The 115,343-nt window shown below is 69.4% G+C and carries 97 protein-coding genes, 2 tRNA genes and 2 pseudogenes (2 of these 101 running past the window's edge); 73 read left to right on the forward strand and 28 right to left on the reverse strand.

Going from position 1 to position 115,343, the window contains the following annotated elements:
* From MRBLWH7_RS02690 to MRBLWH7_RS02715, 6 genes and pseudogenes are all read left to right on the forward strand, one after another.
* Positions 1 to 1,695, forward strand: the 3' portion of a protein-coding gene (locus tag MRBLWH7_RS02690; protein WP_341998909.1) for a site-specific DNA-methyltransferase. 213 nt of this gene lie to the left of the window's left edge; only the last 1,695 of its 1,908 coding nucleotides appear in the window; its start codon lies beyond the left edge, outside the window; it ends in the stop codon at positions 1,693 to 1,695.
* Positions 1,695 to 4,667 (forward strand): DEAD/DEAH box helicase family protein, encoded by a 2,973-nt coding sequence (locus tag MRBLWH7_RS02695; protein ID WP_341998910.1) that lies wholly within the window; start codon positions 1,695 to 1,697, stop codon positions 4,665 to 4,667. The genes MRBLWH7_RS02690 and MRBLWH7_RS02695 overlap by 1 nt, the downstream gene beginning before the upstream one ends.
* 131 nt (positions 4,668 to 4,798) lie before the next feature.
* Positions 4,799 to 5,572 (forward strand): annotated as a pseudogene (locus MRBLWH7_RS02700) (DUF1837 domain-containing protein); the annotation flags it as partial.
* A 253-nt stretch (positions 5,573 to 5,825) separates the two neighbouring features.
* On the forward strand, positions 5,826 to 6,896 hold the full coding sequence (locus tag MRBLWH7_RS02705) for an IS30 family transposase (RefSeq protein ID WP_341998912.1): 1,071 nt from the start codon (positions 5,826 to 5,828) through the stop codon (positions 6,894 to 6,896).
* A 486-nt stretch (positions 6,897 to 7,382) separates the two neighbouring features.
* Positions 7,383 to 7,580 (forward strand): hypothetical protein, encoded by a 198-nt coding sequence (locus MRBLWH7_RS02710; protein ID WP_341998914.1) that lies wholly within the window; start codon positions 7,383 to 7,385, stop codon positions 7,578 to 7,580.
* 795 nt (positions 7,581 to 8,375) lie between these two features.
* Entirely contained in the window at positions 8,376 to 8,654 is a 279-nt protein-coding gene (locus MRBLWH7_RS02715) for a hypothetical protein (RefSeq protein ID WP_341998916.1), read from the forward strand.
* Positions 8,655 to 9,535: 881 nt separating this feature from the next.
* On the opposite strand, the gene MRBLWH7_RS02720 is transcribed toward MRBLWH7_RS02715, so the two are convergent.
* On the reverse strand, positions 9,536 to 9,787 hold the full coding sequence (locus MRBLWH7_RS02720) for a hypothetical protein (RefSeq protein WP_341998918.1): 252 nt from the start codon (positions 9,785 to 9,787) through the stop codon (positions 9,536 to 9,538).
* Between the two features lie 448 nt (positions 9,788 to 10,235).
* A pseudogene (locus tag MRBLWH7_RS02725) lies at positions 10,236 to 10,561 on the reverse strand (fatty acid desaturase); the annotation flags it as partial.
* Between the two features lie 235 nt (positions 10,562 to 10,796).
* Between MRBLWH7_RS02725 and MRBLWH7_RS02730 the strand changes: the two are divergent.
* The 3 genes from MRBLWH7_RS02730 to MRBLWH7_RS02740 all read left to right on the forward strand — a co-directional run bounded on the left by MRBLWH7_RS02730 (position 10,797) and on the right by MRBLWH7_RS02740 (position 14,195).
* Positions 10,797 to 11,420, forward strand: coding sequence for a hypothetical protein (locus MRBLWH7_RS02730; protein WP_341998920.1), 624 nt, complete (start codon positions 10,797 to 10,799; stop codon positions 11,418 to 11,420).
* 105 nt (positions 11,421 to 11,525) lie between these two features.
* Entirely contained in the window at positions 11,526 to 12,020 is a 495-nt protein-coding gene (locus MRBLWH7_RS02735; protein ID WP_341998922.1) for a hypothetical protein, read from the forward strand.
* 462 nt (positions 12,021 to 12,482) lie between these two features.
* A complete protein-coding gene (locus MRBLWH7_RS02740; RefSeq protein WP_341998924.1) occupies positions 12,483 to 14,195 on the forward strand; it encodes a protein kinase in 1,713 nt (570 codons plus the stop codon).
* 26 nt (positions 14,196 to 14,221) lie between these two features.
* On the opposite strand, the gene MRBLWH7_RS02745 is transcribed toward MRBLWH7_RS02740, so the two are convergent.
* Entirely contained in the window at positions 14,222 to 15,148 is a 927-nt protein-coding gene (locus MRBLWH7_RS02745; RefSeq protein ID WP_341998926.1) for an aminoglycoside phosphotransferase family protein, read from the reverse strand.
* Between the two features lie 74 nt (positions 15,149 to 15,222).
* On the opposite strand from MRBLWH7_RS02745, the gene MRBLWH7_RS02750 reads away from it, so the two are divergent.
* The 4 genes from MRBLWH7_RS02750 (at position 15,223) to MRBLWH7_RS02765 (ending at position 19,330) form a co-directional block, all read left to right on the forward strand.
* A complete protein-coding gene (locus tag MRBLWH7_RS02750) occupies positions 15,223 to 16,002 on the forward strand; it encodes a DeoR/GlpR family DNA-binding transcription regulator (RefSeq protein ID WP_341998928.1) in 780 nt (259 codons plus the stop codon).
* Positions 15,999 to 16,940: a 1-phosphofructokinase gene (gene pfkB, locus MRBLWH7_RS02755; protein ID WP_341998930.1), complete on the forward strand. Its 942-nt coding sequence runs from the start codon at positions 15,999 to 16,001 to the stop codon at positions 16,938 to 16,940. Before MRBLWH7_RS02750 ends, pfkB begins: the two co-directional genes overlap by 4 nt.
* Before the next feature lie 35 nt (positions 16,941 to 16,975).
* Complete coding sequence (locus MRBLWH7_RS02760) at positions 16,976 to 18,997, forward strand: fructose-specific PTS transporter subunit EIIC (protein WP_341998933.1); 2,022 nt, start codon at positions 16,976 to 16,978, stop codon at positions 18,995 to 18,997.
* Between the two features lie 63 nt (positions 18,998 to 19,060).
* The gene (locus MRBLWH7_RS02765; RefSeq protein ID WP_045297931.1) at positions 19,061 to 19,330 is read left to right on the forward strand and encodes an HPr family phosphocarrier protein; all 270 of its coding nucleotides are present in this window, start codon (positions 19,061 to 19,063) and stop codon (positions 19,328 to 19,330) included.
* A 111-nt stretch (positions 19,331 to 19,441) separates the two neighbouring features.
* Here the strand turns inward: MRBLWH7_RS02765 and MRBLWH7_RS02770 are convergent, their stop codons facing one another.
* Positions 19,442 to 20,080, reverse strand: coding sequence for an MBL fold metallo-hydrolase (locus MRBLWH7_RS02770; protein WP_341998937.1), 639 nt, complete (start codon positions 20,078 to 20,080; stop codon positions 19,442 to 19,444).
* Between the two features lie 117 nt (positions 20,081 to 20,197).
* On the opposite strand from MRBLWH7_RS02770, the gene MRBLWH7_RS02775 reads away from it, so the two are divergent.
* Positions 20,198 to 20,273: transfer RNA gene (locus tag MRBLWH7_RS02775), tRNA-Glu, on the forward strand.
* A gap of 42 nt (positions 20,274 to 20,315) precedes the next feature.
* Positions 20,316 to 20,388, forward strand: a tRNA-Glu gene (locus tag MRBLWH7_RS02780).
* Between the two features lie 162 nt (positions 20,389 to 20,550).
* Here MRBLWH7_RS02780 and MRBLWH7_RS02785 read toward each other — a convergent pair.
* Both MRBLWH7_RS02785 and MRBLWH7_RS02790 read right to left on the reverse strand, forming a co-directional pair.
* The gene (locus MRBLWH7_RS02785; protein WP_341998938.1) at positions 20,551 to 21,729 is read right to left on the reverse strand and encodes a DUF4349 domain-containing protein; all 1,179 of its coding nucleotides are present in this window, start codon (positions 21,727 to 21,729) and stop codon (positions 20,551 to 20,553) included.
* Positions 21,726 to 22,283, reverse strand: a complete 558-nt coding sequence (locus tag MRBLWH7_RS02790) for a sigma-70 family RNA polymerase sigma factor (protein WP_341998940.1) — start codon at positions 22,281 to 22,283, stop codon at positions 21,726 to 21,728. The genes MRBLWH7_RS02785 and MRBLWH7_RS02790 overlap by 4 nt, the downstream gene beginning before the upstream one ends.
* 244 nt (positions 22,284 to 22,527) lie before the next feature.
* Here MRBLWH7_RS02790 and MRBLWH7_RS02795 point away from each other — a divergent pair, with 244 nt between their 5' ends.
* Positions 22,528 to 23,601 (forward strand): TerC family protein, encoded by a 1,074-nt coding sequence (locus MRBLWH7_RS02795; protein ID WP_341998942.1) that lies wholly within the window; start codon positions 22,528 to 22,530, stop codon positions 23,599 to 23,601.
* A gap of 70 nt (positions 23,602 to 23,671) precedes the next feature.
* On the opposite strand, the gene MRBLWH7_RS02800 is transcribed toward MRBLWH7_RS02795, so the two are convergent.
* Positions 23,672 to 24,646 carry a YafY family protein gene (locus MRBLWH7_RS02800; RefSeq protein ID WP_341998943.1) on the reverse strand — a complete coding sequence of 325 codons (975 nt, stop codon included), beginning with the start codon at positions 24,644 to 24,646 and terminating at the stop codon, positions 23,672 to 23,674.
* Between the two features lie 54 nt (positions 24,647 to 24,700).
* Here MRBLWH7_RS02800 and MRBLWH7_RS02805 point away from each other — a divergent pair, with 54 nt between their 5' ends.
* The 7 genes from MRBLWH7_RS02805 (at position 24,701) to MRBLWH7_RS02835 (ending at position 32,658) form a co-directional block, all read left to right on the forward strand.
* Positions 24,701 to 25,897 (forward strand): epoxide hydrolase family protein, encoded by a 1,197-nt coding sequence (locus tag MRBLWH7_RS02805; protein ID WP_341998945.1) that lies wholly within the window; start codon positions 24,701 to 24,703, stop codon positions 25,895 to 25,897.
* Between the two features lie 323 nt (positions 25,898 to 26,220).
* Positions 26,221 to 27,693: a 3-isopropylmalate dehydratase large subunit gene (leuC, locus tag MRBLWH7_RS02810; protein ID WP_341998947.1), complete on the forward strand. Its 1,473-nt coding sequence runs from the start codon at positions 26,221 to 26,223 to the stop codon at positions 27,691 to 27,693.
* Between the two features lies 1 nt (position 27,694).
* Positions 27,695 to 28,291: a 3-isopropylmalate dehydratase small subunit gene (gene leuD / locus MRBLWH7_RS02815; RefSeq protein ID WP_341998949.1), complete on the forward strand. Its 597-nt coding sequence runs from the start codon at positions 27,695 to 27,697 to the stop codon at positions 28,289 to 28,291.
* A gap of 74 nt (positions 28,292 to 28,365) precedes the next feature.
* Complete coding sequence (murA, locus tag MRBLWH7_RS02820) at positions 28,366 to 29,748, forward strand: UDP-N-acetylglucosamine 1-carboxyvinyltransferase (RefSeq protein WP_341998951.1); 1,383 nt, start codon at positions 28,366 to 28,368, stop codon at positions 29,746 to 29,748.
* Positions 29,749 to 29,752: 4 nt separating this feature from the next.
* On the forward strand, positions 29,753 to 30,517 hold the full coding sequence (locus MRBLWH7_RS02825; protein ID WP_341998953.1) for a lysophospholipid acyltransferase family protein: 765 nt from the start codon (positions 29,753 to 29,755) through the stop codon (positions 30,515 to 30,517).
* On the forward strand, positions 30,507 to 31,643 hold the full coding sequence (locus tag MRBLWH7_RS02830; RefSeq protein WP_341998954.1) for an NAD(P)H-dependent glycerol-3-phosphate dehydrogenase: 1,137 nt from the start codon (positions 30,507 to 30,509) through the stop codon (positions 31,641 to 31,643). The genes MRBLWH7_RS02825 and MRBLWH7_RS02830 overlap by 11 nt, the downstream gene beginning before the upstream one ends.
* Positions 31,543 to 32,658, forward strand: a complete 1,116-nt coding sequence (locus tag MRBLWH7_RS02835; RefSeq protein ID WP_341998955.1) for a D-alanine--D-alanine ligase family protein — start codon at positions 31,543 to 31,545, stop codon at positions 32,656 to 32,658. Before MRBLWH7_RS02830 ends, MRBLWH7_RS02835 begins: the two co-directional genes overlap by 101 nt.
* Before the next feature lie 19 nt (positions 32,659 to 32,677).
* Here MRBLWH7_RS02835 and MRBLWH7_RS02840 read toward each other — a convergent pair whose 3' ends face one another.
* Complete coding sequence (locus MRBLWH7_RS02840; RefSeq protein WP_341998957.1) at positions 32,678 to 33,175, reverse strand: DUF3515 family protein; 498 nt, start codon at positions 33,173 to 33,175, stop codon at positions 32,678 to 32,680.
* A 57-nt stretch (positions 33,176 to 33,232) separates the two neighbouring features.
* On the opposite strand from MRBLWH7_RS02840, the gene thiL reads away from it, so the two are divergent.
* Both thiL and MRBLWH7_RS02850 read left to right on the forward strand, forming a co-directional pair.
* Positions 33,233 to 34,228 (forward strand): thiamine-phosphate kinase, encoded by a 996-nt coding sequence (gene thiL / locus MRBLWH7_RS02845; protein WP_341998959.1) that lies wholly within the window; start codon positions 33,233 to 33,235, stop codon positions 34,226 to 34,228.
* Between the two features lie 34 nt (positions 34,229 to 34,262).
* Complete coding sequence (locus MRBLWH7_RS02850) at positions 34,263 to 35,633, forward strand: serine hydrolase (RefSeq protein WP_341998961.1); 1,371 nt, start codon at positions 34,263 to 34,265, stop codon at positions 35,631 to 35,633.
* Here MRBLWH7_RS02850 and rsmD read toward each other — a convergent pair.
* Positions 35,591 to 36,154 carry a 16S rRNA (guanine(966)-N(2))-methyltransferase RsmD gene (rsmD, locus tag MRBLWH7_RS02855; RefSeq protein ID WP_341998962.1) on the reverse strand — a complete coding sequence of 188 codons (564 nt, stop codon included), beginning with the start codon at positions 36,152 to 36,154 and terminating at the stop codon, positions 35,591 to 35,593. The two genes, MRBLWH7_RS02850 and rsmD, sit on opposite strands and share 43 nt — an antisense overlap.
* 91 nt (positions 36,155 to 36,245) lie before the next feature.
* Here rsmD and MRBLWH7_RS02860 point away from each other — a divergent pair, with 91 nt between their 5' ends.
* Genes MRBLWH7_RS02860 through mutM form a run of 7 tightly spaced genes read left to right on the forward strand, consistent with a single transcriptional unit; the run spans position 36,246 to position 42,054 of the window.
* Positions 36,246 to 36,833, forward strand: a complete 588-nt coding sequence (locus tag MRBLWH7_RS02860; protein ID WP_341998965.1) for a hypothetical protein — start codon at positions 36,246 to 36,248, stop codon at positions 36,831 to 36,833.
* A gap of 37 nt (positions 36,834 to 36,870) precedes the next feature.
* The gene (locus tag MRBLWH7_RS02865; RefSeq protein ID WP_341998967.1) at positions 36,871 to 39,033 is read left to right on the forward strand and encodes an ATP-dependent DNA helicase RecG; all 2,163 of its coding nucleotides are present in this window, start codon (positions 36,871 to 36,873) and stop codon (positions 39,031 to 39,033) included.
* Positions 39,034 to 39,074: 41 nt separating this feature from the next.
* A complete protein-coding gene (gene coaD, locus MRBLWH7_RS02870) occupies positions 39,075 to 39,572 on the forward strand; it encodes a pantetheine-phosphate adenylyltransferase (protein WP_341998970.1) in 498 nt (165 codons plus the stop codon).
* Between the two features lie 41 nt (positions 39,573 to 39,613).
* Positions 39,614 to 40,150 carry a DUF177 domain-containing protein gene (locus MRBLWH7_RS02875; RefSeq protein WP_342001885.1) on the forward strand — a complete coding sequence of 179 codons (537 nt, stop codon included), beginning with the start codon at positions 39,614 to 39,616 and terminating at the stop codon, positions 40,148 to 40,150.
* Positions 40,151 to 40,183: 33 nt separating this feature from the next.
* Positions 40,184 to 40,393 (forward strand): 50S ribosomal protein L32, encoded by a 210-nt coding sequence (rpmF, locus tag MRBLWH7_RS02880; RefSeq protein WP_045297913.1) that lies wholly within the window; start codon positions 40,184 to 40,186, stop codon positions 40,391 to 40,393.
* 19 nt (positions 40,394 to 40,412) lie between these two features.
* Positions 40,413 to 41,114 (forward strand): ribonuclease III, encoded by a 702-nt coding sequence (rnc, locus tag MRBLWH7_RS02885; RefSeq protein WP_341998974.1) that lies wholly within the window; start codon positions 40,413 to 40,415, stop codon positions 41,112 to 41,114.
* A complete protein-coding gene (mutM, locus tag MRBLWH7_RS02890) occupies positions 41,107 to 42,054 on the forward strand; it encodes a bifunctional DNA-formamidopyrimidine glycosylase/DNA-(apurinic or apyrimidinic site) lyase (RefSeq protein WP_341998976.1) in 948 nt (315 codons plus the stop codon). Before rnc ends, mutM begins: the two co-directional genes overlap by 8 nt.
* A 24-nt stretch (positions 42,055 to 42,078) precedes the next feature.
* On the opposite strand, the gene MRBLWH7_RS02895 is transcribed toward mutM, so the two are convergent.
* The 3 genes from MRBLWH7_RS02895 to MRBLWH7_RS02905 all read right to left on the reverse strand — a co-directional run bounded on the left by MRBLWH7_RS02895 (position 42,079) and on the right by MRBLWH7_RS02905 (position 44,593).
* Complete coding sequence (locus MRBLWH7_RS02895) at positions 42,079 to 43,179, reverse strand: GNAT family N-acetyltransferase (RefSeq protein ID WP_341998978.1); 1,101 nt, start codon at positions 43,177 to 43,179, stop codon at positions 42,079 to 42,081.
* Positions 43,172 to 44,254: a GNAT family N-acetyltransferase gene (locus tag MRBLWH7_RS02900; RefSeq protein ID WP_341998980.1), complete on the reverse strand. Its 1,083-nt coding sequence runs from the start codon at positions 44,252 to 44,254 to the stop codon at positions 43,172 to 43,174. The genes MRBLWH7_RS02895 and MRBLWH7_RS02900 overlap by 8 nt, the downstream gene beginning before the upstream one ends.
* Positions 44,255 to 44,338: 84 nt before the next feature.
* Positions 44,339 to 44,593 carry a hypothetical protein gene (locus tag MRBLWH7_RS02905; protein WP_341998982.1) on the reverse strand — a complete coding sequence of 85 codons (255 nt, stop codon included), beginning with the start codon at positions 44,591 to 44,593 and terminating at the stop codon, positions 44,339 to 44,341.
* 493 nt (positions 44,594 to 45,086) lie between these two features.
* Between MRBLWH7_RS02905 and smc the strand changes: the two genes are divergently transcribed.
* From smc to MRBLWH7_RS02920, 3 genes are all read left to right on the forward strand, one after another.
* A complete protein-coding gene (gene smc / locus MRBLWH7_RS02910) occupies positions 45,087 to 48,638 on the forward strand; it encodes a chromosome segregation protein SMC (RefSeq protein ID WP_341998984.1) in 3,552 nt (1,183 codons plus the stop codon).
* Positions 48,639 to 48,658: 20 nt separating this feature from the next.
* Complete coding sequence (ftsY, locus tag MRBLWH7_RS02915; protein WP_341998986.1) at positions 48,659 to 49,531, forward strand: signal recognition particle-docking protein FtsY; 873 nt, start codon at positions 48,659 to 48,661, stop codon at positions 49,529 to 49,531.
* An 81-nt stretch (positions 49,532 to 49,612) separates the two neighbouring features.
* Positions 49,613 to 50,113: a DUF2004 domain-containing protein gene (locus MRBLWH7_RS02920; RefSeq protein WP_159843749.1), complete on the forward strand. Its 501-nt coding sequence runs from the start codon at positions 49,613 to 49,615 to the stop codon at positions 50,111 to 50,113.
* Positions 50,114 to 50,124: 11 nt separating this feature from the next.
* Here the strand turns inward: MRBLWH7_RS02920 and lipA are convergent, their stop codons facing one another.
* Together lipA and lipB are read right to left on the reverse strand one after the other, a co-directional pair.
* Positions 50,125 to 51,156 (reverse strand): lipoyl synthase, encoded by a 1,032-nt coding sequence (gene lipA / locus MRBLWH7_RS02925; protein WP_341998990.1) that lies wholly within the window; start codon positions 51,154 to 51,156, stop codon positions 50,125 to 50,127.
* Positions 51,153 to 51,830: a lipoyl(octanoyl) transferase LipB gene (lipB, locus tag MRBLWH7_RS02930; RefSeq protein WP_342001888.1), complete on the reverse strand. Its 678-nt coding sequence runs from the start codon at positions 51,828 to 51,830 to the stop codon at positions 51,153 to 51,155. The genes lipA and lipB overlap by 4 nt, the downstream gene beginning before the upstream one ends.
* 90 nt (positions 51,831 to 51,920) lie before the next feature.
* Between lipB and MRBLWH7_RS02935 the strand changes: the two genes are divergently transcribed.
* The 3 genes from MRBLWH7_RS02935 to ffh all read left to right on the forward strand — a co-directional run bounded on the left by MRBLWH7_RS02935 (position 51,921) and on the right by ffh (position 56,706).
* Complete coding sequence (locus MRBLWH7_RS02935) at positions 51,921 to 52,916, forward strand: TetR family transcriptional regulator (protein WP_341998991.1); 996 nt, start codon at positions 51,921 to 51,923, stop codon at positions 52,914 to 52,916.
* A 99-nt stretch (positions 52,917 to 53,015) separates the two neighbouring features.
* On the forward strand, positions 53,016 to 55,085 hold the full coding sequence (locus tag MRBLWH7_RS02940; protein WP_341998993.1) for an elongation factor G: 2,070 nt from the start codon (positions 53,016 to 53,018) through the stop codon (positions 55,083 to 55,085).
* 58 nt (positions 55,086 to 55,143) lie between these two features.
* Positions 55,144 to 56,706, forward strand: a complete 1,563-nt coding sequence (gene ffh / locus MRBLWH7_RS02945) for a signal recognition particle protein (protein WP_341998995.1) — start codon at positions 55,144 to 55,146, stop codon at positions 56,704 to 56,706.
* 60 nt (positions 56,707 to 56,766) lie between these two features.
* On the opposite strand, the gene MRBLWH7_RS02950 is transcribed toward ffh, so the two are convergent.
* Positions 56,767 to 57,930: a glutamate--cysteine ligase gene (locus tag MRBLWH7_RS02950; protein ID WP_341998997.1), complete on the reverse strand. Its 1,164-nt coding sequence runs from the start codon at positions 57,928 to 57,930 to the stop codon at positions 56,767 to 56,769.
* A gap of 263 nt (positions 57,931 to 58,193) precedes the next feature.
* Between MRBLWH7_RS02950 and rpsP the strand changes: the two genes are divergently transcribed.
* From rpsP to MRBLWH7_RS02970, 4 genes are all read left to right on the forward strand, one after another.
* Positions 58,194 to 58,622 carry a 30S ribosomal protein S16 gene (rpsP, locus tag MRBLWH7_RS02955; protein WP_341998999.1) on the forward strand — a complete coding sequence of 143 codons (429 nt, stop codon included), beginning with the start codon at positions 58,194 to 58,196 and terminating at the stop codon, positions 58,620 to 58,622.
* 4 nt (positions 58,623 to 58,626) lie between these two features.
* On the forward strand, positions 58,627 to 58,857 hold the full coding sequence (locus MRBLWH7_RS02960; protein ID WP_341999001.1) for an RNA-binding protein: 231 nt from the start codon (positions 58,627 to 58,629) through the stop codon (positions 58,855 to 58,857).
* A gap of 49 nt (positions 58,858 to 58,906) precedes the next feature.
* Positions 58,907 to 59,515, forward strand: a complete 609-nt coding sequence (gene rimM, locus MRBLWH7_RS02965; protein ID WP_342001890.1) for a ribosome maturation factor RimM — start codon at positions 58,907 to 58,909, stop codon at positions 59,513 to 59,515.
* A gap of 101 nt (positions 59,516 to 59,616) precedes the next feature.
* Positions 59,617 to 63,663: a bifunctional nitrate reductase/sulfite reductase flavoprotein subunit alpha gene (locus MRBLWH7_RS02970; protein WP_341999003.1), complete on the forward strand. Its 4,047-nt coding sequence runs from the start codon at positions 59,617 to 59,619 to the stop codon at positions 63,661 to 63,663.
* 207 nt (positions 63,664 to 63,870) lie between these two features.
* Here the strand turns inward: MRBLWH7_RS02970 and MRBLWH7_RS02975 are convergent, their stop codons facing one another.
* Positions 63,871 to 65,304, reverse strand: a complete 1,434-nt coding sequence (locus MRBLWH7_RS02975; protein WP_341999005.1) for an MFS transporter — start codon at positions 65,302 to 65,304, stop codon at positions 63,871 to 63,873.
* Positions 65,305 to 65,485: 181 nt separating this feature from the next.
* Here MRBLWH7_RS02975 and trmD point away from each other — a divergent pair, with 181 nt between their 5' ends.
* Positions 65,486 to 66,181 (forward strand): tRNA (guanosine(37)-N1)-methyltransferase TrmD, encoded by a 696-nt coding sequence (gene trmD, locus MRBLWH7_RS02980; RefSeq protein WP_341999007.1) that lies wholly within the window; start codon positions 65,486 to 65,488, stop codon positions 66,179 to 66,181.
* Positions 66,182 to 66,225: 44 nt separating this feature from the next.
* Here the strand turns inward: trmD and MRBLWH7_RS02985 are convergent, their stop codons facing one another.
* From MRBLWH7_RS02985 to nirB, 4 genes are read right to left on the reverse strand one after another with little or no spacing between them, the layout of a single operon-like run.
* Positions 66,226 to 67,362, reverse strand: coding sequence for a uroporphyrinogen-III synthase (locus tag MRBLWH7_RS02985; RefSeq protein ID WP_341999009.1), 1,137 nt, complete (start codon positions 67,360 to 67,362; stop codon positions 66,226 to 66,228).
* Positions 67,359 to 68,132: a uroporphyrinogen-III C-methyltransferase gene (gene cobA / locus MRBLWH7_RS02990; RefSeq protein WP_341999011.1), complete on the reverse strand. Its 774-nt coding sequence runs from the start codon at positions 68,130 to 68,132 to the stop codon at positions 67,359 to 67,361. Before cobA ends, MRBLWH7_RS02985 begins: the two co-directional genes overlap by 4 nt.
* Positions 68,129 to 68,527, reverse strand: coding sequence for a nitrite reductase small subunit NirD (gene nirD / locus MRBLWH7_RS02995; protein WP_341999014.1), 399 nt, complete (start codon positions 68,525 to 68,527; stop codon positions 68,129 to 68,131). The genes cobA and nirD overlap by 4 nt, the downstream gene beginning before the upstream one ends.
* The gene (gene nirB, locus MRBLWH7_RS03000) at positions 68,524 to 71,103 is read right to left on the reverse strand and encodes a nitrite reductase large subunit NirB (protein ID WP_341999016.1); all 2,580 of its coding nucleotides are present in this window, start codon (positions 71,101 to 71,103) and stop codon (positions 68,524 to 68,526) included. Before nirB ends, nirD begins: the two co-directional genes overlap by 4 nt.
* A 298-nt stretch (positions 71,104 to 71,401) precedes the next feature.
* Here nirB and glgX (MRBLWH7_RS03005) point away from each other — a divergent pair, with 298 nt between their 5' ends.
* Genes glgX (MRBLWH7_RS03005) through treZ form a run of 3 tightly spaced genes read left to right on the forward strand, consistent with a single transcriptional unit; the run spans position 71,402 to position 77,698 of the window.
* Positions 71,402 to 73,615: a glycogen debranching protein GlgX gene (gene glgX, locus MRBLWH7_RS03005; protein ID WP_341999018.1), complete on the forward strand. Its 2,214-nt coding sequence runs from the start codon at positions 71,402 to 71,404 to the stop codon at positions 73,613 to 73,615.
* A 10-nt stretch (positions 73,616 to 73,625) separates the two neighbouring features.
* Positions 73,626 to 75,968 (forward strand): malto-oligosyltrehalose synthase, encoded by a 2,343-nt coding sequence (gene treY, locus MRBLWH7_RS03010; RefSeq protein ID WP_341999020.1) that lies wholly within the window; start codon positions 73,626 to 73,628, stop codon positions 75,966 to 75,968.
* The gene (treZ, locus tag MRBLWH7_RS03015) at positions 75,965 to 77,698 is read left to right on the forward strand and encodes a malto-oligosyltrehalose trehalohydrolase (protein WP_341999022.1); all 1,734 of its coding nucleotides are present in this window, start codon (positions 75,965 to 75,967) and stop codon (positions 77,696 to 77,698) included. The genes treY and treZ overlap by 4 nt, the downstream gene beginning before the upstream one ends.
* Positions 77,699 to 77,700: 2 nt before the next feature.
* On the opposite strand, the gene map is transcribed toward treZ, so the two are convergent.
* Positions 77,701 to 78,483, reverse strand: coding sequence for a type I methionyl aminopeptidase (gene map, locus MRBLWH7_RS03020; protein ID WP_341999024.1), 783 nt, complete (start codon positions 78,481 to 78,483; stop codon positions 77,701 to 77,703).
* 118 nt (positions 78,484 to 78,601) lie between these two features.
* Between map and MRBLWH7_RS03025 the strand changes: the two genes are divergently transcribed.
* The 9 genes from MRBLWH7_RS03025 to MRBLWH7_RS03065 all read left to right on the forward strand — a co-directional run bounded on the left by MRBLWH7_RS03025 (position 78,602) and on the right by MRBLWH7_RS03065 (position 85,730).
* Entirely contained in the window at positions 78,602 to 79,096 is a 495-nt protein-coding gene (locus tag MRBLWH7_RS03025) for an MFS transporter permease (RefSeq protein ID WP_341999026.1), read from the forward strand.
* A 168-nt stretch (positions 79,097 to 79,264) separates the two neighbouring features.
* Positions 79,265 to 79,615 carry a 50S ribosomal protein L19 gene (gene rplS, locus MRBLWH7_RS03030; protein ID WP_045297891.1) on the forward strand — a complete coding sequence of 117 codons (351 nt, stop codon included), beginning with the start codon at positions 79,265 to 79,267 and terminating at the stop codon, positions 79,613 to 79,615.
* A gap of 133 nt (positions 79,616 to 79,748) precedes the next feature.
* Entirely contained in the window at positions 79,749 to 80,525 is a 777-nt protein-coding gene (gene lepB, locus MRBLWH7_RS03035; protein WP_341999028.1) for a signal peptidase I, read from the forward strand.
* A complete protein-coding gene (locus MRBLWH7_RS03040) occupies positions 80,522 to 81,181 on the forward strand; it encodes a ribonuclease HII (RefSeq protein WP_341999030.1) in 660 nt (219 codons plus the stop codon). Before lepB ends, MRBLWH7_RS03040 begins: the two co-directional genes overlap by 4 nt.
* Positions 81,182 to 81,243: 62 nt before the next feature.
* Positions 81,244 to 81,567, forward strand: a complete 324-nt coding sequence (locus tag MRBLWH7_RS03045; protein ID WP_045297888.1) for a DUF2469 family protein — start codon at positions 81,244 to 81,246, stop codon at positions 81,565 to 81,567.
* A gap of 112 nt (positions 81,568 to 81,679) precedes the next feature.
* The gene (locus tag MRBLWH7_RS03050; RefSeq protein WP_341999034.1) at positions 81,680 to 82,048 is read left to right on the forward strand and encodes a YraN family protein; all 369 of its coding nucleotides are present in this window, start codon (positions 81,680 to 81,682) and stop codon (positions 82,046 to 82,048) included.
* Positions 82,045 to 83,568: a YifB family Mg chelatase-like AAA ATPase gene (locus MRBLWH7_RS03055; protein WP_341999036.1), complete on the forward strand. Its 1,524-nt coding sequence runs from the start codon at positions 82,045 to 82,047 to the stop codon at positions 83,566 to 83,568. Before MRBLWH7_RS03050 ends, MRBLWH7_RS03055 begins: the two co-directional genes overlap by 4 nt.
* The gene (gene dprA / locus MRBLWH7_RS03060) at positions 83,565 to 84,755 is read left to right on the forward strand and encodes a DNA-processing protein DprA (RefSeq protein ID WP_341999039.1); all 1,191 of its coding nucleotides are present in this window, start codon (positions 83,565 to 83,567) and stop codon (positions 84,753 to 84,755) included. Before MRBLWH7_RS03055 ends, dprA begins: the two co-directional genes overlap by 4 nt.
* A gap of 69 nt (positions 84,756 to 84,824) precedes the next feature.
* The gene (locus MRBLWH7_RS03065) at positions 84,825 to 85,730 is read left to right on the forward strand and encodes a tyrosine recombinase XerC (RefSeq protein WP_341999041.1); all 906 of its coding nucleotides are present in this window, start codon (positions 84,825 to 84,827) and stop codon (positions 85,728 to 85,730) included.
* A gap of 6 nt (positions 85,731 to 85,736) precedes the next feature.
* Here the strand turns inward: MRBLWH7_RS03065 and MRBLWH7_RS03070 are convergent, their stop codons facing one another.
* The gene (locus MRBLWH7_RS03070) at positions 85,737 to 86,309 is read right to left on the reverse strand and encodes a M23 family metallopeptidase (protein WP_341999043.1); all 573 of its coding nucleotides are present in this window, start codon (positions 86,307 to 86,309) and stop codon (positions 85,737 to 85,739) included.
* A gap of 335 nt (positions 86,310 to 86,644) precedes the next feature.
* On the opposite strand from MRBLWH7_RS03070, the gene rpsB reads away from it, so the two are divergent.
* The 9 genes from rpsB (at position 86,645) to MRBLWH7_RS03115 (ending at position 93,330) form a co-directional block, all read left to right on the forward strand.
* Positions 86,645 to 87,541: a 30S ribosomal protein S2 gene (gene rpsB, locus MRBLWH7_RS03075; protein WP_341999045.1), complete on the forward strand. Its 897-nt coding sequence runs from the start codon at positions 86,645 to 86,647 to the stop codon at positions 87,539 to 87,541.
* A gap of 105 nt (positions 87,542 to 87,646) precedes the next feature.
* Positions 87,647 to 88,474, forward strand: coding sequence for a translation elongation factor Ts (gene tsf, locus MRBLWH7_RS03080; protein WP_203579638.1), 828 nt, complete (start codon positions 87,647 to 87,649; stop codon positions 88,472 to 88,474).
* 84 nt (positions 88,475 to 88,558) lie between these two features.
* Positions 88,559 to 89,278, forward strand: a complete 720-nt coding sequence (gene pyrH / locus MRBLWH7_RS03085; protein WP_341999048.1) for a UMP kinase — start codon at positions 88,559 to 88,561, stop codon at positions 89,276 to 89,278.
* A 52-nt stretch (positions 89,279 to 89,330) separates the two neighbouring features.
* Positions 89,331 to 89,885, forward strand: a complete 555-nt coding sequence (gene frr, locus MRBLWH7_RS03090; RefSeq protein WP_045297881.1) for a ribosome recycling factor — start codon at positions 89,331 to 89,333, stop codon at positions 89,883 to 89,885.
* 9 nt (positions 89,886 to 89,894) lie between these two features.
* A complete protein-coding gene (locus tag MRBLWH7_RS03095; protein ID WP_341999050.1) occupies positions 89,895 to 90,938 on the forward strand; it encodes a phosphatidate cytidylyltransferase in 1,044 nt (347 codons plus the stop codon).
* On the forward strand, positions 90,935 to 91,498 hold the full coding sequence (locus tag MRBLWH7_RS03100) for a DivIVA domain-containing protein (RefSeq protein WP_341999052.1): 564 nt from the start codon (positions 90,935 to 90,937) through the stop codon (positions 91,496 to 91,498). The genes MRBLWH7_RS03095 and MRBLWH7_RS03100 overlap by 4 nt, the downstream gene beginning before the upstream one ends.
* Positions 91,499 to 91,637: 139 nt before the next feature.
* On the forward strand, positions 91,638 to 92,315 hold the full coding sequence (locus MRBLWH7_RS03105; protein WP_341999054.1) for a lytic transglycosylase domain-containing protein: 678 nt from the start codon (positions 91,638 to 91,640) through the stop codon (positions 92,313 to 92,315).
* A gap of 3 nt (positions 92,316 to 92,318) precedes the next feature.
* Positions 92,319 to 92,603 carry a hypothetical protein gene (locus tag MRBLWH7_RS03110; protein WP_341999056.1) on the forward strand — a complete coding sequence of 95 codons (285 nt, stop codon included), beginning with the start codon at positions 92,319 to 92,321 and terminating at the stop codon, positions 92,601 to 92,603.
* 1 nt (position 92,604) lies between these two features.
* Positions 92,605 to 93,330, forward strand: a complete 726-nt coding sequence (locus tag MRBLWH7_RS03115) for an alpha/beta fold hydrolase (RefSeq protein WP_341999058.1) — start codon at positions 92,605 to 92,607, stop codon at positions 93,328 to 93,330.
* A 6-nt stretch (positions 93,331 to 93,336) separates the two neighbouring features.
* On the opposite strand, the gene MRBLWH7_RS03120 is transcribed toward MRBLWH7_RS03115, so the two are convergent.
* Entirely contained in the window at positions 93,337 to 94,404 is a 1,068-nt protein-coding gene (locus MRBLWH7_RS03120; protein WP_341999060.1) for an AI-2E family transporter, read from the reverse strand.
* Between the two features lie 145 nt (positions 94,405 to 94,549).
* Between MRBLWH7_RS03120 and MRBLWH7_RS03125 the strand changes: the two genes are divergently transcribed.
* Both MRBLWH7_RS03125 and MRBLWH7_RS03130 read left to right on the forward strand, forming a co-directional pair.
* Positions 94,550 to 96,448 (forward strand): glycosyl transferase, encoded by a 1,899-nt coding sequence (locus tag MRBLWH7_RS03125; protein WP_341999062.1) that lies wholly within the window; start codon positions 94,550 to 94,552, stop codon positions 96,446 to 96,448.
* The gene (locus MRBLWH7_RS03130; RefSeq protein WP_341999064.1) at positions 96,448 to 97,386 is read left to right on the forward strand and encodes a tetratricopeptide repeat protein; all 939 of its coding nucleotides are present in this window, start codon (positions 96,448 to 96,450) and stop codon (positions 97,384 to 97,386) included. The genes MRBLWH7_RS03125 and MRBLWH7_RS03130 overlap by 1 nt, the downstream gene beginning before the upstream one ends.
* Before the next feature lie 84 nt (positions 97,387 to 97,470).
* Here the strand turns inward: MRBLWH7_RS03130 and glgB are convergent, their stop codons facing one another.
* The 3 genes from glgB to glgX (MRBLWH7_RS03145) form a co-directional block, all read right to left on the reverse strand.
* Entirely contained in the window at positions 97,471 to 99,645 is a 2,175-nt protein-coding gene (gene glgB, locus MRBLWH7_RS03135; RefSeq protein WP_341999066.1) for a 1,4-alpha-glucan branching protein GlgB, read from the reverse strand.
* Positions 99,642 to 101,615 (reverse strand): maltotransferase domain-containing protein, encoded by a 1,974-nt coding sequence (locus MRBLWH7_RS03140; RefSeq protein WP_342001892.1) that lies wholly within the window; start codon positions 101,613 to 101,615, stop codon positions 99,642 to 99,644. Before MRBLWH7_RS03140 ends, glgB begins: the two co-directional genes overlap by 4 nt.
* Positions 101,616 to 101,802: 187 nt before the next feature.
* The gene (gene glgX / locus MRBLWH7_RS03145) at positions 101,803 to 103,887 is read right to left on the reverse strand and encodes a glycogen debranching protein GlgX (RefSeq protein ID WP_341999068.1); all 2,085 of its coding nucleotides are present in this window, start codon (positions 103,885 to 103,887) and stop codon (positions 101,803 to 101,805) included.
* A 125-nt stretch (positions 103,888 to 104,012) separates the two neighbouring features.
* On the opposite strand from glgX (MRBLWH7_RS03145), the gene MRBLWH7_RS03150 reads away from it, so the two are divergent.
* Positions 104,013 to 105,197 (forward strand): cysteine desulfurase family protein, encoded by a 1,185-nt coding sequence (locus tag MRBLWH7_RS03150; RefSeq protein WP_342001894.1) that lies wholly within the window; start codon positions 104,013 to 104,015, stop codon positions 105,195 to 105,197.
* Between the two features lie 9 nt (positions 105,198 to 105,206).
* Positions 105,207 to 106,304, forward strand: coding sequence for a tRNA 2-thiouridine(34) synthase MnmA (gene mnmA / locus MRBLWH7_RS03155; protein WP_341999070.1), 1,098 nt, complete (start codon positions 105,207 to 105,209; stop codon positions 106,302 to 106,304).
* Here mnmA and MRBLWH7_RS03160 read toward each other — a convergent pair.
* On the reverse strand, positions 106,301 to 107,290 hold the full coding sequence (locus MRBLWH7_RS03160; RefSeq protein ID WP_341995282.1) for an IS481 family transposase: 990 nt from the start codon (positions 107,288 to 107,290) through the stop codon (positions 106,301 to 106,303). The genes mnmA and MRBLWH7_RS03160 overlap by 4 nt on opposite strands.
* Positions 107,291 to 107,489: 199 nt before the next feature.
* Here MRBLWH7_RS03160 and ligA point away from each other — a divergent pair, with 199 nt between their 5' ends.
* Positions 107,490 to 109,862, forward strand: coding sequence for an NAD-dependent DNA ligase LigA (ligA, locus tag MRBLWH7_RS03165; protein ID WP_341999072.1), 2,373 nt, complete (start codon positions 107,490 to 107,492; stop codon positions 109,860 to 109,862).
* Between the two features lie 55 nt (positions 109,863 to 109,917).
* On the forward strand, positions 109,918 to 110,226 hold the full coding sequence (locus MRBLWH7_RS03170) for a YciI family protein (protein ID WP_341999074.1): 309 nt from the start codon (positions 109,918 to 109,920) through the stop codon (positions 110,224 to 110,226).
* Positions 110,227 to 110,230: 4 nt separating this feature from the next.
* On the opposite strand, the gene MRBLWH7_RS03175 is transcribed toward MRBLWH7_RS03170, so the two are convergent.
* Complete coding sequence (locus MRBLWH7_RS03175; RefSeq protein ID WP_341999075.1) at positions 110,231 to 111,931, reverse strand: long-chain-fatty-acid--CoA ligase; 1,701 nt, start codon at positions 111,929 to 111,931, stop codon at positions 110,231 to 110,233.
* A 60-nt stretch (positions 111,932 to 111,991) separates the two neighbouring features.
* Here MRBLWH7_RS03175 and gatC point away from each other — a divergent pair, with 60 nt between their 5' ends.
* The 3 genes in view from gatC to gatB are tightly spaced (at most 9 nt apart) and all read left to right on the forward strand, a layout consistent with a single transcriptional unit that may run on beyond the window.
* Positions 111,992 to 112,291 carry an Asp-tRNA(Asn)/Glu-tRNA(Gln) amidotransferase subunit GatC gene (gatC, locus tag MRBLWH7_RS03180; RefSeq protein WP_116196676.1) on the forward strand — a complete coding sequence of 100 codons (300 nt, stop codon included), beginning with the start codon at positions 111,992 to 111,994 and terminating at the stop codon, positions 112,289 to 112,291.
* 9 nt (positions 112,292 to 112,300) lie between these two features.
* Positions 112,301 to 113,821 carry an Asp-tRNA(Asn)/Glu-tRNA(Gln) amidotransferase subunit GatA gene (gene gatA / locus MRBLWH7_RS03185; RefSeq protein WP_341999078.1) on the forward strand — a complete coding sequence of 507 codons (1,521 nt, stop codon included), beginning with the start codon at positions 112,301 to 112,303 and terminating at the stop codon, positions 113,819 to 113,821.
* Positions 113,821 to 115,343, forward strand: the 5' portion of a protein-coding gene (gene gatB / locus MRBLWH7_RS03190) for an Asp-tRNA(Asn)/Glu-tRNA(Gln) amidotransferase subunit GatB (RefSeq protein WP_341999080.1). It continues 1 nt past the right edge of the window; the window shows 1,523 of its 1,524 coding nt (coding positions 1-1,523); its start codon is at positions 113,821 to 113,823; only part of the stop codon is in view: it crosses the right edge, with 2 bases visible at positions 115,342 to 115,343. The genes gatA and gatB overlap by 1 nt, the downstream gene beginning before the upstream one ends.

A 115,343-nucleotide genomic window follows, 5' to 3' on the forward strand; every position in this document is an offset into this window, starting at 1 on the left:
GAGCCGACGACCGCAACACTGCGTCCGGATCCCGCCAACTCCAAAGGCTGGGACACGACGAAGAACATCTTCATCGAGGGCGACAACCTCGAAGTGCTCAAGATCTTGCAGAAGCACTATCACAACAAGGTCAAGCTGATCTACATCGATCCGCCGTACAACACCGGCAAGGACTTCGTCTACCCCGACAACTACCGGGAGGGGCTCGATACCTACCTCGAGTGGACCAAGCAGGTGAACGAGGGCGGCAAGAAGGTCACGACGAACGCCGAGACCGAAGGGCGATATCACTCGAACTGGCTCTCGATGATGTATCCGCGTCTCAAGCTGGCGCGAAACCTCCTCACCGACGACGGCACCATTTTCGTCAGCATCAGCGACCACGAGGTCGACAACCTTCGCAAGCTCTTGAACGAGGTCTTTGGCGAGTCGAACTACGTCGGGCAGATCGCAGTCTCTAAGGGAACAACGACGGGACAGGACGCCAATGACATCGGGAGCAGCATCGACTTTCTACTCGTGTACGCACGGAGCAAGGCGAACTACATCCCGAACGGGCTCCCACTTGACGAGCAGGACATGGCCCGCTTCAACCAGGAAGACGACCGCGGGCGCTACTCGGTGCTGCAGTTCAGAAAGACGGGCACCAATGACCGACGAGAGGATCGCCCGAACCTCTACTACGCGCTCGAAGCACCGGACGGATCAGAGGTCTATCCCATCGGCCCGGGCGGGTACGACAGCTGCTGGCGCACGGCACGGGCGCAGTTCGACGCGTGGGACGCCGAAGGCATGATCGTCTGGAAGCAGGATGCCGACGGCAATTACAAGCCGTACGTGAAGTACTACCTGGAGGGTCGCACCAAGCAGGTCTCGAACTACTGGGACGACATTGAAGGCAATAAGAAGGCCAGTCTCACGGTCAAAGAACTACTCGGGAAGAATGTCTTCACCAACCCCAAGCCTGTCGGTCTGATCAAGAAGATTCTTCACATCGCAACCGATCTCGACTCGGTGGTACTCGACTTCTTCTCCGGCTCTGCAACGACTGCGCATGCGGTCATGGAGCTGAACTCCGTCGACGGTGGGCGGCGTCAGCACATTCAAGTGCAGCTGCCCGAGCCGACTCCACAGGACTCTGCCGCACAAAAGGCGGGCTATCAGACGATCGCCGAAGTCTCGCGAAAGCGCGTCGACCTGGCCGGGACCAAGATCCTCGCCACGAAAGCCGGTCAGCTGGATGAGGGGCATGGGACGCTTGACGTTGGATTCCGCGCCTACACGCTCTCCGACACCAACTTCTCGAAGTGGCGCGTGACCAGCGACATCGAAGCGACTGCCCTGGAACAGCACCTGCTCGACCTACGCGACAGCAGCAGCGCCGACCACGCGACCCCGGACGACCTCCTCACCGAGATCCTGCTGAAGCAGGGTTACTCGCTGACCGAGAAGATCGCCCCTGTTGAGATCGATGGGCTGGAGCTTCGCGCGGTCTACGACAGCGACGGCGACTTCGGTGTCCTCGCCTACCTTGACGAGCACACCAAGCCATCGCTGGAGCAGTTGCGGAATGTCGTGGGTGCCGGCCCGGCGCGCATGATCATCCTCGAAGACGCGTTTCAAGGCGACGACGAGCTGAAGACAAACCTCGTCCAGCTCGCGAAGTCGAAGAGCGTGGAGCTCTGGACGGCGTAATGGGGGGCTCAGCATTCCAGTTCGATCCGAGCCAGCCGTATCAGCTCGAAGCGGTGGGCGCCGTCGTCGACCTCTTTGACGGCCAGCCGAAGGACGCAGACAAGCTCGAACTCACCCTCCGTGGTCAAGCGACGCTCAAGGAGACCGATCAGGCAACCCTTGATCTCGACCTCACGCAGGAAGTGGGCGCGATCGGTAACAACCTCGTCCTCGACCAGGACACGGTGTTTGCGAATCTCCAGCGAGTCCAGGACCGCAACGGCCTGGAGGTGGCACCGAAGCTCTTTGACTCCGCGCTGGACTTCGATATCGAGATGGAGACCGGCACCGGCAAGACCTACGTCTACCTCAGGACGATCTTCGAACTCGCGAAGGACTACAACTTCACCAAGTTCGTGATCCTCGTGCCGAGCGTGGCTATCCGAGAAGGCGTCGCCACGAGCATCCGGCTCATGCGCGGCCACTTCGGCGATCTGTATCCCGGGCAACCCTTCGACTTCTCGGTCTACAGCGGCAAGAACGCGGAGGAGGCGCAGGCCTTCGCCACGTCGACGAACATCCAGATTCTGGTGATGACCATCGATGCGATCCGCGGCACCGCCAACACCCGCATCATCCATCAGGCCAAGGACAAGTTGAACGGGTTGCGCCCGATCGACTACCTCAAGGCAACGCACCCCGTCGTCATCATGGACGAGCCCCAGAACATGGAATCGCTCCTGTCCCAGTCCGCGGTCGGCGAGCTAGATCCTGTGGTCACGCTCCGCTACAGCGCCACGCATAAGAAGCAGCGCAATGTGGTCTACCGGCTCGATCCTGTCGATGCCCACGACCTCGGGCTGGTTAAGCAGATCGTCGTGGCGGACGTTCAGCAGCAAGGCGCCGACGCAACGCCGTACATCAAGCTCGTCGAGGTTAAGCGCGAGCCATCGTGGGCGGCCCGACTGGAGCTCTCGTGCCGCAAGGCCGACGGTACCTTCGAGCGGCTCATCGTGACGGTGAAGCCGCACCAGGAGCTCTCCGACGAGCGCGTGACAGGCAACCCGATCTACGAAGGCTGGCGCATCAACGAGATCAGCCTCGAACCCGCCTACGTCGACCTCACCCTGCACGGCTTCCTCGAACAGGGCGAGAGCATTGGCGGCTCAACTGGTGCGATCTACAAGGAGATGATCCGCGAGACGATCCGTGAGCACCTCCGCAAGGAGGCCATGCTTCGGCCTCGGAACATCAAGGTGCTGAGCCTCTTCTTCGTCGACAAGGTCGCGAGCTACATGGGCGACGGCACGACCAACGAGACCGCCGACGGAGAGTTCGCCCGCTGGTTCGACGAGGTCTTCGTCGAAGAGCGCGCCAAGCTCGCGCGCTACCAGGAGCTGCTTCCGCAGGAACCGTCAGCGCTACGCCGCGCCTACTTCTCTCAGATCAAGCGCGGCAAGGTGACCGCCGCGCAGGACAGTTCGGGAACGACGAAGGCGGACGACGATGCCTACGAACTGATCATGCAGGCGAAAGAGAGACTGCTGGACGAGGCCGAGGACGTCCGCTTCATTTTCAGTCACTCTGCGCTTCGCGAAGGCTGGGATAATCCCAACGTCTTCCAGATCTGCACCCTCCGCGAGATGGGTGCTGAGACCGAGCGCCGTCAGACCATCGGCCGCGGGCTGCGTCTCCCGGTCGCGAAGACCCCGGACGGCTTTGTGCGGGTCGCCGATCCTGGCATCGCCACCCTCACTGTGGTCGCGAACGAGTCTTACACCGCGTTCGCCAAGAGCCTCCAGAACGAATACAAGACGGCGGGCGTGGAGATCGGGGAAGTTCGAAAGAGCGAGTTCTCGAAGATCCCGCTGCAGGACGCCGCGGGCGCGCTCACGGACGACCTGTTCGGCTTCCAGCGCTCGCTCGAAGTGTGGGAGCACCTCGCCGCGAAGGGCTTCATCGCGGACGGCAAGGTGACGAGCAAGTTCCAGCCGAGCACGCTCGGCTTCACGCTGTCGTTGCCCGAAGAGTACGAGCCATACGAAACCGAGATCTGTGCCCTCGTGCAGCGGGCGCACATCGGCACGTACGTGAAGCCGGCCAGCAAGCGTCACCCGCGCCTGCTGAACAAGCAGCTCTACGCGACGCCGGAGTTCGAAGAGTTCTGGCACGCCATCAGCCGCCGGACGACCTACCGGGTGAGTGTCGACCGCGAACAGATCGTGGACCGCGCGGTAGCGGCGATTCGGTCTGCCCCGAAGATCGACCCGCTTCGGATCCAGGTCACGCGCGCAGGCGTCAAGGTGTTGCGCGGCGGTGCCAAGGGCGAGGAACTTGGCACGCGGTCGGCGGGGTTGAAGGGGAGCTACGATCTGCCCGACATCATCGCTGAGCTTCAGACCGCGACCTCACTGACGCGGAAGACCATCGTCGACATCCTTATCCAGAGCGAGCGCCTTCCCGAGTTCATCGGCAACCCGAACGACTTCATTGCCACTGCCAAGCGTCTGATCCAAGCGGAGCTTGCGAAGATCGTGGTCGATGGAATCCAGTACGAGAAGATCGCTGGCTCGGTCTATGAACTTCGGGAACTGCAGCGCGATGGGGAAGAGGAGAAGGACCGCTTCCTCGACCATATGTACAAGGTGCAGAACTCTCAGAAGACCGACTTCGACTACGTGGTCTTCGACTCTGACGTTGAGCGTCAGTTCGCTGAGCTGCTCGACAGCCGCGAGGACATCAAGCTCTTCATGAAGCTGCCGGCCAAGTTCAAGATCGATACGCCTGTCGGCCCTTACAACCCCGACTGGGCGATCATCAAGCACGATGACGGCCACGATCGCATCTACATGATCCGAGAGACCAAGAGCACGCTCGAAGATGCGAAGCTTCGCCCGAGCGAACTCGCCAAGATCAAGTCGGCCAAGCGTCACTTCGAGGCGATCGGAATCGACGAATACGCCCGCGCCGCTCCGGGGAGTTGGAACCTATGACGGCGGCCGAGACCCGGTCGGCGACAGGCGAGGGCTTCGAACCGGTACTGCCGCTCTCGCTCATGAACCGGGAGCGCTTCCTGGCTCTCTTCTATGATCCCAAGCGTTTCGACGTGCATGCGAAGACGGTGATGCATCTCCACGTCCTGAGGGTCGACGGTGGCGACTTCGCGCTCGCGCCCCTCTTCAAGGAGCTCTCCAACAACAGCATCAGCTACGTGCTCTCGCGCCAGAATCTGGGCCAGGTGCTCGAGGATCCGAGCCGCATGGTCGAGTTCGTGGCGAAGGTGCAGGAGCAGTTCAAGACGCCGGACGCCAATGCAGGCGAAGGCGGGGAGTTGCTCCTCTACTCGTTCCTTGAGGGCCACCTCGGGGCGCCTAAGATCCTGTCCAAGATGGAGCTGAAGACCTCCAGCGAGCACTACGTGCATGGCACCGACGGTGTCCATCTACTCGAAGTCAGCGAGGGGGAGTACCAGCTGATCTTCGGGGAGTCGAAGATGTACGGCGACGTCAAGGGGAAGGTCGGCTCAAGCCCGGGGCGCGGCGTCAAAGCGGCGTTCGAGTCGATGGGCAAGGTGCAGGAGGACTCGTTCGAGTTCGATACCTGGCTGGTCGAGTCCGAGCTCCTCAAGGAGAGCCTCGATCCGGCGAAGGTGAAGCTCCTTGCGTCGATCTTGCTGCCGCCCGCGGAAGGCGACACGCCACTCAAGAAGTCGAACGCCTTCGGCGTCTTCATCGGCTTCGAGCTGGACGTGACGGAGTTCCCGTTCGAGGATCACACGCAGCCTGAGATCGAAGCTGAGCTTCGCCGCCTGGCGGAGACAGCCATCGAGGCAGAGGTCGAGACGATCAAAGCAGAGATCAAGACGCGCGGGCTCGGCGGCCATCACTTCCACATCTACGTCGTCCCGTTCCTCAAGCGGAATGTGAACGGTGTCGTACGGGTGGTTTCCAGTGATCGTCGCAACGTGATCACACCAGTTGGAGGTCATGTTGTCGTCACGTCGTGTTCCGAAGGGTCCTGGGCGGAGGCCGAAGTCGTTGGCGCGGAAGCGGTTCATGGAGCTGCTCGCGCAAGGGTGGCCGTTGGCCGCCGCGGCGCGCGAGGTCGGTGTCGTGCGCACCACGGCGTATATCTGGAGAGACGGCACGACGGTGCGGCGAAAGGATGGCACGGTGAAAGTCGTGCCGCCGCTCGAGCCGCTTGCGCTTCGCCCCATCTCGCCCCGCTTCCTGTCCGAGGAGGAACGCATCCGGATCGCCGACCTCGCGAGCAGGGGCGCCGGACCGACGGAGATCGCCAAGACGCTGGGCCGGTCGCCGTCGACGATCAGTAGGGAGCTGCGACGCAACGCACATGAGTCCGGCCAGTACCGACCGTTCCACGCGCACAGCATCGCCGCGACCCGTCGCCGGCGCCCGAAGCCGTTGAAGCTGTCGACCAATCCAGTGCTGCGCACGTACGTGAAGGCGAGATTGAAGGAGCGGTGGAGTCCGCAGCAGATCAGCCGCGCCCTGCGCGCCGCACACCCCGACGATGCCGGCATGCGGGTCGCGACGGAGAGCATCTATCTCGCGATCTACCGGCCCGGAACAGGGCTTCTCCGCAAACCCGACCCGTCACCGCTGCGGACAGGACGCGACCACCGCAGGGCGCACACCCGCCTGATCCGAGCCGGACGCCGGTTCGCGCAGCCGATGCTGTCGATCCACGACCGCGAGTTCGAACCGACAGACAGATCGGTGGCGGGCAACTGGGAGGGCGACCTCATCGTCGGCCCGCACCACCGCTCCGCGATCGGCACACTCGTAGAGCGGCAGACCCGCTACGTGAAGCTGCTGCACCTGAACGCGCCCACCTCATCCGAACTGCACGCAGCATTGGTGCGGGCCCTCCGCGCTCTCCCGCAGGGGCTGCGGCGGACGCTGACCTGGGATCAAGGCACCGAGATGGCCAAGCACCTCGACATCACCGCCGACACCGGCACGAAGATCTACTTCTGCGACGCCGCCAGCCCCTGGCAACGCGGCAGCAACGAAAACACAAACGGGTTGCTGCGCCAGTACTTCCCCAAGTCGACGAACCTCGCCGTCCACACGCCGCGGGACCTCGCCAGAGTCGAGGACGAGCTCAATCGCCGACCCCGAATGACGCTCGGCGACCGCGCACCCGCGGACCTCTTCGCCACCCTGCTAATGTCCGAGAATCAGCCCTCGTTGCGATGACCGCTGGAATGCAAGGCGTCGGAACTGACCAGTTCTCAAGCGTCGCCGACAGCACGCGCTTTTGGATTTCATCGCTCCGCGCCAGCGGTCCACCCAAGCCAGGGCGGACAGTTTTCGTGGGACGGATGTCTATAGAGAATCGGGCGGAGTGTACGGATCATCGCCGGGCGCGAGCGACGGGATGTCGGTTGGTTTCAGCGAGCGGAGGCGTTCCTTCGCACGGGGCTGAAGCGGGGTTGGAGGTATCGATCGCTCCGCGCGCCAGTCCTCCGCTCTGGCCTCCGCCCATCGCTTGTCGCGAGCGGCGCGACGTTCGTCCAGCGTCCGGTCGTACGGCTGATCGGATCCGCTGCTCATCTTGTGAAAGTACGGCCCCCACATGTGCACGCTCTCAGGAACGGAGCGCGTCGCCACTCGAACGCCGGCGATCGCTGCGGGCCATTCACGCTCGAGCCGTGCCCTGCGACTGCGGCGTACGCTCGGTGGATGGAACCGCCGAACGTGTACAAGGCCAGATTCGACGAGGTGGCTACCGGCCGCCGCCGCCGCGTCACTGTCGGCATCGAAATCCTCGACCGGGAGTCCGACGGATCGGTCCCCACCGCCGCGTGGTTCCGCGGCGAGGAATACCGCCTCGACATCGAGGACGACGAGGGCGTCGCAATCTATGTGAGACGCCTCTAGAGGATTGCACCGCGCAGTAACGGAGCTCAGTCCGGATGACCGGCCCATCGGGATGCCCAAACCTCCTACAGGCCTACCGGGCCCGAGGTTCGCCCGGCGAAAATGGACAATCAGAGTCGGTGTTCCCAGCCAGCCGCACGCGCCGAGCTGCGCGTTCACCGCGCCCATCGTGCACACTCCACTTTCGGATCGAGCCGATTGGCGCGCCCGAGCTGCAACGTGTGGGAGGCAACAGGTGACGTCCCCCGGAGTGGTGGATACTAGGACGAACTCCGGGCGGACAAGTGCATGCCGGCTGTGTCGGCGCGCAACTGCTTGCGCGCACCCTGGACACGCGATCTGCCGTGGCGCGGAAGCGGAGGAATCATCGGTGACCACACGTACGTTGCCTCCCCGCACTGACGAGGACGTGGCCGCGCGTTGACGGCGGCGGCGCGCCGGCGGCCGCGTCGTGGAGTTGCCGCCCAGCTCAGAGATCTCCTGGTCGGTACTGATCAGTCCCGGCGTGTCGGTCCTCATCGAGCGCGTTCCCATCCCCGGCGACGCACCCGATGCGGTCGACAGCGACGTTGAGGAGCCCTCGGCCGGAGACTCGACTTATCAGGTCGCCGGCGCTCGATCGATTCGCGGTCGCGGCTTTCGCTGCAACCATCTGACTGTCGTCTGCGACACCAACGGTCAACCGTGATGTGACCAGCATCCGGGCCACTTTGGCTGGCGCACGGTTCCTCACAGTGCGCAACCCCCACAGGGACCGCGGCGAGGCGGGCGTATCCTCAAGGGGATCGGAGGCGCGTGTACGCGATCGAGTTGACCATCGGAGACTATGTTCATCGCCTCCCGAGAGCGGCCGACGAAGCCGCAATCCTCGCTGAGCTGACGGATGCGGTGCGAGCCGGAGGCGGCGTGGTCACGTTGCCGACGTCGGCGGAGGGGTCGGTCGTGTCAATACTGATCAGTCCGGGTGTCCTGGTGTTCATCGAACGAACGCTGGTGCCGGATGACGAAGGGTCCGACCCGTTCGACCCCGCTGACTTCACGCAGGACAAGTGGCCAGCGGCCGAGGACTTCTGAAATGAGCGCGGACCTTGCGACTCCAGATCGTGCCCTGTTGTCGAGAACTTTCTCTGCGGTACACAACCCTGGTGGCGTGCGAACGGATCGCGGTCCGGCCTTCAACCGCCGACCCGGCATCGAACCTAAACACCAGATCGTGCCGGGAGCTGAGTGCGGCTGCGTGCGCACCGGTCGATTGACATGCCGTGCCGACCCCGATGCATTCAGCGTCCGCTGTTGCCATCGCTCCAGTCGCCTGTGCGCAGGAGGGCGGCTCGTTGGCCGCACATTAGCCTTCACCCGCATTGGCCCATAATGACGCTTCCGTGGCGGAAAGAACGAAGCGAGGAGAAGTAGAAATGGAACAGTCATCGCGCCCCCGGTCGTGCACCGTGGGGGATCTCGACGACCTCGATATCAACCACCGCGTCACGTTCACGCGTCCTCCGAACGCCCCCAGTTCGCGGCCCCGAGTTAGCGGTCGGCTCAAGCGCATTCGCGTCGTTGACTATCTGATCGGCAACATGCGTCGGCCCGGTGTCGAACTAGTGGTTGCCTTCCCACGACAGCTTGGTGGCGAGACTGTGGACGTTTTCGGTCCACTACCCCTCACATATCTGATCGAGGTCGGTCTATCGATGCAGGCCGCGAAGCCGAAGAGGCTTTAGTTTCAGACGAACGAAACGGTACGAGCTTGCTGGAGACTTATCGCCATAGGACCGCGGGTGCTTCACGACGGGCTCCCAGTTGCGCGCCGGTGGGGAGTCCCGGTAGCTGACAACGTGACGTCCATCCCGCGGCGCACAAGCCCTTCGGTGTGAAGGCTCGTCGCGCGCTCCGACGGCACGTAGCTCATCGGCCCGCGTTCGCCCAGGCGATGGCTGCCGGCATCGAGACTTTCACGCAAGCATTGGCGCTGACACCATCTCATCGGGGTGGGTAGTGGGCGACCAGGATTTGTTGCAGGAAGCCGCGACGATCTGCGCATCGCTGAGGGTCAGACGGGCGGCGATTGCGTGAGGGGCGGTGGAGAGGGGGTCGACATCGTCAGGGTTCATGGTGTTGTCCACCAGACGAACGATCTTCTTGTGACGGTCATCAGCGCTGCGGGCGCCCATCACAAGGCCGCGGGTCAGCAGCCGGTCCACCATTGGCGATGCCCGACGCGGCCGCGAGATGCAGGGCGGCGACGATCATCGTCGCGGTCACCTCGGAAGTCCGTCCGCTCTCCGCAAGCAACCGCATTGCGGCCCACTCGGTCTCGCTCAGCTCACAAGCCCCGCATCGGCGCCTCCCGATTCGCGCATCAGCACGTCGCGCGCTCCAGCAGCGCCCAGACGTCTGGACGGCGCGACTCAGCTACGTCCTCGGTGGCAACCATCTCCGACATCTCATGCCCCTGGTCCCAGATCCCCGTCGGAACCCCCGGATTGGTATATTCTCTGGCGCGCTCGGACTGCCTTGCCCGAACATTTCGACAGTGAAAGGTGAGACCGGCCAATCTGACGACACCGTCGCGTCGATCGCGTACGCCATTGACGCGTGCTGCGACTGTGGGTAGCAACACATGCGGGCGGACCGGAGGCACGCGTCTTTGGACAGTTCGATGTCGGGGTCGCTGCCGATCTTGTTCGGATTGGCGTGATGTCGCGTGTGCTTGTGCTGCCACCAGCCGTAGCTCATTCCCACGAGGAGATTTCCGATCACCAGCGTGGTCCAGTCGTTCCACCGACCCGAGCGGAAGATCTGCCGGTGGGCCGCGTCGTGTCCGAGCATGGCAACCTGCGTGAGGACGACGGCCAGCACGGCCGCCGTCACCAGCTGCCACCAGGTGTCGCCGATGAGGATGAAGCCGGTGAGCACGCCCGCGATCGCGACCGGGCCGCGACGAGCTTCGTCCAGTAATAGCCGTAACGACGCCGCATCAGGCCGCTTCGGGTCACCATCTGTGACAGTTCCGTGTAGCGATTCGGCGCCTTCGGCGTCGCGGACCGCACGGATGCCGCGATCGATCCGGAAGGAGGGACGACCATCTTGTGCTCCTGTCATGTGAAGCGCGCACAGATCGTGTCGCATCAATGACGAAGTCCGGGCCATCTGTTCTCAGAGTATCCCCGTGTCGCCGTGCCCCACGCGGGGTCACGGTGAACGCACAGGAAGGTGGCAAGCGGCACGATCTCCGGCGTCGGCGGGGCAGCAGCCGAGCGACGCTGGATCGGTGCGGCTGCATCGGTCGTGGCCGGCGACGCGCGCGAGGTTCGCGGAACCTGTGAGGCGCACATGTTGGAGGCGTACCGTCTGGTCATGGAGACGCAGACACGAACGAGCGGTGGAGACGCCGCGACGCTGGGCCTGGGATCGGTGCTGGTGGGCTCGTTGCCTGCAGCGCTGATGACCGAGGATGCCCCCGATCGCTACACGGTGGAGGCGGTATTCAGTCGCCGTCCCGAGCGCGAAGAGGTGACGGCGATCCTCGGCGATGAGACTCGCGACTCTCTCACCAAGTCGGGATACCCGACTGTTGAGGTGACCGTCTCCGATCGCCGCTTGGAGATCGCGAACACGAACCTGGAAGAGTTGCGGGATGGGCTGGCAAGTGTTCTCGCTGATCGGCTCGCCGAAATCAGCGCTGTCGTTCGCACGACGCGGGAGGCAGCGGCTACGCGGTTCGCGGATGCGGCCGCCAGCGAGAATGAACGCACGACGGCCGTGACGGCGCTGGCAGCGTCGGTGACGTTTAGGACCTCTGGAAACACGCGAGCGGTATCCGCATCCGGGTCATGAATCTCGTCGCTGACGATGGCCGAGTCCACGCCTGAACCGACCTGGACGCATCAGCGCGCGTTCCCGCTCGCCTGATGACACTACCGGCCCGAAGAGAGAGCACTCATGCCCGTGTGGTGGGAAGAGATTGTGCATGCGGTCACGGGGCGTGTCCGGCGTCATGATGACCTGCCAGATCTGCGGCGGTTATCGTCCCGCTCGATCGGATTGGAGCGGACTCACTACCTCGTCAACGATCGCGAGCGTCAGGGGCGTGAGCGTCGCGCCTACGTCCTTCGGCTAGAGCCGGACAACTTGCGCGGGTTGGTCAACATCGCCGTGTTCTCCAACGGGCGCGGTGTGGGCTATCTGCCGGCGAACGTGGCAGAGGAGATGCGGCCGTTCCTCGACCGGATCGGGGGCGCCGCGATCGTCAACGGTGCCGGGGTGAAGACCGGAAGTATCCGACTGTGGGTCGATCTGCCCACGCGGAGCGCGCTCTACGGATTCGTTCGAGCGGAGGCGGCGCACATGACGAACACCGGGGAACGAATGGATGCAGCGCGGGGGAGCGAATCCGACCGTCAAAGGTTCGCTCGCTTCAGTCGAGCGGAGAACTGAGGCCGGACTCGCGGACCGTATCGACGGTCCGGGCGCTGTCTCCCAGCTGCGCGTGGTCAACGCAGTCGATGCGGCAGGCTCCGTTGCCGACTCCCGTTCTCACATGAGCCGCCACGATGCTGATCCGGAACCAGAAACGGGACCGAAAACCTCTCGCGGGTACCAGATTCAGTCCGCGCGAGTCCGTGCACGCCGGTACGATGGAGGCATGAGATCCGCGGAAATCCGCGGAATCATGCGTCATGACGGTGGGGGAGTCGAGCCCCAGACGACTTTCAGTTGTTCTTGGTTCGAGTCCAGGTACCCCAGCCGCACGAGAGAACCCCCGCTGAGCGGGGGTTTTCGTCGTTTCCGGCTGTTCCGCGTCTCACGTGATCCACACTGTGGCGTGGCATGCAAGCCCCTCGGGTCGACCCGCGTTCGGCGTAGCGTTCACGGCAGGCTTCGAGGGGCGGCGCACTCATGAGTACTCCTTCCGCCCTCATCGCCGACCGCTACCGGCTGGTGAAGATGCTAGGCGCCGGCGGGATGGGCGTCGTGTGGCAGGCGTGGGATACGAGACTGCGCCGGACCGTCGCCCTCAAGATGCTGCGCACTCAGCCCGAGCTCACCGACGCCGAGCGACAGGTCGCCACTGACCGGGCGCTGCGGGAGGCGCGGAACACAGCGAGCCTCCACCATCCCCACGCTGTCACGATCTTCGACGTCGTCGAGCACGACGGCCAGCCGTGCATCGTGATGCAGCTGATCGATTCCACGCCACTGTCGGAACTCCTTCGCGAGCTCGGCACGTTCACACCCTCCGAGACGGCACGAATAGGGGCCCAGGTGGCGTCCGCTCTCGCCGCGGCACATGAGCTCAAGATCGTTCACCGCGACGTCAAGCCCGGGAATATCCTCATCACGGCCGACGGCTCCGCGATGATCAGCGACTTCGGCATCTCGCACGCACTCGGCGATGCGACGATCACCGCGACGGGGATGATCCACGGAACCCCCGCCTTCCTCGCACCTGAGGCCGCGCGCGGACTGCCGACGAGCTTCGCGTCGGACGTCTTCTCGCTCGGGTCGACGCTGTACGCGCTGGTCGAGGGCTCGCCGCCGTTCGGAACCGACCGGAACTCGATCGCCCTGCTGCACAAGGTCGCCCGCGGAGGGTACGCGGCGCCTGAGCGCGCCGGCCCGCTGACGCCACTGCTGCGCAAGATGCTCGCGACGCAGCCGAAGCGCCGACCGACGATGGTCACCGTCGCAGATGCGCTCGGCTCGATGCACGGTCCAGGCGCCGATCGTGACGTCCCGGCGAGCTTCATCGCTCTCGGATTCGACGCGGTCACGGTGGGTCTGGAGGCCGAGACCGCCCCGACGGTTCCGGCCCCTGTGGGGCCGGGATCGCCGCCAGACTCGGTCGACCCCCCTGGCCCGACCCCGCCCGACGAACGATCTACGGCGAGGACGATCCCCTTCGATCAACCGACGCGCTTCGAGGCGCCCACGGCGGAGACGGAGAGGCTCGGCAAGCCCGTCGCGGCGGCCCCGGCATCCGTCGAGGCGCGATCCGAGGTCGCGGTACCGGAGCCTGCCAGGGCCCCCGCGCGGGAGCGTCGTCGCCCCGCGCGCATCGCCGCTGCCGCCCTCCTCGCGCTCTTGGTCGTCGTGGTGGCTGCAGCGATCCTCTACTCGCTGTTGCGGCCGTCGCCCACGCACGAGGCGGACCCCCGGCCCGAGGAGTCTTCGGTCACGAACCCCGGTCCATCTTCCGGGCCGGAGCAGGTCGCGCCGGCGCAAAGCCCCTCACCGACGGCGTCGGCACCCGCGGAGGAGGTGCCCGAGCCACCGGCGGTCGTGACTCCTGAGCAGCGAGTGGTCGAGGCGATCTCGGCGTACTACGCGATGATGCCGGAGAACCGGGATGGCGCATGGCCCCTGATGACGGCCGACTATCAGGCGAACCATGCCGGGGGTCGTGAGGGATACGAGGCGTTCTGGTCCGAGATCGTCGATGTCTCCATCACGGACGTGACGGCGTCCGGGCCGGACCGCGGCGAGGCGACGTTGACGTACAGCTTTCGCGACGGTCGCGTCGCGCAGGAGGTCACTGTGTATCGCTTGCGGGAGGAGGACGGGATCCTGAAGATCGCCGCCACGGAGGTGCTGAGCAGCCGTGACCTGTGACCCTTGCCGCGTGCGGGTGAGCGGCCTCAGGCCGCGGCGTCCGCGATCACCTCGGCGGCGGCATCCCGTCCCAACGCGAAGTACGCGGGGTTGTCGTCGCTGTGGGCCAGCAGCATGAGCACGACGGCGGCCGCCCATGCGTGCGCCCGCACCCAGACGTCGGCGTCGTAGTCGAAACCGGCCGCGGCGGTGAAGCGTTCGCGTCCTCCCGCGTCGAACGCGAGCCACGCGACGGCCAGATCGTAGGCGGGGTCGCCCGCCGTGACGTCGCCGAAGTCGATGATCCCGACGAGGGCGCCGTCGCGAGCGACCAGGTTGCCCGGGTGGAGGTCGCCGTGGATCCATACCGGCGTGCGGTTCCAGGGTGTGGCCGCCGCTCCGGCCTGCCAGATCGCGTCGATCCTTCGGGCCGACGCATCGTCGAGGACACCGCTGTCCCGCAGCGTGCGCAGTCTCTCCTCGACATCGTCCGCGCGCGCGGCGAGGGGGACTCCGCGGAACGGGTTGACCGGGTGGTCGTCCGGGGCGGCCACGTGCAGAGCACCGAGCGCACGGGCCAAGGTGTCAGCCCATTCGCCGCGCTCCGCCGCCGACTCCTCGATCGCACTGATGCCGTCGATCCACGGTACGACCGACCAGGCCCAGGGGTAGTCACGGTCTGCGACGCCATCGACCACAGGCGCAGGAACGCGCACGCCGAGTGGTGAGAGCCGCTCAGCCACAGATGGAAGCACCGCCTGCTCGTGCAGTACGAGCGGCGCCGCGAGGGCGCGACGGGGGAGCCGCACGGCGTAGTCCTCACCGAGCCGCCACACCTCGCAGTCCCAGCCCTCTGCGACCTTTCGCAGGGACAGCTCCCCGGCGTCGGGGATCACCGGGATGACCCGGTCGGCGAGCAGTCCGCGGATGAGGGCGGTGTCGATGGAGACCTCGGCGGCGGGCTTGTCGGGCACCGTCTGAAAATACCCTGTTGCGTTTATGTGGGAATCTGTTGTATTGTGTGGGAATCCAACGGAGGTTGTCTCACATGTACGCGACGGAGCGCCACGAGCAGATCGAGCTCCTGCTGTCCGAGCGGAGCCGGGTGAGCGTCGTCGAGCTCGCCGACCGGTTCGAGGTCACGACTGAGACGATCCGCCGCGACCTCGACCACCTCGAGTCCACCGGCGCGCTGCGCCGCGTGCACGGGGGAGCGGTGAGCCGGGAGCGCGCCAGCACCCGAGAGCCCTCGCTCGCCGAGCGCCTCGAGCACCACGGCGGCGCAAAGGCCGCCATCGGCCAGCGGGCCCTCGACGCCCTCGGCGCCGAATTCACCGGGTCCGTCTTCCTCGACGCCGGCACGACCACGGCAGCCGTCGCCTCGGCGCTCATTCCGCGCCTCTCCCTCGCGCGGATAGAGGTCGTCACGCACTCACTGGCCCTCGGCAACACCCTCGCCGGCGTTCCGGGCGCGTCCCTCTCGCTGGTCGGCGGGCGCGTGCGCGGCCTCACCGCCGCGGCCGTCGGCGCCGACACCGTCCGCGCGATCGGCGCGCTTCGTCCGGATGTCGCCTTCGTCGGCACCAATGGCGTCTCCGCGACGTTCGGCCTCAGCACGCCCGACCCCGACGAGGCCGCGGTCAAGCGCGCGATCGTCGAGTCGGCCCGGCGCGTGGTCGTCGTGGCCGATGCCGAGAAGCTCGGGGCCGAGCTGCTGGTCGGCTTCGCGCCGCTGTCCGACATCGATGTGCTGGTGACGGATTCGCCACCCGACGAAGAACTCGCGTCCGCGCTCGCAGACGCCGACGTGGAGGTCTGGCTCGCATGATCGTGACGCTCACCGCCAACCCGTCCCTCGACCGCACGGTCATGCTTCCCGCACCGCTGCAGGTCGGCGACGTGCAGAGTGCGGCTTCGACGCGCGAGGACGCGGGCGGGAAGGGCATCAACGTCGCCCGCGCCATCACCGCGGCCGGTGAGGACTGTGCCGCGGTGCTGCCCCTCGCGCCGGGCGATCCATACGACGCGGCGCTGCACGCAGCCGACGTCGACGCACGCCGCGTGGCGGTACGCGGGAACGTCCGCGCGAACATCGCGATCACCGACCCCGCCGGCGTCACCACCAAGCTCAACCTGCCGGGCGCCGAACTGTCGGCGGACGAGGTCTCCGCGGTCGTCGACGCGGTCGTCGCAGCATCCGTCGACGCTCGTTGGCTGGTGCTGGCGGGCTCGCTGCCTCCCGGCGTCCCCGACGACTTCTACGTGCGCGTCATCACCGCGGTGCGCACCGCGCGCGGAGCGGACGCCCCGCTCATCGCGGTGGACACCTCCGGCCCCGCGCTGGCCGCGGTCGTCGCCGCCGGCGCAGCCGACCTCATCAAGCCGAACGACGACGAGCTCGCCGAGCTCGTGGGCGTCAGCATCGACGGCACGGACCCGCAGTCGGTGCTCCAGGTCGCCCGAGCGCTCGTCCCCGCGCGGGTGCGGGCCGCCCTCGTCACGCTCGGTTCCCGCGGCGCGCTCCTCGTCGATGCCGAAGGCGCCTGGGCGGCTTCTCCGCCGCCCATCCAGGTCGTGAGCACTGTGGGCGCGGGCGACAGCTCGCTCGCCGGCTACGTGCTCGCTGCCACGCGCGGTGCCGACCAGGACGAGCGGCTGCGGCTGGCCGTCCGTTACGGGGCGGCGGCAGCATCCCTCCCCGGCACGAAAGCGCCGGCTCCCGCAGATCTTCCCACCGGCGACGTGCCCGTCACGCGTCTCGACTGAGCACCCACCCACCCCAACGACCGCAGGAGGTCACCGTGTCCGACACCATCACCACAGGCCTGGTGAGCCTCGACGCGCCACTGGGCGCCGACAAGGCCGCCGTGATCCGCTCCCTCGCCGAACGAGTGGTCGCGCAGGGTCGCGCGACCGACGCTGAGAGACTCTTCGACGACGCGTGGGCGCGCGAAGAGAAGGACGAGACAGGGCTTCCCGGCGGCATCGCCATTCCGCACGCCAAGAGCGCCGCGGTCACGACGCCGTCTCTGGCGTTCGCGCGCCTGAAGCCGGGCGTCGACTTCGGCGCGCCGGACGGCGCCGCCGACCTCGTCTTCCTCATCGCCGCGCCGGCGGACGCCGCCGAGGCGCACCTCGCGGTGCTCTCGAAGCTCGCGCGGAGCCTCATGCAGGAGGACTTCACCTCCGGGCTGCGCGCCGCGTCATCCGATGACGACGTGGTCGCGATCGTGCAGGCGGCGATCGGGGAGCGGGAAGCGGCCGTCCCTGCCGCCCCCGCCGCAGCAGTCGCACCCGCCGCCTCCACGGGCCTCGACGTCGACGGGCGGCCCGCCCGGGTGGTCGCGGTGACGTCGTGCGCGACCGGTATCGCGCACACGTTCATGGCGGCCGATGCACTCACCGCCGCGGGCAAGAAGGCCGGAATCGACCTGGTGGTCGAGCCGCAGGGCTCGAGCGGGTACCAGGCGCTTCCCGCCGACGTCATCCGCAACGCCGACGCCGTCATCTTCGCGACCGACGTCGACGTGCGGGAGCCGCAGCGGTTCGCGGGCAAGCCCGTGGTGCGCTCGGGCGTCAAGCGCGGCATCGAGCAGCCCGACCAGCTCATCGCGGAGGCCGTCGCTGCGGCGAACGACCCCTCGGCCACCCGCGTGGGAGGCGACGCCACTGCCGCCACAGCGGCTCCTGCCGAGACCCTGTCGTGGGGCGCCCGCATCCAGCGCATCCTCCTCACCGGCGTCAGCTACATGATCCCGTTCGTCGCGGGCGGCGGTCTGCTGATCGCCCTCGGCTTCCTCATCGGCGGCGTGAACGTCGGCGACGAGGCATTCGGCGTCATCGTCGACAACGCCCTCTGGGCCCTCCCGGCGGGTGGACTCGCCCAGTACCTCGGCTCCGTGCTCTTCGTGATCGGCGTGACGTCGATGGGCTTCCTGGTCTCGGCGCTGGCGGGTTACATCGCGTTCGCGATCGCCGACCGTCCCGGTATCGCGCCCGGATTCGTCGCAGGCGCCGTCGCGGTCATCATGAACGCCGGCTTCATCGGCGGCATCATCGGCGGTCTGCTCGCAGGCTTCGTCGCCTTGTGGATCGGGCGCCTCAACGCCCCGCGATGGCTGCGCGGCCTCATGCCGGTCGTGATCATCCCGCTCGCGGCCTCGATCGTGGCCTCGGGCCTGATGATCCTGTTCCTCGGCCGGCCGATCGCGACCCTCATGGAGGGTCTGAACACGTGGCTCACCGGCCTCGCCGCGACCGACGCGATCATCCTCGTCGGCGTCATCCTCGGCCTCATGATGTGCTTCGACCTCGGCGGGCCGGTCAACAAGGTCGCCTACGCGTTCGCCGTCGCCGGGCTCGGTGCGGGATCGGCCGAGAACCCGACGCCCTACCTCATCATGGCCGCCGTCATGGCCGCCGGCATGGTCCCGCCGCTCGCCATGGCCCTCGCGTCGACCGTCCTGGCACGCAACATGTTCCCGCCGGTCGAGCGCGAGAACGGCAAGGCGGCCTGGCTGCTCGGCGCGGCATTCATCAGTGAGGGTGCGATCCCGTTCGCGGCCGCCGACCCGCTGCGCGTCATCCCCTCGATGATGCTGGGCGGCGCCGTCACGGGCGCGCTGAGCATGGCTTTCGCCGTCCAGTCCCTGGCGCCCCACGGCGGCATCTTCGTGCTCTTCGCGATCAGCCCGATCTGGGGCTTCCTGGTCGCCCTCGCGGCGGGCACGGTCGTGTCGGCACTGACGGTCATCGCCCTCAAGAAGTGGATCGCCCCGAAGGAGCTCGCCGAGGCCGAAGCGCGGGTGGCCGTGGCGGCCTGAGGCTATCGTCCGCCAGAATCGGAGTCGTCGACCGCCGAGGTCCGACACAGACAGGAGAGAAAAATGGCAGAACGTCAGGCCACCATCGCCAGCAGTTCGGGACTCCACGCCCGCCCCGCGAAGCTCTTCGTGCAGGCGGTGCAGGCGCAGCCCGTCCCGGTCACGATCGCGGTCGAGGGCGGTGCCGACCTCAACGCCGGCAGCATCCTGTCGCTAATGGGCCTCGGTGCCTCGCAGGGCACCGTCGTGACCCTCAAGGCCGACGGCGACGGTGCTGAGGAGGCGCTCGACGCCCTGGTCGCGCTGCTCGAGACGGACCTCGACGCGCAGTAGCAGACGATCGTGCGGTTGCAGACCGCACAGAAGAACGTGTCGACGGATGCCGCGGGTCGAAGCTGCTGCGGCATCCGTCGTCCGCGTTCCGCGGGGCATCCGCGCCCCGGCTCAGATGTCGGTGCTGTCTCCGGGGTTCAGCACGACGAGCTCGCCGCCGTCCTGCTCGGCGGCCCAGCCGAGACGCATCCGCCCCATGTCGCGGCCGGCGACCGACAGGGTCATGTCGTGCGTCCCGAAGACGCGCCGCGGCGCGACGGCGAGCACGAAGTCCATCGCCTCGCCGATCTTGAGCCACGGGGCGCCGACCGGCGATGCCAGCAGCTTCACCGCGCGGCCTTTCGGCACCGCATACGAGTCGCCGGGGTAGTAGAACTCGTCGTTCACGAGAACTCCGACGTTGTCGACGACCGGGATCGACTCGTGGATCACCGCGTGCCGGCCGCCGAAGAACTCGAGGCGGAACGGCTCGACCTCGACGACGTCGCCGGGGTGCACGATCGTGACGTCGTAGCCGGCGGCTGCCTTGGACACGCCTTCGGGAGCGAAGATCGGCGTTCCCGGAAAGGTACCGAGGATGCGGTCCAGGTGGTCGGGCGTCCAGTGGTCGGCGTGCTCATGCGTGATGACGATCGCGACGACGCTCTCGAGTTCCCCGAGCGGAGCCGTGAACGACCCGGGATCGATGACCAGCGTGCGGCTGGTGTCGACGAGGGTCAGGGTGGCGTGCTCGAACTTCGTGACTCGCATGCGTCGAGTCAAGCGTTCCGGCGCCGCCGAGGCAAGCGGACGGGGACGGCGCGCCGGCACCCGCGTCGATTTGGAGTGGGCATGACGCCCGTGGCATAATCGAACGGTTGCCTGAACGGCCCCATCGTATAGCGGCCTAGTACGCCGCCCTCTCACGGCGGTAACGCGGGTTCGAATCCCGCTGGGGTCACCAGTCAGGCAACAACGTCGCGACATCGGTTGCGGCACGCTGTACGGCCCCATCGTATAGCGGCCTAGTACGCCGCCCTCTCACGGCGGTAACGCGGGTTCGAATCCCGCTGGGGTCACGATCGACGCCCCGGTCCACGAGGACCGGGGCGTCTTTGTGTTCTCCGCTCAGACCAGGCGGCGCAGAGCTGCGCGGTGAAGCCCGCGGTCGCCGCGGTCGCAGGTGCACTCCTTGTCACCCTCGGACACGACTCCCCGGGAGGACCACCGCGACACGAACGTCATGCGGACGAGTCGGTGGAGCGGTCCGCGTCGACGGTCGGATGAGCCGGGGGCGCAGCATCCGTCCGTCCACGGCGACGATTGCGGACGAGCCGTACGATGCCCCAGACGATCAGGGCGGCGACGGCGGCCACCGCGAGCCAGGGGAGGAGGAACCCGAGCGCGACGACGATGCCGTTGAGGGTGGCGACGAGGCCGTTCCAGCCCGCGGCGAGGCCGTCGCCGAAGCCGGCCGGGTCGGCGGTCACAGGCTCGACCTCGGGCACGACCGTGACGGACAGCGTCGACATCGCGACCTGGTCGTCGAGCATCTCGAGCTGCTGCTGGTAGGACTCGAGCGTGGCCTGGCGCTCCGCCAGGGCCGCCTCCGCGGCGATGAGGTCCGCCACGCTCTGCGCCTGGGCCATGAGCTCGGTGAGGCGGTCCACGGACGCCTGTGCGGCCTCGATGCGGGCCTCGAGGTCCACGGTCTGCTCGGTGACGTCCTGACGTGACAGGGTGGTCGCTGTCACCTCGCCGACATCGTCGAGCTCGTCGACGACGCTCTGCAGCTGATCGGCGGGAACGCGCACGGTGATCCAGGCGCCGTCGGTCGGGTACGGGTAGGGCATCGTGTCGTAGACGACACCCCCCTCGGCAGGGGTGACCGGGTAGACAGTGCCGTCGCTGCCGACGCTCATCGACTCGACGTAGCCGCCGTGGGCGACCGCCGAGTTCGCGATGGCACGAGCGGCCGCGTCGACCTCGGCAGCGGTGACCGTGGCCGATGCCGTGGTGATGATGTCGCGGTCTGCGGCCTCGGCGACCGCCGCCGTGTCGTCTGCCGCCCCCGTGAGGGGCGCGGATTCGCGGGTGTCGGCGCCTGACGAGTCCGTAGTGGACGAGCCGGCTCCGGAGTCGGCGGGGGCGACCGGCGCGACGGCGGATTCCTCGCTCGCCCCGCCGGCACCACCGACGATCGATCCGACCGAGGGCGCGATCACGGCGGCGACGACGATCACCGCCGCTGCGGCGCCTCCGGCGATCCAGAGGCGGCCCCGACGTGTACGCCGGGCGGACTGGCGCGTGCGCTCACGCGCGATGTCGGCGAAGAGCGCGTGCTCGATCTCGTCGATGCGCTCGGCGCTGAGCTCGGGGAGGGGTGCGGGGGTCCCGGAGTCCGGGGGCTGGACGCTCATGTGCTCTCCTTCACTACGGTCCGCAGACGGGTGCGGATGCGGGAGAGACGATTGCGGACGACACCGTGCGCGACGCCGAGCTCGTCGGCGGCCGCCTGGTAGGCGTACCCCTCGGTCGCGCACAGCCGGAAGATGGCACGGTCGAGTTCCCCGAGGCCGGCGACCTCGTTCAGGATCGCCTCCGCCAGGCGGTGGTCGATCACCTGCTGTTCGACGTCGACCGTCGACGGCAGCGCCTCATCGGCCGCCGCGGCGGTGTGCTCGCGGTCTCGGCGCTGCCGGCGGATGCGGTTCGCGGACTGGAACCGGCAGATCGTCGCGAGCCAGGGCAGCAGCGATTCGCCGGCGAGGTCGAGGCCCGGGAGCTTGCGCCAGGCGACGAGGAACGTCTCCTGCGTGACTTCCTCGGCATCCGCCGGATTGCCGACGAGGCCGTGCGCCAGCCAGTACACCGGGCGCACGTACGCCCGGTACAGCGTGCGGAAGGCGTGCTCGCTCCCGCCCGCAGCAAGCGCCACGAGCTCGGCGTCGCCCGGCAGGTCGTCGTCGGCCATCCCCATCCTCCGAATTGTCTCTCACTGTGTCAGTGTCCGCATCGACCGGATCGTCTCACGCGCAAACAGGCGGACCCTGCCGACCCTGTATCCTGTTGCGAGCGAGAGGGAGTATCCCGATACGCGCATCCGTCATCACGGGTCCCGAGAGAGCGACCCCGGGTGCGCGCCGCCGGTCACGTCGGCGGGGGAGAGACTTTCGGATTCCACCGACCCCTCGTACATCCCCTTCGAAAGGCCCTCCATGGACCTCGAACTCCCGCTCTGGTTCGAAATCGGATCCCTCGTGATCCTCACCCTGATCCTGGTTGCAGATCTGCTTCTCATCCTGAAGCGGCCCCACATCCCGTCGACTCGTGAGTCGACGCTGTGGGTGGTCTTCTATGTGACCCTCGCGCTCATCTTCGCCGGCATCATGTGGATCGTCGCGGGGCCGGAGTATGCCGGCCAGTTCGTGGCCGGCTGGCTCACCGAGTACAGCCTGTCGATCGACAACCTCTTCGTCTTCGTGCTGATCATGGCGCAGTTCGCGGTGCCCCGGCGCTATCAGCAGGAAGTGCTGATGGTGGGGATCATCATCGCCCTCGTGCTGCGCGGCATCTTCATCTTGGTCGGCGCCGCGGTGATCGAGCAGTTCAGCTGGGTGTTCTACATCTTCGGCGCGTTCCTCGTCTGGACCGCGTGGCGCCAGGCCTTCCCCGGCGGCGACCACGACTCCGACGTGAAGCAGGAGAACTTCGTCGTGCGCATGCTGCGACGTACGATCGACATCAGCGACCACTACGACGGCGCGAAGATCCGCACGGTCGTCGACGGCAAGAAGATGTGGACGCCGATGATCATCGTCTTCGCGGCGATCGGCGTCACCGACCTGCTGTTCGCGATCGACTCGATCCCCGCGATCTTCGGCATCACGCAGAGCGCGTTCATCGTCTTCACGGCGAACATCTTCGCCCTCATGGGTCTGCGCCAGCTCTACTTCCTGCTGGGCGACCTTCTCGATCGGCTCCGCTACCTGCATTACGGCATCGCGTTCATCCTCGCGTTCATCGGCCTCAAGCTCGTCTTCCACGCCATGCACGTGAACGAGCTCCCGTTCATCAACAACGGCGAGCCGATCGAATGGGCCCCCGAGATCTCGACGTGGATGTCGCTCGGCGTCATCGTCGTCTCGATGCTCGTCGCGACGGTCGCGAGCCTCGTCGCCTCCGCCCGTGAGAAGAAGGTGCCGAACGCGGATGCTGCGGCCGCCGTCGTCGCAGATGAGAAGGGCACGCCGCCCACGGTCGACCACCCGCACTCGGAGGACGGTCGCTGATCTCGCTCTGCGAGACGTTCCGCCTCGGGCCGCCGACCGTCGTCGGCGGCCCTCGTTCGTACATCTGCGGCTACGGGGAGATCTGTCGATCCGTACTCGCTGTGGCGTATCGCCGGGCGAGCGTCTGAATCGCCTCTGTCAGTTCGGCCGGGCCGTCGACGGTGAAGTCCTCGTCGAGCAGGGCGAGGTACACCGCCACAGTCATGGGGTGGTCGGCGCCGGTGATCAAGACGCAGCGCTTGTCGTCGATCGCCTCGACGAGCCCGACCGAGGGATCGATCTTCTCGGCGACGATGGTCGCTGGCGCGTGTACGAGTACGCGGGCTCTGAACCGCCACCCCGCCGAGGCGACGCCGCGCAGCACGTAGGCCGCGACGTCGTCGGCGGGCAGGCCGCGGGGCTCGAACCGTCGCCCGGTCGGCTGGCGCAAGGCCATGCGGTCGACGCGGAAGCTGCGCCAGTCGTCGCGCTCGAGGTCGAACGCCACGAGGTACCAGCGGCGGCCCCAGCTGACGAGCCGGTACGGCTCGACCCGTCGAAGCGAGGCCTCGCCCTGGAACGGCGTGTACTCGAACCTCAGCCACTCGACGCGCTGCACAGCCCGGGCGATCGTGGCGAGCGTCGGGGACTCGACGCTCGGCCCACGGTCGCGGGTCTGCGGCGCCGTGGCCGCGGCCATCGCGTTCACCTGCTCGGCCAGCTGGCGTGGCAGCACATGCTCAAGCTTCGCGAGAGCCCGCGCCGCGCTCGCGTCGATGTCGGCGACGGCGTTCGAGGTGACCTGGTGCAGCGCGATGGCGACGGCGATGCCCTCGTCGTCGTCGAGCATCAAGGGCGGCAGGTCGGTGGCGCGGTCGAGACGGTAGCCGCCCGCTCGTCCGCTGGTGGCGTCGATGACGTAGCCGAGCTCGCGCAGGCGCCCGATATCCGAGCGAATCGTGCGGGTCGAGACATCCATTCGGCCTGCGAGTTCGGTCGCCGACCAGTCGGGCCGCTGCCGTAACAGCGCGAGCACCTGCAGCACACGTGTCGCGGTCTGTTTCACGGATGCCTCGATTCGCGGAAGTTATTCTTCCGCGTTTATTCCTACCGTAAGGGTATGACGAACAGCGAGCCCATCACCGGCATCCACCAGACGACCTTCCCGACTACCGAGGCGAGCGACGAGCAGGTCAGCCCGTTCGCGTTCTCGATCCCCGCCGCGGATCTGGACGACTTGCACGACCGACTCGCCCGCACGAGGTACACCACCGAGGTTCCGGGCGGCGACCCGGCGTACGGCGCGAGCCTCGCCAAAGTACGCGAGATGGCCGAGTACTGGCGTGACGAGTTCGACTGGCGCGCCGTCGAGGCGCGACTCGCAGCGTTCCCGCAGTTCATGACGACGATCGACGGGCAGCCGATCCACTTCCTGCACGTGCGGTCGGCCGAGCCGCACGCCTTCCCGGTCGTGCTCACGCACGGCTGGCCGGGGTCGTTCGCCGAGTTCACCGACATGATCGGCCCGCTCGTCGACCCGGTCGCGCACGGTGGCCGCGCTGAGGACGCGTTCCACGTGGTGGTGCCGAGCTTCCCGGGGTACGCCTTCAGCGGGCCGGTCACCGAGGCCGGCTGGGGGTCGGCCCGGGTCGCGGCGGCGTGGGACACGCTCATGAAGCGCCTCGGCTACGCGCGGTACGGCGCGCACGGCGGTGACGGCGGATCGTTCGTCGGTCGGGAACTCGGAATCCTCGCGCCCGATGAGCTGGTCGGCACCCACGTGCTGCAGCTGTTCTCGTTTCCGAGCGGCGACCCCGCCGAGTTCGAGCAGCTCGGCCCGAAAGACCTCGAGGCGCTCGAGATCCTGAAGAGCTTCGGCGAGATCTCGGCGTTCGCGTCGCTGCAGTCGACCAGGCCGCAGACGCTCGCGCACGCCCTCGCCGACTCGCCTGTGGGTCAGCTCGCCTGGAACGAGTTGATGGCGACGTTCGACCGGCCGACCGAACTCAGCCGCGACCAGATCCTCACCCACGTCTCGCTGTACTGGTTCACCAAAACCGCTGGTTCGTCGGCGCGTCAGTACAAGGAGGACGCGCGGTTCAACGCCGGCGAGGGCGTCGGCGCGCGCGTCAACCACGCGCCGACCGGGGTCTCGATCTTCAAGAACGACTTCCGGTCCATCCGGGTGTTCGCCGAGCGCGACAACGATCAGATCGTGTTCTGGAAGGAGCACGAAGTCGGCGGTCACTTCGCCGCCATGGAGGTGCCCGAGGTGCTCGTCGGCGATCTGCGCGAGTTCTTCCGCCCCCTGCGGTGACCTGATGTCACGGCACGGCCACACCCTCGAGTGCGGCCGTGCCGTCAGGGTCCGTCGGCAAGCCTCAGCTCCGCCACCCGATGCGACAAGCACGCCGTCATCTACCGCGCCGCCACTAGGAGTCAGCGGCGGCGGAGGGACGGCAGATGACGGCGGCGGCGCGGACCGCCGTTTGCGCGGTGGTAGCCTGGGCGGGTGCGGATCGCTCGCCTTCTCCTTAGCGGCCGCGACGAGTCCTAGTCCCAGGCCTCCCTCGTCGCGGAGTTCGTCGCGGGCCCCACCCCGATGCGGGCGCAGTCCCCCATAGAGGAGAACGACTAGCAATGAGCATGACCGATGCATCCGGCATCCCCGATCGTCCCCGGACCCTCGCCGAGAAGGTGTGGGACGACCATGTCGTCGTCCGCGGCGAGGACGGCCAGCCGGACCTGATCTACATCGACCTGCACCTGGTGCACGAGGTCACGAGCCCTCAGGCCTTCGACGGTCTTCGTGCCGAGGGGCGCCCGGTGCGGCGCCTGGACCTGACGATCGCGACAGAGGACCACAACACTCCGACGCTCGATATCGACAAGCCGATCGCCGATCTCACCAGCCGTACGCAGATCGACACGCTGCGCCGCAACGCTGCGGAGTTCGGTGTGCGCCTGCATTCGCTCGGCGACAAGGAGCAGGGCATCGTCCACGTGGTCGGGCCGCAGCTGGGCCTGACGATGCCCGGCATCACGGTGGTGTGCGGCGACTCGCACACCTCGACGCACGGCGCATTCGGCGCGATGGCCTTCGGTATCGGCACCAGCGAGGTCGAGCACGTGCTCGCCACGCAGACGCTGCCGCTGAAGCCGTTCAAGACGATGGCGATCACGGTCGAGGGCGAGCTGCAGCCCGGCGTCACGGCGAAGGACATCGTGCTGGCGATCATCGCGAAGATCGGTGCGAACGGCGGGCAGGGCTACGTGCTGGAGTTCCGCGGCAGCGCCATCCGGTCGCTGTCGATGGAGGGCCGCATGACGATCTGCAACATGTCGATCGAGGCCGGTGCCCGGGCCGGAATGGTGGCGCCCGACGAGACCACCTTCGCGTACGTCAAGGGCCGCGCCCACGCGCCGACCGGTCAGGACTGGGAGGACGCGGTCGCCTACTGGCGGACGCTGCCCAGCGACGAGGGAGCCGTCTACGACGCCGAGGTGTTCCTCGACGCCGCCGAGCTCGAGCCGTTCGTGACGTGGGGCACCAACCCGGGCCAGGGCGTCTCGCTGAGCGCGTCCGTGCCGTCGCCTGACGACTTCGCCGACCCGAATGAGCGTGCGGCCGCCGAGCGGGCGCTCGAGTACATGGACCTGGTGCCCGGCACCCCGCTGAAGGCGGTGCCGGTCGACGCGGTGTTCATGGGCTCGTGCACGAACAGCCGCATCGAGGACCTCCGGGCGTTCGCCTCGGTCATCGAGGGCCGCACGAAGGCGGACGGCGTGCGCGTCATGGTGGTGCCGGGGTCGGCTCGGGTCCGTCTCGAGGCCGAGGCCGAGGGCCTCGACAAGGTCTTCGAGGAGTTCGGCGCCGAGTGGCGCTTCGCCGGGTGCTCGATGTGCCTGGGCATGAACCCCGATCAGCTCGCACCGGGGGAGCGCTGCGCCTCCACGAGCAACCGCAACTTCGAGGGTCGACAGGGCAAGGGCGGACGCACGCACCTCGTCTCGCCGCTGGTCGCGGCGGCGACCGCCGTCATGGGCCGCCTGGCGAGCCCGGGCGATCTTCCCGCGCCCGTCGCGGCCGCAGCCGAGGGCACGGAGGTCTGACATGGAGAAGTTCACGACGCACACCGGCATCGCCGCGCCGCTGAGGCGCTCGGCCGTCGACACCGACCAGATCATCCCCGCCGTCTACCTGAAGCGGGTCACCAAGACCGGCTTCGAGGACGCCCTGTTCGCCAGCTGGCGGCAGGACCCCGAGTTCGTGCTCAACCAGCCGGCGTACGCGGGTGCCAGCATCCTCGTCGCCGGCCCCGACTTCGGCACCGGCTCGAGCCGTGAGCACGCGGTGTGGGCGCTGCGCGACTTCGGCTTCAAGGTCGTGCTGAGCCCGCGCTTCGCCGACATCTTCCGCGGCAACGCGGGCAAGCAGGGACTGGTCGCCGGTGTGATCTCCGAGGCGGATCTCGAGGCCGCGTGGGCCGCCATCGAGGCGGATCCGGGCGTCTCGATGACGGTCGATCTCGAAGCCCGCACGGCGCGCATCGGCGCGCTGGAGCTGCCTTTCGAGATCGACGATTACACTAGGTGGCGGCTTCTCGAAGGGCTCGACGACATCGGGCTCACACTGCGCGACGCAGACAAGATCGCGCAGTTCGAGGCTCGCCGAGAGGCGTGGCGGCCGCGGACACTTCCCGTTCCGTAAGCCGGGCCGGGCGCCCGAACCCGGGGCACCCGACCGTCGCAAGCCCCCTCTGCACACCAAGTGAGGACCACCGGATGAAGCCGCTCCTGAACGTCGCCGCCGGCGAAAGCACCACTGCCGAAGCGGGAGAGCAGGAACTGACCGGTGAAGTGCTCGCGATCCGGGGTGGTCGCCCGCTGACCGGTCGCGTCGAGGTCAAGGGTGCGAAGAACCTCGTCACCAAGGCGATGGTCGCAGCTCTCCTCGGGGAGACGGCCAGCACGCTGCGCGACGTCCCCGACATCAGCGACGTGCAGGTGGTCCGCTCGCTTCTCGAGGTCCACGGCGTGCACGTGGTGGACGGCGAGGAGGAGGGCACGATCCACCTCGACCCGAGCGGCGCCGTGGCGGCGCACTTCGAGGAGATCGACGCGCACGCCGGGGCATCCCGCATCCCGATCCTGTTCTGCGGCCCGCTGCTGCACCTGCTCGGCGAGGCGCTCATCCCCGACCTGGGCGGCTGCCGCATCGGCGACCGTCCGATCAACTTCCACATGGACGCGCTGCGCGCGTTCGGCGCCGTCGTCGACAAGAGCTACGAGGGCATCCGGATCACCGCCCCCAACGGGCTGCACGGCGCGAACATCGAGCTGCCCTACCCGAGCGTCGGCGCGACCGAGCAGGTGCTGCTCACCGCGGTGCGGGCGAAGGGTGTCACCGAGCTGCGCAACGCCGCCATCGAGCCCGAGATCATGGATCTCATCGCCGTGCTCCAGAAGATGGGCGCGATCATCTCGTACGAGCCGAACCGCGTCATCTTCATCGAGGGCGTCGACTCGCTGCGCGGTTATGACCACCGCGCGATCTTCGATCGCAACGAAGCCGCCTCGTGGGCGTGCGCGGCGCTGGCGACCGACGGCGACATCTTCGTCGGCGGGGCGCGCCAGCAGGAGATGCTGACCTTCCTCAACGTGTTCCGCAAGGCCGGCGGCTGGTTCGACGTCCGCGAGGACGGCATCCAGTTCCGCCGCGGCGGCGCGCTGAAGCCTGTCGTCGTCGAGACCGATGTGCACCCCGGATTCATGACCGACTGGCAGCAGCCGCTCATCGTCGCCCTCACGCAGGCCGAGGGGGAGTCGACGGTGCACGAGACCGTGTATGAGAACCGGCTGGGGTTCACCGAGGCGCTCAACCTCATGGGCGCCGACATCGTCGTGCACAGTGACGGGATCGACGCACCCGGCCGCCGAGTTCCCCGCCGAGCCCTCGAGCAGGCCGCCGTGATCAACGGCCCGACACCGCTCCACGGCGCCGATGTCGTCGTCCCCGACCTGCGCGGCGGGTACAGCTACGTGATCGCGGCGCTGGCAGCCGAGGGGGAGTCGGTCGTCCGCAACGTCGGGATCATCCGTCGCGGCTACGAGAAGTTCTTCGCCAAGCTCGAGCAGCTGGGCGCCGACTTCGACGTCATCGGATAACCCGGTGGCCACCGATCGCCCGCGCGCCTCGGCGGAGAAGACACGACCGAGCGTGTTCTGGCCCCTGGCCGGGCTCCTCGTGCCGCTCCTGAGCCTCCTGTTCAAGCTCGAGATCGAGGACGGCCGCAAGCTGCCTCGCGACGGCGCCTACGTGCTCGCACCGAACCACATGAGCGAGATCGACCCGCTCGTCGTCGCCCTCGCCGTGTGGCGACTCGGCCGCGCACCCCGTTTCATGGCGAAGGAGAGCCTGTTCCGGGTGCCGGTGCTCGGATGGGTGCTGCGCGCCACCGGGATGGTGCCGGTCGCGCGCGCGACGTCGGCCGCCGCGGCTCGCGCCACGCTCGAGGCCTCGCAGACGCTTGTGCAGCACGGGCGCGGTGTGATCGTCTACCCGGAGGGCTCGCTCACCCGCGAGCCCAACCTCTGGCCCATGCGCGGCAAGACCGGCGCGGTCCGTCTTGCGCTGGCGGGCGGCATCCCGGTGATCCCGATGGCCCACTGGGGTTCGCAGCAGGTGCTCCCGCGCTACGGCAAGCTCAAGCTCTGGCCGCTGCGCCGCCGCGTGCGCGTGATCGTGGGCGACCCGGTGGACCTCTCGCCCTTCGTCGGCGGGGCCTCTTCGCAGACGACGCTCATCGAGGCGACGGACGTGGTGATGGCCGACATCTCGGGCCTCCTCTCGGGGCTGCGCGGCGAGCCTGCTCCCGCGCAGCGGTGGAACCCGGCCGATCACGGCCAGAAGGAGACGGGGCGCCTTGAGCCGTAGGCAGGATGCTGCGCGCCCGCGCGTCGCCGTCGTCGGTGCGGGCAGCTGGGGCACGACGTTCGGCAAGATCCTGGCCGACGGCGGCGCCCACGTCACCATGTGGGCGCGCCGCCCAGAGCTCGCGAGCGAGATCCAGGAGGGCAAGCGCAACAGCGAGTACCTCCCTGGGATCAACCTGCCGCGCGACATGCACGCCACGCACCACCTGTCCGAGGCGCTCGAGGGTGCCGAGCAGATCTACCTCTCGATCCCGAGTCAGGCGGTGCGCCAGAACCTCAAGGCGGTGCGCCCGCTGATCTCGCAGAACGACGCTCCCATCGTGTCGCTCATGAAGGGCGTCGAGCGGCGCACGGGCCTGCGCATGAGCCAGGTGATCGAGCAGGAGCTGCACTGCGACCCTGCGCGCATCGCCGTCGCATCCGGCCCGAACCTCGCCCTGGAGATCGCGCGCGAGCAGCCGACTGCCGCCGTCATCTCCTCGACGAGCCAGGAGACGGCCGAGGCCGTCGCCCGCCGCGCGCGCAACACGTACTTCCGCACGTTCGTCAACACCGACGTGATCGGCACGGAGTTCGGGGGCGTGCTCAAGAACCTCATCGCCGTCGCCATCGGCATCGTCGACGGCGTCGGCTACGGCGAGAACACGAAGGCGTCGATCATCACGCGCGGTCTCGTCGAGATGACGGACTTCGCCGTCGCGTTCGGGGCGCAGCACGAGACGCTCCAGGGCCTCGCCGGGCTCGGCGACCTCATCGCGACGTGCCAGTCGCCGCTCAGCCGCAACAACACCGCCGGGCGACTGCTCGGCCAGGGCTATCGCTTCGACGACGTCGTCAAGCAGATGAACCAGACGGCGGAAGGGCTCGCGTCCGTCGCGCCCATCCTGCAGCTGGCGCGGGAGGTGGGCGTGCAGATGCCCATCGTCGAGCAGGTGAAGATGGTGCTCGACGGCACCATGAACCCTCGTGATATCGCGCCGCACCTTACGACCGACGACGACACCCCCCAGGGCGAGAGGACGACGAATGGACAAGCCGGCGGTGGCGGTGCTCTTTGGCGGTCGATCCAGCGAGCACTCGATCAGTTCCGCAACGGCGGGCGGGGTGCTGCGGGCGATCGACCGTGACAGCTACCGCGTGATCCCCGTCGGGATCACGCGCGACGGCGTGTTCGTCCTCGAGGACGACGACCCCGGCAAGTTCGCGCTCGACGCCGAGAGGCTTCCGGAGGTCGCCGACAACGGCACCCGCATCCTGTGGCCCGAAGTCGGCGAGCGCGAGCTCCGCGTGCGCCGCGCCGACGGAACGGTGGACGACCTGGGCACCCTCGACGTCGTACTGCCGATCCTTCACGGGGTGCACGGCGAGGACGGCACGATCCAGGGCTTCTTCGACACGCTCGAGATCCCGTACGCGGGCGGAGGCGTGCTCGATTCCGCGCTGTGCATGGACAAGCACTTCATGAAGATCGTCCTGCAGGCCGCGGGCGCGCCGGTGTCTCCGTGGGTAACGGTGACGCAGGAGCGCTGGGAGCGCGACCCGGAGGGCGTGCGGGCGGCCGCCGCGGCCCTCGGTGAGCCGTCTTTCGTGAAGCCTGCGCGCGCGGGGTCGAGCGTGGGGGTCTCGAAGGTGCACGAGGCCGGTGAGCTCGACGCGGCCCTCGCCCTCGCGTTCGCCGAGGACGACAAGGTGCTCATCGAGTCGGCGATCGTCGGCCGCGAGGTCGAGGTCGCGATCCTCGAAGGACGCGGCGGCGCGGGGCCGCGGGCGTCGCTGCCCGGCGAGATCGTGCTCACGACCCGCGAGTTCTACGACTTCGAGGGCAAGTATCTCGGCGGTGACGGCGCCGAGGTGGTGTGCCCGGCCGACGTGACCGCCGACGAGATCTCGGCGATCCAGGAGCTCGGCATCCGTGCTTTCCAGGCCGTCGACGGCAAGGGACTCGCGCGGGTGGACTTCTTCCTCACCGCCGACGGGCTCTACGTCAACGAGCTCAACACGATGCCGGGGTTCACCCCGATCTCGATGTTCCCGAAGTGCTGGATCGCGTCGGGGCTGTCCTATCCCGAGCTCATCACGGAGCTCATCGAGACCGCGCTCGAGCGCGCCGGCGCGACGGTGGGGATTCAGGCGGCTCGCTGAGCGCCGCCATCCCCGAGGCTCAGGGGGCCGGTGTCGCGTCGCCCCGATCAAGGCACTGGCCGTCGACGGGGAGCACGCTCACGATCGGCGACAGTGCGTCGAGCACGTCGCGGCTCGACACCCCGTCGCCGTTCTCGTCGGCGGTCGTGTCGAGGTAGATCTCCACGGCGGGCGTGCGGCCGAACGTGGTCACGCGGAAGCGCGGTGCGTCGGAGTCGTCGATGATCCAGTCCACGCCCGCCACGTCCTGGCAGGGAAGCGTGGTCGGCCCCGGAGGCTCGACGCCGCACGTCAGCAGCACCTTCGCCGGCTCGCCCCACGCCCCGGTCGCCTGCGCATCGGTCCACCGGCGGGGCTGCCCGCTCACCGTGCCCGGAAGGTTCGAGGTGATCGCCGCGCAGAGCGGGTCGTTCGCGGCCTCCGCCGGGTCGAGGTCGACGGTCGCGGTGCAGCCCGTCAGTCCGACAGCGGCCACCATCGCGAGGCCGAACGCAACCAGGGAGGGGAGAGCACGCACCGTCCCAGGCTAACCCGGCGGCGCGGCCCGGATCGTCCGCACCGGTAGCGTGGACGTGTGGTCGACGAGCGCAGGGATCCGACGGTGGGCGAGCTCAGCGAAGGGCGCATCCTGCGCCGGATCCTGGAGCGTCTCGGCGACTCGAACGCCCTCGTCGGGCCGGGAGACGACGCCGCCGTGATCGCCGCGGCGGACGGCCGCGTCGTCGCGACCGTCGACACGCTCGTCCACGGCCCCGACTTCCGCCTCGCGTGGTCGAGCGCGTTCGACCTCGGCTACAAGGCGGCCGCCGTCAACCTCGCGGACGTGGCGGCCATGGGCGCGACGCCCACGGCACTGCTCGTGGCCCTCGCAATGCCCGATGCGACGCGCCTCTCGTTCGTCACCGGCATCGCCGACGGCCTGCGTGCCGCGTGCCGGGACCTCGCCCCCGGCTGCCGCGTCGAGGGCGGCGATCTCACCGTCTCCGACACGCTCACGATCGCGGTCACCGCGCTCGGGGCTCTCGCGGGGCGTGCGCCGGTGCTGCGCTCAGGCGCGGAACCCGGCGATCTGGTCGCCGTCGCCGGCGAGCTGGGGCGCGCGGCGCGAGGGCTCGGCATCCTCTTCGAACAGTTCACGGATGCCGCGGGCCACCCGATCCCCGTCGACGAGAGTCTCCTCGACCAGGCGCAGCTCACCGACCTCGCGGCTCAGCTGCGTCCGTCACCGCCGGTGTGGCTGGGGCCGGAGGCGGCGGACGCGGGCGCCACCGCGATGATGGACGTCTCGGACGGCCTGGTGCTCGATGCGTCGCGCATGGCGGCAGCATCCGATGTCACGATCGCCCTCGAGTCGGCGTCGCTCGGACCCGATGTCCCCTCGGCCCTGGCGGGCGGCGAGGATCACGCGCTGCTCGCGACCTTCCCGGCGAACCGCCCGCTGCCGCACGGCTTCGTCCGCGTGGGGATGGTGCAGCCGCGCGGCGACCACACGGTGGTCGTCGACGGCCGGCCGCACGACGGCCGCGGCGGCTGGGACCCCTACCGCGACTGGGATGCGGGAACAGGATGACCCGCGGTCGCCGGGCGCCCGCTACGGTGGCACGGTGACCCAGCTGCTGCCTCGCTCGACGCCGGAGCGTCAGTCCGTGCCGTCCGCCGCGATCTCGCGCCTGATCGGCGCGCTCGACCGCATCCCGCACATCCACACGCTGACCGTCGTGCGCCACGGGCACGTCATCGCCGAGTCGACGTGGGCGCCGTACCAGCGGGACCTGCCGACGGCGATGTATTCGGTGAGCAAGAGCTTCACATCGATCGCCGTCGGGCTCGCCGTCCACGAGGGAAGGCTGGGGATCGACGACCGCGTGATCGACCTGATCCCCGCCCTCGCACCCGAGCGGCCGTCCGCCCACTTCGCCAATCTCCGGGTGCGGCATCTGCTCACCATGACGACGGGTCACGAGGCCGAGCCGTCGTTCGACGACCGCGACTGGGCGCGGAGCGCCCTCTCAGCCGAGCTGCGCTACGAGCCGGGCACGCACTGGATGTACAACACCCCGGCGACGCACCTGCTGTCGCAGATCCTTCAGACGGTCACCGGCGAGCGACTTCTCGACTACCTGAAGCCGCGTCTGTTCGATCCGCTCGGCTTTCGCGCACCCGTGTGGCAGCAGAGCCCCACGGGCGTCGACGCCGGCGGCTTCGGCCTCTCCATCCGCCCGGAGGAGCTCGCCGTGTTCGGGCAGCTGCTCCTCCAACGCGGCCTGTGGGAGGGACGTCAGCTCGTACCGGCGGAGTGGATCGACGCGGCGACGAGTCGCCAGGTGGCGAACGACCCCGGCAACGGCGACTGGAACCAGGGCTACGGGTTCCAGTTCTGGCGTTGCCGTCACGGCGCGTACCGCGGTGACGGCGCGTTCGGCCAGTACGTCGTGGTGATCCCCGAATTCGACGCCGTCGTCGCCATCACCGGTGGGCTGCCCGATATGCAGGCACCGCTCGACGCGATCTGGGACGAACTGCTCCCGGCGTTCGGCACGCAGGAGCAGCCGGCCGACCTCGTCGCGACGACGCCGATCCGTGCGGTCGACGGGGAGCGGCGCGACAGCGAGGTCGCCCACGACTACGACGGGCCGCTCCGCCGGCTCCGCGTGAGCGACGGGCTCCTCGAGATCGACGGGTCGGCACTGCCGTGCACGCCCGGGTCGTGGTCGACTGCGACGTTCCCGCCGGATCCTGGGGCGGATCGCTTCTGGTACGGCGACCGGGTCGCGGTGTCGGGCGGCTGGATCGACGAGACCTTCCGGGCCGACGTGCGCCTTCTCGGGGATGCGGCGACGTTCCACCTCGAGCTCGCCGCGTCGGGTCACCTGCGCATCACGCGCGACGTCGGATTCGACGGCACCCAGGTCTGGGAGGGCGATCCCCTGGATCAACCGGCCGTGGTCGCCCACCACATCGCGGTGTCGCCGTAGCGCTTCGAACGCGTGCCGACGAGTCCGTCGGGCAGGCTCGGCTCGGGGGAGCGCGAGGCGCGTTCGATCACGACGTCCGCCCCCGGCGAGAGGACCGGGACGAGCAGCGCGAGCGTCGATGACAGCTCCGTCTCGCCGATGTCGTACGGCGGGTCGAGGAAGACCAGATCGAACGGGCCTCGCGCCGAGCGAAGGAACGTGTCGGAGGACATACGATGCACGCGGATCGCGGCATCCGTCCCCACGGCCTTCGCGACGCGGCCGGCGTTGCGCTGCACGATGGTGGCCGCGCGCGGCGCCTTCTCGACGAGGTCGGCGGACGCCGCACCACGACTCACCGCCTCGAGCCCCAGAGCGCCCGAGCCCGCATAGAGGTCGAGCACGGCGGCGCCGCGCAGCGCATCGGCGGACTCCAGCGCCCCGAAGAGGGACTCGCGTACACGATCGCTCGTGGGGCGGGTGCCGGCGTCCGGCACATCGAGCATGAGCGAGCCCGCTCGCCCGGCGATGATGCGCGTCACCTTCTCACGATAACGGTCCGTCGCAGTGCGGCCCCGCGGAGGGCGCCCCTATGATCACGGGTGGGGGAGCACGGAATCGATGGGGGTCGACATGAATCGCAGTGGCATCAGGGTTTCGTCCGCGGTGACCGCGTTCCTCGCGGCCGGGCTCGTGCTCGCGGGGTGCGCGGGCGGCGGCGGCTCGCCGACGACATCGCCGACGACATCGGCATCGCCTTCGTCGTCGCCGACCGCGTCGCCGACGCCGTCACCGACCGAGTCCGCGTCCGTCACGCTCCCCACGGACTGCAACAATCTGGCGACGCCCGCGACGTGGCAGGCGGCGGTCGGCGACATGACGCTGCAGAGCAACGGCGAGGGCTTCGTGCGGCCGGCTCCCGAGGGCGCCACCCTCGTGCTGGGCTGCGACTGGATCGTCGGCGATGCGACCGGGATGCTTCTGCTCATCAGCACCGCGACACCGGACGCCGTCAGCGCCGCGGTGGCGGACCTCCCCGCGGAGGGATACACGTGCCAGGTGTCGGACGACTTCGGCGCCGACTTCTGCGCGCTTCCCGGGCAGGGGACCGACACCGAGGAGATGATCGTCGCTCGCGACGGGGTGTGGATCTACCTCTCCACGGTGAACCGCAACGGGCGCGCATTCCTCTCAGAGATCGTCTCCTCCATCTTCGCCTGAGCAACGCGACGTCCCCGGTCGCTCTTAGACTCGTGGCGTGGCTGCCTTCACCCTCGACTCGAGCCTCGGTGGCGCGATCGGCGGCAAAACCGCGGCGACGCTGGAGCGCGCCTTCGGCATGAAGACGGTCGGCGATCTCCTCGTCCACTATCCCCGCCGCTACGCCCGGCGCGGAGAGCTGACGCCGATCTCGACGCTGCCGCTGGGCGAGCCGGTGACGATCGTCGCCGAGGTGCGCCGCGTCAGCGAACGACGCATGAAGAACCGGAACGGGTCGCTGCTCGAGGTCGTGATCAGCGACGGCAACGGCGAGATGTCGCTGACCTTCTTCAACCAGTCGTGGCGGGTGCGCGACCTGCAGCCCGGCAGGCAGGGCATCTTCGCGGGCAAGGTGGGCATCTACAAAGGCGCGCAGCAGCTCGCGCACCCCGATTACGAGCTCTTCGAGGACGCCGACACGGCGCGGCTGAAGGTGCAGGCGAACGCCAACCTGCCCATCCCGATCTATCCGGCCACCAGCACGGTCGCCAGCTGGCAGCTGCAGAAGACCGTGGAGCTCGTCCTCGACGGCCTCGGCGAGGTCCCGGAGCCGCTCACCGAGGAGTTGCGCGCGCGGCACGGCCTCATCGACGCCCGCACGGCGATCGAGCACATCCACCGTCCGACCGACTTCGACCAGATCGAGCCCGCACGTGCGACGCTGCGCATGCAGGAGGCGTTCGTCCTCCAGGTGGCTCTTCTGCAGCAGCGCCAGTTCGTCCGCGCCCTGTCGGCGACCAAGCGCACGCCCGGCGCGCTGCTCGAGCGGTTCGACGCGGCCCTGCCGTTCCCGCGGACGCCAGACCAGGTGACCGTCGGCGACGACGTCGCCAGGGATCTGCAGGGTGACTGGCCCATGAACCGCCTCGTCCAGGGCGAGGTCGGCTCGGGCAAGACGCTGGTCGCCCTGCGCGCGATGCTCCAGGTCGCGCAGTCCGGTGGGCAGTCGGCGCTCATCGCGCCCACCGAAGTCCTCGCGGCGCAGCACGTGCGGTCGATTGCACGGATGCTGGGTCCCCAGCTCGCTCCCGAGCTCATGCCGACGCTCCTCACCGGGCAGCTTCCGGCCGCCGACCGCCGGAAGGCGGCGCTCCGGGCCGCGTCGGGGCAGGCGCTCATCGTCGTCGGCACGCACGCGCTCCTGAGCGAGAGCACGACCTTCGCCGACCTCGGCCTCGTCGTGGTCGACGAACAGCACCGCTTCGGCGTCGAGCAGCGCGAGTCGCTGCGCGCCAAGGGATCCTCTCCGCACGCTCTGGTGCTGACCGCGACGCCCATCCCGCGCACGGTCGCGATGACGGTGTTCGGCGACCTCGACGTCTCGACGATCCGCACGATGCCCGCCGGCCGCGCCGGGATCGAGACCTACGTCGCGCCGCTGGCGGAGCGATCGAGCTGGTTCGGGCGCGTGTGGGAGCGCATCGCCGAAGAGGTCGCCCAGGGCCGTCAGGCGTTCGTCGTATGCGCCGCCATCGACGCGGAGAAGCTCACCAAGGACGACACCGCCGACGAGCCGGCCGGCGATACCGGTGGCGAGGCGAGCCGGACCCGCTGGGGCGTCGTGCAGGTCGCCGACCTGCTGTCGAGGCATCCGTCGTTCTCGAACATCCGGGTCGAGATCCTGCACGGCAAGATGCCGTCCGACGAGAAGGACGCTGTCATGCAGGCCTTCGCCCGCGGCGACGTCGACGTGCTCGTGGCGACGACCGTCGTCGAAGTGGGCGTCGACGTGCCGAACGCGTCGACCATGGCGATCCTCGAAGCCGACCGGTTCGGCGTGTCGCAGCTGCACCAGCTGCGCGGACGCGTCGGACGCGGCGGGATCCCCGGGCTGTGCCTCCTTGTGACCGAGGCGCCGCTCGGCACGCCCGCCCGCGAGCGCGTGGACGCCGTGGCCTCCACTCTCGACGGCTTCGCGCTGGCGGAGGTCGACCTCGAACTCCGCGGCGAGGGCGACGTGCTCGGCGACGCGCAGTCCGGGGCGCGGTCGTCGTTGCGGCTGCTGCGGGTCGTGAAGGACGCCGACATCATCTCCGAGGCGCGGGTGGCTGCCGAGCAGGTGCTGGCCGACGACCCTGCGCTGCAGCGGAATCCCGGGCTCACGGCAGCGCTCGAGCGCAACGTCGGGATGGCCGAGCGCGCGGCCCTCGCCAAGAACTGAGGCGTCGGAGCGCCTCCGCCCGTCCCACTAGGCTGGATCGCATGAGCAGCCGGATCGCCGTCGTCCCGGGATCGTTCGATCCGCCGACCCTCGGTCATCTCGACGTGATCCGCCGCGCCGCTTCCCTCTTCGACCAACTCCACGTCCTCGTCGTGCACAACCCCGGCAAGGAGGCGATGCTGCCGATCGCGCAGCGTCAGTCGCTGCTGGAGCAGTCGATCGCCGAGAGCGAGATCGAAGGCGACGTGATCGTCGCCTCGTGGAGCATGGGCCTGCTGGTGGATTACGCGACGGATGTCGGCGCCGGCGTCCTCGTGAAGGGCATCCGCTCGCAGGTCGATGTGGCGTACGAGACGCCGATGGCGATCGTGAACCGCCATCTCGCGCATGTCGAGACGGTCTTCCTGCTGCCAGATCCCGCGCACGCGCTCGTCTCGAGCTCGCTGGTGCGTCAGGTCGCGTCCCTCGGCGGCGATGTGTCCCCGTTCGTGCCGCCGGCGGTGGCCCGGTTCCTCGACACCGGCGCGCGCGGCCTCTGACCCGAAACCGCGGCTAGGCTGGAGCCGTGGTCAGAAAGCATGTGACGGGTCCGTTCGTCCTCCCGATCCGCGACATCGCCCACCGCGCCGGGGAGATGCGCGAGCAGACCCTCGAGGTTCCCGCTCCCGAGAAGTGGGGGGAGGGGCTCGTGGCCGTCGCCGAGGGTGAGCCCGTCGTCATCGAGGCACGCCTCGAGTCGGTGCACGAGGGCATTCTCGTGTCCGGAGAAGTCGACACCGAGTACACCGGCATCTGCAGCCGGTGCCTCATCGACATCGCCGAGGGGCTCAAAGTCGAGTTTCAGGAGCTTTTCGCGTATCCTGGGGAGGAAGAAACTGACTTCGAGGTTCAAGACGACCACGTGGATCTTGAAACTCTGGTCAGGGAAGCGGTCGTCCTGTCGCTTCCGTTTCAGCCGGTGTGCCAGCCGGATTGCCCCGGATTAGATCCGATCACGGGTGAGCGACTGGCCGAGAACGCCGGAACGCCGCAGAGCGAGCCTCTCGATCCACGATGGGCCGCGCTCCAGGACTTCACCACGAGCCACGACGACGATGCACCGCGCCCCCGCGGCTGACAGCGGCGTCGAGAACACAGAAGAGAGCTAGCCATGGCAGGTAACCCCCCGAAGCGGAAGGTCTCCCGCTCCAACACTCGCTCGCGTCGCGCGCAGTGGAAGGCCGAGGCCCCCACGCTCGTCAAGACCGTCGAGAACGGCAAGACCGTCTACAGCCGTCCGCACCAGGCGAAGGTCGTCACCGACTCGCAGGGCACCGAGCTGTTCCTCGAGTACAAGGGCCGCAAGGTCGCCGACGTCTGATCGTCGCGCACGGTCTGACGTGACAGACGTCGCAGCGGAGCGCACCACGCTCTCAGACCTCACACAGAAGCTCGGAGTCGATATCGACGCCGAGCTTCTGTCGCTGGCGCTGACCCATCGCTCGTGGGCGTATGAGAACGGGCAGGTTCCGCACAACGAGCGTCTCGAGTTCCTCGGCGACTCCGTGCTGGGCCTCGCCGTGACGGTGCGCCTGTTCACCGGTCACCCCGAGCTCGAAGAGGGCGCCCTGGCGAAGCGGCGTGCCAGCGTCGTCTCGACGGTGGCCCTCGCCGAGATCGCCCGGGGCATCGGCCTCGGCGCGCACCTCAAGCTGGGTCGGGGCGAGATCCTCACCGGCGGGCGTGACAAGGACTCGATCCTCGCCGACACCATGGAGGCGATCTTCGGCGCGACCTACCTGTCGGCGGGATCGGATGCCGCGACCGGCCTGGTGCTGCGACTCGTGGAGCCGCTCCTCGCGGACCCGGAACGCTACGGGGCGGCGATGGACCCGAAGACCGCGCTGCAAGAGCTCGCCGCGCACGGCGGGTTGCTGCCCCCGATGTACGTGGTGACCTCGACCGGACCCGATCACGACCGGCGCTTCACGGCGATCGTGACGGTGGGTGAGCTGTCGGCAGAGGGCGCGGGCACCAGCAAGAAGCACGCCGAGATGGCCGCTGCGCTCACAGCGTGGCGCGCGCTCAGCGGGCGTGCCTGAGCTTCCCGAGGTCGAGGTCGTCCGCGCAGGCCTCGCCCCCGCTGTCAGCAGCGCACTCGTGATCGGCGTCACCGTGCTCGACGAGCGCGCACTGACGCGACACGTCGGTGACGGTGCGGACTTCGAATCGCGCCTGACCGGACGCGTCGTGAGCGCCGCCGCCCGGCGTGGCAAGTTCTTGTGGCTTCCACTGCGGTCGGAATCCCTCGGCACCTCGTCCGACGAGGCGGTGATCGGCCATCTCGGCATGAGCGGGCAGATGCTGCTGCGCGCCCCGGGTACGGCCCCCGAGCGGCACGAGCGTGTGCGCATCGACCTCGCTCATCCCGTCCACGGAGAGCTCTCCGTCGTCTTCGCCGATCAGCGCACCTTCGGCTCACTCGCGATCGACGACCTGATCGCCACGCCAGACGGCGCGCCCGGAGGCTACGGGTGGGACGAGGCATCCGTCCCGGCGCAGGTGGCGCACATCGCACGCGACCCGCTCGATCCGGCGTTCTCGGATGCGGGATTTCGACGACTCCTCGCGCGCAAGGACTCGGCGATCAAGCGAGTTCTGCTCGATCAGACGGTCGTCAGTGGAGTGGGCAACATCTACGCCGACGAGTCGCTGTGGGCCGCGCGCATCCACCCCGAGACGTCTGCTCGCGCACTGCCGACCCGTGCGGTGAACCGCCTGCTCGCCGAGATACGCCACGTGCTCGACAAGGCGCTGGCCGAAGGCGGCACGAGCTTCGACGCGCAGTACGTCAACGTCAACGGTCAGGCCGGCTACTTCGCCCACTCGCTCAACGCATACGGCCGCACCGGGGAGCCGTGCCCCCGATGCGGCCGTCCGATCGTGCGCGTGTCGTTCACGAATCGCTCGAGTCACTTCTGCGCGCATTGTCAGCGAGTGCCGCGCCCGGGTGTGGACCGACCGAGCGCGGCACACGTCTGAACCGACTCCGGCGTGCGCTGGAGATCAGAGTTCGAGCACCTTCTTCCACGCGCCGGCGTAGGAGGCCGGCACGAAGCCGATCGTCTCGTTGATGTCGAGCATGTGGCGGTTCTCCTCGGCGTTGAACGTCGAGACTCGCGGCGACTCCGGAACCAGATCGCGCCAGCGCAGCAGGTTCGCGCACTTGACGATCGTGCCGAGGCGGTGACCACGGTGCTCCTTCACGACCAGCGTCCCGTACTGCTGCGTCGCACCGGAACGGTCCTCGCCGATCACGAGCTCGTTGTACGCGGCGATCCGCCCCGTCGGCGCGTGAACCACGGCGGCCACCGAGACGGTGAGCCCCTGCGCCTTCAGGCGGGCATCCCGCCGCTCGACCCGCGCGGCGTCCCAATGCTGCTCGTCGATGACCAGGCCACCGGCAGGCACGTCGGTCGACATGCGCGACAGCGCGTAGGCGAACCCGTCGATGTATTCGGGCGGCGTCGGCGACGTCCACTGGATCGGTCGGTACTCGTCCCCGGCCACCGCGACGGCGTCCGCGAGCATCTGCTCGACGAGGGCGAGGTCGCCGGTCAGATCGAACACGCTGTTGCGCTCCACCTGCTCGAGCGTGAAGCCGCTCGCCAGCTGGAATCTCGTCTGCGCATCGTCAGCAGGGATCGCACCCCACCCTGTGGACGGCTGCAAGCGGGGGCCCGCAGCATCCGGTCGATGAAGCGTCCAGGTCTGGATCGTGGCGAGTCCGCGCTCGCGCGCCTCCCGTTCGACCTCGGCGAGCAGCAGCTCCTCGAGACCACGACCGCGGTGCGGCGGGTCGACCATGAGGTCGAATTCGACCGTGCTCGCGTCCGCCTCGTTCGAGATCATCAGCTTCACGGCCCCGAGAACCTCGTCGCCGCGGAGCGCGGCGAACCCGAGCTGGGTCCAGTCCGTCTGGTCCTGCCAGAATCCGAGCATCTCGTCGGGCTCCTCGTGCAGGTAGTCGTGTCCGGCGTCCTCGAGGCAGACCGCGTTGGCGATCCGCACCATCTCGAGGAACACCCGGGCGTCGGGCGCGTCCGCCCTCTCGGGGACGACGATCCGCTGGACGGTCACGACGCCGGTTTCGGCCAGATCAGTCATCGAGCACCTTCTTCCACGCCCCCTCGTACGCGATCGGCGCGAAGCCGATCGCCTCGTTGATGTCCAGCATGGGCCGGTTCTCCTCCGCGTTGTAGGTGATGACTCGCGCCGAGTCCGGCGCGATCTCGCGCCAGGACAGCAGCCCGGCGCACTTCACGAGCGTCCCGAGCTTGTGCCCGCGGTGCTCTTTGAGGACCAGCGTGTCCTCCTGGTGACTTGCCTCGGTGCGATCCTTGCCGATCACCAGCTCGTTGAAAGCGCACAGCTCACCGGTCTCGACGTGCTGAGCGGCCGTGACCTGGATCGTCCGCCCCGACGATGTGTAGCGTGCGTCGTGTTCGGCGATCCGCGCGGCATCCCACGTCTCCTCGTCGAACTCGAGCGCCGCAGCGGGCGCATCGGTCGACATGCGGGACTTCATCCACGCGTAGCCTGCGACGTATTCCTCGGGGGTCGGTGCCGACCACTGGACGACGCGATAGGCAGACGATGCGGCCCGCGCCTCCGCGAGGAGTCGCTCGACACCGTCGAACGATCCGGTGAGGTCGAAGGCGCTGTTGCGCTCGACCTGCTCGAGCTTGTAGCCGTGGCGGAGATAGAACCGCGCGACGTGATCCTCGGGGATCTCGCCGAAACCGGTCGGCGGTGCGAGCTGAGGCCCGGCCGCGGCGGGGTGCTCGGCCCAGGACTGCAGCACCGTGCGGCCGTGCTCGCGTGCCGTGCGCTCGACGAGCTCGTAGGCCGCCGAGCCGATGCCGCGGCCCCACCTCTCGCGGAGCATCTCGATGAGCCAGAATGCCGCGGTCGAGCCTTCCTCGAGGGGGATGTCGACGCCGATGCGGCCGACGATCGCGCCGTCGTCGACGATCACCCAGCTGAGCCGGGTCTGGTACTCGGAGGGCCGGTAGTGCGGCAGGAGTTCGTCGGCGGTGATGCGGTGGTCGTCGTGCCCGGAGATCTCGCGGTAGATGAGGTTGCGCACGCGCACCATCTCGACGAAGTCGCTGGCGTCGGGTGCGTCGATGGAGGCGGGTACGACGAGGGGGCGGAACTCCAGCCCCGTGATGGTGGTCATTTCGGTGCGTCCTTGTGGTGTCGATGTATGCGGGTGAGGGGGGGCGGTCCGCCGCCCGCGTGCGGGCGGCGGACCTGGTGGCCGTCACAGCCGGTGCGCGAGGAGGACCCCGCGGAGGTAGGCACGACTGCGCTCGTCGGCCTCCTCTTGCTGACGGAACGCAGCTGAGTGCCGGGTCCGATCGTCGACGAGTCGCGTCCTCTGCGCGCTCCACAGCAGCAGTCGCACCCCGGCGTGCAGGGCGAGACGGTCCAGGAACGAGATGCGGTCGTCGCGGCTCGGGAGCCGCAGCGTATCGGGAAGGCCCGACGGGCGCTGCGGCGCGTGGAGACTGTTCATGATGGTGCTCTTTCCAGATGGGAGTGATGCCTCGAGCGGGCGCTCGGAGGCGGGGATGCCGTGCCGCAGCACGACGGGACGAGATCGCAGGGGGAGCGCGCTCAGCACCATGAAGCGGGTGCGGCGCAGCAGACGGTTCCCGCCCGGAAGCGGGCAGACTCGTCCCCTGCGGGGATCAGATGGCGGCGGGGAAGCGGCCGCTCAGCACAGCGCCGAAGGAGACGGTCCCCGACGCGACGGCACGAATCGCTCCGCCATCGCGGGCGGCGATTCCAGTTGGAGTCATCAGCATCATCCGGGGGACCTCCTTTCTCGACTTCAGACGCAGAGAGTGACGTTAGCGGGTGCGGGATACCGACGTCAAGCTTTCTCGCAGATTCGGTGATTCCATGGCGTGTCGCGGGATCCCCCTGCGCCACGGCCGGTCTTCCGGGCGGGTGTGCTGGGCTCCGGTAGCGTAGGCGGGTAAACGACCGGGGTGGGGGGCGAATCCATGCACCTGAAGAGCGTGACGCTCAAAGGGTTCAAGTCGTTCGCCCAGCCGACGACATTCGCCCTCGAACCCGGGGTGACATGCATCGTCGGTCCCAACGGCTCCGGCAAGTCCAACGTCGTCGACGCGCTGGCGTGGGTGATGGGGGAGCAGGGAGCCAAGACCCTTCGCGGCGGCAAGATGGAGGACGTCATCTTCGCCGGCACCGCGACGCGCGGGCCGCTCGGCCGCGCCGAGGTGCAGCTCACCATCGACAACAGCGACGGTGCTCTCCCGATCGAGTACTCCGAGGTGACGATCAGCCGCACGCTGTTCCGGAACGGCTCGAGCGAGTACGCGATCAACGGCGAGTCCTGCCGGCTGCTCGACGTGCAGGAGCTGCTGAGCGATTCGGGACTCGGTCGCGAGATGCACGTGATCGTCGGGCAGGGCCGCCTCGACAGCGTGCTGCAGGCGACGCCCGAAGACCGCAGGGGCTTCATCGAGGAGGCGGCCGGCATCCTCAAGCACCGCCGGCGCAAGGAGAAGACCCTCCGCAAGCTCGACGCGATGGAAGCAAACCTCACGCGTCTGAGCGACCTCGCCGGGGAGCTGCGCCGGCAGCTCAAGCCGCTCGGCCGCCAGGCTGAGATCGCCCGCGAGGCGGCGACGATCGCCGCCGTCGTGCGCGACGCGAAGGCGCGCCTTCTCGCCGACGAGATCGTGGGCCTGCGCGCCGAGCTCGCGTCGCACGCGCAGAGCGAGCACGAGCGCCACGCCGAGCGCATGGTGCTGCAGGAGCGGCTCGACAATGTACGCGTGCGCATCGAACAGCTCGAGGGCGACCAGCGGTCCGAGAACGTCGACCGCGCGCGCCGCGTGGCCTTCGGGCTCGAACGGGTGCAGGAGCGCCTGCGCGGCCTGTACGCGCTGGCCGGTCAGCGGCTCGCCCTTCTCGGCGACGCCGAAGACGAGGACCGCATCGAGCTGACGACCGTCTCGCAGGCGATGATCGACGAGGCTCGCGCGGAGATCGACGACGTCTCCGACGGCCTCGGCGCCGCGCAGGATGCCGTCGCCGAGGCCGGTCGCGGCGTCGTGCGCGCCCGCGCCGAGCTCGACGCGCTCGACGTCGACATCGCCGCGCAGAGCGCGCTGATCTCGGAGCACGACATGCGCATCACGGCGCTGCGCGGTACCGCAGAGGCGGCCGCATCCGCCCTCGCAGCCGTGCGCACAGCCGTCGAACGTCAGCAGAAGGCGCTGGATGCCGCGCTCGCACGCCGCGCGGAGGCCGAACAGATCCTCGCCGGCGTGGACCCCGATCTCGTGCCTGAGGAGTCGTCGGCGGACCTTGCCGCCGCCTATGAGCGGGCGCAGCGCGACGCCACCGAGTCCGAGTCGGCCGTCTCCTCGCTCCGGGAGCGCCTCCACGCCGCCGAGCGCGAGCGCGACGCGCTGACCGCGCAGACAGCCGCACTGAGCCGGGCCCTCGATGTGAAGAACGGCGCGTCGTCGCTCCTCGCGGAGGGCCGCGACGGCGTCCGCGGACTGGTCGGCGACGCCGTCCAGGTCAAGCCGGGATTCGAGGCCGCGATCGCGGCGGTGCTCGGCCCGATCGCCGAGGGCGTGCTCGTCGAGGACCGCGAGAGCGCATTCGCCGTCGCCGACGCCGCGCGGGACGCCGAAGCAGGTGTCGTCGACATCGTGATCGCATCGGCCGGCGTGATGCGCCCGGCATTCCCCGCGCTGCGTGGGATCGTGCCGGCGCACGAGGTCGTCACGGCGCCCGAGGGCGTACTCGGGCTGCTCTCGTACGTCGTCGTCGCCGACGACCTCGACAGCGCTCGCGACGCCGGCCCGACGCTGGCGGATGCCGAGCTGGGCGGCCCGATCACCCTCGTGACGCGTCGTGGCGAGGTGTACACTGAGTACTCCCTGCGTGCGGGCGCGGGAGCCTCGCGATCGCGGCTGGAGCTCGCGGCGGAACGGGATGCTGCGGCCGACCGCCGCGACGAGATCGCCGTCGTGGCGGACTCGCTGCGCGAAGCACTGACCGAAGCGACCCGCGAGCTCGAGTCGGCGCGCCTCCGCACGAAGACGACGCTCGCGACCCTCCGCGAGCATGACGCGGCCCTCGCCGCGCACGCCGAGCAGGTCAATCGGGCCTCGGTGCGGCACGAGGCGGCCGTCGCCGAGTGCGAGCGACTCGCGGCCGGGCTCGCCCAGGCAGCCGCGGCCGTCGAGGAGGCCGAGGGATCGGCGCGGTCCGCGGAGGAACAGCTCACCTCGGCTCTCGAGGTGCCCCGCCCGATCCTCGATGCCTCCGCGCGCGAGGGCTTGCTCGCCGCCCTCGAAGAGGCGCGCGACGGCGAGATGCGCTCGCGCCTCGACGTCGAGACGCTCCGCGAACGCATCCGGGCGGGGGAAGCGCGCGTGGTCGCGCTCGAGCGCCAGCGCGAGCGCGAACGCGAGGCCGCCGCCGAGGCGGCGCGGCGAGCCGTGGTCCGCCGCGCGCAGCGCGAGATCGCCGCCGGGGTCGCAGGTCAGCTGCCCGCGCTGATCGACTCCGTCGACCGCTCCCTCGCGCAGGCCCGCGCCGAGCTCGCCGCCGCGGAATCCGAGCGCACCGCCGTCACCGCCGAACTCGGCGAGCTGCGCAGCCAGGAGAACGCCGTGCGAGAGCGCTTGGCCGGGCTCACCGAGAGCGTCCACAGCCTCGAGTTGCAGATCCACGAGAAGCGCCTCCACGTGACGGGACTGCTCGAGCGTGTGAAGTCCGAACTCGGTCTGGACGAAGACATTCTTGTTTCGGAATATGGACCGGATGAGCCCGTTCCGTTGGATCCGGCCGCGGAGCCCGCGCCTGATGATCACGACGGCGCCGCGGAGGCGGCATCCGTCGCATATGACCGCGCCCAGCAGCGCCGACGCCTGCAGGATGCCGAGCGGAAGCTGGCTCAGCTCGGCCGGGTGAACCCGCTCGCCCTCGAGGAGTTCGAAGCGCTCGAGCAGCGTCACAAGTTCATGACCGAGCAGCTCGCCGATCTCACCCAGACCCGCAGGGACCTGTTGACGATCATCGAAGAGCTCGACGAGCGCATGCAGATCATCTTCCTCGCCGCGTTCGAGGACACGAAGATCGCGTTCGGAGAGGTATTCCCGATCCTGTTCCCGGGGGGAACCGGCTCGATCGCGCTCACGGACCCGGATTCCCCGCTCACCACGGGGATCGAGGTGGCGGTCCGGCCGGTCGGCAAGAAGATCGAGCGTCTCTCCCTGCTGTCGGGCGGGGAGCGCTCGCTCGCGGCGGTGGCGCTGCTGACCGCGATCTTCAAGGCGCGTCCGAGTCCGTTCTACATCCTCGACGAGGTAGAGGCCGCGCTCGACGATGCCAACCTCGGGCGCCTCCTCGGCGTGTTCGAGCAGCTGCGGGCCTCCAGCCAGCTCATCGTCATCACCCATCAGAAGCGCACGATGGAGATCGCCGACGCGCTGTACGGCGTGTCGATGCGCCAGGACGGCGTCTCGGCCGTGGTGGGCCAGCGCATCGCCGAACGCGCCGCCTCCTGACCGACCCTAGGCTTAGACGCATGGCAGAGAGCTCCTGGTCGCTCGGTCGCGCATTGCGTGGCATGTTCGTCAAGCCCACGATCGACGAGACCACGTGGGACGACCTCGAGACCGCGCTGCTCACCGCGGACTTCGGCCCCGACATCACCGAGCGCATCGTCGACGAGCTGCGCGAGAAGGTGGAGCGCTACCGCACCACCGACCCGAGGGATCTCCAGCGGATGCTGAAGGAGACGCTCGAGGAGCACTTCGCGAAGTTCGACACGACGCTGCGCCTCACCGAGCGGCCCGCGGTCGTGCTGGTCGTCGGCGTCAACGGCGTCGGCAAGACGACCACGATCGGCAAATTCGCGAAGTTCCTGCAGCGCTACGGCCGCTCGGTCGTGGTCGGCGCGGCCGACACGTTCCGCGCCGCGGCCGTCGACCAGCTCGCGACGTGGGCCGAGCGCGGCGGTGCGACGATCGTCCGGCCGCAGCAGGAGGGTCAGGATCCGGCATCCGTCGCCTTCCAGACCATCGAGTACGCCAAGAACACCGGCACGGAGATCGTCCTCGTCGACACCGCAGGACGCCTGCACACCAAGGGTGGCCTGATGGACGAGCTCACCAAGATCCGTCGCGTCATCGAGAAGCAGGCGCCGATCAGCGAGGTGCTGCTCGTCCTCGACGCCACGACCGGGCAGAACGGCGTGATGCAGGCCCAGGCCTTCCTGGAGCACGCGGGCGTCACGGGCCTCGTGCTCACGAAGCTCGACGGTTCCGCCAAGGGCGGATTCGTCCTCGCCGTGCAGGAGCGGACCGGAATCCCGGTCAAGCTGCTCGGTCAGGGCGAGGGCATCGGAGACCTCACCGGCTTCACACCGCACGTGTTCGCGGCGTCGCTCGTCGACTGAGTCCGGGGCCCCTTCGAACCGAATCCGCGCCATGCCGGGTTCGGGCTATCGCCGACGCGCTCGTTGCGGTTTCATGGGGTCATGGCGATCGAGCACGACTACTTCGGACTCCTCGAATCGGGGCCTGACGGATCGATCTTCTGGTCGGAGAACGTCGAACTGGGAGACCAGTCCGTCACGGTGGATCTCACGGCACCCGACCAGGACGACGTGTCGGAGGCGGCCCTCGATGTGGCAGCCGCGCTCATCTCGTCGATCGAAGACATCGATCGCAGCGCCCGCAACGCGATGGTCAACGAGCTGAGCGACCGTACCAGCGAGGTGACCGAGTACATCCTGCAGCAGCAGGAGGCTCTCGGCGACGCCCTTGAGGACACGCTCGTCGACATCTCGGGCGACGTGCACATCGACGTGATCCGCTCGCTGCAGCTGATGAGCATGACGATCCTCGCTGACGAGCACGGAGGTTCCGACCCGTTCGCCGTGCTCGAGTACGCGCTCGACCCCGACGCCACCGACGACGTGCTGCTGGTGAACCTCGACTCCGACGGCGGGGTGCTGTCGGTGACGAGCGCCGACTAGCGTCCTCGGGTTCAGACCGCCTGGGCGAACCCGCGCTCGACGTGCACGTCCTCGGCGATATGCGCCAGGTGCGGCGGGATCTCCCGTCCCTTCGAGATCATCGACTGCGCCCACAGGCGCCCGGCGCGGTACGACGAGCGCACGAGCGGGCCGGCCAGCACACCGAGGAACCCGATCCGCTCGGCCGCCTCCTTGAACTCGACGAACTCCTGCGGCTTCACCCAGCGTGCCACCGGAAGGTGACGCGGCGAGGGGCGCAGGTACTGCGTGATGGTGATGATGTCGGTGCCCGCCCCATGCAGGTCCTCGAGCGCCTGCACGACCTCCTCCGGCTCCTCGCCCATGCCGAGGATGAGGTTCGACTTGGTGATGAGCCCGGCGTCGCGCGCCTGCGTGAGGACGTCGAGCGAGCGTTCGTACCGGAACGCGGGCCGGATGCGCTTGAAGATGCGCGGCACGGTCTCCACGTTGTGGGCGAAGACCTCGGGGCGGCTGTCGAACACCTCGCCGAGCAGCGCCGCGTCGCCGTTGAAGTCCGTCGCGAGGATCTCGACACCCGTGTTCGGGTTCGCCGCGTGGATCGCCCGCACCGTCTCGGCGTGCAGCCACGCTCCGCCGTCGGCCAGGTCGTCGCGGGCTACTCCCGTGACGGTGGCGTAGCGGAGGTTCATGCGCACGACGCTCTCGGCGACGCGGCGGGGCTCGTCGGTGTCGTAGTCGGCGGGCTTGCCGGTGTCGATCTGGCAGAAGTCGCAGCGGCGCGTGCATTGCGAGCCGCCGATGAGGAACGTGGCCTCGCGGTCCTCCCAGCACTCGTAGATGTTGGGGCAGCCGGCCTCCTGGCAGACGGTGTGAAGCTCCTCGGTCTTCACGAGCGAATGCAGTGCCTGGTACTCGGGCCCCATCTTGGCCCGCGTCTTGATCCACTCGGGCTTGCGCTCGATCGGGGTCTGTGCGTTGCGGACCTCCAGACGCAGGAGCTTCCGGCCGTCGGGAGCGGAGGACGGCGCGGATGCTGAAGCCGGCGTGCCACAGGTGCTCATGCCGGCACCCCCGCGAAGTCGTCGGCGAAGACCCGCGAGACGGTGTCGATCACGTCGCTGGGCGAGATGTCGGCGCCGGCGATCTCGCTCACGGTCGTGACGCCGGCATCCGTGATCCCGCATGGGATGATCCCTCGGAAGCCCGCCAGCGTGTTGTCGCAGTTCAGCGCGAAGCCGTGCATCGTGACGCCGCGCTGCACGCGCACGCCGATGGCCGCGACCTTGTCCTCGCCGAGCGGTCGGCGAACCCACACGCCGCTGCGCCCCTCGACGCGGTAGCCGTCGATGTCGAACTCGCGCAATGCGTCGATCAGGAGCTGCTCGAGGCGGCGCACGTGCGCGACCACGTCCACCGGCTCGGCGAGGCGGACGATCGGGTACCCGACCAGCTGGCCGGGTCCGTGCCAGGTGATCTTGCCGCCGCGGTCGACGTCGACCACGGGCGTGCCGTCGGTGGGCCGCTCATGACGCGCGGTCCGCGCCCCCGCCGTGTACACGGGCTCGTGTTCGAGCAGCAGGAGCGTGTCGGGACGGGTCCCCGCGACCACATCGGCGTGGATGCTGCGCTGCAGCGCCCATCCGTCGAGGTACGGCACATAGTCGGGGGAGAGGCCGACGGTCCGGATGTCGAGCATCGTGCTCCTTCGCTCGTTCGCTTGTGGCGATTGATGGATCGCGTCCAACAATACATCCGCAGCGGGTGATGGCGTCGTGCCTGCGGCATGGCCGGGACGCCTGCCGAAGGCGGCCAATAAGGTGGGCTCATGTCCACCGAGCCGCGCGCGGGGCGCCCGAGGGCGTCGTCGCGCGAGACGATCGCCGAGGCCGCCTGCGAGCTCTTCCTCGAGCAGGGGTACGAGCAGACGTCGATCGTCGACATCGCCCGTCGTGCCGGAGTCAGCCGATCGAGCTTCTTCAACTATTTCTCGTCGAAATCCGATGTGCTCTGGGCGGGACTCGACGAGAGGCTCGCGGCCCTCGAGCACCGGCTCGAAGAAGCGGAGGGAAGGGATGCCGCCGCCGCCGTGCGCGCCGCGACGCTGGCGATCGCCGATTCCTTCGCCCCCGACAGCCTCGCGCTGGGCATCGTCAACGCGACCGCGATGGGTCTCGAGGCGGAGTACGAGCGCGATGCCGCGCTGCGGCGTGCGCGGGTGGCGCGCGCGGTCGCCGGCCGCCTCCTGGCCGCCGGCGCCGACCGTGTGCGTGCGGAGGTCGCGGGTGCGGCGTGGGGCGGCGCTGTCCTCGCCGCCATCGAGGCGTGGGCCCACGACGGGGCCGGGCGCACTTCGCTGGCGCGCTTCCTGTCGCTCGCCGCTGATGCGGCAGCGCCGGTGTCGTCCGCGCCCCCGATGGGAGAAGTCGCCCAGCTTCGGGTCGTGGTGCAGGCCGCCGCCTTCGAGCAGACCCTCGCGTTCTATCGCGACGTCGTCGGCATGCCTCAGGCGGAGGCGTACGAGGCGGATGGCGGTGCCCGCGTCGCGATCCTCGCAGCCGGTCGCGCGACCCTCGAGATCGCCAATCCCGCGCAGGTCGAGTTCATCGACCGCGTCGAGACCGACGGCGATTCCCCGAGCGACCGGATCCGCCTGGCGCTCGAGGTGGCCGATACGGCGAGTGCCTCAGCACGGCTGGCGGACGCGGGCGCCGAGGTCGAGGCATCCGCTCGCGAAACCCCCTGGCGTTCGATCAACGCGCGCCTCCGCGGTCCCGCCGGGCTGCAGCTGACGCTCTTCCAGGAGCTCGGCCCCGAGGACTGACCTCCGGCACGCTCGACGCAGCTCCGCCGGACGCCTCTGGCAGCCGCCTCCGAGACGGTGCACGATGGTGCCCAGCGCACATCGTCGTGGGAGGTCACCGTGGAATCGGCATCCGCACTCTCCTTGCACTGCTCCGTCGCCCTCATCGGGGCGACGGGATCGGGGAAGACGATGCTGGCGGAGGCGCTGCTCCACCGCGCGGGGGCCATCTCCCGGCGGGGGTCGATCGAGCAGGGGACGACCGTGTGCGATCACGAACCCGAGGAGATCGCGCGCCACACCACGCTCGGACTGTCGCCGGCGTGGCTGTCATGGCGCGCCGGCGACGCCGACTGCGGCATCACCCTCATGGACACACCGGGGCACCCGGATTTCGTGGGCGCCGTCGACGCGGCGCTCGCGGTGGCCGATGTGGCGGTGCTCGTGGTCAGCGCCATCGACGGCGTCACGGCGGGCGCCCGCGCCGCCTGGTCCGCGGCGGAAGCCGCCGGCGTCGCGCGCGTCGTCGTCGTGACACAGGAGGACCGGGCGCGTGCGTCGTTCCGCGCCGTGCTCGATCAGCTCCGCGAAGAGTTCGGCGACCGCATCTGGGCGCTCGAACTACCGGTGGGGGAGGCGCAGTCCTTCCACGGCGTCGCCGACGTGCTGAGCGAACAGGCCGTGCTCTACGACGCCGATGGCGGCCACCACGAAGAGCCCGTGCCGGCCGACCTCGCAGAGGAGGAGCACCGCCTGCACCAGGCGGTCACCGAGGAGATCGTGTCGCGCGACGACGAGCAGCTCGAGGCGTACCTCGAGGGGCGCGAACCGCCGCCGGCCGAACTCGGGCGCACCCTCGCGCGCACGGTGGCCGCAGGCGAGGGCGTGCCGGTCGTGGTGTGCTCCGCGACCACGGGCGCAGGCGTCGACCGCGTTCTGGATCTCGTGTGCGAGCTCGCACCGGCTGTGGCGGACCACGACAGTCGCATCGTGCTCGGCGTGGATGCCGACGGTGGGGGTGGCAGCGAGCACGACGTCGCTCCCGATCCCGCGGGCGACAAGCTGGTGCACGTGTTCCGCACCGTGGCCGACCCGTTCGTGGGCCAGATCGCGATGCTGAAGGTGCTGTCCGGGGTTCTGCGTCCAGGCGATCGCCTGCGCAACGCGACGACCGGCGTCGAGGAGCGGATGCCCGGGCTGTTCCGGCTGCGGGGCGCCGACCACCTGCCGGTCGACGCGCTGCGCGCCGGCGAGATCGGCGCCGTCGCCAAGCTCGCCGGCACGCCGTCGGGCTCGCTGCTGTGGAGTCGGACGCAGACGAACGCCCGTCCTGCGCGACTGCCTTCTCGGCCACCCGTCTTCGCGATGAGCCTGCAGCCGGTGTCGCAGTCGGACGACACCAAGCTCACGACGGCGCTCGGCCGCCTCGTCGCGGAGGACCCGACGCTCGTCGTGGATCGCGCGGGGCCCGACACGATCCTGCGCGGTCTCGGCGACACGCACGTGGCGGTCGCCGTCGAACGGCTCGCTCGCGTGCTCGGCGTGCATGTCACGACCGGCCCGGCGCCCGTCGCCTACCGCGAGACGATCGCCCACGGGGCGGCGGCCGAAGGGAAGCTCAAGAAGCAGTCGGGCGGACACGGGCAGTTCGCGGTGGTCATGCTGAGGGTCGCCCCGCTTCCTCCAGGTGGGGGCTTCGAGTTCGTCGACTCCGTCGTCGGCGGCGCCGTACCGCGCTCGTACATCCCGGCCGTCGAGAAGGGCGTGCGCGACGCCCTCGCTGCCGGAGGCACCCTCGGGCATCCTGTCGTCGACGTACGTGTGGAGCTCTTCGACGGCAAGTCGCACTCGGTCGACTCGTCGGAGATGGCCTTCCGCACGGCCGCGGCGATGGGGGTCAAGACCGCGCTCGCACAAGCCGGCGCGGTGCTGCTCGAACCGGTGTCCACCGTCGTCGTCACCGTGCCGGCCGCAGGTCAGGGGCAGGTGCTGACGGACCTGTCGGGACGGCGCGGCCGGGTGGTCGGGACGGAAACGGACGCGGATGGACGCACCCGCGTCATCGCCACCGTCCCTGATGCGGAGCTCGCGCGCTACGTACTCGACCTGCGCGCACTCACGGGCGGTCAGGCGGAGCTGACGCTCACGCCCTACGGCTACGAGCGCGCGCCGGAGGGTGCCCATGCGTGAAGTCGCGGCGAGAGCGCACGGCGAAGCACGCGGTGCGCTCCCGTAGAATCGGGGGATCATGGCGACTTTCGGCACCCTCTCCGACCGGCTCACCGAGACCTTCCGCAACCTCCGCACCAAAGGCAAGCTCACGCCCGCGGACGTCGACGGCACGGTCCGCGAGATCCGGCGAGCCCTGCTCGACGCCGACGTGGCGCTGCCCGTCGTCAAGGAGTTCACCGGCAAGGTGCGCGAGCGGGCCCTCGGCGACGAGGTCAACAAGGCGCTGAACCCGGCGCAGCAGGTGGTGCAGATCGTCAACGAGGAGCTCATCGCGATCCTCGGCGGCGAGCAGCGCCGGCTGCAGTTCGCGAAGAACCCGCCGACGGTGATCATGCTCGCCGGCCTTCAGGGATCCGGTAAGACGACGTTCGCCGGCAAGCTCGCCAAGATGCTCGAGAAGGACGGCCACACGCCGCTCCTCATCGCCGCCGACCTCCAGCGCCCCAACGCCGTCAACCAGCTTCAGGTCGTCGCCGAGCGGGCCGGCGCCGCGATCTACGCGCCCGAGCCGGGCAACGGCGTCGGCGACCCGGTCAAGGTCGCGAGGGACGGTGTCGAGGTCGCCCGCCGCCAGCAGCACGACATCGTCATCATCGACACCGCCGGCCGTCTCGGTGTCGACGCCGAGCTCATGAAGCAGGCTGCCGACATCCGCAGGGCGACCGATCCCGACGAGGTGCTGTTCGTCATCGACGCGATGATCGGACAGGATGCCGTCAACACGGCGAAGGCCTTCCAGGACGGCGTCGACTTCACCGGCGTCGTGCTCTCCAAGCTCGACGGCGACGCGCGCGGTGGTGCCGCACTGTCGGTCGCCTCGGTCACCGGGCGCCCGATCATCTTCGCGTCGACCGGTGAGGGGCTCGACGACCTCGAAGCCTTCCACCCCGACCGCATGGCCTCGCGCATCCTCGACTTGGGCGACATCCTCACGCTCATCGAGCAGGCGCAGCAGGCGTTCGACGAAGAAGAGGCGCTCAAGGTCGCCGAGAAGCTCGCGACCGAGACCTTCACGCTCGAGGACTTCCTCGCGCAGATGCAGCAGATGCGCAAGATGGGCTCGATGAAGAAGATGCTCGGGATGCTCCCGGGCATGGGGTCCATGAAGGATCAGCTCGAGAACTTCGACGAGCGCGAGATCGACCGCACCGAGGCGATCATCCGCTCGATGACCCCCGCCGAGCGCCGCAACACCAAGCTCCTCAACGGCTCCCGCCGCCTGCGCATCGCGCGCGGCTCGGGCATGACCGTGACCGACGTCAACCAGCTCGTGCAGCGGTTCGACCAGGCCGCGAAGATGATGAAGACCGTCGCCCGCGGCGGCGTGCCGAACATCCCCGGTATGGGTCCGGTCCCGGGTGCCGGGCGTCCGGGCTCGTCGTCCAAGCGCGGCAAGCAGCAGAAGGCCAAGGGCTCGCGCTCGGGAAACCCGGCCAAGCGCGCCGCTGAGAACGCCGGCATCGCAGCTCAGGCCGCGGAGGCGCCCACGGGTTCCGGCTTCGGCCTCGGCGGCGGCGCGAAGGGTGCGCCCACCGAGGCCGACCTGGCCGAGCTGCAGAAGATGCTCGGCCGCGGCTGACGTCGGTTGAATCGGATGCTGTGGGCCGCAGCATCCGTCGTCGTCGTCGGCGGCGCGCGGTCAGTGACCGAGTGCGGCGAGGTGCTCGCGGAGCGTCGGACCCGAGCGGAACTCGCCGACCAGGTGACGGACGACCTCACGGAGGTCGCCGTTGGATGCGTCGGCGATCGCGAGCTGCCGCGAGTAGCTCGCACCGTCGGTGAGGATCGTCTGGATCCCGGCGAGTTCCCGGGCGCAGTCGAGCTCCACGGCGATGTCGCCGACCTGTTCCAAGGTCTCGCGCAGGTGCTCGACGACGGGGCGCTGCGTGCCGAGATGGTCCACGATCACGCGCGCATCGAGGCCGTAACGGGCCGCGCGCCACTTGTTCTCACGCATGAACCAGGGCTGGATCGTCTCGAGGGGGAGCCCCTCGTCGAGGCGCCGTGAGAAGTGCTCAACGAGCACCTGGACCAGCGCGGCGATCGCGGCCAGTTCGGGCAGGGTCGACATGCCGTCGCACGCCCGCACCTCGATGGTGCCCCAGCGCGGTGCCGGGCGGATGTCCCACCGCACCTCGGTGGCGTCCTCCATCACCCCGGTCTTCACCATGTCGTGGAGGTACCCCTCGAACTCGGGCCAGTCGTGGAGCGGCCACGGAAGACCGGCGGTCGGCAGCTGCTGGAAGACGAGGGCACGGTTGGACGCGTACCCGGTGCGCTCGCCTGCCCAGAACGGGCTCGACGCCGACAGCGCCTGCAGGTGAGGCAGGTAGACCGCGAGGGCGTTGATGATGGGGAACACCTTGGCGACGTCCTCGACGCCCACGTGCACGTGGATGCCCCAGATCATCATGTTGCGCCCCCACCACTGCGTGCGCTGGATCAGCTTGTGGTAGCGGGTTTTGTCGGTGACGCTCTGGTCGTACCACTGGGCGAATGGGTGGCTGCCGGCGCACAGCAGGTCGATCCCGTGCGGATCGGTGTACGTGCGCACCTCGGCGATGGCGTCGGCGATGTCGTCGACGGCGGCAGCGACGGTGCCGCCGATGCCGCTGGTCACCTCGACCGTGTTCGTCAGCAGCTCGCCGGTGACGGTGTAGCGCTCGAGCGACGAGCGGTCCTCGAGCGCGGCGAGCAGCTCGGGACCGCGGGGGATGAGGTCCCCGGTGGCGGTGTCGGCGAGCATCAGCTCCCACTCGAGCCCGACCGAGGACCGGGCGGATGTCGCGAAGGGCACCGTCATGGGCACAGTCTGACACGGCGCCCCGCCCGGCCCCTCGGGTGACGGCATGCGAAGACATCTGGTGGGCGGGGTGTTCGCGGGAGCTCCTGCGTTCTGGTGGGCGGGGTGTTCGCGGGAGCTCCTGCGTTCTGGCAGAATAGAGGGCTGGATCACCCGCTCGACCCTCTATCCAGCGCGGAGATCCTCCTTCAGAGCTTCCGCCGGGTGTGCACCCCACGCTCCAGGCGACCGGTTCAATCACTTTCCACACATTCAGGAGAATCGTGGCTGTCAAGATTCGTCTCAAGCGCCTCGGCAAGATCCGTGCGCCCTACTACCGCATCGTCGTGGCCGACTCGCGCACCAAGCGCGACGGTCGTGTCATCGAGGAGATCGGCAAGTACCACCCGACCGAGGAGCCCTCGTTCATCGAGGTCGACTCCGACCGCGCCCAGTACTGGCTGTCGGTCGGCGCCCAGCCGACCGAGCAGGTGCTCGCCATCCTCAAGCTGACCGGCGACTGGGGTCAGTTCAAGGGTGACAAGAACGCGGTCTCGACCGTGAAGACCCGCGAGGACAAGGCCGCTTACGAGGCCGACACCTCCAAGAAGTCGGTCATCAAGCCGAAGGCGGAGAAGAAGGCTGAGGAGCCCGCCGAGGCTCCCGCCGACGAGGCGACCGACGCGGCCGACGCCGCCGAGTCCGCCGAGTAATCCGTTGCTCGCCGCCGCGCTCGAACACGTCGTCAAGGGGATCGTCGATCACCCGGACGATGTCCGCATCGACTCGTCCACGTCGCCGCGAGGCGACGTGCTCGAGGTGCACGTGAACCCCGAAGACCGGGGTCGCGTGATCGGGCGCGGCGGCCGCACGGCCAAAGCCCTGCGCACCCTCATCTCCGCCCTCGCCGACGGGCGCCGCGTGCGCGTCGACGTGGCGGACGACTGAGGTGTCAGGCGAAGAGACCACGGGGCCGGGCGCAGACGCCCGCAAGCCCGTGAACGCAGTTCCCCCGACGGGCAAGACGCAGCTCCGTGTCGGTCGCCTCGTGAAGGCGCACGGCCTGAAGGGCGCGATCAAACTCGAGCTGTACACCGACGACCCCGAGGGTCGCTTCGTCCCCGGCGCCACCTTCACCCTTCAGGTGCCCGAGTCGTCACCGTGGCACGGCAAGCCGCTCACGGTTCGCGAGTTCAGGTGGATGAACAGCCACCCGGTCGCGTTCTTCGAGGGCGTCGAGGACCGCGACGCGGCAGAGGAGCTCATCCGCGCGATCCTCTGGGTCGACGAGGACATGCAGGCCTCGCCCGCCGAGGAGGATGCCTGGTTCGACCACCAGCTCGTGGGTCTCGATGTCGTCCGCGACGGTGAGACCGTCGGCAAGGTCGCGCGCGTCGACCACCTTCCCGCGCAGGATCTGCTCATCGTGAAGGTCCGCGACGAAGAGGTGCTGGTGCCCTTCGTCAAGGCCATCGTGCCCGAGGTCGACATCGCGAGCGGTCGCGTGATCGTGACGCCGCCGGCAGGCCTCTTCGAAGAGATCCCCGACGAGGCCGACGAGACGCCGCCGGCGTTGCCGGACGCCTCGGAGGACCCCACCGCCTGACGCCTCTTCACGACCCCTCTCGGCGAACCGTGCGGCAGATGTGACCTGCGGGAAACACGGCGGGAAACGCCCCGGAATCTCCATCGGGGACCATCTAAGGCATGGGCGAAGTGCGCACCGTGTGCTCTTACTGCGGCGTCGGCTGCGGTATCTCGGTGACGACCTCGGGGGCCGGGGCGGGGCATCCGCTCACCATCGCCAAGGTGGCGGGGGACCGCGCGCACCCGACGAACGCCGGCCGGCTGTGCACCAAAGGAGCGACCCACGCCGAGCTCATGCAGGCTCCGGGCCGGATGACCTCCGCGCACCTCCGCCCGTCTCGCGGCGAGCCGGCGGCGCCGGTTCCGGTCGCTGATGCGGTGACGGATGCTGCGGCCCGCCTTCGCGCGATCCTCGACGAGCACGGACCCGATGCGATCGCCCTGTATGTGTCGGGACAGATGAGCATGGAGGCGCAGTACCTCTCGAACAAGCTCGTCAAGGGTTATCTGCGCGGGATCCACATCGAGTCGAACTCGCGGCTGTGCATGGCATCGGCCGGGACCGGCTACAAGCAGTCGCTCGGAGCCGACGGCCCCCCCGGATCTTACGAGGACTTCGACCGCGCCGATCTCTTCTTCGTGATCGGCTCCAACACAGCCGACTGCCACCCGATCCTGTTCCTGCGCATGGCGGACCGGCTGAAGCAGGGTGCGAAGCTCATCGTCGTCGACCCTCGTCGCACGACGACCGCGGATCGCGCCGACCTCTTCCTGCAGATCGCGCCGGGCACGGACCTCGCGCTGCTGAACGGCCTGCTGCATCTGCTGGTCGAGGCGGGGGACATCGACGAGGAGTTCATCGCCGCCCACACCGAGGGCTGGGAGCACATGGCGGAGCTCCTCGCCGAGTACCCGCCGGCGCGCGTCGCCGAGCTGACCGGACTGGCTGAGGACGACATCCGCACCGCCGCCCGCTGGATCGGCGAGGCCGGCGAGTGGATGACGCTGTGGACGATGGGGCTCAACCAGTCGACCCACGGCACCTGGTCCACGAACGCCATCTGCAACCTGCACCTCGCCACCGGCGCGATCTGCCGCCCCGGCAGCGGCCCGTTCTCCCTCACCGGTCAGCCGAACGCGATGGGCGGGCGGGAGATGGGCTACATGGGGCCCGGACTTCCTGGCCAGCGTGCGGTGTTCAGCGCACCCGACCGTGCGTTTGTCGAGGACGTCTGGGGACTCGAGCCGGGCACGATCCGAGCCGAGTCGGGCTCGGGCACCATCGACATGTTCCGGCGCGCGGCCGACGGCGAGATCAAGGCCGTCTGGATCATCTGCAGCAATCCGGTCGCCTCGGTCGCGAACCGCAAGACGGTCATCGAGGCGCTCGAGACCGCCGAGCTCGTCATCGCGCAGGACGTCTACACCGAGACCGCCACCACCGCCTACGCCGACATCCTGCTGCCGGCCACGCTGTGGGTGGAGGCTGACGGCGTCACGGTCAACAGCGACCGCACGCTCACGCTCGTCCGCGAGGTCGTCGCGGCTCCGGGCGAGGCGCAGCCGGACTGGCTCACGATCTGTCAGATCGCCCGGGCGATGGGGTTCGACGGATTCGACTTCGCCTCCAGCGCCGAGGTGTTCGACGAGATCCGCCGGTTCTGGAACCCGCAGACGGGGTGGGACCTGCGCGGCGTGACCTACGAGCGCCTGCGTGAGACGACGGTGCAGTGGCCGGCGCCCCCGGAGGACGCGGCGACGCGGCATCCGATCCGGTACCTCAATGACGGAGTGAGCCAGTCGCTGCACGTCGAGGACGACGGGACGGTGCCGCGCCTGGCGTTCGCGACGCCGTCGCGGCGCGCGCAGTTCCTCGCGCGACCCCACCTCGCGCCGGCTGAGCTGCCCGACGACGACTACCCGTGGGTTCTGAACACGGGGCGTCTCCCACACCACTGGCACACACTCACCAAGACGGGCCGTATCGCGAAGCTCACGAAGCTGCATCCCGGACCGTTCGTCGAGGTGCATCCGGTCGATGCGGAGCGGCTGGGGATCGCGGAGGGCGACCAGGTCGAGGTCGCGTCGCGCCGCGGGCGGTTCGTCGTGCCCGCGGTGCTCACCGACCGCGTGCAGCCGGGGGGACTGTTCGCACCATTCCACTGGAACGACGAGCACGGCGAGTACGTGACGGTCAACGCGGTGACCAGCGACGCCGTCGACCCGCTGTCGTCGCAGCCCGAGTTCAAGTTCGCGGCGGTCTCGCTGCGCCGCGTCGGCCCGGCAGTCGGCGGCGCCGGCTCGTCGACGACGTCCGCCGACGAGGCGCTCGCGAGCGCCGGGGTGGCCCTCGCACCGCCCCAGCTCAGCGATCTCGAGGGCGCGTACCTCGCCGGCTTCCTCTCGACGGTGAGATCGGTGGTCCTCGCACCCGGCGAGGTGCCGGTGCTGCCGGCCGAGGCCCCCCTCGGAGCAATCGCGCGGGCGTGGTTCGACGGTGTCCTCGCCGGCGCTTTCTCGCGGACGTCGATCGGGGTGACCGCGGCGGAGGCGCTCGACGAGGTCGTGGTGCTGTGGGGTTCGCAGACCGGCAACGCCGAGGAGTTCGCCACGGCGGCGACCGCGGCGCTGGGTGCGCGTGGCATCCCCGCGCGTGCCCGCAGCATGGCCGAACTGCGCGCGACGGACCTCACGGCGGTGAAGCGGCTGCTCGTGGTCACCTCCACGTTCGGCGACGGCGGCCCACCGGACAACGCGGCCGCCCTGTGGCACGAGCTCAACGCAGACGGCGCGCCCGGGTTGTCCGGCCTGCGCTATGCCGTGCTCGCGCTCGGCGACTCGAACTACGACGATTTCTGCGGCCACGGCCGCCGCCTCGACGCCCGCTTGGGCGAGCTCGGCGCGACGGCGCTCCTGGACCGGGTCGATCTCGAGCCGGATGCCGAGGAGCCGCGCGAGGTGTGGCTGGCCCAGATCCTCGACACGCTGGCCGCGGAGGGGACGACGGGTGCAGCATCCGTCTCCCTTCAGGCTCCGCCGGCCAAGCGGCTGTTCAGCCGGGCCAACCCGGTGCGGGCGGCGCTCGTGCGCAACGATCTGCTGAGCGGGCCGGGGTCGCAGAAGGAGGTGCGGCGCTTCGCCTTCGACCTCTCGGACTCGGGCGCGACGTACGAAGCCGGCGACTCGCTCGGCGTCGTGTGCGCCAACGCTCCGGCGGTCGTCGCGGAATGGCTCGACGCCACCGGCATCGCCCCGCTGGAGATCGTGGAGATCGACGGCGAGGAGCGCACCTTCGCCGACGCGCTGCGGACGCGGCTCGACATCACGAAGACGCCGGTCGACCTGGTGCGCTTCGTCGCGGAGCGCAGTGGTGACAGCATGCTCGCGGGGCTGCTGCGGCGTGAGAACAAAGGCCGCCTCGAGCAGTTCCTGTGGAGCCAGCAGGCCGTCGACCTCGTGCGCGACTTCCCGGTGCAGGCCACCGCCGCTGACTGGGCCGGCGTTCTCAAGCGGCTGCAGCCCCGCCAGTACTCGATCTCGTCGAGCCCCAAGACAGACCCCGACACCGTGGAGCTCACGGTGTCGGTGGTGCGCTTCGAGACCGACTCCGGACGCGCCCGCGGCGGCGTGTGCTCGACGTTCCTGGCGGACGGCGACGCGCTCGCGGCGCCGGTCTATCTGCAGCGATCGCCGGCGTTCCGGCCGCCGAAGACCGGCGACACTCCCATGATCATGATCGGGCCCGGCACGGGCATCGCGCCGTTCCGCGCGTTCCTGCACGACCGCCGCGCCGACGGCCACACCGGGCGCAACTGGCTGTTCTTCGGCGAGCAGCACGCCGCGAGCGACTTCTACTACCGCGACGAGCTCGACGAGATGCGCGAGGACGGGTTCCTCACGCGGCTCGACGTCGCGTTCTCGCGGGACCAGCGGCAGAAGATCTACGTGCAGGACCGCATGATCGAGCACGGCGCCCACCTGTGGCGCTGGCTCCAGGACGACGGCGCCCACGTCTACGTGTGCGGTGACGCCATGCGCATGGCCAAGGACGTCGACGCGACGCTCGTCGCGATCGCGCAGCAGCACGGCAAGCTCTCCGAGGAGGCCGCCGCCGAGTATGTGCGGGGCCTCGCCGCGGACGAGCGCTACGTCCGCGACGTCTACTGAGCTCCCCACCAAGCTCCGCTTCGGCCCCCTCTCGCCGGAGCGGTCGGCTCGCGCTCCGACTCGCCAAGACATGCCGCCCGGCCGCGCGCCCGTCGGCGTGTCCTGGCCACTCGAGACAGGCGTAGGGGGCGCGGGGTTGCGCGGGGACACACGAAAGAGCGGATGCCTCGAGGCGAGGCATCCGCTCTTCCGGTGAGGTGCGTGGGATCAGATGCGCTGCTTGGCCAGCGAGGTGCGCGGGATCACGTACACGAACACCGTGAGCAGCAGCAGCCCGACGTATGCGGCGACGAAGCCGTAGAACGCGGCCTGGTAGCCGCCCGTGGCGAGCTGCGAGGCGTTGAGCACCTGCGGCACGAGGAAGCCGCCGTACGCACCGATCGCCGAGATGAGTCCGAGGGCCGCCGCCGCCTTGCGGATCATCTTCGTCGCCTCCGGCGTGCCCGGCTCGTACCCGCGCGCCTGCGAGCGCGCGGCGAAGATGCTCGGAATCATGCGATAGGTAGACCCGTTGCCCATGCCGGTCGCCGCGAACAGCACGAGGAAGCACGCGAGGAAGACGACGAAGTTGTTCAGCGGCAGGGTCCAGACGACTGCCAGCGCGCCGAGCGCCATGACCGAGAAGGCTCCGACGGTCACGCGCGCGCCGCCGAAGCGGTCGGCGAGGCGGCCTCCGTAGGGGCGGGCGAGCGAGCCGACGAGCGCGCCGAGGAAGGCGAGACCCACCGCCGCTTGCCCGACCTGGATCGTCGAGAACTCGGGGAACTGGTCGGCGATCAGCTTCGGGAAGACACTCGCGAATCCGATGAACGAGCCGAAGGTGCCGATGTAGAGCACCGCCATGATCCACAGGTGCGGTTCGCGCAGGGCCGCCGCTGAGCCTGCGAAATCCGCCTTCGCGGACGACAGGTTGTCCATGTAGCGCCATGCGCCGAACATCGCGACGAGGATCAGCGGGATCCACATCCAGCCGGCGAGCGAGATGTTGAGCGTTGCGCCGGCACCGATCGTCACCGCGATCGGCACGGCGAACTGGGCCACAGACGTGCCGAGGTTGCCGCCGGCCGCGTTCAGGCCGAGGGCCCAGCCCTTCTCCTTCTGCGGGAAGAAGTAGGTGATGTTCGCCATCGAGCTCGCGAAGTTGCCGCCGCCGACGCCGCCGAGTGCCGCGACGAGCAGCAGCACGCCGAATGGGGTCTCGGGGTTCGCGACGACGATGCCGAGCAGCACCGCAGGGATGAGCAGCAGGCCCGCCGACACGATCGTCCAGTTGCGGCCGCCGAAGATCGCGACCATGAACGTGTAGGGGAAGCGGAGGGTCGCGCCGACGAGGCTCGGCAGCGAGATGAGCCAGAACGACTCCGAGCTGGTGAGCTGGAAGCCGGCCGCCGGCAGCATCACGACGACGATGCTCCACAGCTGCCAGATGATGAACCCGAGGAACTCGGCGAAGATCGACCAGCCGAGGTTTCGCCGCGCGATCGCTCGGCCCGAGGCCGCCCAGAACGTCGGGTTCTCGGCGTTCCAGCCGTCTACCCAGCGCCCGGGGCGGTGTGTGAGAGTGACCGGCGCGTCGGCCGGGGCGGTGGTGCGGGATGGAGCAGCGGTATCCGTCATCGACGGCGTATCGGTCGTGGTCATGGCGCCTCCCTGAGGTGAGCAGACACTTGGGGGTGAGTGTGTCTCCACGTTAGGGACGCGTTGTTTCGGCCCGTCTGCCCATGCGGTTACCTCTCCGTCACTTCTCGATCACGGATGCTGCGGCCCGAGGTGGACGCCCCGTCACACGTCGGAAACACGCGGGGCTCCTAGACTCGAAGGCATGCGCGTCGACATCGTCACGATCTTCCCGACGTTCTTCGACGTGCTCGGCGTCTCGCTGATCGGGAAGGCCCGGGATCGGGGCATCCTCGACATGCACGTCCACGACCTGCGCGACTGGACACACGATCGCCACCGTACTGTCGACGACACCCCCTACGGAGGCGGCGCCGGCATGGTGATGAAGCCCGAACCCTGGGGTGAGGCCCTCGACCAGGTGCTGAGCGACGACGCCGTGCTGCTGGTGCCGTCGCCCGCCGGCGAGCTGTTCTCCCAGCCGATGGCGCGCGAGCTCGCCGGTGAGCAGCACCTCGTGTTCGCCTGCGGACGCTACGAAGGGATCGACCAGCGCGTCGTCGACCACTACTCCGCGCGCGGGCGGGTACGGCTCGTGAGCCTCGGAGACTATGTGCTCAACGGCGGAGAGGTCGCCGCGATGGCGGTGATCGAGGCCGTCTCGCGCCTGATCCCCGGCGTCGTCGGCAACCCTGACAGCCTTGTCGAGGAGTCGCACGAGCTCGGCCTTCTCGAGTACCCGAGCTATACGAAGCCCGCCGAGTGGCGGGGCCTCGAGGTTCCGCCGGTGCTGCTCAGCGGAAACCACGGTGCGATCGCGACGTGGCGGCACCAGCAGAGCCTCGAGCGAACGCGGGCGCACCGGCCAGACCTGCTGCGGGATCGGGATCCCGCAGCCTGAGGGCGGACGGATGCCGCAAGCCGCTGAGGGTCCGACCCGCAGCGTCAGGCGGGTTCGATGACGTTGAGCCGGTAGCCGCGCTTCACCACGGTCTTCACGAGGTCCGGAACCCCCAGCGACTCGCGGAGCCGCGCGACGGCCATCTCCACGGCGTGGGTGTTCTCGCCCGATCGCGGAAGCGCCGCCTGCAGGCGAGGTCGCGACACGACGCCGCCGTGGGCGTCGAACAGCGCGGCCACGATGTCGGTGGCGCTGCGCGACAGGGGGATGTGGCGGCCGTCGAGCACGATGCCCGTGCTGCGCAGTTCGAGGCGTCCCGCCGAGGTCGCCAGCGACGCCGCGCCGCCCCCGCCGAAGTGCGTGACGACGGCCCTCACCAGCGAGCCGAGGCGACCGCGCTCGGCAATCAGCGGCCGAAGGCCGGCATCCTGCAGCGGTCCGGCGGTGATCGGTCCGACGGCGGCCATGAGCAGGCGCCCCTCCGCCTCGCGGTCGACGATCTCGTCGAGCACGCCCTCGCCCCGCGCGGCGGCGATCCACTCCGCGGCGCCGGGGGCGGACGTGAACAGGACCGCGTCCACCTCGCCCTGCGCCGCCGCGACGACGGAGCGCGACACTGCGGCGGGGTCCGGGGGAGGACCCCAGCGGTACACGGTGAGGCTCACCACGTCCGCGCCCGCGCCCTGGAACAGCTCGTCGAGGCCGTCGGCTCCCGAACCGTGATGCTGCACGGCGACGCGCTTGCCGGCGACGCCTCCGGCCAGGAGGAACTCTCCCAGCTCGGCCGAGGTCTCGGACTCCGCCACCCAGTCGGCGGTGAGGCCCGCCTGCTGGATCGCGCCGCGGGCCTTGGGCCCGCGCGCGACGATCTGGGCGCGCGACAGGGCGAGGTGGAGGTCGTCGAGGAGTCCGGCTTCGTCGGCGGCCTCCATCCAGCCGCGGAAGCCCACGCCGGTCGTCGCGACGACCACGTCGGGCTGCAGCGCGATGAGCTCGCGCGTCGCGGCGATCAGGGCGTCATCGTCGATGTGGGGCACGATCGTCAGCGCGGGCGCGTGCCGCACCTGCGCGCCGTGACGCTCGAGCGCGGCGGCAAGCTCCGAGGAGCGACGATCGACCGCGATGACGATCGTGCAGCCGTCCAGTGCGGCCGAGAGGGTGGGGCGGGGGGTGGAGCTCAAAGGACGATGTCACCTGCCAGTTGGGGGTCGGGAAGCAGCAGCCCGGCGCGAGCGACCTCGCCGACCACGATGACCGCGGGATTGCGCACGCCGGCGAGGCCCGCGTCGACCACGACAGACCCCAGGGTACTGCGGGTCGTGCGCTGATCGCGGTGGTGGCCGCGCTCGACGATCGCGACGGGGCGATCGGCCGGCACCCCGGCGTGCAAGGCGTCTGACACGATGCGCGGCAGGGCGCCGACGCCCATGAGGATGACCGTCGTCACGGAGTCGTCACGGAGAGCCGCGAGCGTGGCCTCGGTCACCTCCGAGGGGCCGTTCATGATGTGCACCGCCCCCGCGACACCGCGATGGGTGATCGGGATGCCGGCGGCCTGGGGCACCGCGACGGCGCTCGAGATGCCGGGCACGACGTCGACGGGAATGCCCGCCGCGAGGCACGCGGCCACCTCCTCGCCGCCGCGGCCGAAGACGAAGGGGTCGCCGCCCTTGAGGCGCACCACGCGCTTGCCCGCGCGGGCGCGGTCGACGAGCAGCTCGTTGATCTCGTCCTGCGGGACCGGGTGGTGGCCGGGGAGCTTGCCCACGTCGATGATCTCGACGTCGGGGCCCACGTGGTCGCGGATGTCGGTCGGACCGAGCCGGTCCATGACGACGACCTCCGCCCGCGTCAGTAGACGCCATGCGCGCAGCGTGAGCAGATCGATGGGACCGGGGCCGCCGCCGATGAGGTCGACGCGCCCGACGGTGCTCTTCGCCCGCCCGCTCATCGCTCGCCGTCCCAGCGGACCAGCACGTGCCCGGCGTCGACGGTCACCGGCCAGACGTGCAGGCTCTTCGGCTCCTTGCCCTGCGTGTCGAGGCAGACGCCGGTGCGCAGGTCGAAGACCTGCTTGTACATCGGCGAGGCGACCGTGGGGACGTCCTGCCGGGTGCCGACGATGCCGCGCGAGATGACGTGCGCGTGGCTGTAGGGGTCGAGGTTCGAGACGGCGTGGACGCGGCCCGCCGACCCGTCGGGGCCGTGCAGGAGGAACAGCGCGATCTGCGTGCCGCCGAGGAGCGCCGCGCGACCGCGCTCCACCTCGAGGTCGTCCAGAGCGCACACGCGCACCCATCCGTCGGGGGCGGTGTATTCGTCCGTCTGCGGCTCGACGAGGGTCATCGGCGCACCTCCAGGGTCGTTCCGGCGATGAGCACGCGCGAGTCGGCGCGCTCATCCTCGGTGGCGGGTCGGGGCTGGCCGCGCTCGGCGGTGTATGCCAGCGAGGGGTCGGGCGTGGTCGGCGCGTTGACGAACGACGCGAACCGGCGGAGCTTCTCGGGGTCCTCGAGGGTCGCCTTCCACTCGTCCTCGTACGAGTCGAGATGGGCCGCCATCGCGGCGTCGAGGTCGGCGCAGATGCCGAGGCTGTCCTCGAAGATGACGTCGCGCAGACCTTCGATGCCGCCGTCCAGGTCCTCGAACCACGGCGCGGTGCGCTGAAGGCGATCGGCGGTGAAGATGTAGTACATCAGGAACCTGTCGATGGCCGTGAGGAGCTCATCGTCGCTGAGTCCCTCGGCGAGCAGGACCGCGTGGCGGGGCGTGAAGCCGCCGTTGCCGCCGACGTACATGTTCCATCCCGCCTCGGTGGCGATGACGCCGACGTCCTTGCCGCGCGCCTCCGCGCACTCCCGCGCGCAGCCCGAGACGCCGAGCTTCAGCTTGTGCGGCGAGCGGAGGCCCCGGTAGCGCAGCTCGAGCTGCACCGCCATGCCGACCGAGTCCTGCACGCCGTACCGGCACCACGTCGAGCCGACGCACGACTTCACCGTGCGCAGCGACTTGCCGTACGCGTGGCCGGACTCGAAGCCGGCGTCCACGAGCTGCTTCCAGATCTCGGGCAGCTGCTCGAGGCGGGCGCCGAACATATCGATCCGCTGGCCGCCCGTGATCTTCGTGTAGAGACCGAAGTCCTTCGCGACCTGGCCGATGACCAGCAGCCCCTCGGGCGTGATCTCACCGCCGGGGATGCGGGGGACCACCGAGTAGCTGCCGTCCTTCTGGAGGTTCGCCATCACGTGGTCGTTGGTGTCCTGCAGAGTGGCGTTCTCGCCTTCGAGCACGTGGCCCCTCACGAGCGTCGACAGGATGCTGGCGAGGGCCGGCTTGCAGATGTCGCAGCCCCGACCGGTGCCGAAGCGCTCGATGACGGCGCTGAAGGTCTCAAGACCCGACACCCGCACGGCGTCGAACAGCTGGCGACGCGACATGTCGAAGTGCTCGCAGATCGCGTTGCTCAGCGCCGCTCCGGACTTCGCGAGCTCGGTGCCGACGATCTTCTTGACCATCATCACGCACGAACCGCACGCGGCCCCGGCCTTCGTGCAGGACTTGATGGCCGCGACATCCGTGCAGCCCTCTTCGTGCACCGCGTGACGGATGGCCCCGGCCGTGACGCTGTTGCACGAGCACACGAGCGCCTCGTCGGGAAGGTCGCCGGTCGGTGCGGCGACGCCGCCCTCGGGCATGAGGTAGGCGGCCGGGTCACCCCCCAGCGCGCCGCCGACGAGCGGCCGGAGCGACCCGTACGCCGATGCGTCGCCGACGAGGATGCCGCCGAGCAGCGTCTTGGCGTCGTCCGAGAGCACGAGCTTCTTGTAGACGCCGGCGACGGGATCGGCGTAGGTGACGTCCAGCGCGCCAGGCGTCTCGGCGAAGGCGTCGCCGAAGCTGGCCACATCCACGCCCGACAGCTTGAGCTTCGTCGACAGGTCGTAACCGGGGAAGGATGCCTCGCCACCGAGCAGGCGCGTCGCGGCGACCTCGGCCATGGCATAGCCGGGAGCAACGAGGCCGACGCACATTCCGTCGTAATTGGCGACCTCGCCGATCGCCAGCACGCGGGGATCGGACGTCTGGCAGCCGGCGTCGATCAGCACGCCGCCGCGAGGGTGCACGTCGAGGCCTGCGGTGCGCGCGAGCTCGTCGCGGGGCCGCACGCCGACCGTGAACACGACGACGTCGGTGCGCTCGTAGGTGCCGTCGCGGAACTCGAGGCCCGTCACCTGCCCGGAACGGTCGGGGTCGAGGCGGGTGGTGACCGTCTCGGTCCTGACCGCGATGCCGCGCGACTCGATGAGACGACGCAGGGCGTTGCCGGCGGGGAGGTCCAGCTGCGCCGACATCAGCCGGTCGGAGGACTGGACCACCGTGCAGTCGACGTCGAGGCCCTGCAGGGCGCCCGCGGCCTCGAGTCCGAGGAGTCCGCCGCCGATGACGGTGCCGACGAGCGGACGCCCGAGCTCGGCCGAGCGTCGCTGCACGAACTCCTCGAGCTTCTCGACGTCGTCGAGGGTGCGGTAGACGAAGCAGCCTTCGAGGCCGAAGCCGTCGACGGACAGACGTGCGGCGTAGGAGCCCGTCGCGAGGATGAGGCGGTCGTAGGCCACGCTCGTGCCGCTGCGCGTCGTCACGCGGCGTGCGCCGCGGTCGATGCGGGTGACGGCCTCGCCGCGGAGGAACCGCACGCGCTCGTCGTCGAGCACTGCGCGCTCGAGCTCGAGGTCTTCGGGAGAGGCGCCCGCGAAGAACCCGGTCAGTCCGACCCGGTCGTAGGGGTGGCGCTCCTCCTCGCCGATGAGCGTGATGCGCCACTCCTCGCCGGCCCGGCTGAGCAGGCTCTCGACGAAGCGGTGGGCGACCATGCCCGCGCCGACGATCACCACGTGGGTGCCGAGGGCAGGGGTCTCACTCATGCCGTCACCGTACGCGGGTGATGTTGCAGCAGCGTCAGCGTCATGTTTCCGGCTGTTGACACGGTCGCGGTGGGCCATGGCTCCTCCTCTGTGGCGGACGTCTCGGTCACGCTGACGCTACGAGGGCGGTGTTTCACCTCCCGTGGGCGGCGATTACCCCGAGCGAACGTTTCTCTCACACCGTTCTGCGCAGCGTTGTGAGAAGCGGGCGCTTACCGTGTCGATGCCGCACGCGCCACCCCGGGAGGCCTGTCACCGTCTCCCGCTAGGGTGAAGGCCCCGCCGAAATGGAGCGTGAATGCAGATCTGGCCCGGATCCCCCTACCCGCTTGGTGCGACCTTCGATGGAAGCGGCACCAACTTCGCTCTGTACAGCGAGGGGGCCGAACGCGTCGAGCTGTGCCTGTTCGACGAGGACGGCGGCGAGACCCGCGTCGAGCTCGTCGATGTGGACGCCTTCGTCCACCACGGATACGTTCCGTCCGTGCAGCCCGGCCAGCGCTACGGCTATCGCGTCCACGGCGACTACGACCCCTCGCAGGGCAAGAGATTCAACCCGAACAAGCTCCTCCTCGACCCGTATGCCAAAGCCGTCGAGGGGCAGATCCAGTGGGGCCAGTCCGTCTTCGGCTATGACTTCGGCGATCCTGACTCACGCAATGACGAGGACTCCGCCGCGCAGCAGATGATGGGCGTCGTCGTGAACCCGTACTTCGACTGGAGCGGAGACCGGCAGCCGAAGACGCCGTATGCGGAGTCCTTCATCTATGAGGCGCACGTCCGAGGGCTCACCCAGCTGCATCCGTCCATCCCGGAGGACATCCGCGGGACGTACAGCGCCATCGCGCACCCCGCCATCATCGAGCACCTCCAGAAGCTCGGCGTGACGGCGATCGAGCTGATGCCGGTGCACCAGTTCGTCGACGACTCGGTGCTCGAGGAGAAGGGACTCTCGAACTACTGGGGCTACAACACGATCGCCTTCCTCGCCCCTCAGAACACCTATTCGTCGAGCGGACAGCGCGGCCAGCAGGTGCAGGAGTTCAAGGCGATGGTCAAGGCGCTCCACGCCGCCGGAATCGAGGTGATCCTCGACGTCGTGTACAACCACACGGCCGAAGGGAACCATCTGGGACCCACCCTGTCGATGCGCGGCATCGACAACGAGGCCTACTACCGGCTGGAAGACGACGACAAGCGCTACTACACGGACTACACCGGCACCGGGAACAGCCTCAACGTCGGCAACCCGCACACGTTGCAGCTCATCATGGACTCGCTGCGCTATTGGGTGCTCGAGATGCATGTCGACGGCTTCCGGTTCGACCTCGCATCGACGCTCGCGCGCGAGTTCTACGAGGTCGACCGACTGGCGGCGTTCTTCGAACTCGTGCAGCAGGACCCGGTGGTGTCGCAGGTGAAGCTCATCGCGGAGCCGTGGGACGTCGGGCCGGGCGGCTACCAGGTCGGCAACTTCCCCCCGCAGTGGACCGAGTGGAACGGCAAGTATCGCGACACCGTGCGCGACTTCTGGCGGGGTGAACCGGCGACGCTGGGGGAGTTCGCCTCGCGGCTCACCGGCTCGTCCGATCTGTATGAGCACTCCGGCCGGCGTCCCGTCGCATCCATCAACTTCGTCACGGCGCACGACGGGTTCACCCTGCGCGATCTCGTCTCGTACAACGAGAAGCACAACGAGGCCAACGGGGAAGACAACCGCGACGGTGCCGACGACAACCGTTCGTGGAACGGCGGCGTCGAAGGACCGACGGACGACCCGGACGTCCTGGCGCTCCGCGCGCGCCAACAGCGCAACTTCATCGCAACGCTGCTGCTGTCGCAGGGAGTGCCGATGCTGCTGCACGGCGACGAGCTCGGCCGCACGCAACAGGGGAACAACAACGGCTACGCACAGGACAACGAGATCACGTGGGTGGACTGGTCGGCCCCCGATCAGCCGCTGGTCGAGTTCACGGCCGCCTTGGCACGCCTGCGCCGCGAGCACCCGACCTTCCGCCGGCGTCGCTTCTTCGACGGCCGTCCTGTGCGCCGCGAGGAGGGCGCGCCCATCCCGGACATCGCCTGGGCGCGTCCGGACGGGTCGCAGATGCAGCCCGAGGACTGGGACTCGGGCTTCGGGCGCGCGGTGGCCGTGTTCCTCAACGGCGACGGCATCCGGGAGCGGGATCGCCGCGGAGACCCGATCGCCGACGACCATTTCATCGTGCTGTTCAACGCGGGCGACGATGTGGTCGACTTCGTCATCCCCGACGTGGAGTTCAGCCCTGAATGGGATGTCATCGTCGACACCGCCGGCCTGCACGCGAACACCGCGCCGGTGGAGCCCGGCTCCACGCTGTCGGTGCCGGGGCGTTCCCTCATGGTGCTCCGCGAGCATGAGCTGCCGGAGCCCGAGATCGATCACTCGGTCGCCGCGTCGCTGGCCGTGACGAGTGTCGCCGGCATCGACGAGGTCCCGGGCGCCGCCCCCCGTCCCGAGCTCTCCCGCTGAGAGGACCGCCGTGCCGACGCCTCGACCGAGATCCACGTACCGCCTCCAGATCCGACCGTCGTTCACCCTCGACGACGCCGCTGCCCTGCAGCAGTACCTGACCGATCTCGGGGCGGACTGGGTGTACTTCTCGCCCATCCTCACGGCATCGGAGGGCTCGGACCACGGCTACGACGTCGTGGACCCCACCACCGTCGACCCGGCTCGGGGTGGCCGCGGCGCGCTCGAGCGCGCTTCGCGTGTCTTCCACGACGCGGGGCTCGGCATCCTCGTCGACATCGTCCCGAACCATGTCGGCGTCGCGCGCGCCGAGGAGAACGCCTGGTGGTGGGATGTCCTCACCCACGGGCCCGCGTCGCGTCACGCGGCCGCATTCGACATCGACTGGGCGTTCGGCGGCGGCAGGGTGCGCCTCCCGGTCCTCGGCGAGGATGTCGGTGCCGCCGCCTCCTCGGGAGCGCTGCGCGTCGAGGGCGGCGAGCTCCACTACTACGACCACCGGTACCCGCTCGCGCCGGGCAGTGCCGCCGTCGGTGACGATGTGCTGGATGTGCACGATCGACAGCATTACGAGCTCATGGACTGGCGGAGAGAGGCGGACGACTTGAACTACCGCCGCTTCTTCGGGGTGTCGAGCCTGGCAGCGGTGCGGGTCGAAGATCGCGCGGTGTTCGACGAGACCCATGGGGAGGTCGGCAGCTGGTTCGCCGAGGGGCTGGTGGACGGCCTGCGAGTCGACCATCCGGACGGCCTGCGCGCCCCCGTCGACTACCTCGAGCGGCTGCAGGAGCTCACGGGCGGCGCATACGTGGTGGTCGAGAAGATCCTCGAGCACGGCGAGGCGCTCCCGCAGTTCTTCGCCGCCGACGGCACGACGGGCTACGAGACGCTGGCCGACATCGACCGCGTTCTGGTGGATCCGTCCGGCGAGCCGGGACTGGACACGCTCGACGAGCGGCTGCGCAAGGCATCCGATCTGCCGGCTGCGTTCCCGTGGGCGGAAGTGATAGCCGGCACCAAGCGCGCCATCGGCGAGGGCATCCTGCGCTCAGAGGTGCGCCGGCTCGCGCGCGACCTGGGTGCGCCGGACGACCCCGCCACGCAGGACGCGCTCGTCGAGCTGCTGGCACGCTTCCCCGTGTACCGTTCGTACCTGCCCGCCGGACGCGGGCACCTCGACGAGGCGGCTGCGGCGGCACGGGCGCACCGTCCGGATCTGGCCGGTGCGATCGACGCTGTTCTGCCGGCCCTTGCCGATCCGCAGCATCCTGCCGCCCTGCGCTTTCAGCAGACGAGCGGCATGGTGATGGCCAAAGGCGTCGAGGACACCGCGTTCTACCGCGCGACGCGCCTCGGGACACTGACCGAAGTGGGGGCCGATCCTTCCGTGTTCGCGCTGCCGGTCGACCGCTTCCACGCTGCGCAGGCGGCGCGGCACGCAGCATGGCCCCATTCCATGACGACGCTGTCGACCCACGACACCAAGCGGGGGGAGGACGTGCGCGCGCGGCTCGCGGTGCTGGCGGAGATCCCGGCCCGTTGGACGCAGGTCCTCGAAGAGCTGACGGATGCTGCCACCACCGGCCACGGTCCCTTCGACGCGCTGCTGTGGCAGGCGATCGTGGGCGCCTGGCCGGCCTCGCGGGAGCGCCTGCACGCATACGCCGAGAAGGCTGCACGGGAGGCCGCCGAGGCGACGTCGTGGCTCGCTCCGGACGTGCGGTTCGAGCGTCGCGTGCACGCGGTGGTCGACGGCGCCTTCGACGACCCCGACGTCGCTCGGCGGCTGGAGTCGTTCGTGTCGGAGATCGAGGGCGCCGGATGGTCGAACTCCCTTTCGGCCAAGCTGCTGCAGCTCACGGGACCCGGCGTGCCTGACGTCTACCAGGGGAGCGAGCTCTGGGAGCAGAGCCTGGTCGATCCCGACAATCGTCGCACCGTGGACTTCGATGAGCGCCGGCGCCTCCTGTCGCTCATCGAGGCGGGAGATCAGCCTGTCGTCGACCGAACCGGCGCGGCGAAGCTGCTCGTCACCGCCCGCGCCCTGCGGCTGCGCCGAGACCGGCCCGAGCTCTTCACCCGGTACACGGCCATGACGGTCGTCGGCGCCGCGGCGGATCATGCGATCGCCGTCGATCGTGGCGGTGCGGTGGCGGTGGCCACACGGCTGCCTGTCGGCTTGGCGGCGCGGGGCGAGGGCACTGGTTCACCCTGGGGAGACACGATGCTGCTGCGCCATGCGGGGCCCACGACCGACGTGCTGACGGGACGCGTGTACTCCGGCCACGTCCTGCTGGCGGAACTGCTGGACCTCTATCCGGTCGCTCTCCTCGTGGCGGGGGAGCTCCCGTGACCCCCGAGGTGTGGGCGCCGCGCGCCGGCAGTGTGGCGCTCCGCGTCGCCGGCCACGCTGACGACCGTACGATGACACGCCTCGAGGGCGGATGGTGGCGCGCCGAGACCGACCTCCAGGACGGAGACGAGTACGGGTTCGTCCTCGACGGCGCAGACCATGCCCGCCCGGATCCGCGCTCGCGCAGGCAGCCGCGTGGCGTCCACGAACTCAGTGTCGTCTTCGATCCCGCGGCGCACGAGTGGGCGGACGCGGCCTGGACGGGACGCCAGCTCGCGGGCGGAGTCGTCTATGAGCTGCACGTCGGCACCTTCACACCGGAGGGGACGCTGGATGCTGCGATCGATCGGCTCGGGCACCTCGTGGAGCTGGGCATCGACTTCGTGGAGCTGCTGCCGGTGAACGGCTTCAACGGCGGACACAACTGGGGCTACGACGGCGTGCTCTGGTACGCCGTGCACGAGCCCTACGGCGGGCCCGCCGCGTACCAGCGCTTCGTCGACGCCTGCCATGCCCACGGCATCGGCGTCATCCAGGACGTCGTCTACAACCACCTCGGCCCGAGCGGGAACTATCTGCCCGAGTTCGGTCCGTACCTGCGTGACGCCGAGTCGAACACCTGGGGCTCGTCCGTCGACCTCGACGAGCCCGAGGTGCGTCGTTTCATCGTCGAGAACGCGCTGATGTGGCTCCGCGACCATCACGTCGATGGACTTCGCCTCGATGCCGTCCACGCGCTCCAGGACCGCTCGCCCGTCCACATCCTCCAGGAGCTGGCCGAGGCGGTCGACGCGCTCAGCGCGCATCTCGGGAGGCCGCTCACTCTCATCGCGGAGTCCGACATGAACGACGCCCGGCTGATCGCTGCGCGTGAGGCCGACGGCTACGGGCTGACCGCGCAGTGGAGCGATGACTACCACCACGCGCTGCACGTCGCGCTGACGGGCGAGACCGCGGGCTACTACGCCGACTTCGCCCCCCTGGCCGCTCTCGTCAAGGCCGCGACGCGGGGGTTCTTCCACGACGGCACCTGGTCGTCGTTCCGGGGCCGCGACCACGGGCATCCCATCGATCCCCGCATTCCGGCATGGCGACTCGTCACGTTCTCACAGGACCACGACCAGATCGGCAATCGCGCGGCGGGGGACCGGCTTTCGCAGACGCTGGACGAGGGCGGTCTCGCGATCGCCGCTGTCCTCACCGTCCTCACCCCGTTCACACCGATGCTGTTCATGGGGGAGGAGTGGGCTGCGTCGACCCCCTGGCAGTTCTTCACGTCCCATCCGGAACCGGAGCTCGGCGAAGCGACCGCGCGCGGACGCAAGGCGGAGTTCGCGGCGATGGGGTGGGACGAGTCGGTGGTGCCCGATCCCCAGGATCCTGAGACGTTCCAGCGGTCCAAGTTGCAGTGGGTGGAGAGGGATGCCGGTGTCCACGCCCGGATCCTTGCGCTCTACCGATCCCTCCTCCAGCTCCGCCGGGCGCACGCCGACCTGTCGGAACCGCACTTCCGTGCCATCTCGGCCGAAGCGGACGAGGAGCGGCGTTGGTTCCGGCTGCGCCGTGGCACGACCGAGGTCCTGGTGAACTTCGCCGCCGAGCCGGTCACGGTTCCCGCTCCGGAGACTCCCGACGTGCACCTGGCCACCGACCCACGCGCGTACGTGGTCGACGGGAGGGCCGCGCTGCCGGCGCGGTCAGCCGTGGTGCTCTCAGACCGAGGTCGGTGAGATCAGGCGACGCCGAGCCACGAGCGGTCGGTGAGGACGATCGGGCCGTCCTCGGTGATCGCGACGGTGTGCTCGGAGTGAGCGCCGCGGGAGCCGTCGGCGGATCGGAGCGTCCAGCCGTCGGGGTCGGTGACGAGTTCGTCGGTCGTCTCGAGGAACCACGGCTCCAGTGCGAGGACGAGGCCCGCGCGGAGAGGGTAGCCGCGGCCTGCCTTGCCGTCGTTCGCGACGTGCGGATCGCCGTGCATCTCCCGCCCCACGCCGTGGCCGCCGAAGTCGGTGTTGATCGAGTAGCCGTCGGCGTGGGCGATCGCGGCGATCGACGCCGAGATGTCGCCGATGCGATTTCCCACCGTCGCCGCGCCGATGGCGGCGGCCAGCGCGCGCTCGGTGGTGTCGATGAGCGAGAGGTCCTCGTCGCGCGGTGTGCCGACGACGAACGAGACCGCCGAGTCAGCGACCCAGCCGTCCACCGACACGGCGAAGTCGAGCGAGACGAGGTCGCCGTCGCGCAGGGCGTAGTCGAAGGGGAGGCCGTGCAGCACCGCATCGTTGACGGACGTGCAGATGACCTTCCCGAACGGGCGGGCTCCGAACGACGGGTGGTAGTCGATGTAGCAGGACTCGGCCCCGGCGCGGCGGATGAGGTCGTGCGCGCGACGGTCGATCGCGAGGAGGTTCGTACCCACCTTGGTCTCGTCGCGCAGCGTCGCGAGGGTCTCGGCGACGAATCGCCCGGCGGGCTTCATCGCCTCGATCTCGGCAGGCGTGCGCAACTCGATCATGTGGGGGATCCTCTCGTTCCCCTCCATTCTGTCTGACCAGTCGGCGCGGGGCTGGGAGGATGCTCCGCGGCACGCGGAAGCGGACCACGGGGTCGTCCGCGGGCGTAGCATCAGTGGCATGTGGCTGCGTCGCGCATTCTTCGGCTGGCTGATACCGGCCGCCTTCCTGCTGCCGCTGTGGCTCCTCGTCGGATGGGCCGTGTTCAACGCCGGCGGATGGGCGTTCCTGTGGGTGCTGTTCCTCGCCATACCGGGCGTGTTCCTGTGGCAGCTCCTGCTCACGCTCCTGGTGCGTGCCCGGGGAACGGTTCGCGCGCACCGCGCGGTCTCCTGGTGGGACGTGCTGGGCTTCACGGTCTGGCACCTCCTCGTGATCTCCCTCGGCTTCTTCGCAGAAGCGTGGTGGGCGCCCGTGATGGTCGTCGCGATCCTCGCCGGCGTCGGCCTGTTCTGGCTCGAGCTGTGGCAGCTGTGGAGTGAGGCGCGACCATCGCGGTTCGTCCTGCACAGCTCGGACGGGGTCGCGTACATCCCGGCCCAGGCGGACGCGCCCGAGGCGGCTCCGCGCGAGGTCATCGTCATCACGGAGAAGCAGACGCCGCCCGCGAGCTGACGCGTTTGGCCGGGTGCGCCATCCATGGCAGAATAGATCTTTGTGCCCTGACCGGTTCTGCCTCAGGGGAATCAGCTGGACGGCTTCACGCCGGAGGCCTGCGGCACGCTCTAGTCCTTTACCATCCTTCCCGCGGTCGACCTGTGGCGGCCGCAGAGAGAGACGATCATGCAGATCCTCGACGCCGTCGACGCGGCTTCGCTCCGCTCCGACATCCCCGCGTTCAACGCCGGCGACACCGTGAAGGTGCACGTCAACATCACCGAGGGCAACCGCTCGCGTATCCAGGTCTTCCAGGGCGTCGTCATCGGCCGCTCGGGCGACGGCGTGCGCGAGACCTTCACGGTCCGCAAGATCAGCTTCCAGGTCGGCGTCGAGCGCACCTTCCCGGTGCACTCCCCGGTCATCGACCACATCGAGGTCGTGACCCGCGGTGACGTGCGTCGCGCGAAGCTGTACTACCTGCGCAACCTCCGTGGCAAGAAGGCCAAGATCAAGGAGAAGCGCGAGAGCAACTGACGCTCCTCCCGCAGCGTTTTTCACGAAGCCCCGGACCATATACGTCCGGGGCTTCGTCGTACTCCGGAAGGGCCGGAGTGTGCGACCCTTGAAGGCGGGGTCGCCGCGACCGTCGGCACCCGCGAAGGAACTCATGACGACCGAGAAGTCGGCTCCGGCCGAGCCGGCGCCCGGCCCTGAGCCCGCCGCGACCATACAGCCGCGTCGTCGGGGCTGGCTGGTGTTCCTGCGCGACGTGGTCGTGATCATCTTGATCGCGGTGCTCGTCTCCCTCGTCGTCAAGACGTTCCTCGTGCGGTCGTTCTATATCCCCTCGGGATCCATGGAGGACACCCTCCACATCAAGGACCGCATCCTCGTCGACGAGATCACCCCGCGGTTCGGCGCTTACGAGCGCGGCGACATCGTGGTCTTCCAGGATCCAGGAGGCTGGCTTCCTCCCAGCACCGATCCCGCGCGTCCGCCCCTCGTCGAGGGCGTGGAGTGGGTGCTGTCTCTCGTCGGCTTGGCGGCGCCCGACAGCGACGACCATCTCGTCAAGCGCATCATCGGCCTGCCCGGCGACCACGTCGTGTGCTGCAACGCCATCGGGCAGATCACGGTCAACGACGTGCCGATCGACGAGACCGTCTACCTGAAGCTTCCCGCGGGCGAGACCGCGGCGTCGGGCGACTCCTTCGACGTGACGGTCCCCGTCGGCAGTCTCTGGGTGCTCGGCGACAACCGCTACCGCTCGAAGGACTCGCGATACAACACCGACCAGCCGGGCAAGGGCTTCGTCCCGATCGACAACCTCGTCGGCCGCGCGTTCCTCGTGACGTGGCCATTCGACCGCTTCGGGCTCCTCGACTTCCACCACGACGTGTTCGCCGGGGTTCCCGACGCGGAGCCGGAGGGCGGCGGGCAGTGACCGTCGCCGAGCCCCGCCTGACGCTCGAGCGCCGGCTCCTGCGCGAGCACACGCTCGTCATCGCGTGCGACGAGGTGGGGCGAGGAGCGCTGGCGGGGCCGGTCGCGGTCGGCGCGGCGGTCGTCGACGCCCCGCGATCGCGCAAGCGCATCCCACAGGGCCTGCGCGACTCGAAGCTGGTGCCGGAGCTCCGACGCGCCGACGTCGCGGCGCGCGCCGCGTCGTGGGTCGCCGCCAGCGCCGTCGGGTGGGCGAGCTCCCAGGAGATCGACGAGATCGGCATCATCCGCGCCCTCGGGCTCGCCTCGATCCGAGCGATCGCGGACCTCCGCGCGCACGGCGTCGTGCCGGAGGACGCCATCGTGATCCTCGACGGCAACTACGACTACATCCGTCCTGCCGGGGAATGGGGCCTCACGGTGCGTCCGGTGATCAAGGCCGACCGCGATTGCGCATCGGCGGCCGCAGCATCCGTCATCGCCAAGGTCGCGCGCGACCGCCTCATGACGGAGCTGCATGACGAGCTTCCCGCGTACAACTGGGCACGCAACAAGGGATACGCGAGCCCGGACCATCGCGAAGCGATCCGTGAGCACGGCATCAGCCGGCATCACCGCGCGTCGTGGTCGATCGCCGACGCACCGACGCTGTTCTGAGCGTTCGCCACCCGCGGACCCGGACTCCGGGCATACGCTCGCGCCCATAGGATGGGATCACCATGGATGACGAGGTCTTCGAAGACTACGACCGCGAGCTCGAACTTGCTCTGTACCGCGAGTACCGCGATGTCGTCTCGCAGTTCCAGTACGTGATCGAGACGGAGCGGCGCTTCTACCTCGCGAACGAGGTCAACGTCGTGCGCCGCGACACCGAGCACGACTTCTACTTCGAGATCTCGATGTCCGACGTCTGGGTCTGGGACATTTACCGCGCCGACCGCTTCGTGAAGGCAGTCCGAGTGCTGACGTTCAAGGACGTCAACGTCGAGGAGCTCTCGCGACGCGATTTCCACCTGCCGGAGGAGCTCTCGCTCGACACCTGAGCGGGCGCGCCGCCTCCTCCCCAGGCCTCTCGTTCCGGGACTCCGACCGAGTTCTGAACGGATGCCGCGACCTCGCGCCCGCGCGGATGCCCGCGCGCGCGACGATGCCGGAATGGCAGATAAAGACGTTCTCGGGCGCGCGGGCGAGGAACGCGCCGCCCGGTACTTCGAGGCGCAGGGTTTCACCGTCCTCGCCCGCAACTGGCGATGCCGGGACGGCGAGATCGACCTCGTGGTCGGCGACCGGTCCGCGGTCGTCGTCGTCGAGGTGAAGACGCGCAGGGGCGAGGAGTTCGGGCATCCGTTCGAGGCGATCGACGCACGCAAGCGCGGCCGGCTCTGGCGACTCACGATCGCGTGGGCGAGCGCGCACCGCGAGCTCGTCCAAGGACGGCGGCTGCGGATCGACGCGATCGGCATCGTGGGCGTCGACCCCCGCACGGCGCGCCTGGAGCACCTCGTCGACGTGGAGGTGCCGTGAAGGTCGCGCGCACGTGGGCCGTCGCCCTCGTCGGCGCCGAGGGCGAGTGCGTCGAGGTCGAAGCGGACCTCTCGAACCAGCAGCCGGACTTCCGCATCATCGGGCTTCCCGACAAAGCGCTCGGCGAATCGGTCCAGCGCGTGCACAACGCCTGCGCGAACAGCGGCACGCCGCTCACGCGGCGACGCCTCACGGTGAACCTTTCGCCCGCGAGCCTGCCCAAGCACGGGTCCGGATTCGACGTCGCCATCGCGGTCGCGTCCCTTGCCACCGAGACCTCCATGGACGCGGGCTCGGTGGCGTCCGCGGTCCACATCGGAGAGCTCGGGCTCGACGGCCGACTCCGGCCCGTGCCGGGGGTCCTTCCGGCGGTGGTCGCGGCGCGGCGGGCGGGGCATCGCCGCGTCGTCGTGCCGCACGCCAACGGTCCCGAGGCGGCGCTCGTCGAGGGCGTCGAGGTGCTCGCCGCCGTCAGTCTCTCGCAGGTGATCGCGTGGCACGGCGGTGACGTCGAGGTCGCCGATGTCGATCCGGTGGCATTGCCGGACGATGAGGACGCGCCCGAACCCGCCCTCGATCTCGCTGAGGTGATCGGGCAGCGCGATGCCGTGGAGGCGCTGGTCGTCGCCGCCGCCGGCGGCCATCATCTGCTGATGTGCGGACCGCCGGGCGCGGGCAAGACGATGCTCGCCCGGCGGCTGCCCGGTATCCTCCCCGAACTCGACGATCGTGCGGCGCTGGTGGCGGCCTCGATGCGGAGCCTCGCGGGTTCACGGGTCGTAGAACTGTCGCGCACCCCGCCGTTCGTCGCGCCGCACCACAGTGCGAGCGTGGCCGCCCTGGTGGGCGGCGGCACGCGGGTGGTGCGTCCCGGCGCGATCGCGCGTGCGAGCGAGGGCGTGCTGTTCCTCGACGAGGCGGGGGAGTTCGCCGCGAGCGCGCTCGACGCGCTCCGGCAGCCGCTCGAGTCCGGCGCGATCACGATCGACCGTGCGGGCGCCCACGCCGAGTATCCCGCGCGGTTCCAGCTCGTTCTCGCCACCAACCCCTGTCCGTGCGGCGACTACGGCATCCGGGGCGGCACCTGCACGTGCCCGCCGGCGGCGATCCGTCGCTACCTCGGCCGGCTGTCGGGGCCGCTCCTGGATCGCATGGACATCGAGCTGACCTTGACGCGCGTCGGCGTCGCGCAGCGGGGCACGGGGCCGACCGTCTCGACCGCGACCGCTCGGGAGCAGGTCGCCGATGCGCGGGCACGCGCGCGCCATCGCCTCGCCGATACGCCGTGGACAGTGAACGCCGACGTGCCCGGCACGTGGCTGCGCGAGGGCCCTGCCGCGCCGTCCCCGGTCGTGCGACGTCCGCTCGACGCGGCCCTGCACCGCGGCGCGCTCACTCTGCGCGGGTACGACAGGGTGCTGCGCGTCGCGTGGTCGCTCGCCGACATCGAGGGGCGCGGCCGGCTCGGGGCGGAGCACGTCGGCCGCGCGCTCTACCTGAAGAAGGGGATCGCGCTGTGATCGCGTTCGATCTGGGCGCCGACGCCGCCCGGCGCGCGCTCTCGCCCGCGGGCGTCGAGTACGGCGCCGATGCGGCCCGTGAGCGGTATGCGACGGCGGTCTGGTGCCAGCTCATCGAGCCGGGCGACTCGGCCGCGGGGCGCATCATCGGCGCCCTCGGTCCGGTCGCGAGCCTGGAAGCGGTCGTCGCCGGCGACGAACTCGCCGAGCTCTCGCCCAAAGAAGCGGCGGAGGGGCGCAAGCGCTGGCTGCCGCGACTGTCGGCGGGCTCCGTCGCCGACTCCCTGACCACGGCGGCGGCACGCTGCGTGAGGTTGGTGACGCGGGCCGATCCCGAATGGCCGGCGCAGCTCGACGACCTCGGAGCGCACGCGCCGCTGTGTCTGTGGGTGCGGGGCGATGCGTCGGCGCTCTCGCGCCTCCGCGCATCCGTCGCCATTGTCGGCGCCAGGGCCGCGACCCACTACGGCGATCACGTGGCGAGGGAGCTCGCGGCCGATCTGGCGGGCAGCGGCATCGCGGTCGTCTCAGGCGGCGCCTACGGCATCGATGGCTCGGCGCACCGCGCGGCCCTCTTGGCGGGCGGCCTCACGGTCGCACTGCTCGCGGGCGGCGCTGACCGCGCGTATCCCTCGGGCCATACCCAGCTGATCGACGACGTCGCCCGACGCGGGGTCGTGGTGAGCGAAGTGGCGTGCGGCTCCGCGCCCACCAAGTGGCGCTTCCTGCAGCGAAATCGGTTGATCGCCGCGCTCTCGGCCGCCACCGTCGTGGTCGAGGCGGGGTGGCGCAGCGGATCGCTGAACACCGCCGGCCACGCGGCTGCCCTGTCGCGTCCCCTCGGTGCCGTGCCCGGACAGATCACCTCGGCGACGTCGGCGGGCACGCACCGGCTCATCCGCGAGTACGGGGCGCAGTGCATCACCAGCGCCGACGACGTGCGAGAGCTGCTGGGCTTGGATGGCGGCACGGATGCTGCCACCGTCGCGCGCGGGCCCTACACCGGGGACGCGACCCGGGTGAAGGACGCCATGAGCACCCGCGTCTGGCGGGACGCCCGCGACATCGCGCGCCGCGCGGGCATGGCGGCCGACGTCGTCGAGGGGATCCTCGGGCTGCTGCGACTGGAAGGAGCTGTCGAGTCGGGGGTCGAGGGCTGGCGGCTGCTCCGGTCCGGAGGGCGATGACCGGATGACTGCGCACGCGAGTGCGCGTCGCACGGCGCTCGAGGGAACCGCCTGGCTCATGCTGGAACCATGGACATCCCGGAGGGGGCGGCGGCGTATCTGCGTCATCTCGCGGAGGTGCGGCGCCTCTCGCCGGCCACGGTGCGGGCGTACCGGTCCGATCTGGAAGGACTGGCCGATGCTTGCGGCGACGTCGAACTCGCGGCCGTCGATCTCGAAAGCCTCCGCGATTGGCTGTGGCGCGCCGTCCAGCGCGGCGACAGCCGCGCCACGATCGCGCGGCGTACGGCAGCCGTCCGAGGCTTCTTCGCCTGGGCGACCGAGACCGGCGCGATCGGCGCGGACCCGAGCCTTCGGCTGGTCGCCCCGAAGCGCGGGAAGACTCTGCCCAAGGTCGCCACCGCCGACACGCTGAGCGACGTGCTCGATCGTCTCGCGTCGGCGGCCGCCGACGGCGATCCCGTCGCGCTGCGCGACCATGCGATGCTCGAGCTTCTTTACGGCGCAGCGGTGCGCGTCTCGGAGCTGTGCGGGCTCGATGTCGACGACCTTGATCACGACCGCCGCACGGCCCGCGTGCTGGGCAAGGGATCGAAGGAGAGGGTCGTACCGTTCGGGCTCCCCGCGCTCAGGGCGATCGACGCCTACGTCGTGCGCGGCCGGCCGGCGCTTCTCGCCCGACGAGCGGACGACGCGTCCGTTCCCGCGCTCTTCCTGGGCGCCCGGGGCGGGCGGATCGGGCCGCGCGCCGTCTACGACCTTGTATCGCGCCGGCTCGGACCGGAGCTCGGCGCCCAGGTGGGACCGCATGCCCTGCGTCACTCGGCCGCGACCCACCTCCTCGACGGCGGCGCAGACCTGCGCGCCGTCCAGGAGATGCTGGGCCATGCCAGTCTCGGCACCACGCAGATCTATACCCACGTCTCCAGCGAGAGACTCGCTACGTCGTACCGCCTCGCGCACCCGCGGGCCTGATCGCCGTCAGCAGCAAGGGAGCAGCACCGCGCGCGGCACCCCGCCCAGGAGGACGAACGGATTGATGTAGACGCCGTCGAGGCGCACACCGAAGTGCACCGTACCGGCCTCGGCGTGCCCGCCGGCAGACACCGTGCCCAGTGCCGCGCCCCTGTCGACCGGTGTTCCTGCTCGGAGGGGTGAGTCGATGGGCTCGAGCGTCGACACGAGACCGTCGCCGTGGTCCACGGTGATCACGCCGCGTCCGGCGACCTGACCCGAGAACGCGACGACGCCCGCGGCAGGAGCGAGTACGACGTCTTCGCCGACCGGTAGAAGGTCGACGCCCCGGTGCCCCGGTCCGTACACATGGGGCGGCGCGACGAAGGGGCGCACCAGCCGGAACGGATGCACGGGCCACCGCCAGTCGCGCGCGAGCGACACCGTTGCGCCATCTGCGACCGGCCCCGGATCGGTGAGCTCGGCGTGTGCCGTCGCGGTCGGCGACAGAGCCAGCACGACACCCACGGCGGCGATGGCCGCGAGGTGTGCGGGCGGCCGGGCGAATCGGCGATGTGGGAGGGACGCGCGCTGCGACATGACACCACCCTGACCCGCGCGAGGCAGCGCCGGCTCGACGCGACGGAAGCGCGTGGACAAGCGTCGCGATCGGCCGTCGGGGGAGGAGGAGCGGTCCGGCCGCTCCTGATACACTGGGTGCGCACTCCGCGTGTCGGAGTGACTCCGCGTGCCCAGAGCGCCGCAAGCCCCGAGTCTGACGAAGGGTGAGGCGCGGCATCCAACCCCGACGGTCCCTGCGAGCGCTTTCGAGCGAGCGCGGGGCGGGATTGAGCCGGGTACCAGGCCACGCCGGCCGCGAGCCGGCGCGAGAACAACCGCAACAGGCGCGTACGCGCCGGAACAGGAGAACGGCCATGGCCGTCGTCACCATTCGCCAGCTGCTCGACAGCGGCGTCCACTTCGGACACCAGACCCGCCGGTGGAACCCGAAGGTCAAGCGCTTCATCCTCACGGAGCGCAGCGGCATCCACATCATCGACCTGCAGCAGTCGCTGACGTACATCGACAAGGCGTACGAGTTCGTCAAGGAGACCGTCGCGCACGGCGGCACCATCCTCTTCGTCGGCACCAAGAAGCAGGCTCAGGAAGTCATCGCCGAGCAGGCGACCCGCGTGGGCCAGCCCTACGTCAACCAGCGCTGGCTGGGTGGTCTGCTCACCAACTTCTCGACCGTGTCGAAGCGTCTCGCACGCATGAAGGAGCTTGAGGAGCTCGACTTCGAGGACCCGGCTGCGAGCGGCTTCACAAAGAAGGAGCTTCTCCTCAAGAAGCGCGAGCTCGACAAGCTCCACAAGTCGCTCGGCGGTATCCGCAACCTGCAGAAGACCCCCTCGGCCATCTGGGTGGTCGACGCCAAGCGCGAGCACCTCGCGATCGACGAGGCGTCGAAGCTCGGCATCCCGGTGATCGGCATCCTCGACACCAACGCCGACCCGGACGAGTTCCAGTACCCGATCCCGGGCAACGACGACGCGATCCGCTCGGTGGGCCTGCTCACCCGCATCATCGCCGACGCCGCCGCCGAGGGCCTGATCCAGCGCCACCAGCCCACCGACGAGGCCGCGGACGCGGAGCCCCTCGCCGACTGGGAGCGCGAGCTGCTCGAGCAGGGCGCGCCCGTCGTGACCGACGTCGCCGAGGTCGAGACCATCGCGACCGAGTCGGCCGCCGACGAGGCTGGTGCCGAGACCGCCGAGGCTGCAGAGGCCGCCGAGGTCGCAGAGGCCGCCGAGGCGACCCCCGCCGAGTAAGGCTCACACACACTCCGCCCCGGCGGGATCGACCAGACCGAGCGGTCCGGACGGTCCCGCCGAGGCATCCGACGAGAACTCACACACATCAAGGAGCCGCCACCCATGGCAAACTTCACGATCGCCGACATCAAGGCGCTGCGCGAGCAGCTCGGCACGGGCATGGTCGACACCAAGAAGGCGCTCGAGGAGGCCGACGGCGACCTCGAGAAGGCCGTCGAGATCCTGCGCCTCAAGGGCGCGAAGGGCAACGCCAAGCGCGCCGACCGCTCCACGAGCGAGGGTCTGGTCGCAGCCAAGGAGGTCGATGGTCAGGTCACCATCATCGAGCTCAACACGGAGACCGACTTCGTCGCGAAGAACGACCGCTTCATCGCCCTCGCGGAGAAGGTCCTCGACGCCGCTGCCGCCGCGCACGCAGACTCGGCCGAGGCCGCACTCGCCGCGCCCGCCGGCAGCCAGACGGTCGCCGAGCTCATCTCGGACGAGGCCGCGATCATCGGCGAGAAGGTGGAGCTGCGTCGCGTGAACACGCTATCGGGCGACAAGTTCGAGATCTACCTCCACAAGACGAGCAAGGACCTGCCGCCGCAGGTCGGTGTCGTCCTCGCCTATTCGGGTGACGACGCCGAGACGGCGCGCAGCCTCGCGCAGCACATCTCGTTCGCGAACCCGTCGTACCTGTCGCGCGACGAGGTCCCCGAGGCCGAGGTCGAGAAGGAGCGCGAGATCGTCACCGAGATCTCCCGCAACGAGGGCAAGCCCGAGGCCGCCCTCCCGAAGATCGTCGAGGGCCGCGTGAACGCGTTCTTCAAGCAGGTCTCGCTGCTCGACCAGGATTACGCGAAGGACAACAAGCAGTCCGTCGCGCAGGTCGCGAAGGACGCGGGTCTGACCCTGACGGGCTTCGCCCGTTACAAGGTCGGCGCCTGACCTTCTGAGAAGGCCCGCATCGGCAATCCGATGCGGGCCTTTTCTCATGCCCTTCGATAGTTTGTCGTAGACGAGAGGACCACAGTGATCAACGAGAACACCGGGCGCCGCCGCGTCCTTCTGAAGCTGTCCGGCGAAGCGTTCGGCGGAGGCCAGCTGGGTGTGAACCCCGACGTGGTCAGTCAGATCGCCCAGGAGATCGCGGCAGCCGTCGACCGCGTCGAGATCGCGGTGGTCGTCGGCGGCGGCAACTTCTTCCGCGGCGCCGAGCTGAGTCAGCGCGGCATGGACCGCGGCCGGGCCGACTACATGGGAATGCTCGGCACCGTCATGAACGCCCTCGCCCTGCAGGACTTCCTCGAGCAGGCCGGCGCCGCCACGCGTGTGCAGTCCGCGATCTCGATGACGCAGGTCGCCGAGCCCTACATTCCACGCCGTGCGGAGCGTCACATGGAAAAGGGCCGCGTGGTCATCTTCGGCGCCGGCGCCGGTCTGCCCTACTTCTCCACCGACACCGTCGCCGCGCAGCGCGCGCTCGAGATCGACGCGCAGGAGGTGCTCGTCGCGAAGAACGGGGTGGACGGCGTCTACACCGCGGACCCGAAGAAGGATGCCTCGGCCACCATGATCGATCGCATCACGTACCTCGACGCGTTGCAGCGCGGTCTGAAGGTCGTCGACTCGACGGCGTTCAGCCTCTGCATGGACAACCGCATGGACATGCGCGTGTTCGGCATGGAGCCTGCGGGCAACGTGACGAAGGCTCTCCTGGGCGAGGCCATCGGCACGCTGGTCACGGCGTGACGCGCCGCGCGTCGATAGACTTGACCAGCCCCATCTACGCGAAGGAGACACTGTGATCGCGGACGTCTTGGCCGATGCCGGAGTGCGCATGGACCGCGCCGTCGAGGCAGCGAAGGAGGACTTCGCCACGGTGCGCACCGGACGCGCGAACCCGCAGCTGTTCCAGAAGGTCCTCGTCGACTACTACGGCAGCCCGACGCCGCTCGCGCAGCTCGCGTCGATCAACAACCCCGAGGCGCGCACGCTCCTCATCACGCCGTACGACAAGTCGGCGCTGAAGGCGATCGAGCAGGCGATCCGCGACATCCCGAACCTGGGCGTCAACCCGACGAACGACGGCAACCTCGTGCGCGTCACGATGCCCGAGCTCACCGAGGAGCGCCGCAAGGAATACGTGAAGCTCACCCGCACCAAGGGCGAGGACGCCAAGGTCCACGTGCGCGGCATCCGTCGCAAGGCGAAGGACGACATCGACGCGCTGAAGGGCGAGGTCGGCGAAGACGAGCTCGCCCGCGGCGAGAAGGAGCTCGACGCGCTCACGCGCGCGCACGTCGACGCCATCGACGAGGCGCTCAAGCGCAAAGAGGCCGAACTCCTCGAGGTCTGAGGTCTGCCCATGACCGACGCATCCGACCCGCCGCGGAGCGACGAGCCCTCCTCACCCCAGACGCGGCGCGAGGCGGGGGAGGCGCGGCGCGCTGCGGAGGTCCACGACACCGGCCCGGCGCTGCAGTCGCATCTGCGAGCAGCGCGCAGCGAGCTGGAGGGCCACGTCGCCCAGGCGCGAGCAGATTTCGAGGAGGCGAACGAGCGCATCAAGGAGCGCACCGGTCGCGACCTCATCGTCGCGACGCTCATCGGCCTCGCGATCGGTGTCGTGCTGCTCGGATCGCTGCTGTTCGTGAAGTGGGCGTTCGTGCCGTTCGCCGTCGCCGCAGCGATGCTCGCGCTCTTCGAGTTCGCGCGCGCACTGATCGCCAGCGGTCGTCGGGTCGATCTGATCCCGCAGCTCATCGCCGGCGCGGTGGTCGTGCTGTCGGCGTACTTCGTCGATTCCTGGCTGCACTGGGTGCTGCTGTTCGTCGCGCTGGCGTTCGTCGTGGTGTGGCGACTGGTCGGTCAGATGGCAGCGCACGACGGCCGCGTGTACGGCCTCGTGCTGGGCGACGTGCTCATCGCGACGTTCCTGCAGCTCTATGTCGCCTTCCTCGGAAGCCTCACCCTCGTGCTGCTGGCGAAGGACGGCGGCGAGTGGTGGGTCCTGTCGTTCATCATCGTCGCCGTCGCGGTGGACACGGGCGCGTACGCCGCGGGCATGACCATGGGCAAGCATCCCATGGCGCCCCGCATCAGCCCGAAGAAGACGTGGGAGGGGTTCGCGGGTGCCGGAGCCGCCGCGATCCTCGCCGGCGTTCTCGTCGGGCTTTTCATGCTCGGTCTCCAGTGGTGGATGGGTGCCGTGTTCGGCATCCTCATCCTCGCCACGGCCACGGTCGGCGACCTGGGAGAATCGATGATCAAGCGCGACCTGGGGATCAAGGACATGAGCTCCTGGCTTCCGGGGCACGGCGGCGTGCTGGATCGACTCGACTCGATCCTGCTGTCTGTCGTCGCGGCGCTGACCCTCTACTACCTCTTCACTCCGCTGGTGGCATCATGACGACATCGCAGGCGACCGCGCGGGCATCTTTCCCCGAAGCGCGAGGACGTGAGAAGGGCTACGACAAGCAGCCCGTCGACGAGTTCCTCGCGCGGGCACGCGCGTCGTTCGAGCGCGGGACGGACGCCTTGACGTCGGCCGACATCCGGCAGGTCGCGTTCCCGCTGGTGCGGCACGGTTACGCCATCGCGTCGGTCGATGCCGCTCTCGGCCGCATCGAGGATGCCTTCGCGGCTCGCGAGCGCGCCTCGGCGGTGGCAGCCTCGGGTGCGAAAGCGTGGGTCGGCCACACGCGCGAGCTCGCCCAGGAGGTCCTCGACCGTCTCTCGCGCCCGGCCAAGCGCCGTTTCGACCGCGTCTCGCCCTTGCGCTACGGCTACCGCATCGCGGAGGTCGACCTCGTCACCGACAAGCTCGCGCGCTTCCTGGAGACCGGCGACTCGGTCACCGTCGAACAGGTGCGGTCGGTCGCATTCCGCATGCAGCGCGGGGGGTATCGCGAAACACAGGTCGACGCGGTCCTGGATGCCGTCGTCGAGGTGATGCTCGCCGTCAAGTGAGACGCGCGGGTTCCGCGGATGGCATGCTCTCGGGCGCCTGTGCGAGAATCAGGACACTGTGACTTCTGGAAACGAGCTGCACCACACCAGACGCGCCCGACGTCACGAGGTGGCGGCCCGGTCTGCGAGGCCGGTCGCCGTGACGGGATCCACTTCTTCGGTCCCCTCCTCACCGGCCACCAAAGCGGCCCCGCGGTGGTCGCGCCGTCGTGGAGTCGTCGGCGCGTTCGCCGCCTTCGCGGTGCTCGGCTTCGTCGTCGCCTATATCGGTCCGACCGGGCTCGCGCTGGCGCAGGCCAGCGCCGACGAGGAATCGTCACGGGTCTCGCTCTACGCCAGCGGGCTCGATGACGTGCAGTCGCGCGCCGGCGACGAGGACGCGGTCGACCCGGAGCCCGCGGCGCTCGACCGCGGCAATTACACCGTGTACGTGAAGCCCAAGCCCACGCCGACCGTCCAGGCATCGACCTCGACCTCATCGGGAGGATGGCGTCCGCCGTTCGTGACGCCGGACCCGGGCAGCGCCCAGGCCATCGCCTACGACATGGTGCTGGCGCGCGGGTGGGGCGACGACCAGTTCGCGTGCCTGGTCGCGCTCTGGAAGAAGGAGTCGGGCTGGCGCGTCAACGCGTACAACGCGAGCAGCGGCGCCTACGGCATCCCGCAGGCGCTTCCCGGAAGCAAGATGGCCACCGCCGGCGCCGACTGGGAGACGAACCCCGCGACGCAGATCACCTGGGGTCTCGGCTACATCGGTGGTCGCTATGGCACGCCGTGCGGTGCGTGGGACCACTCGCAGCGCACGGGCTGGTACTGACCCGTGCCGCGGTCGAACCGCCGCCGTCACGACTCGAGCGGCGACGACTCATTCGAGCGCCTCCTGGCGGGCTGGAAGCGCAACGAGATGCGTCGCGGCGTCGAGTGGACGGTGCAGCCGGTCTCGGCGGCGCAGGCGCAGAAGCCGTACACGTGCCCCGGATGCGGACGCCAGATCGAGGTCGGCGTCGCGCATCTGGTGGCGTGGCGTGCGGACGGTGTGCTGGGCGACGCCGCCGACCTCGCCGCACGCCGGCACTGGCATCAGCACTGCTGGAAGGTGGCCTGACATGGAGATCCGCGGACCGATGCAGCTGCCCGCGCGCCGCGAGGACATCGAGCTCGAGACTCTGGACGGGCTGACCCTCGTCGGAGAGCTCGCCCTCCCCGAAACCCGCGACCCGGTCGCGACGCTCGTGACGCTGCATCCGCTCCCCACCGCCGGCGGGTTCATGGACTCGCACATCCTCCGCAAGGCCGCGGGCCGACTGCCTGCACTCGCCGATCTCGCGGTGCTGCGGTTCAACACGCGCGGGACGACGTCGACACGGGGCACCAGCGAGGGCTCGTTCGACGGCGGCCGCGCCGAGGCGTTCGACGTCGCGGCGGCGATGGACTTCGTGCGCGAGCGCGGACTCCCGCGCCCGTGGTTCGTCGGCTGGTCGTTCGGGACCGAGCTGGCGCTCAAGTACGGTCGCGACCACAGCGTCGAGGGCGTAGTGCTTCTGTCGCCGCCGCTGCATCGTGCGACCGACGAAGAAGTCGCGGCGTGGGCCGGCGATGAGCGTCGGCTGATCGTGCTCGTCCCGGAATTCGACGACTACCTCCGACCGGATGCTGCGACCCAGCGCTTTGCGAGCGTTCCCGAGGCCGTCCTCATCCCGGTCGAGGGCGGAAAGCATCTGTGGGTGGGGGAGAATCAGACGCGGCGCGTGCTGACCGAGATCGTTGCGGCCGTCAACCCCGACGCGCTTCCGCTGCCCCTGGAGTGGCACGGACCCGCTGCCGAAGCGTGAGGGTCATCACCGTTCGTTCTGGCGTGGGATCACGACCTGGCGGTAGATGATCAGGATGCTGGCCGCCACAGGGATCGCCACCAGGGCGCCGAGGAGGCCCAGCAGGGAACCGCCGGCGAGGGCCGCGATCACGACCACCGCTCCGGGGACCGCCACAGCGCGCCCCATGATGCGCGGCGAGATCACGTACGCCTCGATCTGCATGTAGATCAGGTAGTAGATCGCGGCGATCAGTGCGGTCGTGGGGGAACCCACCACCAGGCACGTGAACACGATGATGATCGAGCCGGTGAGCGTGCCGACGAGAGGGATGAGCGAGAAGAAGAAGGCGATCACCGCGAGCACCGCGGGGAACGGCGCCTCGATGATCGTGAGGAAGATCGCGCTGAGCACGCCGTTGATGAGGCCGAGCGTGACCTGGCCGATGACGTAATAGCCGACCGAGTCGGTGATCTGCTCGCCGAGATCCATGAATCGGGCACGCTTGGATGCCGGGACCAGCTGATAGACGGCGCGCTTCAGGTTCGGTGTTGACGCCGTGAAATAGATCGTGAGGATCAGCACGATGAACGCGCCGGCGAATCCCGCGATGAGCGCACCCATGATCGCGATGATGCTGCCGCCGACCTCGGAGCCGATCGCGCCGACGTCGAGCGAGGCGTACCAGTCTTCGATGTAGCCCCACACCTCATCGACGTTGAGCGCCGGGAATACCGCGCGCAGCCAGTCCTGTATCGCGCCCACCGGGTCGTCGAACTCGCCCTTCTCGGCCAGGTCCTGGATGGTCGTGACGAGCTGGCCGATCTGCTGGACGATGATCGGGACGACCATGAGGATGATGCCTGTGAAGACAGCGAGCACCCCGAGGATCGTGATCAGCACCGCCGCCCAGCGCGGCAGCTTGCGGCGCTCGAGCCACGCGACGATCGGGTCGAGGCCCAGCGAGAGGAAGAGGGCCGTGCCGACGTAGAGCAGGATCGTCTGGAGGTTCTGGATGCTTCCGATGAGCAGCAGCCCGAGGCCGACACCCAGCGTCGCGAGCAGCGCGGTGCGGAACGGGTTGTGCAGCTTCATCGAGTTCCCCCTCAGATCGACGTCGCGTCGATGCATCGTCCGCCCAGGATACGCACCAGCGACGTCCAGCTCCGTGAATGCCGCCTCCCACGCGCCTCACAGGTCGTGTTCGCTAGTCTGAACTGTTGAATCGAAGGGTTGCGCCGTGTCCGCGCGCCCGGGAAAGGTGTTCTTCGTGCGTTTCGTGTGGGCCGTGGCGGCGTTCGTGCTCGCCACCGTGATGATCGGTGCGGGCATCGCCCAGCGGACGATCTTCCAGGGACCCAAGACCGAGACCACGGCGATCTCGGTCGAAGAGCAGACTCCGTATCTCCTCATCGACGGCGCCGTGCTCAATCAGATGCCCGGCACGCAGACGCTGCGGGCCCAGACCGAAGGCGACATCTTCGCCTCGTACGGCCGCACGGCCGACATGGAGGCCTGGCTCTCCGACTCCACGTACACCCACGTCTCGCTGGACGACGAGGGCGGACTCGCGACGACCGTGGTGGAGCCCGAGGTCGACGCGACCGCGGATCCCGCCGTTGACGCGCCGTCCGACGACGCCGCTGCGGGCGACGCCGCCGGTGATGCGACCGGCGGGGAGGATGCCGCCGAGACTACCGGCCGCACCCCCGTCGGATCCGACCTGTGGCTCGACGAGTACCAGCAGACCGACCTCCTCATCGCGCCGCTTCAGCTGCCGGAGGGCATGAGCGTGCTGGTGGCCGCGGACGGCACCGCACCCGCGCCGAGCAAGGTGACGGTCTCGTGGCCGCTGCAGACGTCGACGCCGTGGGCAGGTCCGCTCATCGTCGCCGGCGGCATCCTGATGGCCGTCGGCGTGTTCCTGTACATCCTCGGCATCCGCCACGCGCGCCGCAAGCGCGGTCCTCGCCGCAAGGGCCTGCCGCTGCCGGTCACGGAGCCCATCGATATCGCGATCGACCACGACGACGACAAGGGCGTGATCAGCAGTTCGAAGCCGACGCGTCGCGCCGTCTCGAGCGGCGGCGGGCGACGTGCGTTCGCCGTGCTTCCGGTGGTGGCCGTCTCGGCGCTGCTGTTCTCGGGCTGCTCGGCCGACGCGTGGCCGCAGCTCGGCTCATCGCCGACCCCGTCGCCCACGGCGACCGTGATCGCCCCCGACGGCCAGCAGGCTCCGGCCGTGACGAAGGCGCAGGCCGAGCGCATCCTCACGCGCATTGCCGCCACGGTGGCCGACGCTGATGCCGCGATGGACGGCGACCTCGCCGACACCCGCCTCGAGGGGGCGGCGCTCGCGGCGCGCGACACGAACTACAAGCTCCGCGGCGCAATCGGCGACTACCCGGCGCCGGCCCCGATCCTGGCGAAGCCGCTGGAGATCATCCTCCCGCAGGCCTACGACGACTGGCCGCGCTCGGTCATCGCGGTCGCGGACGATGAGGAGTCCAAGACGTCGAGCATCATGGTGCTGACCCAGCAGGATCAGTGGTCGGCCTACAAGCTGTCGTATGTCGGAAGCCTCGAGGCCTCGACCTCGCTTCCCGACCTCGCGCCGGCCTACATCGGCGCGCCCCAGGTCGAGCCGGACTCGCCGTTCCTCCTGCTGCCGCCGAACGAAGTCGCCGCCGCGTATGCGGACGTCGTCAACAAGGGCGAGCAGAGTGAGTATTACGACCTCTTCGAGGCCGACGGCGACCAGCTCCGAGCCAGCATCGCGGCGGACCGCCAGCGGAGACTCGAAGAATTCAACAAGACTGCGTCGTCGACCGGAACCCTGGAGTTCAGCTCGGCGGCGGGTGTCGAGGCGCCGTTCGCCCTGCAGACGGTCGAGAGCGGGGCGATCGTCGCAGTGAACATCAATGAGATCGACACCGTGAAGCCCACCAACGCCGATGCCGTGATCAAGGTCAACGACAACCGGACGGTCAAGACACTGGCCGGTGTCGACCAGTCGCAGACCGGATTCGCGACCACCTTCAGCGACCAGGTGTTCTTCTACGTGCCCGGTCCGGGTTCGAACGAGAAGATCCGTCTGCTCGGTTACTCGTCCGACATCCTCGATGCGAAGATTCTGTAGTGACCGATCCCACTCTGGGCGCCTCGCTGCGCGGCGCCGTCGACCTGTCCTCCCTCCGCAACCGTCCGGCGCCCGGCGCTCCGGGTGAGGAGGCGCCGGCCGGCGCCGGTGTAGCCGTCCCGTCGCTCGTCCTGGACGTCACCGACGAGACGTTCCCGCAGGTGCTCGAGCTGTCGCGCACCGTTCCTGTTGTCGTGGACCTCTGGGCCGAATGGTGCGGCCCCTGCAAGCAGCTGAGCCCGATCCTCGAGAAGGTCGTGATCGAGCTCGGCGGACGCGTCGTGCTCGCCAAGGTCGACGTGGATGCGAATCCCCAGCTCTCGCAGGCCTTCCGGGCGCAGTCGATTCCGATGGTCGTTGCTCTCGTCGCGGGCCAGCCTGTCCCGATGTTCACCGGCGCCGTGCCCGAGCAGCAGGTGCGCGAGGTGTTCGCACAGCTCCTTCAGCTCGCTGACCAGAACGGCGTGACCGGCTCCGCCTCGGTCGACGGGGAATCCCCGCAGGAGCCCCCCGCAGAGCCGCCCCTGCCGCCGCTGCACGCGGAGGCATTCGCGGCCATCGAGGAAGGTGACTACGCCCGTGCGGTCGCCGCGTACGAGAAGGCTCTCGTCGAGAACCCCCGCGACGCCGAGGTGCGCGCCGGTCTCGGCCAGGTGCGCCTGCTCGACCGGGTGCAGGGTGTCGATCTCCAGGCGGCGCGTGCGGCCGCAGCATCCGCCCCTCAGGACGTGGCCGCGCAGTTCACCGTCGCCGATCTCGACCTCGCGGGCGGGCATGTGGAGGACGCCTTCGGGCGCTTGCTGGATCTGTTCGCCCAGCTTCCCGCCGACGAGCGCACCCCGGTGCGCGAGCGGCTCGTCGAGCTGTTCGCGCTTGTCGGCGATGCCGACCCGCGCGTGATCGCGGCCCGCGGCCGCCTCGCTTCGCTGCTCTTCTGAGCAGCCCCGCACCCGACGGCGCGACCCTCTCGCGGACGAGGGCTCCAGGTGCACCCGGAGCCCTCGTCGCGCGTCTGACGATCTTCAGCCCTGGGTCGGCGACGGGATGTGCGCGCCGGTCCGGTGGCGCAGCCAGAGCACTCCCAGCGGCGGCAGCACGAGGGCCGCGCGTCCGCCGGCGCCCGCGTGGACGACGCCGAGGTTGCCGACGCCCGACCCGCCGTACACCTGCGCATCGGTGTTGAGGATCTCGTCCCAGACTCCGGTCTCGGGCAGGTCGAGTTCGTACGAGATCGGGTTTCCGGAGAAGTTCGCGGCTACGACGATCGTGTTGCCGTGCCAGTCCCGTCGCGCGAACGCGATCACATTGGGATTCCACTTCGGAGCACCGAGTCGGGTGAACGCCGCGCCGTCGCTGTCGCGCGCCCACAGGGCGGAATGCTCCCGATAGATCCGGTTGAGCGCCCCGACGAACTGCTGGAGCTGTGCGTGGGTGGGCTGATCGAGCAGCCACCAGTCGAGCGAACGGCCTTCGGACCACTCCGAGAGCTGCCCGAACTCCTGGCCCATGAACAGCAGCTGCTTGCCCGGGTGGCCCCACATGTAGGCGAGAAAGGCGCGCATGTTCGCGAGCTTCTGCCAGTGGTCGCCGGGCATGCGGGAGATGAGGCTGCCTTTTCCGTGGACGACTTCGTCGTGGCTGATCGGGAGCACGTAGTTCTCGCTGAACGCGTACACGAACGAGAACGACAGTTCGCCCTCGTGATGCGATCGATAGATCGGATCGCGCTTGATGTACTGGAGCGAGTCGTTCATCCAGCCCATGTTCCACTTGAACCCGAATCCCAGACCGGCCTGGTTCGTGGGAGCCGTGACCCCGGGGAAGCTCGTGGACTCCTCGGCGATCATCGCGATGCCCGGGTAGCGCTTGTACGCGGTGGCGTTCACCTCCTGCAGGAAGTGGATCGCCTCGAGGTTCTCGCGTCCGCCGTGCACGTTCGGCGCCCACTCGCCGTCCTCGCGGGAGTAGTCGAGGTACAGCATTGAAGCCACGGCGTCCACGCGCAGTCCGTCGACATGGAACTCCTCGAACCAGTACAGCGCGTTCGCGACGAGGAAGTTGCGCACTTCGTTGCGGCCGTAGTCGAAGATGTACGTGCCCCAGTCGCGGTGTTCTCCGCGCCGCGGGTCGGCGTGCTCGTACAGCGGCTCGCCATCGAAGCGTGCGAGGGCGAAGGCGTCCTTGGGGAAATGCCCCGGGACCCAGTCCATGATGACGCCGATGCCGGCCTGGTGGAGCCGGTCGATGAGGTACCGGAGGTCGTCGGGGTGCCCGAAGCGGCTGGTCGGTGCGTAGTAGCCCGTGACCTGGTAGCCCCAGGACCCACCGAAGGGATGCTCGGCGAGCGGGAGGAACTCGACATGCGTGAAGCCCTGCGCGCTCACGTAGTCGATGATCTGGACGGCGGCCTCACGGTACGACAGCCCCTGGCGCCAGGAGCCGAGATGCAGCTCGTAGACCGACATCGGCCGCGACACGGGGGTCGACTTGGCGCGCTGCGCGAGCCAGGCGGCATCGCCCCACGAGTACGAGGAGCGGACGACCACCGATGCCGTAGCCGGCGGCACCTCTGCGAACCGGGCCATCGGGTCGGCCTTGAGCACCCAGTCGCCGCCCCGCGCCCGAAGCTCGAACTTGTAGGTCGCGCCTTGGCCGACGCCGGGGACGAAGAGCTCCCACACGCCGCTCCCGCCCATCGAGCGCATCGCGTGGCCCTGGCCGTCCCAGCCGTTGAAGTCGCCCACCACGCGCACGGCTCGGGCATTCGGCGCCCACACGGTGAAGGCGGTGCCCAGAGAGCCGCCGTGCTCGCGCTCATGCGCGCCGAGCACCCGCCACAGCTCCTCGTGGCGCCCCTCGCCGATCAGATGGAGGTCGAGCTCGCCGATGGTGGGGGAGTGACGGTACGGATCGTCCGCGGTGAAGTCGGGCCCGTGGGGGTAGCTGGTCAGCAGCTCGTACGGGCTGAGTCCTCCCGCGCGCGTGCCCTCCCAGATCCCTGCGCGCACGTGCTCCAGCGGTACGCGGGTGCCGTCGGCGAACACGGCGGTGACGCTGCGGGCCAACGGCCGCCGGGCGCGCACGATCCAGGTCGCGGTGCCCTCGGCATCCGTGTCGGGATGTATGCCGAGGACGGAGTGGGGGTCGTGGTGCGAGCCCGTCGCGACGGCATCGAGGATCTGGTCGGCGGGCATCATCGGGACTCCTTCACGTGGAGGATGTGGACCGGGTCGGTGAACGCGTCGAGCATCACGTAGTTGTGATCCGACCACGTCCATCGCGCCCCGGTGACGAGGTCCTCGACCTCGTACGGCGTACCCGGCTCGACGCCCCACACGCGGGTGTCGAGGTGGACCATCGTCTGACGCACCGAGTGGGGATCGGTGTTGACGACGACGATGATCGTGTCGCTGCGGCCGTCGGGCGAAAGCGCCGCATCGAGATGCTTGGCGTACACCAGGATCGCGTCGTCGTCGCTCCAATGGACGCTGAGGTTGCGAAGCTGCCGCAGCGCCGGATGCGCGCGCCGGATCTCGTTGAGGCGCGTCAGGAAAGGGGCGAGTGAGTCGCCCCGCTCGATCGCGCCGGCCCAGTCCCGGAACTTGTACTCGTACTTCTCGTTGTCGATGTTCTCTTCCGACCCCGGGCGCGCCACGTTCTCGTAGAGCTCGTACCCCGCGTACACGCCGTACGTCGGGGCCGCCGTCGCTGCGATCGCCGCGCGGATCGCGTACGCCGGCCGACCTCCGAACTGCAGGAACTCGGTGAGGATGTCGTGGGTATTGACGAAGAGGTTGGGCCGCATGAAGTCCGCGGTGTCATGCGCCACCGACGAGAGGAACTCTTCCAGTTCGCGCTTGGTGTTGCGCCACGTGAAGTACGAGTAGCTCTGCTGGAACCCGACAGCCGCCAGACTCTGCATCACGGCGGGTCGCGTGAATGCCTCGGAGAGGAAGATCGCGTCGGGATGCTCGGCGTTCACGGTGGCGATGAGCCACTCCCAGAACTGCAGAGGCTTGGTGTGCGGGTTGTCGACCCGGAAGATCTTGACGCCCTGCGAGATCCAGTGCCGCACCACCCGAAGCACCTCGGCGTAGATTCCCGCCGGATCGATGTCGAAGTTGATCGGATAGATGTCCTGGTACTTCTTCGGCGGGTTCTCCGCGTAGGCGATCGAGCCGTCGGGAAGTGTCGTGAACCATTCCGGGTGCTCCGTCACCCAGGGATGATCGGGCGACGCCTGGAGGGCGAGGTCAAGGGCGACCTCGAGGCCGTGCTGCTGCGCGGCGCGGACGAATGCGCGGAAGTCCGCGGGCGAGCCGAGCTCGGGATGGATGGCGTCGTGACCCCCTTCGGGTGCCCCGATCGCATATGGGGATCCGGGATCGCCGGGCAGGGCATCCAGGGTGTTGTTGCGGCCCTTCCGGTTCGTCTGCCCGATCGGATGGATGGGCGGAAGGTAGGCGACGTCGAACCCCATCTCCGCCACCGCGGGCAGGCGCTTGGCGGCCGTGCGGAAGGTGCCGCTCTTGATCGTGCCGTCCTTGAGTCGACGGGCGCCCTCGGAGCGCGGGAAGAACTCGTACCATGCCCCGACACCGGCGCGTTCGCGTTCGACGAGCAGTTCCATGTCGTCGCCGATGGTGACAAGCGACATCAACGGTCGCTGGTGGAAACAACGTGCGATCGCCGGATCCTCGACGATCGACAGCGCCGCGGCGTCGTCGACCTCGGAGTCACGCAGCGATGCGGCCGCGTCGGCGAGCATCCGGCGCTCCGCCACGGGACGCCCCCGCTCGGCACCGGCCCGTTCGAACAGGCGGGCGCCCATCTCACGCATGAGAGACGCATCCACCCCCGCCGCGATCTTGAGGGATGCGGCGTGCTCCCACGTGGCGAAGTCATCGCCGAACGACTCGAAGCGGAAGCGCCAGACGCCCTGCTCGAGCAGCGCCACCTCGGTGCGCCACCGGTCCAAGCCGTCCTCGAGCGGCTCGAGGCGGTGCAGCGATTCGTCGCCCGAGGGCGAGACCAGCCGCACCTGCACGCCGATGCGGTCGTGCCCCTCCCGGAATGACGTCACCCCGAACGGCACGACCTCGCCGACGAACGCCTTGGGCCTGTAGTCACCCCACGGAACGGCGGGTGAGGGCTTGGCGAGCGGAATGCGCGGCGCTGCGGTGTCGGGCTCAGTCTGCCCGGCACGGGTCTTGCGGACAGGGAGGGCAGAGGCGCTCCGCCACGGATGGGAGCGCACGGAGCGCGTCTTCGTGACCACGTCTCGAACCTATCGCGCGCCCGAGCGGGATGACAGCGACGTGACGCGGCGCCGCGATTTCGGCGACGGATCCGGGTTACTCGGCACGGAAGAGACGCATCGACGTGCCGGCGAGCGCGACGGTGTCGCCGGGGCCGAAGACCTCCGCGCTCTCCGACGGCGTCTCGTCGGCGCTCGACCACAGCGACACGAAGCTGGCCACGCCCTCCACATCGGGGAGTGTGACCTCGATCGGACGCTCGGTGCCGTGGACCATGAGGAGCACTCGGTTGAAGCGCTCGAACTCGGGCGTCGAGGCGGCCACGTACTGCAGCGTGCGATGGGACGGATCGGTCCACCGTTCGATCGACATCGTCTCGCCGTGCTCGTCGTACCACTCCATGACGGATGCCGAAGGCGTGCGTTCGCCGAGCCGCGCGAAGCGGCTGGGCCGTAGCGCCGGGTTCTCGCGCCGCAGGCGCAGAAGGTGGCGCACATGGCTGTACAGATCCTGCTGCCACGGAGCGTGCTCCCACGACAGCCATGTCAGGACCGAGTCGTGGCAGTACGCGTTGTTGTTGCCGCGCTGCGTGCGGGCGAACTCGTCGCCGGCGGTCAGCATGGGCACACCGGCCGACAGCAGCAGCGTGCCCAGCAGGTTGCGCATGGCCTTGCGCCGCGTCGCGAGGATGCGCTCGTCGTCGGTGGGTCCCTCAGCGCCGTGGTTGAAGGAGCGGTTGGTGTCGGCTCCATCGCGGTTGTGCTCGCCGTTGCCGAGGTTGTGCTTGACGTCGTACGACACCAGATCGCGCAGGGTGAAGCCGTCGTGGGCGGTCACGAAGTTGACGCTCGCGAGCGGACCGCGCACGTCGGCGAAGGTGTTCGCGGATCCCGCGAGGCGGTTGGCGAACCCCCCGATCCCGACCGGCGACGTCGAGGCACGCCGCGCGTAGTCCACGTCGCTCAGCCAGAAGTTGCGGACGCGATCGCGGTAGCGATCGTTCCACTCGCTCCAGCCGTCGCCGAAGTTGCCGGTCTGCCATCCCCCCATGCCGACATCCCACGGCTCGGCGATCATCTTCGCGCCCGCGAGCGCAGGGTCGTCCAGGATGGCGCGCAGAAGCGGATGCTCGGGCGTGAACACATGCCCCGCGTCCCGTCCGAGCGTCGCGGCGAGGTCGAACCGGAAGCCGTCGATCTGCACATCGTTCGCCCAGTAGCGCAGGGAGTCCAGCACCAGGCGGGCCGCAGCATCCGTCGACGTGTCCACCGAGTTTCCGCAGCCGGTGACGTCGATGTACGCGCCGTCCTCCTGCTGGCGGTAGTAGGCCCGGTTGTCGATGCCGCGCAGACTCGAGCGCGGACCGCCGATGCCCTCTTCGGCGGTGTGGTTGTAGACGACGTCGAGGATCACCTCGAGCCCCGCCTCGTGCAGCAGCTTCACCATGCCCTTGAACTCGCGCAGGACGGCCTCGGGCCCCTGCCGACGAGCATCCTCGGTGGCGTACGCGGCGTGCGGGGTGAAGAAGTTCAGGGAGTTGTAGCCCCAGTAGTTGGTGAGCCCGTGCTGGAGCAGTCGCGGTTCGGTCGTGAACGCGTGCACCGGGAGCAACTCGATGCTGGTGACGCCGAGGTCGAGGAAGTGCTGCACCATCGCCGGGTGGGCGAGGCCCGCGTACGTGCCGCGCAGGGCGCCGGGGACGTCGGGATGCCGCTTCGACATGCCCTTCAGGTGACCCTCGTACAGCACCGTGCGGTCCATCGGGATGGCGGGCTTGGCGACACCTGCCCAGTCGAACGATCCGTGGACCACCTCGGAGCGCCAGCCGTCGTAGCCGGTCCGGACGAGTCCGCGCGAGTAGGGCTCGAGCAGGAGCGTCCCACGGTTGAAGGTGTTGCCCGGCGCGTGCGGGCCGTCGACGCGGATCGCGTAGCGCGTGCCCGGGCGCAGCAGCGGCGTCGTGATCTCCCACACGCCGCCGCCGATCGCGACGAGGGGGTCGGTCGCGGTGATCCAGTCGAGGTCGGTGTCGTCGAAGACGACGAGGTCGATCGCGTCCGCCGAGTCCGACCACACCCGCAGGCGTGCACCCCCGTCGATGAGCACGACCCCCAGCCCGTCGAGCTCTGGGTCCAGCAGACCCGCGGCAGGCGGCGAGATGACGGAGACCGGGCTGATCATGCGGACTACCATAACCATGGTCCGAGTCGGCGGTGTTACGGCACCAGGTCCCACCCGGACACGGAACCCGGATGCAGCACCCGCCGCTTCCGATCGCGAAGGAAGGCCGACCGGTCATGAGCGACGTGCGGATCTATCTCGATCACGCCGCGACCGCGCCGCTGCGACCGGAGGCGCGGGACGCGTGGATCTCCGCCGCGGCGACGGTGGGCAACGCCTCGTCCATCCACGGCGCGGGCCAGCACGCGCGACGCGTCCTCGAGGAGGCTCGCGAGCGCGTCGCCGCGGTGGTGGGTGCCGACCCGATCGAGGTCGTCTTCACCTCGGGCGGCACCGAGGCCGTCAACCTCGGGGTGAAAGGCCTCTGGTGGGCGCGCGGACGGGACACCGACGCCGTCGTGCTCCCGGACGGCGAGCATCACGCGACACTCGACGCGTCCGAATGGCTCGAGGCCCAGGGCGCGCAGCTGCGGCACGTCGGCATCGACGACACCGCTCGCATCCGTCTCGACGAGTTCGGTGCGGCCCTGTCCGGCGCCGCCCTGGCCACCGCCCTCGTCGCGAACAACGAAGCCGGCACGGTGAACGACGCGGCCGCACTGTCGGCCGGCGCCGCGGGTGCCGGCGTCCCCCTGCACCTGGACGCGGTCGCAGCGTTCGGCCACGTGCCGGTGTCGTTCCGCGACTGGCGAGGCGAGGCTCATGGCCGCGCGGGCCTCGCGGCCATGAGCGTGTCGGCCCACAAGATCGGCGGCCCGACGGGCGTCGGCGCGCTCGTGGTCGCACGCGGCGCGGAACTCACCGCGCTCCTGCACGGCGGCGGTCAGCAGCGGCGGCTGCGCGCCGGCACGCAGGACGTGCCGGGGGCGGCCGCCTTCGCCGTCGCGGCCGAGCTCGCGGAGGCGGAACGCGTGTCGGAGGCGCGGCGACTCGCTGCCCTGCGGGAGCGTCTGGTGCGCGGCACCCTGAGCTCCGTCCCCGATGCGGAGCTGCTGGGAGACCCGATCGACCGCCTGCCCGGCAACGCGCACCTGCTCTTCCCCAGGGCGTCGGGAGAGGCGCTGCTCTTCCTGCTCGACATGGCCGGCGTCGAGGTATCCACCGGGTCGGCGTGCCAGGCGGGCGTGCCGGAGCCGTCGCATGTCGTCCTCGCGATGGGACGGACGGATGCCGAGGCACGCCAGGTGCTGCGGTTCACGCTCGGTCGCACCACCGGCGATGCCGACGTCGACGCCGTGCTCGCTGTGCTGCCGGGGCTCGTCGAGCGCGCGAGAGCGGCGTCCGGGCCACGGTCAGGCAGGGGTTCGTAGACTGGACCCATGCGGATCCTTGCGGCCATGAGCGGTGGAGTGGACTCCGCCGTCGCGGCCGCACGGGCCGTCGAGGCGGGTCACGACGTCGTCGGCGTGCACCTGGCGCTCTCGCGCGCGGGCGGAACGCTGCGCACCGGCAGCCGCGGCTGCTGCACGATCGAGGACGCGATGGACGCCCGCAGGGCCGCCGACCGGCTCGGCATCCCCTTCTACGTGTGGGACTTCTCCGAGCGGTTCCGCGATGACGTGATCGACGACTTCGTCGCCGAGTACCGCGCGGGCCGCACCCCGAACCCGTGCATGCGGTGCAACGAGAAGATCAAGTTCGCCGCCCTGCTGGAGCGCGCGCTCGAGCTCGGCTTCGACGCGGTGTGCACGGGCCATTACGCCACGCTGATCGACGGCGCGGAGGGGCTCGAACTGCATCGGGCATCGGACGCCGCGAAGGACCAGTCCTACGTGCTCGGCGTCCTGAACGCCGAGCAGCTCGCGCACACGTACTTCCCGCTCGGAGCGACGCCGTCGAAGGCCCTCGTGCGCGCCGAGGCGGAGGAGCGCGGCCTGACCGTCGCCCACAAGCCCGACAGCCACGACATCTGCTTCATCCCCGACGGCGACACGCGCGGCTGGCTCGCCGAGAAGGTCGGTGCGGAGCGCGGCGACATCGTCGACCGGACCGGCGCCGTGGTGGGCGCGCACGAGGGCGCCCACGCCTTCACGGTCGGCCAGCGCCGCGGTCTGCAGCTCGGCGTTCCGGCGCCGGACGGCAAGCCCCGCTTCGTGCTCGAGGTGCGGCCCGTGTCCAACACGGTCGTGGTCGGTCCCAAGGAGGCCCTCGCCACCGCCGAGATCGCGGGGGAGCGGTACTCCTGGGCGGGGCGCCCGCAGCCCGCGGGCGAGTTCGCCTGCCACGTCCAGATCCGCGCGCACGCCGAGCCGGTTCCGGCGATCGCGACGCTGGCCGACGACGTGCTCACGGTCGTCCCGGCGGAGCCGTTCGACGGCGTCGCACCGGGCCAGACCGCGGTGCTCTACGACGGCACGCGCGTGATCGGCCAGTTCACGATCGATCGCACGGTCTCGGCCGTCCCGGTCGACGCCTAGATGTGATGTCCAGGCAGGTTGTTGATCCTGCTGATGGGTGGGGCTCCGATTGCGGAGTGTCGCCTGTGGTGATTGTAGAAGTGGATCCAGCCGGGCAGGGCGTCGCGGCGTTCGGTCTCTGACGGGTAGAACTTCGCGTAGGCCCATCCGTCGGCCAGCGTGCGGTGGAAGCGCTCGATCTTGCCGTTGGTCTGCGGGCGGTACGGGCGGGTGCGCTTGTGTCTGATGCCGAGGTCGGCGCAGGCGTCTCGCCAGGCAAGGGACCGGTAGCAGGAGCCGTTGTCGGAAAGGACGCGCTCGACGGTCACGCCGTGATCGGCGAAGAACGCGATCGCGCGGGTGAGGACGCCGACGGCAGTCTCGGCTCGCTCGTCGTCGTGCTCTTCGACATAAGCCACCCGCGAGTTGTCGTCGACGACGGTGTGGAAGAACCCGGTGCCGGTCCTCGGCTTGTGGTCCTTGCCGCGCGGCAGTCCTGGCGTCTCGAGCTTGTTCCGGGCGCCCTGCTGCCGTCCGACGAACCGGTGCCCGCCGCCGTCGGGGATGCGACCGAACTTGGTGACATCGACGTGGATCAGTGCGCCGGGATGGTCGTGCTCATAACGGCGGATCGGCTCCCCGGTGACCCGGTCGATCGCGGAGAGGCGGTTGAGGCCGCAACGCACCAGAACCGCGTGAACGGTCGACGGAGCCAGACCGAGCTCACCGGCGATCTGGACCGGGCCCAGCCGACGCCGCCAGCGGGCCTTCACGATCTTCTTCACAACCGGCGACGGCGTCTTCGCAGGCATCGAGCGGGGGCGGCTCGACCGATCCGACATCCCCGCCGGCCCCTCGGATCGGAATCTGGCCGCCCACTTCCGGGCTGTCACGGTCGAGACCATGAACATCTTCGCTGCCACCTGCAGTGGCCACCCCTCGTCGACGATAAGGCGCGCGAGGCGCAGTCGGGCACGGGGAGTCAGAGCAGCGTTAGCGTGGGACACGAGGGCCTCCTGCGTTCGTGAAGCGGTTGAACTAGACAGCTCCACTTCACAACCGGGAGGCCTTCGCTACTCAGCTACTCCGGGCGTGTCCCGAAACAACGTCCCTGGACATCACACCTAGATCCGGAAACGGATGCCGCGGCCCGCAGGGGCGGTCCGCCGCCCTGGCGGTGTCGGCCCCCGCTCCTAGACTGGTGCGGTGACGGATGACCTCGGTACGCCAGCCTCCGCGCCGCTCGCAGCGGCGGCACCTCTTCCCTCCGACGCCGGTCTGGAGGCCTCGCGCACCGAAGCGCAGGAGCTGACGGACCGAATCATCGGCGCCCGCGACGCCTATTACGGGCGCAACGCCGAGCTCGTCGATGACGCGACCTACGACGGCTGGATGCATCGGCTGGAAGAGCTCGAGCGACTGCACCCCGAACTCCAGGGCCAGGACTCGCCCACTCAGACCGTCGGCGCCGCGGAGAGCTCGATGTTCGCGCCGGTCGAGCATGCCGAGCGGATGCTGAGCCTCGACAACGTCTTCAGCCTCGACGAGCTGCGGGATTGGTGCGTCAAGACCGAGTCGGCGGCCGGCCGCAGAGTGCGATGGCTCACCGAGCTCAAGATCGACGGGCTCGCCATCAGCCTCCGTTACGAGCGCGGCGTGCTGACGTCGGCGGCGACGCGCGGCGACGGCCGCACCGGCGAGGACGTGACGGACAACGCCGTCCGTGTCGCGGGCATCCCGCAGCGGCTCGAGGGCGGCGGGCATCCCGACCTCGTGGAGGTGCGGGGCGAGGTGTTCATCCCCGTCGCGGCGTTCGAGGCACTGAACGCACTGCAGGCCGATATGCGCGACCGTGCCGTCGAAGAGACGCGCGCCCGCACCCGGGTGTTCGACGAGACCAAGGCCCGCGTGAGCGCGGAGCGGCGGTTCCCGTCCTTCGCCAACCCGCGCAACGCGGCCTCGGGCGGCCTGCGCCAGCAGCTCGACAAGAAGGACGGCCTCGAGCGCGAGGCAGGGCAGGCACGGCTCGACTCCCTCCGATTGTTCGTCCACGGAATCGGTGCATGGAGCAATCCGCCGGTGGATTCGCAGAGCGAGACGTACGGGCTGCTCGCCGAGTGGGGCCTTCCGACGAGCCCGTACTTCCAGACGGCCGACGAGATCGACGGCGTGCTCGACTTCGTCGCCCACTACGGCGAGCACCGCCACGACGTCGAGCACGAGATCGACGGCGTCGTCGTCAAGGTCGACGAGCTCGCGCTGCACGATGAGCTCGGCGCGACCAGCCGCGCGCCGCGGTGGGCGATCGCGTACAAGTACCCGCCCGAGCAGGTCAACACCAAGCTGCTCGACATCGTCGTGTCGGTGGGGCGCACCGGGCGTGCGACTCCGTTCGCCGTCATGGCCCCTGCGCGTGTCGCCGGATCGGTGGTGCGTCAGGCGACGCTGCACAACCAGGACGTCGTCCGGGCGAAGGGGGTGCTGATCGGCGACACGGTCGTGCTCCGCAAGGCGGGCGACGTGATCCCCGAGATCCTCGGCCCCGTGGTCGAGCTCCGCGACGGCACAGAACGCGAGTTCGTCATGCCGGCCGACTGCCCCGAGTGCGGCTTCCCGCTCGCGCCGGCGAAGGAAGGCGACATCGACCTGCGCTGCCCGAACACGCGGGCGTGCCCGGCCCAGGTGCGCGGACGCGTGGAGCACATCGGCTCGCGCGGTGCCCTTGACATCGAGGCGCTGGGGGAGGTCACCGCGGCCGCGCTGACGCAGCCGTCCGTGCCGGAGGTCCCTCCGCTCGAGACCGAGGCGACGCTCTTCGAGCTCACCATCGACCAGCTCGTGCCGATCGAGGTGATCGTGCGCGACGCCGAGACCGGCGAGCCCCGAATCGACGAGAAATCCGGCGAGATCGTGCGGCGGGCGCCGTTCCGGCGCAACCCCACGCCGGCTGAGAAGAAGGCTGGGATCACCGAGCCGCAGCCGTCGACACAGGCGCTGACGCTGATCGATCAGCTGGAGCGGGCGAAGACCAAGGAGCTGTGGCGCTTCCTGGTGGCTCTCAACATCCGCCACGTCGGCCCGGTGGCGGCGCGCGCGCTGGCGCAGTGGTTCGGGTCGGTCGAGGCGATCCGGGATGCGTCGCGCGACGACCTCGCCGCGGTCGAGGGAGTCGGCGGGATCATCGCCGACTCGCTCCGCGAATGGTTCGAAGAGGACTGGCATCGCGACATCGTCTACCGCTGGGCCGCGGCAGGCGCTCGGCTCGCCACCCCCGGACACCCCGGACCCGGCGCGGCGGCCACCGCGGGGGGTGTGCTGGACGGTCTCACCGTCGTCGCGACCGGCTCCCTCGATGGATACAGCCGCGAGGGAGCGCAGGAGGCGATCCTCAAGGCCGGCGGCAAGGCGGCGTCGAGCGTCTCGAAGAAGACCGACTTCGTCGCGGCGGGGCCGGGTGCCGGTTCGAAGCTCGCGAAGGCGGAGGAGCTCGGCATCCGCATCCTCGACGCGGCGCAGTTCCACATCCTGGTCACGCAGGGACCCGAGGCACTCGACGCCCTCGTCCCCGACGCAGGCTGACTCTCCGCCGTCGTCGAACGATGCGCCGGCGGGCGGCGACTGGGATGATGACCGCATGGCGCAATGGCTCTATCGCATCGTCCCCTCGCGGCCCGAGATGGTCGCGGACGCGACGCCGGACGAGCAGCGCATCGTCGGCGCGCACGTCGACTACCTGGTCGACCTGCGAGATCGCGGGACTCTCGTGCTCGCCGGGCGCACCCAGGAGACCGAAGGCACCTTCGGCATCACGATCTTCGAGGCCGACGACGAGGCGGCGGCTCGCGCGATCATGCGCGCCGATCCTGCGGTCGCGGCCGGCGTCTTCGTCGCGTCGCTGCACCCCTATCGGATCGCGGTCGCCCGGGACGGGCTCGAGGGCTGAGCGGTCAGACGCCGGTGTTGAGCGCGAGCAGGCGGTCCCGCACCTGGCGGCGAAGCACCTTGCCGATGAGGGACTTCGGGAGTTCGTCGACCACGTAGATGCGGCGGGGCACCTTGTACGGCGTGAGGATGCCGCGGGCGAAGTCACGGACGGCTTCGACGTCGATCTCCTGGCCGGGTGCGACGACGATCGCTGCCACGACCTCTTCGCCGGAGTGCTCGCTCGGGAGCCCGACGACGGCCGCGTCCTCGACCTGCGGGTGCTGGCGGAGCGCGTTCTCGACCTCGGTCGGGGCGACGTTGAACCCGCCCGTGATGATGAGCTCTTTGATGCGGTCCACGATGCGCACGAACCCGGCCTCGTCGATCGTGACGATGTCGCCGGTGCGGAACCATCCCTCGGTGAAGACCGCCTCGGTCTCCTCGGGCTTGCCGTAGTAGCCGCCGAAGACCTGCGGTCCGCGCACGACGAGCTCGCCGCGCTCGCCGGCAGGGACGTCCTGCGTGGGGTCGTCGGGATCGACGACGCGGCACTCCGTGCCGGGCAGGGGCAGGCCGACGGTCCCCGGAACGCGGTTGTCGGCGACCGGGTTCGCCATCAGCACCGGCGAGCATTCGCTGAGCCCGTAGCCTTCGACGAGGAATCCGCCGGACGCCGCCTCGAAGGGCACCACGAGCTCGTGCGGCAGCGCCATGGCGCCCGAGATCGCGACCTCGGTGCCCACGAGCGATACGCCCTTCTCCTGTGCCGCTTTGAGCAGGCGGTCGGCGATCGGCGGGACCAGCGGCAGGAACGTCGCGGGGTGCTTCTTCGTCACGTCCAGCACCATGTCGGGGTCGAAGCGCGGGAAGAGCACCAGCCGCGCGCCCATCGACATCGCGAAGGTGAGGCAGAGGGTCAGTCCGTAGGCGTGGAACATCGGCAGCACGGCGTAGACGACGCAGCCGTCTCCGCGGACGATCGACGGCACCCACGCACGTGCCTGCGCCGCGTTCGAGAGCAGGTTCCGGTGCGTGAGCGAGGCGCCCTTCGGGGTGCCCGTCGTGCCGCTCGTGTACTGGATGAGCGCGAGATCGTCGGTGGCCGGGCGCGGGTGGGATGCCGGCAGCGGCGACGATCCGACGACCCGCTCCCACGCCACCGTGCCGGAGACGCGCTCGGAGAGCGCCTCGCGCGCCTCGCGGGCCTTCGCGATGGGGAGCTTGAGGGCGAGGCGGGTGCCGAACGGCATCGCCTTGATGACGTCCACTGAGATGAGATTCGTCACCGCGAGGTCGGCGGGGAAGTCCTGCACGGTCGCGACGACCTTCGTCCACACGATCGCATGCTTCGCGCCGTGGTCTTCGAACTGCTTGCGCAGCTCGCGGGCGGTGTACAGCGGGTTGTGCTCGATCACGACGGCGCCGAGGCGCAGGATCGCGTAGAACGCGACGATGTGCTGCGGGCAGTTCGGCAGCACGATGGCGACGGGGTCGCCCGCCTTCACGCCGAGATCACGCAGTCCTGCCGCCGCGCGCTCGATCTGCTCGTGCAGCGAGCGGTACGACGTCTCGCGTCCGAAGAACTGCAGGGCCGCAGCATCCGGGTAATCGCGTGCCGACGCGGCGACGATGTCGACGAGGGAACCGGTCACCGGGGCGAGGTCCTCCGGGACGCCTTCGGCGTAGCTGGCGATCCAGGGGCGCGGCGGGTCGTAGGTCGTCACGGCCACAGCCTACGCCGGGCACGCCACGGGCCAGTGGTGCGGCCCCGGTAGTCTTGTCTGGTGTCTGAAATCACCCCCGATCTCGTGCGCCATCTCGGTGTGCTCGCCCGGATCCAGCTGAGCGACGGCGAGGTCGAGCGCCTCACCGGCCAGCTCGACGCGATCGTCGACAACATCGCCAAGGTCTCCGAGGTCGCCACGCCCGACGTCCCCGCCACCAGCCACCCGATCGCCCTCGAGAACGTGTTCCGTTCGGACGTGCCCGGTGATCTGCTGACGCCCGCGCAGGTGTTGCAGAACGCTCCGGATTCTGCGGACGGGCGGTTCCGCGTGACCGCGATCCTCGGCGAAGAGCAGTAAGGACCCGACGTGACCGATCTCACGAAGCTGAGCGCCGCCGCGCTCGCAGACAGCCTCTCCCGCCGCGAGGTGTCGAGCGTGGAGGCCACGCAGGCCCACCTCGACCGCATCGCCGCCGTGGATGCCGACGTGCACGCCTTCCTCCACGTCAGCCAGCACGCTATCGACGTGGCCGCCGACATCGACCGCCGACGGGCCGCCGGCGAAGACCTCGGCCCCCTCGCGGGCGTCCCGCTCGCGATCAAGGATGTGCTGGTGACGACGGACATGCCGTCGACCAGCGGATCGAAGATCCTCGCGGGGTACATGTCGCCGTACGACGCGACCGTCGTCGCGCGCTCGCGCGCCGCGGGTCTGGTGCCGCTCGGCAAGACGAACATGGACGAGTTCGCGATGGGCTCGTCGACCGAGCACTCGGCGTACGGTCCGACCCGCAACCCGTGGGACCTCACGCGGATCCCCGGCGGCTCCGGCGGCGGTTCCGCGGCTGCGGTCGCCGCATTCGAAGCCCCTCTGGCGCTCGGCTCCGACACGGGCGGCTCGATCCGCCAGCCCGCACACGTCACGGGAACGGTGGGCATCAAGCCGACCTACGGCGGCGTCAGCCGCTACGGCGCGATCGCGCTGGCATCCAGCCTCGACCAGGTCGGCCCGGTGACCCGCACGGTGCTCGACGCCGGACTCCTCCACGACGTGATCGGCGGGCACGACCCGCACGACTCCACGTCGCTCGCCCACGAGTGGCCCTCTTTCGCCGCCGCCGCGCGCGAGGGCGCGACCGGCGAGGTGCTCAAGGGCCTCAAGGTCGGCGTGATCCGCGAGCTCCCCGACAGCGGGTTCCAGGCCGGTGTGTCGGAGTCGTTCCGTGCGGCCCTGGCCACGATGGAGGCACAGGGCGCCGAGATCGTCGAGATCAGCGCACCGCACTTCGAGTACGGCGTCGCCGCGTACTACCTCATCCTCCCGGCGGAGGCTTCGAGCAATCTCGCGAAGTTCGACTCGGTGCGCTTCGGCCTGCGCGTGGACGTCCCCGGCGGCACCGTCGAGGACGTCATGGCGGCGACCCGCCACGCCGGCTTCGGCGACGAGGTGAAGCGCCGGATCATCCTCGGCACGTACGCACTGTCGGCGGGCTATTACGACGCCTACTACGGCTCGGCGCAGAAGGTGCGCACGCTCATCCAGCGCGACTTCGCGGATGCGTTCTCGCAGGTCGACGTCATCGCGACGCCCTCGGCGCCCACCACCGCGTTCAAGCTGGGGGAGAAGATCGACGACCCGCTGCAGATGTACCTCAACGACGTCACGACGATCCCGGCGAACCTCGCCGGCGTGCCGGGCATCTCGATCCCGTCGGGTCTGGCGTCGGAGGACGGACTGCCGGTCGGCATCCAGTTCCTCGCTCCCGCTCACGAGGATGCGCGCCTGTACCGCGTCGGTGCGGCGCTGGAGTCGCTGCTCGTAGACTCGTGGGGCGGTCAGCTCCTCGACAGGGCCCCGGCCCTCGGCGCGAACGGAGGTGCCCGCTGATGGCGAAGGAAAACCTGATGGACTTCGACAAGGCTCTCGAGCTCTACGAGCCGGTCCTCGGGTTCGAGGTGCACGTCGAGCTCAACACCGAGACCAAGATGTTCTCCGGCGCCGCGAATCCGGCGAACTCGGCGAACCACGGCGCCGAGGCGAACACCCTCGTCGCCCCCGTCGACATGGGTCTGCCCGGTGCGCTGCCCGTCGTCAACGAGACCGCCGTGCGCTACTCGATCAGCCTCGGGCTCGCGCTCGGGTGCTCGATCGCGCCGTCGAGCCGGTTCGCGCGCAAGAACTACTTCTACCCCGACCTCGGCAAGAACTACCAGATCTCGCAGTACGACGAGCCGATCGCGTTCGAGGGGTCGGTCGACATCGAGCTCGCCGACGGAGAGATCGTCACCGTGCCGATCGAACGCGCGCACATGGAGGAGGATGCCGGCAAGCTCACCCATGTCGGCGGCTCGACCGGACGCATCCAGGGCGCCGAGTACTCGCTGGTCGACTACAACCGCGCCGGTGTGCCGCTCGTCGAGATCGTCACCAAGCCCATCTTCGGCGCCGAGCACCGCGCTCCCGAGATCGCCAAGGCCTACGTCGCGACGATCCGCGACATCGTGATCGCGCTCGGCATCTCGGAGGCGCGCATGGAGCGCGGCAACCTCCGCTGCGACGCCAACGTCTCGCTGCGGCCGCGCGGCCAGGAGAAGCTCGGCACGCGCACCGAGACGAAGAACGTCAACTCGATGCGTTCGGTCGAACGTGCGGTGCGGTACGAGATCCAGCGTCAGGCGGCGATCCTCGCCGCGGGCGGGACGATCACGCAGGAGACGCGTCACTGGCACGAGGACACCGGCACCACGTCGCCCGGTCGTCCCAAGTCCGACGCCGACGACTACCGCTACTTCCCCGAACCCGATCTGCTGCCGGTCGCGCCGTCGCTCGAACTGATCGAGCAGCTCCGCGCCGCGCTGCCCGAGCCGCCCGCGGCTCGCCGGCGTCGCCTCAAAGCCGACTGGGGGTTCGCCGACATCGACTTCCAGGGCGTCGTGAACGCGGGACTGCTCGCTGAGGTCGAGGAGACGATCGCCGCGGGCACCTCGCCCGCCGCGGCGCGCAAGTGGTGGACGGGTGAACTCCTCCGCATCGCGAACGCCGAGGGCCGCGAACCCGCCGAGCTGGCGACTCCGCGGGACGTGGCGGCCCTGCAGGCGCTCGTCGATGCCGGGACCCTGACCGACAAGCTCGCCCGTCAGGTGCTCGAGGGGATGATCGCCGGTGAGGGCACGCCTCAGGAGATCGTCGACGCCCGCGGTCTGGCGGTCGTCTCGGACGACGGCGCGCTCATCGCAGCGATCGACGAGGCGCTCGCCTCGCAGCCGGACGTGCTCGAGAAGATCCGCGACGGGAAGGTGCAGGCCGCCGGTGCCGTCATCGGCGCGGTCATGAAGGCGATGAAGGGCCAGGCCGACGCCGCGCGCGTGCGCGAGCTGGTGCTGGAGCGCGCCGGCTCGACCAGCGCATA

This window comes from Microbacterium sp. LWH7-1.2 (genome assembly GCF_038397755.1).
In the GTDB taxonomy this organism is placed as follows: Bacteria; Actinomycetota; Actinomycetes; order Actinomycetales; family Microbacteriaceae; genus Microbacterium.

Excerpts from the sequence above, each read along its gene's own strand:
- MRBLWH7_RS02695 (WP_341998910.1), top strand. The coding sequence starts at position 1,695 with ATGGGGGGCTCAGCATTCCAGTTCGATCCGAGCCAGCCGTATCAGCTC.
- MRBLWH7_RS02710 (WP_341998914.1), top strand. The coding sequence starts at position 7,383 with ATGGAACCGCCGAACGTGTACAAGGCCAGATTCGACGAGGTGGCTACC.
- MRBLWH7_RS02720 (WP_341998918.1), bottom strand. The coding sequence starts at position 9,787 with ATGGTGGACCGGCTGCTGACCCGCGGCCTTGTGATGGGCGCCCGCAGC.
- MRBLWH7_RS02735 (WP_341998922.1), top strand. The coding sequence starts at position 11,526 with ATGCCCGTGTGGTGGGAAGAGATTGTGCATGCGGTCACGGGGCGTGTC.
- MRBLWH7_RS02740 (WP_341998924.1), top strand. The coding sequence starts at position 12,483 with ATGAGTACTCCTTCCGCCCTCATCGCCGACCGCTACCGGCTGGTGAAG.
- MRBLWH7_RS02750 (WP_341998928.1), top strand. The coding sequence starts at position 15,223 with ATGTACGCGACGGAGCGCCACGAGCAGATCGAGCTCCTGCTGTCCGAG.
- pfkB (WP_341998930.1), top strand. The coding sequence starts at position 15,999 with ATGATCGTGACGCTCACCGCCAACCCGTCCCTCGACCGCACGGTCATG.
- MRBLWH7_RS02765 (WP_045297931.1), top strand. The coding sequence starts at position 19,061 with ATGGCAGAACGTCAGGCCACCATCGCCAGCAGTTCGGGACTCCACGCC.
- MRBLWH7_RS02770 (WP_341998937.1), bottom strand. The coding sequence starts at position 20,080 with ATGCGAGTCACGAAGTTCGAGCACGCCACCCTGACCCTCGTCGACACC.
- MRBLWH7_RS02785 (WP_341998938.1), bottom strand. The coding sequence starts at position 21,729 with ATGAGCGTCCAGCCCCCGGACTCCGGGACCCCCGCACCCCTCCCCGAG.
- MRBLWH7_RS02790 (WP_341998940.1), bottom strand. The coding sequence starts at position 22,283 with ATGGCCGACGACGACCTGCCGGGCGACGCCGAGCTCGTGGCGCTTGCT.
- MRBLWH7_RS02795 (WP_341998942.1), top strand. The coding sequence starts at position 22,528 with ATGGACCTCGAACTCCCGCTCTGGTTCGAAATCGGATCCCTCGTGATC.
- MRBLWH7_RS02805 (WP_341998945.1), top strand. The coding sequence starts at position 24,701 with ATGACGAACAGCGAGCCCATCACCGGCATCCACCAGACGACCTTCCCG.
- leuC (WP_341998947.1), top strand. The coding sequence starts at position 26,221 with ATGAGCATGACCGATGCATCCGGCATCCCCGATCGTCCCCGGACCCTC.
- leuD (WP_341998949.1), top strand. The coding sequence starts at position 27,695 with ATGGAGAAGTTCACGACGCACACCGGCATCGCCGCGCCGCTGAGGCGC.
- murA (WP_341998951.1), top strand. The coding sequence starts at position 28,366 with ATGAAGCCGCTCCTGAACGTCGCCGCCGGCGAAAGCACCACTGCCGAA.
- MRBLWH7_RS02835 (WP_341998955.1), top strand. The coding sequence starts at position 31,543 with ATGGACAAGCCGGCGGTGGCGGTGCTCTTTGGCGGTCGATCCAGCGAG.
- MRBLWH7_RS02860 (WP_341998965.1), top strand. The coding sequence starts at position 36,246 with ATGAATCGCAGTGGCATCAGGGTTTCGTCCGCGGTGACCGCGTTCCTC.
- coaD (WP_341998970.1), top strand. The coding sequence starts at position 39,075 with ATGAGCAGCCGGATCGCCGTCGTCCCGGGATCGTTCGATCCGCCGACC.
- rpmF (WP_045297913.1), top strand. The coding sequence starts at position 40,184 with ATGGCAGGTAACCCCCCGAAGCGGAAGGTCTCCCGCTCCAACACTCGC.
- MRBLWH7_RS02895 (WP_341998978.1), bottom strand. The coding sequence starts at position 43,179 with ATGACTGATCTGGCCGAAACCGGCGTCGTGACCGTCCAGCGGATCGTC.
- MRBLWH7_RS02900 (WP_341998980.1), bottom strand. The coding sequence starts at position 44,254 with ATGACCACCATCACGGGGCTGGAGTTCCGCCCCCTCGTCGTACCCGCC.
- MRBLWH7_RS02905 (WP_341998982.1), bottom strand. The coding sequence starts at position 44,593 with ATGAACAGTCTCCACGCGCCGCAGCGCCCGTCGGGCCTTCCCGATACG.
- smc (WP_341998984.1), top strand. The coding sequence starts at position 45,087 with ATGCACCTGAAGAGCGTGACGCTCAAAGGGTTCAAGTCGTTCGCCCAG.
- ftsY (WP_341998986.1), top strand. The coding sequence starts at position 48,659 with ATGGCAGAGAGCTCCTGGTCGCTCGGTCGCGCATTGCGTGGCATGTTC.
- MRBLWH7_RS02920 (WP_159843749.1), top strand. The coding sequence starts at position 49,613 with ATGGCGATCGAGCACGACTACTTCGGACTCCTCGAATCGGGGCCTGAC.
- lipA (WP_341998990.1), bottom strand. The coding sequence starts at position 51,156 with ATGAGCACCTGTGGCACGCCGGCTTCAGCATCCGCGCCGTCCTCCGCT.
- MRBLWH7_RS02935 (WP_341998991.1), top strand. The coding sequence starts at position 51,921 with ATGTCCACCGAGCCGCGCGCGGGGCGCCCGAGGGCGTCGTCGCGCGAG.
- ffh (WP_341998995.1), top strand. The coding sequence starts at position 55,144 with ATGGCGACTTTCGGCACCCTCTCCGACCGGCTCACCGAGACCTTCCGC.
- MRBLWH7_RS02950 (WP_341998997.1), bottom strand. The coding sequence starts at position 57,930 with ATGACGGTGCCCTTCGCGACATCCGCCCGGTCCTCGGTCGGGCTCGAG.
- MRBLWH7_RS02970 (WP_341999003.1), top strand. The coding sequence starts at position 59,617 with ATGGGCGAAGTGCGCACCGTGTGCTCTTACTGCGGCGTCGGCTGCGGT.
- MRBLWH7_RS02975 (WP_341999005.1), bottom strand. The coding sequence starts at position 65,304 with ATGACCACGACCGATACGCCGTCGATGACGGATACCGCTGCTCCATCC.
- trmD (WP_341999007.1), top strand. The coding sequence starts at position 65,486 with ATGCGCGTCGACATCGTCACGATCTTCCCGACGTTCTTCGACGTGCTC.
- cobA (WP_341999011.1), bottom strand. The coding sequence starts at position 68,132 with ATGAGCGGGCGGGCGAAGAGCACCGTCGGGCGCGTCGACCTCATCGGC.
- nirD (WP_341999014.1), bottom strand. The coding sequence starts at position 68,527 with ATGACCCTCGTCGAGCCGCAGACGGACGAATACACCGCCCCCGACGGA.
- nirB (WP_341999016.1), bottom strand. The coding sequence starts at position 71,103 with ATGAGTGAGACCCCTGCCCTCGGCACCCACGTGGTGATCGTCGGCGCG.
- glgX (WP_341999018.1), top strand. The coding sequence starts at position 71,402 with ATGCAGATCTGGCCCGGATCCCCCTACCCGCTTGGTGCGACCTTCGAT.
- map (WP_341999024.1), bottom strand. The coding sequence starts at position 78,483 with ATGATCGAGTTGCGCACGCCTGCCGAGATCGAGGCGATGAAGCCCGCC.
- MRBLWH7_RS03025 (WP_341999026.1), top strand. The coding sequence starts at position 78,602 with ATGTGGCTGCGTCGCGCATTCTTCGGCTGGCTGATACCGGCCGCCTTC.
- rplS (WP_045297891.1), top strand. The coding sequence starts at position 79,265 with ATGCAGATCCTCGACGCCGTCGACGCGGCTTCGCTCCGCTCCGACATC.
- lepB (WP_341999028.1), top strand. The coding sequence starts at position 79,749 with ATGACGACCGAGAAGTCGGCTCCGGCCGAGCCGGCGCCCGGCCCTGAG.
- MRBLWH7_RS03045 (WP_045297888.1), top strand. The coding sequence starts at position 81,244 with ATGGATGACGAGGTCTTCGAAGACTACGACCGCGAGCTCGAACTTGCT.
- MRBLWH7_RS03050 (WP_341999034.1), top strand. The coding sequence starts at position 81,680 with ATGGCAGATAAAGACGTTCTCGGGCGCGCGGGCGAGGAACGCGCCGCC.
- MRBLWH7_RS03065 (WP_341999041.1), top strand. The coding sequence starts at position 84,825 with ATGGACATCCCGGAGGGGGCGGCGGCGTATCTGCGTCATCTCGCGGAG.
- MRBLWH7_RS03070 (WP_341999043.1), bottom strand. The coding sequence starts at position 86,309 with ATGTCGCAGCGCGCGTCCCTCCCACATCGCCGATTCGCCCGGCCGCCC.
- rpsB (WP_341999045.1), top strand. The coding sequence starts at position 86,645 with ATGGCCGTCGTCACCATTCGCCAGCTGCTCGACAGCGGCGTCCACTTC.
- tsf (WP_203579638.1), top strand. The coding sequence starts at position 87,647 with ATGGCAAACTTCACGATCGCCGACATCAAGGCGCTGCGCGAGCAGCTC.
- MRBLWH7_RS03095 (WP_341999050.1), top strand. The coding sequence starts at position 89,895 with ATGACCGACGCATCCGACCCGCCGCGGAGCGACGAGCCCTCCTCACCC.
- MRBLWH7_RS03100 (WP_341999052.1), top strand. The coding sequence starts at position 90,935 with ATGACGACATCGCAGGCGACCGCGCGGGCATCTTTCCCCGAAGCGCGA.
- MRBLWH7_RS03115 (WP_341999058.1), top strand. The coding sequence starts at position 92,605 with ATGGAGATCCGCGGACCGATGCAGCTGCCCGCGCGCCGCGAGGACATC.
- MRBLWH7_RS03120 (WP_341999060.1), bottom strand. The coding sequence starts at position 94,404 with ATGAAGCTGCACAACCCGTTCCGCACCGCGCTGCTCGCGACGCTGGGT.
- glgB (WP_341999066.1), bottom strand. The coding sequence starts at position 99,645 with ATGATGCCCGCCGACCAGATCCTCGATGCCGTCGCGACGGGCTCGCAC.
- glgX (WP_341999068.1), bottom strand. The coding sequence starts at position 103,887 with ATGATCAGCCCGGTCTCCGTCATCTCGCCGCCTGCCGCGGGTCTGCTG.
- mnmA (WP_341999070.1), top strand. The coding sequence starts at position 105,207 with ATGCGGATCCTTGCGGCCATGAGCGGTGGAGTGGACTCCGCCGTCGCG.
- MRBLWH7_RS03170 (WP_341999074.1), top strand. The coding sequence starts at position 109,918 with ATGGCGCAATGGCTCTATCGCATCGTCCCCTCGCGGCCCGAGATGGTC.